The following is a 111787-nucleotide window of genomic DNA, read 5'->3' on the forward strand; positions in this document are numbered from 1 at the left end:
ACAGTCCCAGACTGGCGCCAGCGTCGAAATCATCATCGAATCCGCGGCCATCGTCACTCACTCGCAGCCGCAACCGCCCCCGAATCCGGTTGACAGCGACGGTCACCCGGCCCTCCGGGCCCGTGAACGCGTGCTCGACCGCGTTCTGCAAGAGCTCCGAGAGCACCATGGCGAGCGAGGTCGCCACCTCCCCGGGCAGCAGTCCGAAACTCCCGATCCGCTCGGCCCGCACGGTCACCTGGTCGGCGAACTCCGGGATGGTGCGCAGCAACGTGTCCGCGACATCGTCGAAGGGCACCATCTCATCGAAGGACTGGCTCAGCGTCTCGTGCACGAGCGCGATCGAGCCCACCCGCCGCTCCGCCTCCCGCAGGGCCTCCTTGGCCTCATCGGCGACGACCCGCCGGCTCTGCAGGCGCAGGAGCGCGGCCACCGTCTGCAGGTTGTTCTTCACCCGGTGGTGGATCTCGCGGATGGTCGCCTCCTTGGAGACCAACTCCCGCTCGCGCAGGCGCAGCTCGGTCACATCGCGCAGGAGCACCAGGTAGCCCTCGCGGTGACCCCCGCAGGTCAGCGGCACGATCTGCATCCGCAACGAGGCGTCCACGCCTTCGACATCGGCGACCGACTCGGTGTCGCCGAATAACGCGGCGAAGCCGCGGTCCGTCGGGCGGTGGTGCAGCAGCTCGCTCGTGACCGCCACGAGATCGGCTCCCACGAGATCGCTGCGCAGTCCGAGCCGCCGGTAGGCCGACATCGCATTGGGACTCACGAAACCGACCCGCCCGGACGCATCGGCGCGGATCAGCCCGTCGCCGACCCGCAAGGTATCGGCGAGCTCCTCCGTGCCCGCGACGGGGAATCGCCCCTCGCGGACCATCTGCAACAGCACATCGCTCGTCTGCGCGTAGGACTGCTCGAGCGCGCCGGGGAAACGACGTGCCTCGCGATAGCGGCGTTGTCCGAGCAGCGCGATGGTGCGCCCCTCATAGCGCACCGGGATGGTCTCGACCTGCACCAGGACACCGTCGGGCAGCTGCTCCTCGCCCGGTGGCTCCTCACGAGGCACGAAGGAGCCGACGATGTCCTCCAGCAGGGTCGTGGGCCCGGTCGCGGGGCGGATCTGGGCCGCGGCCCACCAGCCCTTGCCCTCCACGTCGGCGACCCAGAGCACCAGGTCGCAGAAGGCGAGATCGGCGATCATCTGCCATCGCGCCACGAGCGCCTGGAGTCGCCCGGTCTCAGCGGCGGAGAGCGAGCTCTGCGAGTCGGCGATGTCCTCCAGCGTCGGCACGTCGTCAGCCTACTGCGCCCAACCGGCCAGTAACCTACGTCACATGAGCGAGCACAGCGCACCCAGGACCACGATCTGCTCCGCACTCGTCAACCAGAGGCGGTTCCCATCGACGAATCGGGAGCACATCTCGGTACAGGTGGCGGCATGAGCGAGCAGGAGATGCCCGAGCCGACGGGTCCGCACGGCGGCCACCACGCCCTGGACGTGGCACGCGCGCACGGCGTGACCACCATATTCACCCTTTCCGGCGCCCACGTCTTCCCGATGTACGACGCCGCGGTGACGACCGACGATCCGATGCCGATCATCGACGTGCGGCACGAACCCTCGGCCGTCTTCGCCGCCGAGGCGATCGGCAAGCTGACCCGCACTCCCGGGCTCGCCGTCCTGACCGCCGGGCCGGGCGTCACCAATGGCGTGAGTCCGATCGCCCAGGCGCACTTCTCGGGCGCGCCGCTCGTCGTCGTCGGCGGCCGCGCGCCCGCGGCCACCTGGGGCAGCGGCACGCTGCAGGAGCTCGACCATCCCCCGATCGTGGAGTCGGTCACCAAGTCCGCGCGGACCGCCGGATCGCTCACCGAGATCGCGCCCGCCGTCGACGAGGCGTTCACCGCGGCCCGCTCCTCACACCGCGGACCGACCTTCGTCGACATCCCGATGGACGTGTTCTTCTCCAACGGCCCCGTCGAGCACACCGCCAGCGGAGAGGCCACCGTGGTCGAACCAGATCCCGATGACATCGCGCGGGTCGCGGCCCTGCTCGCCCAGTCCCACCGCCCCGTCCTCGTCCTGGGTTCGGATGTCTGGTCCGATCACGCCGACGAGGCGGCCCTACGCTTCGTCGAAGGCTCGGGAATCCCCGTCGTCGCCAATGGCATGGGTCGCGGTGTCGTGCCCGGCGGCCATCCGCTCCTGGTCACGAAGGCACGATCACCAGCACTGGGCACCTGTGATCTGGCGATAGTGGCCGGCACACCCCTGGACTTCCGGCTCGGGTTCGGACGCTTCGGGGGCAAGGACGGCGCCCCGGCCGCCACGACCGTGCACCTGGCCGACTCCCCCGGGCAGGTGTCCTCCCACGCCGAGCTAGGTGCCTCTGCCGCCGGAGACCTCTGCACCCTCTTCGACGCCCTGCTCGAGGCATTGCAGTCGCAGCAGCGCCGACCGGACTGGAGCACCTGGACCGATCAGCTCCAGCAGACGGTCACCGGCGCGGTCGAACGGGACAAGGCGCTACTCGGCGCCGAGGCCGATCCGATCCACCCGGCCCGCATCTACGGTGAGCTGCTCCCCCGGCTCGACGACGATGCCGTCGTGATCGGAGACGGCGGCGACTTCGTGTCCTTCGCCGGCAAGTTCGTCGAGCCGCGTCGCCCCGGTGGCTGGCTGGACCCGGGTCCGTACGGCTGCCTCGGTGCAGGACTCGGTGCCGCGATGGCGGCGCGCATCGCCCGTCCGAGCAGTCAGATCGTCTTGCTGCTGGGCGATGGGGCCGCCGGTATGTCGCTCATCGATGTCGACACCCTGGTGCGACACAATCTCCCGGTCGTGATGATCGTCGGCAACAACTCCGCTTGGGGGTTGGAGAAGGCCCCGATGCAGATGCTCTACGGCTACGACGTCGCCGCCGACCTCGCACCGAGCACTCGCTACGACCAGGTGGTGACGGCGCTGGGAGGCGGGGGTGAGATGGTCACCGATCCGCGCCAGATCGGCCCTGCCATCGACCGGGCTTTCGCCTCTGGCATCCCCTATCTGGTCAACGTCATGACCGATGTGAACGCGCAGTACCCCCGCGCGACCATGGGCGTCTGACCCGGGGCCGCGGTATGACACTCGAGATCCGCCGTCCGTCCGGCGACGAGCTCGTCGCGGCCGGACGGGTGGTGGTCGACGGCTACACGACCGACGGGCATCTCACCACCGGCGATGAGTACGGTAGCTGGCTGGCCGACGCGGCCGGACGCGCCGACGACGTCATCGTCGCCGTGCACCACGGCGCCGTCATCGGATCGATCACCTGGTGCCCGCCGGGGTCACCGTATCGGGAGCTGGCGACGAGCGATGACGAGGGAGAGTTCCGCGCCCTCGCGGTCGACCCGGCTCATCGTGGTCGCGGAGCCGCCCGCGCGCTGGTCGGCCGCTGCCTCGACGAGGCCGCGGAACTCGGCCTGTCACGGATGTGGCTCTGCTCGATGCCGACGCAGACGAAAGCCCACCGACTCTACGAGTCGATGGGCTTTCGCCGCGTGCCCGAGCGCGACTGGTCGCCACCGGACCCCCGTGGCATCTCCCTGTGGGCCTTCGTCCGCGAGATCGCTTGAGGTCGACGTAGCTCCGCTCCAGCGCGGCCACCGAGGTGAGAGATCGGCACGGCGAGCTCTGCGAGCCGGTTGCGTATCGAGATCACCCAAGCGTGGTCTCGATACGGCCCTCGTCCCTCGGGCCTACTCGACCACCGAGGGTCGGGTCCAGATCGGTGATCGAGTAGGCACCGCGAGCGCAGCGAGCCGGTGCCGTATCGAGATCACACTTCCGTCGAAGGGACCGTCGGGTTCAGTTGCCGGTGAGCTCCTCGGCGGCGGCACGCAGATCCTCGACCTGCTTGTTCGCCCCGGCGAAGGTGTAGTTGGTTCCCGAGGTGATCGGGAAGGCGTGACCGGCCTTGACGGCGGGCAGCGCCTGGAAGGACGGCGAGTCGATCAGCTGCTGCACCGCGGGATCAGGCGTGCCGTCGATGCCGACATCGTAGAAGATCGCGTCCTGATCGGCCAGATCGGGCAGATTCTCCATCGCCAGCTCAGTGACATAGCGCTCGGGGTTGTCGGTGTACGCCGGGTTGTATCCGAAGCCCGCCGCCGTGATGCGGTCGTAGAGCAGAGCCTTCGACGTATCGACCCAGATGGTGCCGTCCGTGGTGCCGAGAGAGGTGACCTGCAGGTCGGCGAGATCCTCGCCGTACTCGTCCTGGATGGCCGCGAGAGACTTCTCGAGCTCAGCCTGCTGCTCCTCGTAGTCGGTGCTCTTGCCGACGGCCTCGGCGACCAGCGGGTAGTTGGCCCAGACGTCCGTGGGCTCGGCGATCTTCAAGATGACGGTCGGAGCGATCTCGGACAGCTCGTCGTAGTCGATCGAGAGGCTCCCGTGGTCCATGCCGATGATGAGATCGGGATCGGCTTCGATGACCTTCTCGATGTCGACGCCCTCGAAGGAGCCGACCACCGGGACATCGGCCACCTTGTCGAAGACCTCGGGCTCGAGCTCGGAGTCGATGAGCTCGCCCTCCAGCTGTGCCACGGGCACGACGCCGAGATCGGCGAGCTCCGAGCCCGTCCGCCACAGCGCGACGACCCGCTGCGGCTCGGCCGGCACCTCGACCTGCTCACCGGTGAAGGTCGACTCGACGGTGCGAGTGTCATCGGACGACGCGTCCTGCGACTCTCCGCCGCCGTCACCGCATGCACTCAGGGCGATCGCCGCCGCCAGCGTCACGGCGCCGGCCTTCCAACTCAGTCTCATGGGTGCCTTCTTCCGGGGTGTTCATCGACAGAGACAACGGTGAGGCTAACCTAAATCCGTGAACGTCGTGCATGCACCCCCTGTCGGGCGTTCGCGTACCCGTCGCCAGGCCGGTGCCACGGTCGCTCTCGCGGTGCTCCTGGCCGTCGCGATCGCGCTGAGCCTGTCCATCGGCGCACGGTCGATCCCGCTCTCGACAGTGCTGGACGCCCTCCGCGGCTCCGCCAGCACCGCCGACGCGGTCGTCATCACGAGCCAGCGATTGCCACGCACCCTGCTGGGGCTCCTGGCGGGGCTGGCCTTCGGCATGGCGGGAGCCCTCATGCAAGGGCATACGCGCAACCCGCTGGCCGAACCCGGACTGTTCGGCGTGAACGCCGGTGCCGGTTTCGCGGTGGCGATCATGGCCTTCGCGTTCGGCGTCAGTACGCCGATCGGCATCATCGGCGCGGCCCTCATCGGCGCGGCCCTCGCGTCCTTCCTCGTCTTCTTCCTCGGACTCGGCCATCTACGCGGCGGAGCCCTGGTGATGCTGGCCGTCATCGGCACGACGGTCTCAGCGCTCCTCAGCTCGTTGACCTCGGGAATCGTGCTGCTGGACCGGCAGAGCCTCGATGTCATGCGCTTCTGGGAGGTCGGCTCTCTCGCCGGGCGCGATACCTCCTATGTGCCGCTGCTCGCCGTGCTCATCGTGACCGGAGCCGTCGTCGCGATCGCCAACGGATTCTCCATCAACTCCCTCGGGCTCGGCGAGGACGTCGCACGCTCGCTCGGCGTCAGCATCATCGCGGCCCGGATGCTCGGCATCATCGGCATCACCCTGCTGGCCGGTGCCGCGACGGCGGCCTGCGGTCCCGTCGTCTTCGTCGGACTCGTCGCTCCGCACGCGGCCCGGCTGATCAGCGGCCACGACTACCGCTGGCTCGTGCCACAGGCCGGCCTGATCGGCGCGGCGCTGCTGCTGATCGCCGACACGATCGGGCGCGTCATCGCCTCTCCCGGCGAACTGCAGGTGGGCATCGTGATGTCCATCGTGGGTGCGCCGGTGCTGATCGCGATCACCCGACGCCGCAGGATGGTGGCTCTGTGAGCACCGAGACGCGTGCCGGATGGACCATCGGGCCGGTCGGGACCCGCTGGCGGCGGCGCACCGCGATCGCCACCCTCGTCAGCATCCTGCTGCTGCTGGCGATGTGGTGGCTGACCATGACGACCGGCGCCCTCGCGATCAGCCCCGGCCGGGTCATCGCGACGCTCACCGGCGGCGGAACCCGGATCGAGAACCTCGTCATCATCGACCGGCGCCTCTCGCGGCTGCTGGCCGGGTCCCTCATCGGCTTCTGCCTGGGCACGAGCGGCGCGCTCACGCAGACGATCACGCGCAATCCGATCGCCACCCCCGACATCCTGGGCGTCTCAGCCGGTGCCGGCACCTTCGCGGTCCTTGCCCTCGTGCGGCCGGAGACGACCGAACGACTGCTCGGGGTCTCTACCACCGTCGCGCTGGTCCCCGTCGCGATCCTCGGTGGCCTGATCACGACCGGGGTGATCCTGACCCTCGGATGGCGCGGTGGATTCGACGGCTACCGACTGGTGCTCGTCGGTCTGGGCATCAACGCCCTGGCCCTGGCCCTCACCTCGTGGCTACTCACCCGCGCGGAGGTCGAGGAGGCGAGCGTTGCCGTGCGATGGCTGGTCGGATCCCTCGGCGGGGTGCGGATGGGTGACGTCGTCTACCTCGCTCCGATGGTGGCGCTCGCCGTCCTCGTCTGCCTGCGGCTCGCCGGCGGCCTCGGTGCCCTGAGGCTCGGCAGAGACATCGGCCAGGCGCTGGGAGTCTCCGCCGGCCGCACCGAGGCCGGCGCGCTCATCACGGCGGTCGCCCTCGTGTCGGTCGCCACCGCCGCTGCAGGACCGATCGCCTTCGTGGCCTTCGTCGCGCCACAGGTCGCCATGCGACTGTTCGGCACCGCCGGTCCCCCGCCCCTTGCCTCCGGCCTGGTCGGCGCCCTGCTGCTCGTCGGAGCGGACTTCCTCGCCGCGCGTCTACCGCTCGAGCTGCCGGTCGGTATCGTCACCTCGGTGCTGGGAGCCCCGGTCCTGCTCTACCTCATGACCCGACATCTGCGGAGGACCAGTGTCTGACGTTCCCTTGCACGTCCGCGGGGTGACCGCCGGCTATACCTCGCGGACCGTCCTCCGCGACGTCGATCTGACGATCGACAGCGGCAAGATCACCACGATCATCGGTCCGAACGGCTGCGGCAAGTCCACCCTGCTGCGCACCATGGGTCGTCTGCTGCGCCCCACATCCGGGGACGTGGCGCTGTTCGGCGACGCGGTCGGGTCTCTGCGGACCAGACAGATCGCCCAGCGCCTGGCGATCCTGCCGCAGAGTCCGGTGGCTCCCGAGGGGCTCACCGTCGCGGACCTCGCCGCGCGAGGGCGACAACCGCACCAGCCCTGGTACCGGCAGTGGTCGGTGGCCGACGAGGCGATCGCGGCCGAGGCGATGGAGGCGACCGGCGTCCTCGATCTTGCGGACCGTCCGCTCGACGAGCTCTCCGGCGGCCAGCGTCAGCGCGCCTGGATCGCGATGACGCTCGCCCAGGAGACCCCGCTGCTCCTGCTCGACGAGCCCACGACGCATCTCGACCTGGCCCATGCCGTCGACGTGCTCGACCTCGTGGTCCGACTGCGCGAGCGCGGCAAGACGATCGTCCTCGTCCTGCACGATCTCGGCCTCGCCGCCCGCTACAGCGACCACATCGTGGTGATGAAGGAGGGCACGATCGTCACCGAGGGCGATCCCCTGTCGCTGCTGCGGCCGGAGCTGCTGCGGGAGGTCTTCGGCCTGCAGGCCCACGTCTTCGCCGACCCGGTCGACGGACTGCCCACCGTCGTGCCGACGAGCCATGCCTGAACCGTCGGCCGCGCCGCGCACCGGCGCCGGAATGCTGCGGCAGACGATCCGCCGGCAGGGGCGACGGCTGCTGCTCGCCTATCCGCTCATCATCGCGTGGCAGCTCGGCGAGGCCCTCACCCCGGTCGTCATCGGACTCGTCGTCGATCACGGCATCGCCGGCGACGATCTGGGCCCGTTCCTGCTCTGGCTCGGCGTGCTGGCAGCGCTCATGGCCGGATTCAGCCTCGCATACCGCTTCGGCGGACGGCTGGGCTTCCGCAGCGTGCAGGAGGAATCGCACACGCTGCGCGAGGAGATCGGCAGCCATGTGCTCGATCCTCGCGGGGCCGACACGGATCAGTTGCCCGGCGAGGTGCTCTCCCTCGCCACCGCCGATGCGAACATGACCGGCATCGTGGTCCGGCAGTTCGGCTTCGCCCTCGGCTCGCTGACCGCGGTCGTCGTGATCGGGGTCTGGTTGCTGTGGACCGACTGGGTGATCGGCGCGCTCGTCATGCTCGGTATGCCGCTGACCGTTGCCCTCACTCAGCTCCTCGCTCCCGCTGTCGCGCGGCGCACCACGTCACAGCAGGCGACGATCGCCCGTGCGGCCGGCGTTGCCAGCGACCTGATGGCCGGCCTCCGCCCCCTCAAGGGCGTGCGCGGCGAGGACGTCGCCGCCGGGCGCTACGCGCGGGCGAGCCTCGACGCCCAGCGCGCGAGCATCACGATGGCGCGCTCATGGGGCGTGCTGTCGGGTGTGAGCTCAGGCCTCAGCACGCTCTTCCTCGGTATCGTCGCGGCCGTCGCCGGGATACGGGCGCTCGACGATGCCATTACCCTCGGGCAGTTCATCGCCGTCGTGGGCGTCGCGCAATATCTCGCCGAGCCGATCGTCGCCCTCGGCGAGCTGACCGCTCAGGCCGCGGCCTCGCTCGCATCCGGGGCGCGGATCAGCCGCTTCCTGCACACGCCCCCGCTCGTCGCCGAAGGTCCTGTCGAGCTCAGCACGCCGGCCGACCGGCTGACCGTCGAGGAGCTGGACCTCACGGTGAAGGGCGGCGATCTCGTCACGATCGTCAGCGACGATCCCGCCTTCGACGCCGCGCTCGTCGACACGCTACACGGGACACGACCGGGCGGCGGACGAATCCTCCTCGGCGAGCACGAGCTGTCGGCGCTGAGCATCGCGTCGCGCCGCACCTCGATGCTGGTCGTGGACCACGGCGCCGATCTCTTCGAGGGCACCGTGCTCGACGCGATGGATCCCGACCGCGCGCTGTCGAGCGACCAGCTCGACGTCGTGCTCGATGCCTCCGCGGCGCACGATGTCATCGCGGCCCACGAGGACGGGCTCGACCACCACCTCCGCGCCAGTGGCGGCACCCTGTCCGGCGGACAACGCCAGCGGCTCGTCCTGGCGCGCTCGCTCGCGGCGGACCGGCCCGTGCTCGTGCTGCACGATCCGACCAGCGCGGTCGACGCCGTCACCGAGCAGCGGATCGCCGCCGGGCTCCGCTCCGTGCGAGCGGGACGCGCGACCCTCGTGCTGAGCTCAAGCCCGGCCCTCCTCGACGCCAGCGACCATGTGGTCGTCGTGCGGGCCGGTCGCGTCGCCGATCGCGGCACCCACCGCGACCTGCTCGCACGCGACGACACCTACCGTGAGGCGGTCATCCGATGAGCCGCGCGATCCTGCCGATCGCGGACCGACGCACGACCACGCGCCACGCGTGGGCGCTGCTGCGTTCCCATCGGGGACCGTTGACCGTGAGTGTCCTGTTGTTCGCCGTCGTCGGCTTCGCCGGGATCGTGCCGCCCTTCGTGTTGGGCTCGATCGTCGATGTCGTCAACTCCGGCGACGGCACCGCCCGCGACGTGCTGACGCGCAGCGCGATCATCGTCGGCGCCGCGATCGTCGGGGCGGTGGCCACCACGGGGTCCGCCGTGCTTCTCGCTCAAGCGGCGAATCCCGCACTGGCGCGCCTGCGTGAGGAGGTGCTGGACCGGGCGCTGCACCAGGACACCGAGCGATTGGAGGCCGCGGGCACAGGCGACCTCATGTCCCGGGTGGGCGACGATGTCCGACAGATCAGCGAGTCGCTCGACAACGCCATTCCCGAGTTCGTCCGCGCGGGTGTCGCCATCGCCTTCACTGCGATCGGGCTGTTCGCGCTCGACTGGCGATTGGCGCTCGCCGGACTGCTGGCAGCACCGTTCTATGTGCTCGCGCTGCGGTGGTACCTGCCCCGTTCGGCACCCTTCTACCGGCGTGAACGGATCGCCCAGGGCGAGCGGGCCGAGGCGCTCGTCGCCGGTGTGCACGGCGCCGCCACCTTGCGTGCGCTCGGCCGCGAGGCGGGCGCTCGCGGCCGCATCCACCATCATTCGCGCGCGGCGCTCAGCCAGGCCGTGCAGGTCTTCGCGCTACTCACGCGCCTCTTCGGCCGCATCAACTTCGCCGAATGGGTCGGCCTGACCGCCGTGCTGACGACCGGATTCCTCCTCGTCCGCGCCGATGCCATCACGATCGGCGCGGCGACGGCAGCCGCGCTGTACTTCCACCGGCTGTTCAATCCCATCGGCGCCGTCTTGATGATCTTCGACCAGATCCAGTCCTCGGGCGCATCGCTGGCTCGGCTCGTCGGTGTACTCGAGCTACCGACACCGACACCCGAGCAGCCGCACGAGGGAGCTCCCGTGGTGCGGCTGGACGGTGTCTCCCACCGCTATGGAGACGGTCCCGAGGTCGTCCGTGATGTCGACCTGGAGATCGCACCGGGTGAGCACGTGGCGCTCGTCGGTTCGACCGGCGCCGGCAAGTCGACGCTGGCGGCGATCGTCGCCGGGCACGTGGAGCCGTCCTCGGGCGAACGCGACGTGCGTGGTCGCTTGACCCTCGTGTCCCAGGACGTGCATGTGTTCGCCGCGACCATCCGCGACAACATCACCCTCGCCGCGGCGGGCCTCGACGATGACGGCGTCTGGGCGGCGATGCGCACCGCTCGGTGCGCGGAATGGGTCGGCGGGCTCCCCGACGGCCTCGACACCCGCGTCGGCCACCTCGGGCATCCGCTCACTACCGCACAGGGGCAACAGCTCGCTCTTGCCCGGTTGGCGGCGCACGATCCGCAGATCGTGGTGCTCGACGAGGCGACGGCCGAGGCGGGTTCGTCGGGCGCCCGGCTCCTCGATGATGCCGCCCACGCGGTGATCGCAGGACGTTCCGCGCTCATCGTCGCCCACCGGCTCAGCCAGGCCCGGGAGGCCGACCGCATCCTCGTCATGGAGCACGGCCGCATCGTGGAGGCCGGGACCCACGGCGATCTCGTCGCCGCCGGCGGCCACTACGCCGAGCTCTGGGAGGCCTGGAGCGCCCCCACCCTCTCCGACTGACAGCCCGACTGGCCTCGGCCGGTGGCGGTAGGTGGTCAACCTCTCGCCACCGTTGGCGGTACATCGGCAACCTCATGACGACTCGATGAGGTTGACCGCGTACCGCCGCTGGCGAGGAAGGGTTGAGCACGCACCGCCACCGAGTTCGCCGGGGCGTCCTCAGACCACTAGGGTCGCACCATGGCCAGCACCGTGACCCATGTCGTGACCGCCGAGCACACCGCACGGGCGGTCGGCAGCGGGGACCTGGAGGTCCTCGGGACCCCCGTCGTGATCGCCTGGCTGGAGGAGGCGACCTGCGCGGTCCTCGACATCGACGAGCGGCAGACGAGCGTCGGCACGCGGATCGAGGTCGACCACCGTGCTCCGAGCGCGATCGGAGCGACCATCACGGCCACCGCCTCCCTCGCCCATCAGGACGGCCGGCTCCACCGCTTCCAGGTCGCCGCCCACGACGAGCACGGCACCCTCGTGGCCGCCGGTGAGATCCGGCGCATCGTCGTGGACCGGGAGCGATTCAACGCCCGTGTCCCCGATGTGGGAAACTAGGGCACCGAAGCGTCGAGATCAGGAGGACCTCATGGGTAAGACCGGCCGCAAGCGCCGCGCGCGTCGCAAGAAGAACGCGAACCACGGCAAGCGCCCCAACGCGTGAGTCGTCACTGACGTCCGAGAGCCCCACCCCCGGTGGGGCTCTCGTCATGTGAGGGTAGCCTTACTCGCATGCCACGACTACGCCGCGATGTCGAGATGTTCCCCATCAGCCTGCGCGAGCTGGAGGTGGCCGCCGTCCACGACGTGACGCCGGGCATGCGGCGCATCACCTTGCGCGGCGAGCAGCTGCGCGCCTTCACCACGCCCGACGGCATCGACGTCCCGGAGCTGCGCAACGACGGCTTCGATGATCACGTCAAGGTCTTCGTTCCCGGCGCGGGCGAGGAGCGGCCGGTGCTCCCGGTACAGGTCGAGGGCCACCTGGACTGGAAGGCACCTGACACCCGGCCGATCGCCAAGGACTACACTCCGCGACGCTGGGATCCCGAGGCCGGGGAGCTCGACCTGGATTTCGTCCGCCACGAGGCCGGCTTCGCCACTCGCTGGGCCGAGAACGTCCGCGTCGGCGACTCGGCCTGGATCGCGGGTCCGAAGATGTCCTCCGCAGTCCCCCACGATGTCGACTGGCTGCTCATCGCCGGCGACGAGACGGCCCTTCCGGCCATCGGACGACTGCTGGAGGAACTGGACCCCTCCATGCCGGCGACGGTGTTCGTCGAAGTCGCCGAGGCGGGACATGAGCAGGAACTGCGGGTGGGGCCCAACACGGAGCTCACCTGGCTGCATCGCGACGGCGCGGAGCCCGGCACCACCGATCTGTTGGAGAAGGCGATCCGCGAGCTGGACTGGCGCCCGGGCGATGCCTACTGCTGGGTGGCCGGCGAGGCCGCGACGCTCAAGCCGATCCGTGCCCACCTGGTCCACGAGCGTCAGGTCCCGCGCGACTGCCTCGATCTGACCGGGTACTGGCGCCGTACCGAGGTGACCACCGACGACTCCGGCGTCCCGACCGACGATGTCGCCGATGACGAACGCATCGCCCGCCACGAGCGCCTCCACGAGCTCACCGATCTGACGACACCGTTCGCGATCCGGGTCGCCGTCACCACCGGCGTGATCGAGGCGCTCGACGCCGAGCCGCAGTCGGCCGAGACCCTCGCCTCCCGGCTGGGTCTCCACGCCCCTTCACTGCGAGCCCTGCTCGACGTGCTGGTCGCCGAGCAGATCGCCACGTTCGAGGCGGGAGTCTACGGACTCGACCTGATGGGGTCCGAGATGGCCGGGGACGGACATTCCCTCGAGGAGTACCGCCTCGACGGCATCGAGGCGATGCTCCACCTGAGCATCGCCGATCTCCCCGATGTCATCGTGAACGGCCGACCGACCCGCACGGTGGCCGAGCGCACCGCGGACGACCCCGACCTCGTCGCGTCCCTGCGGCGGTTGGGCGAGGAGAACACCCAGTGGGTGGCACCGTCGATCGCTCAGCGCCATGACTGGACTCGCTATGAGCACGTCGTCACGCTCGGCCCGGGGGCGGGTCACGTGCTCGAAGCGGTGCTGCGGCAGGCGCCGGACATCACGGCGACGCTCGTGGGCCTGCCGTCCGAGCTCGAGGTCGTCTTCGCCGAATCGCTGACTCAGGCCGGGCGAGTGACGGCCCATCGCGCGCATCCGCTCGCCCCGCTCTCGGTCACCGGCGACGTGGTCCTGACGGTGGATCTCCTGAAGACTCTCGCCGATGCGGACGCGGCGTTGGCGCTCGGCCAGTTCACGGCGCGGCGGATCGTGCTCGTCGAACGAGTGGCCGACGACCCCCACGATCACGAGGAGGCCGCCGCACAGCTCCTGCACTGGTGCGCTCACGGAACGGGTCTGCGCGACGAGGCATCACTGCGCGCCCTCGTCGCGGACTCGCCGTACACGATCGTCGACGAACGCGACGCGGGCTGGGGCGTGCGCCTCTACACCCTCACCCGCTGAGTGGGGGTACCTCCCACGAGCGCAGCGAGTAGGGGGAACGTTTGGACGGTGACATCGGGCATTCGACCGTCCAAACGTCACACTCACCGAGGACTCACGCTCAACGAGAAGACGGTCAGTCGGCTTGTTCGCGGAACTCGACGTGGACGGTGCGGATCGACAGCAGGACACGCTCGCGCAGGGGCGGCGGCGCCGTCTCGCTGCACGAGCGCGAGAGCAGCGCCTTGACGAGCACATCGATCTCGTACTCGGTCAGGCAGTCGCGGCAGTTGTCGATATGCGCCTGGATCTGCTCGCAGCTGGCGTCCTCGAGTTCATGGTCGATGAACAGGTAGAGCTTCTGGAGCGCTTCCGTGCACTCGGGTCCGTCGCACTGGCTCATGCCGCCACCGCCTCACAGAAAAGAACGCTAGGCCGATGGCGGCATTCGTCAGTACCCATCGTTCGCTCGCTGCGCTCGCTCATGCCGCCACCGCCACAGGAAAGAACGCTAGGCCGATGGCGGCATTCGTCAGTACCCATCGTTCGCTCGCTGCGCTCGCTCATGCGTCGTCACCCGCCTTCGCGACGGCCATGCCGCGGCCCCGGGCGTAGTCGGTCAGCATCTCGCGCAACTGGCGACGGCCGCGGTGCAGGCGCGACATCACGGTGCCGATGGGCGTGTCCATGATCTCGGCGATCTCCTTGTACGGGAAACCCTCGACATCGGCGAGATAGACCGCGTAACGGAAGTCCTCCGGCAGCGCCTGGAGCGCCTCCTTGACGTCGCTGTCAGGCATCCGCTCGAGGGCCTCCATCTCCGCGGACTTCAGTCCGCTCGACGTGTGCGCCTCCGCGGCGGCTACCTGCCAGTCCTCGATCTCCTCGGTGACCTGCTGCGGCTGACGCTGCTTCTTGCGGTACGAGTTGATGTAGGTATTGGTCAGGATCCGGTACAGCCAGGCCTTGAGATTGGTGCCGGGCTTGAACTGGTGGAACGAGCTGAACGCCTTGGCGTAGGTCTCCTGGACGATGTCCTCGGCATCGGCGGGATTGCGCGTCATGCGCAGCGCCGCCGAGTACAGCTGATCCAGGAACGGCAGAGCATCGGCCTCGAACCGCGCTTGGCGCTGTTCGGGGGTTTCCTCGTTGAGTACGACGTCGTCGGTGGCCATCTCCTCGAAGTCTACGGGGATCGGCCTCTCAGGACACGCGAGCATCGACTACCTCCTCTGCAGCAACAACGCGCGGACCCGCCGGCCTATTCCGCCGCGACCGGCTCGACCAGTTCGGGACCGTTGTTGCGCACGTTGTTGACCGCGAGCGAGACCGGCCAGGCGTCGAGCACCCCGGGCGTGGCGGGGACGAGTTCCGGCAGCAGCTGCGCGCCGGGCACGTCGCGATCCAGCCAGTCGTCACCGATGCCGGAGGGAACCAGCAGCGGAGCGCGGTCGTGCAGCCGTCCGTCGTCACCCTCCGCCGACGTCGTCAGGATGCTGTAGCTGAGCACCCAGGTGCCCTCCGGGTCCTTCCAAAACTCGTAGATCCCGGCGAGCCCGAGTCCTGCACCCTCCCGGCCGGTGAGGTAGAAGGGCTGCTTGCGCGGTTTCGCTCCATCGGCACCGGCCTGGGGCTGATACCACTCGTAGAACCCGTCGGCGGGCACCACGGCACGACGAGAGGCGAAGGCCCTCCGGAAGGACGGCTTCTCCGCGACGGTCTCAGAGCGGGCGTTGATGAGCTTGTTGCCGATAGAGGGGTCCTTGGCCCAGGAGGGGATCAGTCCCCAGCGCGCCGTCACGACCTCTCGCCAGGATCCCGACTCGTCCCGCCGGCCCACGATGAGAGGCTCAGGCTTGGTGGGCGCGGCGTTGTAGTCCGCCTCGGCCTCGACGTGCAGGTCGCCCAGCCTCGCCTCGAAGTCCCGTTCCAGTTGCGACGACGTTCGTGACGTCGCGTATCGGCCGCACATGTCGTCATGGTGCCAGCCCCATCCAGCGAGTCGCCTGACGGATGTGGAGTCCTTGCCTAGGATGAGAGGCAGACGACGCCGACCCCGGGGACAGTATGAGAGCCGACGACGCCCAGCGCACTTCGCAGCGCAGCGATGAGGCGTTGGTCAGTGCTGCCCAGGCGGGGGACGCCACCGCTTACTCAGCGCTCTTCGATCGTCACCGCCCGGCTGTCGAGCATCTCGCGGTCTGCCTGACCCGTGAGCGAGCCTCCGAGGCGCTCGTCGGCACCGTGTTCGCCGAAGGGCTGTCCCGCGTGCTCGCCGGAGAGGCCGACGATGCGGCGATCCGCCCATGGCTGCTCGGACTCACGCTCGATGCCCACGGCGCGGTGTCTCCCGACTCCGCGGCGTCGCGTGCCTGGCAGAGCCTGACACCGGTTCATCGCACGGTCCTCTGGCACACGGTCGTCGAGGAGGCTCCGGCCGCCGAGACGGCCCTCGTGGCCGGCGTCCGGCCCCAAGAGATCCCCGCGCTCCGGGCCGGAGCGGAGACCGCCCTGCGGACGGCCTATCTCACTCGCCAGCGCGAGGATGCCGCCGCCCTGCATGCGCGCACCCATCTGGACGATCTCTCGGCCCACGCCGACGCGTGCGCCACGTGCCTCGGCCTGTGGTGGGCCGTCGAGGACCTCACCCATGCCCACGAGCTGGCCGCAGCGACCCTCGGGCCCGTGGCGGGACGCTACCTGCGCGAGCCCACCTCACGGCGCGCCGCTCCTGTGCGTCCGCGCTGGGTGCCCGCGGTTCTCATCGCCACCGCCGCCACCCTCCTCGCGGCCACGAGCGCGGGCGCGCTCGCAGTCGCCCAGTGGGGCCCTTCCAGCGTCCCCACCGCGTGGGGTGGTCTTCCGTCCGTGCCGAGCGCCAGCGCCTCTCCCACACCGGATCCCGAGACCCCTGAGGAGCCCACGCCGGAGAGCACCGAACCCACCACGGCCGAGCCCTCGCCGGACGACGAGGACACGCCCGAACCCTCGACCGAAGCCCCTGCGCCCTCGACACAGCCACCCGACGCTCCTCCACCGAGCGCGCCGCCCGCCGCCATGGGCGTCGGCTTCGCCTTCGGCGATCCGGACCGGCTCGCCACCGGGGGCCAGCGCCTCGTCCGCATGAATCTGCAGCTGGTCGGCGAGCAGGCCTCGCCGGGCGCCCGACAGGTCACAGTGCGCTTCGATATCGACACGACCTTCAGATTCTCCGGCGCCTCCGGCCTCTCCTGCGCCCCGTCCTCGAGTGCAGTGACCTGCACCCGGACGCTGCGGCCCGGTGAGACCGCTCGGGCCTCGGTGACGGTGGTCGCCGATGAGGTCCGTGGCCGGGCCCACGTGTGGTCGAGCGATACGTCGGGATCGCCGCGCGGCCATTCCTTCTCCTTCGGCCCGTGGGCCGGCGGGGAGACCCCGCCGCCCAAGCCCGGGCCCGTCCCCGAGGACACCCCAGGGCCCAGCGGCGGCGACGCCCCGACCTCGGGTGATGACGACACGCGTCGTCCAACCACGGAGTGACCCCGCCACGGCCGACGGATGAGCGACTCAGGTCGCGGATGCCGGGCTCGTCCGGGTGCGGTAAGAATGACCTATGACGCTTCTGCGCACCGTAGCCCGGCCCATGCTCGCCACTATGTTCGTCTACGGCGGCACGATGGCGCTGCGCAACGCCTCCGCGATGGCTCCCAAGGTCGAGCCGATCGCGGACGCGGCGCGCTCGATCGCCCCTGCCGCCCCCGTCTCGGCCACGAACCTCGTACGGCTCAATGCCGCCGTGCACGTCGCCGCCGGACTGGCCTTGGCCACCGGGCGCTTCCCGCGCGCGAGTGCCCTGGCGCTCGCGGCGACGATGCCCGCCACCACAGCGGTGGGACACCAGTTCTGGAACGAGACGGATCCGGATGCACGACGCAACCAGGCGATCCACTTCGCCAAGAACGTCTCGATGACCGGTGGTCTGCTGTTGTCGACCCTCGACCCTGACCCCAAGAAGCGCTGGATCGGCGCCCGTGCCAAGAAGAAGGTGGTCGACACCGGGCACGCCATCGCCGATCAGGTCGATGACCTGCGGAGCTGAGGCGTGACCGACTGGCCCGCTCCCGTTCGCAGCCGTCCCCTTGGGGCCGATGTCACCATCCCGGGCTCGAAGTCACTCACCAACCGCGTACTCGTCCTCGCCGCACTCGGCGAGGACGAGTCGCGTGTCGAGCGGCCGCTCGTCTCGCGCGACACCGACCTCATGGCCGCGGCACTCGAATCGCTCGGGGCCCAGATCGAGCGCCAGGCACAGCAGTGGACCATCCGCCCCATCGAGTTCGGGGATGCCCCGGTCGAGATCGATTGCGGCCTGGCCGGTACCGTCATGCGCTTCGTTCCTCCCATCGCGGCCCTCGGACACGCCCCAGTGACCTTCGACGGCGACCCTCGGGCGCGCGAACGGCCGATGACAGGCACCATCGCCGGCGTGCGAGCCCTCGGCGCGGAGGTCGATGACCAGGACCGAGCCAGCCTCCCCTTCACCGTGCGTCCGCAGCCGGATGCCCGCGGCGGCGAGATCGCGATCGATGCATCGGCATCGAGTCAGTTCGTCTCGGCACTGCTGCTCGTCGGCGCACGGTTTCCCGACGGGCTGCGGATCCGGCACATCGGCGATGCCCTCCCCTCGCAGCCTCATATCGAGATGACCATCACCCAGCTGCGCGAGCGCGGCGTGCGGGTCGATGCCGGGACCTCCAGCTGGACCGTCCACCCCGGTCCGATCGCCGCACGGGACGTGACGATCGAGCCCGACCTGTCGAATGCCGGGCCCTTCGTCGCCGCGGCCCTGGTCACGGGCGGGAGGGTTCGCGTCCACCAGTGGCCCGAGGACACCGACCAGGCCGGCGACGCCTGGCGGTGGATCGTCCCCGCCTTCGGAGGCTCGGTGCATCGCGACGACGACGCCCTGGTGTTCTCGAGCGACACCGCACTCACGGGCGTGGATCTGGATCTCCACGATGTCGGCGAGCTGACGCCGGTGGTCGCGGCGCTCGCGGCCCTGGCCGACGGCCCCTCGACGCTACGAGGGATCGCCCATCTCCGCGGGCACGAGACCGACCGGCTCGCCGCGCTCGCCACCGAGATCAACGCCCTCGGAGGTGAGGTCACCGAGACCGCCGACGGCCTGCGCATCGTGCCGCGGCGGCTGCACGCCGGGGTCTTCGGCACCTACCACGATCACCGCATGGCCCACGCCGCGGCGGTGCTGGGACTCGCGGTCCCCGGCCTGGTGGTGGCGGACATCGAGACCACGGCGAAGACCTACCCGGACTTCCCCGCCGACTGGACGGAGCTGTGCCGATGACTCGTCGCGAGCGCGACGAGCACGAGGCCTATGACCGCCCCCGGCGGCGCGGAAGCCGCCCGCGCACCAAGGAGCGCCCGGACTACGACGATGCCGCGGTGGCCCAGGTGGTCACGATCGATCGTGGCCGTTACACCCTCGACCTCGACGGCGGCCCCGTCACGGCGATGAAGTCACGGCCACTGGGCAGGCAGGGCGTGGTCGTCGGAGACGAGGTGCGAGTGGTGGGCGATCTCTCCGGACGTGACGGCACGCTCGCGCGGATCGTCGAGGTCCTCCCTCGTCGCACCGTGCTGCGCCGCACGGCGGACGACGACGAAGCCCTCGAGCGGGTGGTCGTCGCGAATGCCGACCAGCTGGTGATCGTCCAGGCCCTCGCCGACCCTCCCCCGCGCGCCGGGCTCATCGATCGATGCCTGGTCGCCGCCTACGATGCCGGGATCGAGCCTCTGGTGTGCTTCACCAAGGCCGACCTCGGCTCCCCCGAGGAGATGCTCACGCTGCTCGATCCGCTCGACGTCCGGGTCGTCGTGACCCATCGTGGTGGGGATCTCGATGAGCTGCGAACCCTGTTGCGCGATCGCACAAGCGTGCTCGTCGGGCACAGCGGCGTCGGCAAGTCCACGCTGGTCAACGCCCTCGTGCCCCAGGCGGACCGCGCGACCAGCCATGTCAACGAGGTCACCGGCCGGGGGCGCCACACCTCCACCTCCGCGCAACTGCTGCGGCTGCCGTTCCCGGGGTCGATCATCGACACGCCCGGGATCCGCTCGTTCGGGCTGCGGCATGTGGAGACCGATCACATCATCCGTGCCTTCGACGATCTCGATGCCGTGGCGCGCGACTGTCCACGAGGATGCACGCATCTGGCCGAGGAGCCCGAGTGCGCACTCGACGCGGCGATCGCGGCCGGCGAGCTGCCCCGCGCCCGGGTCGAGTCCTTCCGGCGCATCCTGTCCAGTCGATCGCTCGCCACCGACTACTGACGCCTGACGCCATTGGGCGGTGCGTCATCCCGCACCCGAGGGCCTGATCTGCGTGCTGACGCACCGCCCACCTGCCTTCGCGCGGGCCGCCCGGGCGTTTCGTTACGCTGAGCCCATGGCCACCCCGTACTTGGACGACCTGCGTCTCGCGCACGTGCTGGCCGACTCGGCCGACAACCTCAGCATGGACCGCTTCGGCGCGGTCGATCTCAGCGTCTCGACCAAGCCCGACCTGACCTATGTGACGGAGTCCGACCGAGCGGTCGAGGCGACGATCCGGCGCACCCTCGCCTCGGCCCGCAGCCGCGATATCGTGCTCGGCGAGGAGGAAGGCGAGACCGAGGGCACCGCTTCCTCGTCCGAGCGGCGCTGGATCGTCGACCCGATCGACGGCACCTCGAACTTCGTGCGAGGCGTGCCGGTGTGGGCGACCCTCATCGCGCTGGAGGAGGCGGGCGAGATCGTCGTGGGCTGCGTCTCCGCACCCGCCCTCGGCCGCCGCTGGTGGGCTTCGAAGGCCGGCGGCGCGCACACAGGCAAGTCACTGTTGAGCTCGCGTCAGATCGAGGTCTCGCAGGTGACCGACCTCTCCAACTCGTCGATCTCCTACTCCTCACTCGGCGGTTGGGCCGAGATCGGCAAGCAGGCCGAGTTCCTCGAACTCCTCTCGCGGGCGTGGCGCACGCGGGCCTACGGCGACTTCTGGTCGTACATGCTGCTCGCCGAGGGTGCCGTGGACGTCGCCGCCGAGCCCGAGCTGAACCTGTGGGACATGGCCGCGCTCGACGTCATCGTGCGAGAGGCCGGTGGCACCTTCACCGGACTGGACGGCCACCCCGGACCCTGGGGCGGAAACGCACTGGCCACGAACGGTCGCCTGCACGACGCCTCGATGGCGTTCGTCGGCTACTTCCCCGATGACGAGCCCGACCCGGACGACAACGTGCGCCACCTCGACTTCGGTCGACACTAAGAGGCTCCGTCGTGTGATCTGAGCTACACTCGCTGCACCCGGAGGTGTTCCATGCGAGTCAACGATGTCCTGACCTCGAAGGGAAGCGACGAGGTCTTCACCATCAGTCCCGATGCCAGCGTGTCGCAACTGCTCGACGTGCTCGCCGAGCTCAATATCGGCGCGCTCGTCGTCCGCCGCGATGACGATGACGCGATCGCCGGCATCGTGTCCGAGCGCGATATCGTGCGCAAATTGCGGGGCGTGGAGGATCCGCGCACCGCGACCGTGGCCACGATCATGTCCGAGCAGATCCAGGTCTGCTCACCGGAGACCCCGCTGGCCGAGCTCACCGCCACGATGACCGAGTACCGGGTCCGCCACGTCCCCGTCGTCGACGACGGGCGACTGGTGGGGCTGGTGAGCATCGGCGATGCCGTGAAGTACCGCATGGACCAGCTGCAGTTCGAGCGCGACCAGCTCGAACAGTACGTCCAGGGCTGAATCCCCGTGTTCTCGATCACCTCTCTTGTCGTCGACACTATTTCGATATATCGTTAATGTGACGACGATACGAAAGGAGGTCCCCCATGGGACCCCACGACACCCCTGGACGCGCACCACGCCGTCCATTCAATCCCCACGAGATGGATCAACACCTCGAACACCTCGCCCGCTTCGGGTTCGGAGGTCCACGCGGACGGCGAGGACGCGGCGGACGACGAGGACGCGGCGGCGATGTCCGCGCGGCGGTCCTCCTCCTCCTCGAGGAGTCGCCCATGCACGGCTACCAGCTCATCACCGAGATCGGCGAGCGCAGCGAGGGCGAATGGACACCCAGCCCCGGCTCGGTCTATCCGGTCCTCCAACAGCTCGAGGACGAAGGACTCATCACCTTCGAACGCGTGGAGGGTCGCAAGACCGCGCAGCTCACCGAGGCCGGCCGTGCCTACCTCGAGGAGCATCGCGAGACCTTCGGCACGCCGTGGCAGGTGGCCGAGGAACGGGGCGGGCAGCCCGCACGCGAGTCCGCCGAGTCCCTGCGGTCGCTGATCGGCGCCTGGACGCAGGTCATGCAGGCAGGAACGGACGAGCAGCGCCAGCAGGCCTCCGAGATCCTCGCGGATGCCCGCAAGTCGCTGTACCGCGTCCTCGCCGACGCATGACGGCCCGGCGCGTCCGGATCCCCGACGACGAGCTGAACTGGAAGTTCACTCGCTCGTCGGGGCCTGGCGGCCAGCACGTCAACACCAGCGACACCCGTGTCGAGCTGCGCTGGTCGCTGGACCGCACCACGGTTCTCGACGAGGCGGAGAAGCAACGTGTCCGCGAACGGCTGCGTTCCCGGCTGCGAGACGGCACCATCACCGTCGTCTCCTCGCAGTACCGTTCACAACACCGCAACCGCGAGACCGCACGGGCACGTCTGATCGACCTCGTGGAAGCGGCGATCACACCGGCCAAGCGCCGTCGGCCGACACGCGTCTCCAAGGCCGCCGATCAACGCCGGCTCGATGCCAAACGGCGCCGCGGCGACATCAAGCGTCAGCGCCGTATGGAACCCTGAGTCCCATGCCAGCCCTTCGCTTGCGCGGTCGCGAGGTCGAGCGCGATCGCGCTCTGGTCATGGCGATCGTCAACCGCACACCGGATTCGTTCTTCGATCGCGGCGCCACCTTCGAGCCGTCGCGTGCCATCGACGCGGTCGCCCGGGCGATCGACGAGGGCGCCGACATCGTGGACATCGGCGGCGTCAAGGCGGGCACAGGCGACGAGGTCACCGTCACCGAGGAGATCAGCCGGACCGTACCCTTCATCGAGACGGTGCGCGACCGCTTCCCGGACGTGGCGGTCAGCATCGACACCTGGCGCGCCGAGGTCGGTGATGCCGCCGTACGCGCTGGCGCGGATCTCCTCAACGACACCTGGGCGGGTGTCGACCCGGCTCTGGGAGTGGTCGCGGCCGACCACGGCTGCGGCTATGTGTGCTCCCATACCGGCGGCGTCCGCCCTCGCACCGATCCGATCCGTGCCCGGTACGACGATGTCGTCGCCGACGTGATCGACGAGACCACGGCGGCAGCGGAGCGTCTCGCGGGACTCGGCGTCCCGCGCGAGGGCATCCTCATCGACCCGACCCATGACTTCGGCAAGAACACCTTCCACGGGCTCGAGCTCCTGCGCAGGACCGACGAGCTGGTCGCGACGGGCTGGCCCGTGCTCATGGCGTTGAGCCGTAAGGACTTCGTCGGCGAGACCCTCGACCTCGGCGTCGGAGACCGCCTCGAAGGCACCCTGGCGGCGACGGCGATCGCGGCGTGGAAGGGCGCGGCGGTCTTCCGGGCCCATGACATCGTCGCGACCCGGCGAGTCCTCGAGATGATCGCGACGCTGCGCGGTGAACGCCCTGTCGCCCGCCCACGCCGCGGTCTCGCTTGACCCAGGGCGGTCCTGCCCTCCCCACGCGCGGTCTCGTCCCCGAGGCAGCCTGACGGAGGATGTGTCTTCGTGGCGGCTATAGCAACCACCGAGTCACATCTACTGTCATCGCCGGGACGAAGGATGTGACTCTGTGGTTGCCATGACGACCACAGAGTCACATCCTTCGTCGCCCGGCACACACCATGCGGGTCGTCAGCGCTTCAGGAAGCGGGCGATGTGGTCTCCGGCCTCCTCGGTCGCGACGATCGAGGAGATCGACTCGGCCTCGGCCTCGAGATGCGCGGAGAGCGGGCGCTCCCACGACGACCGCACCAATCGGCGGGCCTCGCCGATCGCCGTCATCGGACGATCGGCCAACGATCCCGCCACCTCGGCCACCGTCGCGTCCAGCGCGTCGTCAGCGCAGAGGCGGCCGACGATTCCCCAGTCCCGCGCCTCCGGCGCCGGGAGCGGCCGCCCCGACACGATCAGGTCGAGAGCCCGCTGCTGACCGACCGCCCGCGGCAACAGCCAGGACATCCCGCCATCGGGAGTCAGACCGACCGACGTGTAGGCGGTGACGAACTTCGCCGACTCGGTGGCCACCACGAGGTCGGCCCCCAGCGCGAAGGAGAAGCCGATCCCCGCCGCGGCTCCCTGGACGGCGACGATCAGCGGCTTCGGGAGAACCTGCATCGCCTCGACCGCACGGTGCGCGGAGTCCACCAGCTCACGCAGATAGGCACTGCGATCGTCCTCGCCCACCATCGCCGCGAGGTCGCCGCCGGCACAGAACACCCGGCCGTTGCCCCGCAGCACCACGGCACGCACCCGCTCGTCGGCGCCCATCGCCTCCACCGCGGCCTCCAGGGCGCGCGAGGTCGGCAGATCGAGGGCATTGGCATCCGTGGGGCGGTCGAAGGTTACGTAACCAACGGCCCCCTCCACGGTCGTCGTCACTGTCGGTCGGTCATCGTTCATCGGTGTCGTCCTTCCTGGGCGCCGGCCGTCAAGAGGGCGGCGAGTTGGTGATAGGCCGAGGCATCGTCGAGGCCGGTCAGTGCCTCGATCTCCCCGCGATGGATGGCTTCCATGAGCTGGCCCGCCACGGCACCGGCAAAGGCCGAGGTCAGCGGGCCGGGCGCGTCGTCGATCGCCCGCACGAGCTGCTGAACCCGCCGTGCCGCGTACTGAGTGTTCTGCCGATAGATCTCCCCCGCCGGCTCGAAAGCATCGAGATCGGCGAAGAACCGCGGGGAGGCAGGGCGCAGCTGTGCCGCGATCGCCTCCAGGTAGAGGCTCACCGCCTGCGGGCTCTCCTCCTGGCCGGCGATGGCGTCCTCGACCCTCTCGGTCGCGCGGCGGAAGAAGGCGCGGACTGCGGTGACGATGATGCGCTCCTTGCTCCCCGCGATGGCGTAGAGCGTCGACTTGGAGCATCGCAGGCGGGCGGCGAGATCCGCCATGCCGAAACGGAGGAAGCCCTCGGCGAGGTAGAGAGCGATGAGGTCCTCGACGAGTGCCTGGCGAGCGCTCTCGCCTCGACCTCGCGACACCGTCTCGCTGTTCACGTCGGCGAGAGTACCCGATACAGTTCCGGAGTACTGTTCCTGGTATCGAAAGGGGTCGCTGTGCCCGCCGAACGGATGCTGCCCACGACAGAGGCAGAGGACCTGATCAGCCTCACCCGTCGCATCGTCGACGAGCAGCTGCGCCCCGTCGTGGACTCCCACGAGCGCCAGGGCACCTTTCCGCGCGACGCCTTCCGCACCCTCGGCCGAGCGGGCCTGCTCGGACTCCCCTATCCGGAGGAGTACGGCGGTGGCGGCCAGCCCTATGAGGTCTACCTCCAGGTGCTCGAGGAGATCGGCACCGCGTGGGCCTCGGTCGGGGTGGGAACGAGTGTGCACGCGCTGTCGTGCTTCGGCCTGTTCACCGCGGGCACGCAGGACCAGCGGGAGCGCTGGCTTCCCGACATGCTCGGCGGCGAACTGCTCGGCGCCTACTGCCTCTCGGAGGCCCACGCCGGCTCGGACCCCGCAGCCATGCGCACTACGGCCCGACGCGCGGGAGACGAGTACGTCATCGAGGGCGCCAAGGCCTGGACCACGCACGGCGGCCAGGCCGACTTCTACAAGGTGATGGCCAAGACCGACGCAGGCATCACCTGCTTCCTCGTGCCCGCCGACGCCGACGGACTCAGCGCGGACCCGCCCGAGGACAAGATGGGCCTGATGGGCTCGACCACGGCGACGATGCTGTTCGACGGCGTGAGGGTCCCCGTCGAGCGCCGCCTCGGCGACGAGGGACAGGGGTTGTCCATCGCGCTGGCCGGCCTGGACGCCGGACGCCTGGGGATCGCGGCAGTCGCGACCGGAGTGGCCCAGGGCGCACTGGACGTCGCCATCGCCTACGCGAAGGAACGCGAGACCTTCGGCAAGCCGATCATCGACCACCAGGGACTCACCTTCGTCCTCGCCGACATGGCCGCCGCAGTGGAGTCGGCACGCGCGACGTACCTCGCGGCCGCCCGGCGACGCGACGCGGGACTCCCCTTCGGACAGCAGGCCTCGATCGCCAAGCTCGTCGCGACCGACAACGCGATGAAGGTGACCACCGACGCCGTCCAGGTCCTCGGCGGAGCCGGTTACACGCGCGACTTCCCCGTCGAGCGCTACATGCGCGAGACCAAGGTCATGCAGATCTTCGAAGGCACCAATCAGATCCAACGCCTCGTCATCGGACGCGGGCTGAAGAAGCAGTAGTCCGACCGGCCTGCGAGCGTTTGGCCACCGTGGTCTCCTGGACCTACGGCCATTCACTGAGGAGGTTCCATCATGACCGATCCGTTGATCGAGCCCGCGGCGGCCGAGGACGTCGCCGAACAGCATGAGGACGTCTGGGAGGACGAGGAGCCCGATCAGGTCGTGCTCCCCGACGAAGAGCGCCCTGTCCCCCTCGACGAACCCGAGAGCTGAGCCGCTCCCCCGCAGGCGGTGAGCTGTCCCGCGCTTCGTGCCCCTCCCTGCGGGACGGCCCACCGCTGAGGACCGGCTGCCTCTCGCATCCGGCGACGCGAACGAGCTCAGCCGGGGTGGAGCGTGCCGGGTCGTTGCCGTCCTCGCCGGCTCGTCAGAGGATCGTGACGGCCGTGAACGCGATGAACGCCGAGCCCGTCAGAGCGGTGAGCGCTCCCCCGGCGAACACCAGTCCGTCCTTATGCTTGCGGCGCCCGATCACGAGGGTGGCGATCCCCACAGCGAGCAACAGGACCAACCGCACTGCGACGGGCATTTTTCCTCCGATACGAGAACAAATCGACGTGATGTCATCCATGATGAGGCATCGGCCGCCAGAACCTGTCATCGGCGCGATTTGATCTGTGTCACATCCGGAGATCGCCCGTCAGCGGGACCGCCCGGCTCCCCGTAGAACGCTCTCGGGCGCCACCGAGTCGACCCCGAGCGCCTCGCCCACAGCCGGTTGCGTCAGCTCGCCGGCATGCGCGTTCAACCCCGCCGCGAATCCCTTGTCGGCTTCGAGGGCAGCGAGCCATCCGTCGCGAGCGAGGCGCTGGACATACGGCAGCGTGGCGTTGGTGAGAGCCATGGTCGACGTGCGGGGCACCGAGCCCGGCATGTTGGCCACACAGTAGAAGACGGAATCGTGGACGCGGAACGTCGGATCGTCGTGCGTGGTGGGCCGCGAATCCTCGAAACAGCCACCCTGGTCGATCGAGATGTCCACCAGTACCGTGCCGGACCGAAGCCGGGCCACCAGCTCGTTGCTGACCAGCGTCGGCGCCTTGGCACCGGGCACGAGCACCGCCCCGATGACGAGATCGGCGTCGAGCAGCCGCTCCTCGATCACCTGGGGATTGGACGCGAGGGTCGTGAGACGGCCACCGAACTGCTCGTCGAGCTCCCGCAGTCGCGGCAGCGACAGATCGAGCACCGTCACCCTGGCGCCCATCCCGAGGGCGATGGTCGCCGCATGGGTACCGGAGACGCCGCCTCCGAGAACGACGACCTCCGCCGGCTGGACCCCGGGGACACCACCGAGCAGCACGCCTCGGCCGCCGGCGGGAGCCATCAGGTGGTAGGCGCCGACTTGCGCCGCGAGGCGTCCGGCCACCTCGGACATCGGCGCCAGCAGCGGCAGGCCGCCGTCCGGCCCCTCGACCGTCTCATAGGCGATGGCGGTCGTGCCGCTCGCCACGATCGCCTCGGCGGTATCGCGATCCGCGGCCAGATGCAGGTAAGTGAACAGCACCTGGCCGGCCCGCAGCCGGTCGTACTCGGCGGCCACGGGCTCCTTGACCTTGAGCAGCAGCTCGGCGTCTTCCCAGACATCCGTGGCCGTCTCGTACAGCCGGGCACCACTCGCGCGGTACTCGTCATCGGCGAAGTGCGAGCCCTCTCCTGCGCCGGCCTCCACGATCACCTCGTGACCGTCGGCCACCAGCGTGGCAGCACCCGCCGGCGTCAGCGCCACACGGTCCTCGTGATTCTTCAATTCCGTGACGACGCCGACTCGCATGCAGCAACATCATCAGACCTGAGAGCGCCGCGCAACCGCGCTACGGTCGATCTATGGACGCGATACTGGAGGAACTGCTGACCCTCGAACGCGCGGGCTGGGACGCCCTGTGTTCGAGCTCTGGAGCGGGCTTCTACGGGGACCTGATGACCGAGGACGGCGTGATGGTCCTCGCGGACGGTTCGGTGTTCGACCGTGCGGCCGTCGTGACCTCGCTCGACGGCGCCCCGGCGTGGGACGAGTACACGATCGACGATCCCCGATTGGTCCGGGTGGGCGACGAGGCTGCCCTCGTCTATGCCGCCGAAGCCCGGCGCGGTGACACCACCTTCGTCGCGCGGATGTCGAGCGTCTACGTCCACGAGGGCGACCGCTGGCGGCTGGCGCTGTATCAGCAGACGCCCACCGGCGCCGCAGGCTGACGCACCGTCCTGCGAAGCGGGCGGTGTGGCCCTACGGTCGAAGAGAGCCATCACCGATCCGAGGAGGACTCCCTATGGCGACCATCGACGCGGCGGGCACCACCCTGGCCTATGAGGACACCGGCGGCGACGGGCGTCCCGTCGTCCTGATCCACGGCTGGCCGCTGAGCGGCGCGTCCTGGTCCGGCCAGGTACCCGCCCTCACCGACGCCGGCTACCGCGTCATCACCTACGATCGCCGCGGTTTCGGGGCCTCCAGCAAGCCCGATGACGGCTACGACTACGACACCTTCGCCGCCGATCTGGCCGCCCTGCTGGACTCGCTCGATCTCACCGACGCGACTCTCGTCGGCTTCTCGATGGGTGGCGGCGAGGTGGCTCGCTACCTCGGGCGCCACGGGTCGGAGAGGGTCCGCTCGGCGGTGTTCGCCGGTGCCGTGCCCCCGTATCTACTGATCACCGGCGACAATCCCGACGGCGGCCTCCAGGACAGCGACGTCCAGGAGATGATCGACGGCATCGCGGAGGACCGCGAGGGCTTTCTGAACGACTTCAGCGTGACCTTCTTCTCCGCCGATGACGAACTCAAGGTCAGCGACGACCAGCGCAAACAGGCCTTCGCGCTCTCCGCGCCGGCGAGCGACGCGGCCATCCAGGGATGCATCGATGCCTTCGGCCGCACCGACTTCCGGGCGGACTTGGAGCGGATCGACGTCCCGGCACTCGTGATCCACGGCGACGCGGACGCCATCGTGCCCTTCGAGGTCTCGGGCAAGCGGACCGCCGAACTGGTCGATGACGCCGAACTTCAGGTGATCGACGGCGGCCCGCACGGCTTCACCGTGAGCCATGCGGACGATTTCAACGCCGCGCTCGTGGACTTCCTCGCACGCTGAACCCTCGTAGCGTGGCGGACCGATGATGATGCGCCGTGGTCGCTCCGGCCGCCGCAACGCATCATCCTCGGTCCGATGCCGGTCCGGCTAGCCTGGGCCGATGCGCGACGACCACCCGTCCGACGATCTGACAGCCGTCGAACGACGCCTCCACCAGTGGGCCAACGCGCTACTGGCCGACGCGCCAGCGGACGGCGCCCGGGCGAAGCTGGTCGAGTTCCTCGTCTTCGGCGCCAAACAGGCCTGGGCTTGCGTCTTCGGCGCCGCGATGCTGGTCCTCATCATGGCCGCGCGGCTGTGGTATCCCGATGACGCCGCGCTCGCTCGCAATGACTTCCTCGTCATCGCCGCGGTGGCGATCCAGGTGACGATGATCGCGACGAAGCTCGAGACCGGACGCGAGCTCATCGTCATCATCATGTTCCACGTCGTCGGCACGGCGATGGAACTGTTCAAGACCGATGTCGGCTCGTGGGAGTACCCCGGGGAAGGGGTGCTGCACCTGGGCGCCGTTCCCCTCTACACGGGATTCATGTACGCGGCCGTGGGCTCCTATCTCGTGCGCGTCTACCGTCTCTCGGATCTGCGCTTCGATCGCTACCCGCCTCGCTGGATCACCTCGGTGCTGGCCGTGCTGATCTACGCCAACTTCTTCACTCACCACTACATCTACGACCTCCGTTGGTTCCTGGTCGCGGCCGTCTTGGCGCTGTACGCCCCCACGGTGATGCACTTCCGGGTGTTCCGAGGCGTGCACAGGATGCCCGTGCTCGTGGCCTTCGTGGGCGTGGCCTTCTTCATCTGGGTCGCCGAGAACATCGGCACGGCCTCGGGCGCCTGGCTCTACCCGACGCAGGTCGACGACTGGCACCTCGTGTCGCTCAACAAGATGGTCTCGTGGTTCCTGCTGATGATCATCTCGGTGGTGATGGTCACCTGGGTCGACAAGCCGAGGCCTCCCGGACGCTGAGCACACGGACCCCAGCCAGCCCACCACCCGGTCCAGATACCGCGAGTGGTGCACCGCGGCTACCGAGGGACGGCGGCGTCGGCGAGGCGGGACATCGCTTCTGCGATCGGGCGCCCGAACATCACCGCGTCATTGTGTCCCACGCCGTCGAGCACGAGCTCCTCATGCAGGTTCGCCGTCGATGCGGCGACCTCGGCGCTCAGCGCGGACGGAACGATATCGTCATCGCTCCCGTGGACGACCGTGACGGGGACATCGGACTCCGCCAGGTACTCCACGACGGGGAACCGATCGCGCAGCAGTGCGGCGCCCGGCCATCCGTAGTGTTCCCGGGCGACCGCTGCGAAATCGGTGAACGGCGAGCGCAACAGGACTCCCGCCGGCGGATGCGTGCTCTGCAAGCGGGCCACGACCCCGGTGCCGATCGACTCCCCCAGATAGAGCGTCCGCTCGGGGACGAAGCCCTCGTTCGCGAGCGCCTCCGCGGCGGCAACCGCATCGCGGGCGAGCCCGTCCTGCGAGGGGCTCCCCTCGTTGCCGCCGTAGCCGCGGTAATCCAGGAGCAGGACGGTGAAGCCCTCCCCGGCCAGGTGGCGTGCGATGCCGAGGCGTCCCTCACGATTGCCGCCGTTGCCGGGGGCGTAGAGCACTGCCGCCTCACGGTCGGCTGCCGCATCGGGAGGGATGAGCCAGGCATCAAGCTTCACGCCATCGCTCGCGGTGAAGGCGAGATCGCGACCGCCCTCGACCGCTTGGGCCGCCGGGCCGACCGGCGTCGTGTCGGGCACGAAGACCAGGGACCGCTGCAAGGCCCAGGCGAGTGCCACCACCCCGCCGGCGGCAGCGACGATCGTCGCGATCACGGCCGCCAGTCGTCGCCTGCTGGTCATCGTTCCATCGTCGCAGGTGTCACAACCGCCGGGGGCTGCACCGCAGTTCGTCGACCTGCTCTCCCCCATCGCAGCGCAGGAGCGCGATGACCATCTCGCCGCTGAGCTGACCGTCGTCGAGCACGCTCCAGGTTCCGCCGAACTGCTCCCATCGCCGCAGCACCGCCGACACGTCCGTGTCCTCCATCCCTCCATGGTCGCACGACCGGACCTTGACGGGGCCCGACGATCGAGTAATATACAACCAAATGGTTGTACGTATTGAGCTGACCGATGACGAGGTGGACCGGATCTTCCGGGCCCTCGCCGACGCGACCCGACGCGACATCGTCCGCCGGACGCTCACCGCCCCGGCAAGCGTCTCGCACCTCGCCGCCACCTATGACATGTCCTTCGCCGCCGTGCAGAAGCACGTGGCCGTCCTCGAGGGGGCCGGCCTCGTGACCAAAGAGCCCCAAGGACGCGCACGACTCGTGCGCGCCAATCCCGAGACCCTTCACCGCGCTCAGCGGCTCCTGGACTCCTATGAGCGGATCTGGCGCGGCCGGATCGCTCGCCTCGACGCCCTCCTCGAGGACGACTGACCACAGAGAAAGGCCCCATCATGCCCATCACCTCCGTCGAGAAGGATCCCGGCGCCCTCACCATCACCGTCACCGCCGAGTTCGAGGCGCCCCTCCGCCGGCTCTGGGATGCCTATGCCGATCCGCGCCAGCTCGAGCGCTTCTGGGGACCTCCGACCTATCCGGCGACCTTCGTGCGCCACGACTTCGCCGAGGGAGGCCGCTCGGACTACTACATGACCGGCCCGGAGGGCGACAAGTCGGCGGGATTCTGGGAGTTCCTCAACGTCGATGAGCTGACGTCCTTCGAAGTACGCGACGGCTTCTCAGCCGACGACGGCACCCCGGATCCGTCCATGCCCAGCATGCGCATGGTCTTCTCCTTCGATGAGACACCCACCGGTTCTCGCGTCACGACCACCACCCACTTCGGCTCCGCCGACGAGCTCGAGCAGCTCCTCGCGATGGGCATGGATGAGGGCATGCGCCTGGCCATGGGACAGATGGACGAGGTGCTCGCCGACCTCACCTCCTTCACCACGGGCAGCGGCACGCAGACCCAGATCATCAGCGATACCCTCGTGCGGGTGAGCCGGGTGATCCGCGGCTCGGTCGAGCAGGTGTGGCGAGCCCATCACGACCCCGAGCTGCTGCGGCGGTGGCTCCTCGGCCCCGACGGCTGGCGCATGGCCACCTGCGAGGTCGCCGCGAACGTGGGCGACACCTACGTGTACGAGTGGGAGACCCTCGAGGGTGAGCATCGGTTCGGCTTCACCGGCGAACTCCTCGCATCGGCCTCCCCCTACCGCGAGGTCACGACCGAGCAGATGATCGGCGTGGACGGACCGAGCACCACCAACGAGCTCACCCTCACACCAGTCGAGGACGGCACCCTGCTGTCCATCCTCATCACCTACCCGAACGCGGAGCTCCGCGACCAGATCCTCGCCACCGGGATGACCGACGGCATGGAAGCCAGCTATGCACGACTCGAGGAACAGGTCCTGACAGCCGTCTGACGAGGCCGCGCATCGCGACCGGCGGAGGCAAGCAGACGGGCGCTCGGGCGCGCTATGCTGCCCGGAAGAGGGCTCATCCGGGCAGCATCGGCAACGAGGAGATTCCAGTGACCAAGACGATCGTGGTGGGCGTCGACGACAGCGAGAGCGCATCCGCCGCCGCCCGCAAGGCGGCCGAACTCGCACTCGCCTTCGACGGCGAGCTGCATGTCCTGTCCGCCTACGGCAAGTTCGAGGCCGAGACCTTCCGCAGCGGTAGCGAGGAGATCCACTTCACCACCGAGAAGGATGCCAGCGACGTCGCGTCCTCGGTCGTGGCAGAGCTCCGCCGCGACTTCCCTGGGCTGACCCTGTCCTACTCGCCCCTCGAAGGAAAGCCCGGCGAGGCACTCGTGCAGGCGGCCGAACGGCTCGATGCCGACGTGATCGTCGTGGGCAACAAGCGGGTCCAGGGCATCGCGCGCGTGCTGGGCAGCATCGCGCGCGACGTGGCCGCCCACGCCCCGTGCGATGTCTACATCGCGCACACGCACCAGCGACGCTGACGGTTCAGCCCCGCCGTACGCCCTCGGAGCATCCAGGCTCAGCCGAGGGCAGATGGGCCCGCCAGGCGAAGGCCACGATCAACAGGCAGCCGGTGGCCACGAGGGCACCCGCACCGAACATCTGGGGGTAGCTCCACTGCACGGCGAGCGCGGCGAGCACCACGGGGGCGAAGAAACCGAGATAGGTCAACGAGTAGTACACGGCCGTGAGCCCGGCGAGGTCGTCGGGGCGCGCGATGCGCTGGACTTCGCTCAGGCTCGCGACGAGCGCGAGTCCGTAGCCCGCGCCCAGTACGGCGGCCGCCGCGATCGTCGTCACCAGATCCAGCCGGGCCGCTGCCACCGCTCCGAGCGCCATGCCGACCGCGACGATGGTCATCGCAATCACCGAGGCCCGTGCGCTGTCGCTGGTGTCGATGAGCCGGCCGAGCACCTGGATCCCGACGCCGCAGCCGAGTCCGAGCACCGTCAGAGCCCCGGCGAAGGCGACGGCCCGCCCGGTGACCTGATCCATCATGAGCGCCGGCAGCACCGCGTAGGCCGAGGCCGCGCATCCGAAGACCCAGGGGGCGACGGGGACGACGACCCGCCAGAAGCGCCGGTGCGCCGCGGCAGGGACCTTCAGATCATCGATCAGGCGACTGGGTGACACCGTCTCCCGCGGCCGGGTCTCCGGAACGACCAAGAGCCAGAGTCCGGCGCCGAGAGCGAGCAGGGCGTGCAGGACATAGGCCAGATGGGTCGGCCACGGCGCCCACTGCGCCAGGCCGGCGGCGACCCCCGCGCCCAGCAGGAACCCGAGGGTCAGGGAGAGGCCCGCACGGCGCGCGCCGGCGGAGGAGTCGATGTTCGCGCCCTGTCGTGCGGCGCTATCGGTCAGCTCCTTGACCCAGGTCGTGCCGATCGCCATCACCAGGCCGAGCGCCACGCCGCACAGCACGCGTCCCAGCGCGAGCACGACTGCCGATGTCTCTCCGAGGGCGAGCACGAGGGAACCCGCGACCGCGATCGGGGCCGCCGGCAGGAGCATCGGGCGGCGACCGTAGCGATCCGACAGCGGGCCACCGAGCAGCAGCGCCGGGACGATGCCGAGCACATAGGCGGCCAGGAGGGCGTCGACGGTCACGGTCGAGAAATCGCTGACCTCGCGATACATGACGAGCAGCGGGGTGAACTCGTTGCCGCCCCAGGCGACCACGAGCATGACCGCCGCGACCGGCCACCACGAGCGGGACCCGACGGTCGACGCCGGCTGCTGGACGGTCACCTCGGCCGTCCTGCTCACAGGCCCGCCCTCGCGTCGTCGAGATGTTCGCCGATGAGCCGCTCGAAGGCGGCGGGGTCGCGCTGCTCTATCGCATCGAGCAGTGCCCGATGCCCTTGCACGAAGACGGTGACACGGCTGGCATCCCAGCGAACGCTGTGGGCGATCATGCGCTGCTGCCGCTCGCGCAGACCGACTGAGAATCGCCGCAGCACCTCGTTGCCGCCCGCCTCCACGATCTCCTGGTGGAAGCGTGCGTCGAGGGCCGCGTAGCCGGCCAGGTCGCCGTCCAGCACTGCCCCTTCCTGGGCGGCGAGCAGCTCGCTCAACAGCTCCACGAGACGCCGGTGGGCGGCGGGAGGCAGCTCTGTGGCCGCGCGGCCCGCGTGGGTCTCGACGAGCAGTCGCGCCTCGAGCACGTCATCGGCCTCCGCCGCGCTGACCGGCACCACGAGCGCGCCACGTTTCGGGAAGAGGCGCAACAGTCCCTCGGCCTCCAATCTCAAGAAGGCCTCGCGCACCGGGGTCCGGCTGATGCCCAGCTGCGCCGAGATCTCGCCCTCGCTGGTCATGCTGCCGCCCACGAGCTCTCCGCTCAGCAGCTTCTCCTTCACGACCCGATAGGCACGCTCGGTCACCGGCACTGTCTCAACCTGCATAGATACATCTTGCATCTATCACGTCGTGGCATCATCAGCGGGGCATGGGAGACTGGGGGTGATGGAGTACCAACGCTTTCGCATGGATCCCCGCCTGGCGGGAGCTATAGGACCGATCGCCTCCGAACCGGCCGGACAGGACCTTATGGAGCGGCTGAGATCACTGGTCGAGACCGCTTCCCCCTCTCCCACTGGTGAACATCTGACCGTGGCTGTCAGCGCCTACCAGCACCTCCTCGAGCACGTCGGCGACGACGGACTCACCCTGACCGGCGCGAACTACCTCAAGCCCTCAGATGTTCGGGTGATCGCGGACGGACTGCCCTCGATGGCCGAGTGGATCTTTCCCATCACCCGAGAAGTGAACGTGCTCCCGGTCCACGGATTCCGGGTCTCCGCCGAAAGGCTGGGACTGGTCCGTCGTCGGCAGGGATCGCTGTCGCTCACCCGAGCCGGGCGGGATGCCCGCAGCGACCCGCGTCTCCTCTGGGACCGCCTGCGGCAACGACTCCTCCCCACCACCCCTGCTTTCGACGTGGCCGCCGGGGCCATCGTGGCTCTCCACCTGGCCACCACACCCCGCTTCGCCATTGACTCCCAGGACATCTCCCACATACTCACGGCCCTGGGGTGGGCCCATGCGGGTGGCCGTCCCGTCCTCGCGAGCGACGTGATCGCCGTTCGCAACACCCTCTGGGACTGCGTCGGGAATGTCGGTCCGTGGGCGGGAACGCGGTGGGAGCGGCGCCTCAGCCAGGACGCGGTGTCGTTGATTCGTGACGCACTCGTCACGCAGGTGCCCCTCGAGGGCTGAACCGATGATCACCAACCTCTAGGCTCGCCGCATGGCCATCGTTCTGCTCGTCCGGCACGGCCGGACCACCGCCAACTCCGCGGGCATCCTGGCGGGCCGCTCCCCCGGCGTCCTCCTCGACGAGACCGGGCACGATCAGGCGACCCGGATGGGGCGGCGGCTCGCCGACGCCCCGCTCGTCCGCGTGGTGACGAGCCCCTTGGAACGGTGCCGTGAGACATCGCAGGCGATCCTCGATCACCAGGAGATCGCCGTGGACCTGATCGCGGACGAGGCGATCACCGAATGCGACTACGGACGATGGCAGGGGCGGGCGCTGAAGGAGCTGGCCGACGAACCGCTGTGGTCGACCGTGCAGGCACAGCCCTCGGCGGCGGTATTCCCCGAGGGAGAGTCGCTGGCCGCCATGCAGGCACGCGCGGTCGCGGCAGTGCGCCGCATCGACGCCGCCGTGGAGGCCGAGCACGGCCCGGGCGCGGTCTGGGCGGCCGTCTCGCACGGCGACATCATCAAGTCGGTCCTCGCCGACGCCCTCGGCATGCACCTGGACCTGTTCCAGCGACTGCATGTCGATCCGGCCTCCGTCTCGATCGTCCGGTACGGCCGACAACGTCCCGATGTCGTCTGCAGCAACTCCTCGGCGGGCGACCTGGGATGGCTGCGAGGTGCCGGTGAGGCGGGGGACGCACCGGTCGGCGGCGGTGCGGGCCGCTAGCGGCCCTCGGCCGTACCGGGTCGCCATCGGTGGTTGCGTTTCCATTGTCGGGTGCCGGGTCGTCGGAATTCGGGGATGCCGTCTTGGGGGTTGATGCGGCATTCGAGGTGTCCGGCGTGGATTTGTCGGTGGTGCTCGGCGCAGACGCCGATGGCGTCTTTGATGTTGGTGGTGCCGCCGTCTGCCCAGGTCTCATCTCCGTGGTGCGCTTCGCACCATCCTGGTGGTCTGTCGCATCCTGGGGTGGCGCAGCCGCCGTCTCGGTTGGTGATCGCGATGCGTTGGTATCGGGTGAAGAGGCGTTCTTCTCTGCCGAGGTCGAGGGGGACGGATTCGCCGTCGAACACTTGCGGCAACAACTTCGCGTCGCAGGCGAGCCTTCGGGTTTGTCCGGGGCTGATCCGGGTGCCGTCGGTGGTGATGGTCCCTGGTGCCGCTTCTTCGAGGCGCTGTTGGAGGTCTTCGAGGTTCATGTTGACGGTGACGAGGACGTTGTTCCCGCCATGGTTCGGGAGTCGGTCGGTCGGAACCCGCTCGATGAGCTCGCAGAATCCTTGACCCACACGGGTGGCGTAGTCGTCGACCTCGCGTCCGAGCATGCCGGCGCGCCGTGGGGAGGCGTACGCATCCAGCACGGTCTTGAGCATCGCGGCTTGGGCGTCGGGGATGGTGAACCGGCCACTGGTGGTCCCGTCACCATTCGCCCACATGCTGAGCTTCGTGTTCTCCCACGCGCGCTGCTCCCGCTCATGAAGGAGTTCGGATTCGTGCCGGTCGACGTCCTTCTTGTCGGCCCATTGGTCCGCGATCCGATCCGCCCGCGCTCGCAGGTCCTTCGGCGTGTATTGCCGGGCATCCTCAAGGAGGGTCTGTTCGGCGAGGGTGCGTTGCTCAGGGGTGGTCTGGTCGGGGAGGTTCTTGAGCCCGTCGGCGATGATCCGGGCCTGACCCAGGGTCACGTCACCGACCGAGAGTGCCCGATCCGTCAGTGACTCGTCTGGCACGTCACGCGCCACGCCGAGGAGCCGGTTCCCGGCCGACCGGTCGTTGCCGAGGTCGCGTCCCAGGAGGTCGCCGGTGCTGGCGGCGCCTTGGCGCCTGGCGAGTCGGCTGTCGTGGATGACCCGGGCGGCGTGCATGGTCAGGGCATCGAGGCGGTTCTTCACCCGCCCCACCGCACCGGTGACCTGCTGTGCCTCGGCGGGTGTCAGACCCGACCGGACGAGGGGGCCAAGACGGTCGATGACGTCCTGTAACGCCGCAAGCTCCGCTCCCACTGTCGTGGCGGGCTCGACGTGTTGCGCGACCATCTGATTCACCCCCGGATCAAGAAACCATGGATACCGAACATGTGTTCGATATGTTTCCCACTCTAGGCGCCCCCGCTGACACTTTCCGGGTTCATCCACACCCACCCACAACGGGACGTGGGCGTGGTAGAAAAGTGATGCTGAAACCACCAGGCCGCCGATGTTTGCGCAGGTCAGCAAGTGTGCTCCCCGTACACGCGGGGATGATCCGACCAGCGCATTGGTGGCGGTGGTCCCCGACGTAGTGCTCCCCGTACACGCGGGGATGATCCCTCGGCCACGTTCATCGGGGTGTCGAGCATGTGGTGCTCCCCGTACACGCGGGGATGATCCCCTCAAGCGTCGCGGACCGCCCCGACATCGAGAGTGCTCCCCGTACACGCGGGGATGATCCCTGCTACCCGGTGCGGCCGATCCGATCACATCAGTGCTCCCCGTACACGCGGGGATGATCCCGTCACGACCTCACCGGTGGAGTGCTTCTCACAGTGCTCCCCACACGCGTGGGGATGATCCTTGGGTCTCAATGCCGAAGGCCAGCATCTGCTGCTGCGCAGTCAGGAACGTCTGGCGCGAGAAGGGCGAGTTTCGGGCGAACGCGTCGAACTGCTCCATCTGGGCGTTGACTGCCTGAGTCGAGCCCAGCATGGTCGTCAGACCGGCACGAACCCGCTGCTGGAGGGTGTTGTACTGGATGCCGGTCTTGAGCGCTGCAGCGCCGACGGCGGTGATAGCACCGCCAACGGCCAGCATCGGCTTGCCGACCTGCGACCACTCCCGGCGCATCTGCTGAGCGGAACGTGAGCCCTTCTTGCCAGCCTCGTCCGTCGCCTTACCAGCGCCCTCGGCGCTGCCCTTGACCTTCTCCGCGGCGGAGGCCGCCTCGTCCATCGCGGCCTTGTACTGGCCGATCTCGGCTCGGAGGACCGCGGTGATGGATCGCTGTTGACTCGCCACGAGACACCTCCGAGTTCAGGGGATTCAAGGACAGATGCCGTAATGGCCCGATAGGGTCCGAGGGTGCGTTTACGAGGTGCGGCAACAGCGGTGGCGGCGATCGCCCTACTGGCTGGATGCGGCGGTGAGGAAGCCGCCGATGAACCCGAGCGTCCATCGACGATTACGGCCGATGTAGAGGTCGAGCTGGGCTGGCCCTTCGCTCGGCCTTACGAGTTCGGCTGTCAAACCGACTACGAATACGGCTCCGTGAGGGACCGAATCCCCGTAGTCATCAAGGACGAAAACGGCGCCATAGTCGGCCAGGAGACCCTCACCGAAGGTGACCCGCCGGATGAGCGGACCTGCATGTGGACCGCGAGCTTTGACCGCGCGGATTCCGACTCGGAGTACTTCACTGCCGAGCTCGGAGGGTGGACCTCTGCTCCAGTCCGTCGCAGTGGTGACACTGTCAGCTTCACCATGACGAACGACGGATCGAATCCTGACCCGGGCTGGGACCGCTAAAGCCGTTTCACGTCGAGGTACCAGTGGGTGCCCTTGCGGTCGTGCTCGTTACCCGCGTTCGAGGCGATCTCGCACGCGAAGCAGTGGTACGACTCGTTCGAATAGCGAGGACGCTTCCTCGCGTCTTTCTCGGTCGACTCGTGGATCGGTTGCCCGCATCCCTTGCAGAGCGTTGACTCGTAGATCGTGACCGCCTGAGCCAGTAGACGGTTCCGGTCTGTCGTCCACGTGCTCCCCGTACACGCGGGGATGATCCCGACCAGGCGCCCTCGACCATCCACGCGTTGCCGTGCTCCCCACGCGGGGATGATCCGGAGCGGATCGAGGTCGCGAAGAAACGGACCCCGTGCTCCCCACACGCGTGGGGATGACCCCAAGGACGGCGAGAAGATCGGCCAGGTGCTGGCGTGCTCCCCACACACGTGGGAATGATCCGTGCCTCGCGACCTTGTACTCGGATGCGCGGCCGTGCTCCCCACACACGTGGGGATGATCCGGCGACCAAGGTCGCCGCCGTCACCGGCGCGTAGTGCTCCCCGTACGAGCGGGGATGAGCGGCGGCGGTGGGATGGACACACCTTGGACCGCTTTAGGCGCGCAGCCTACCGCCGAGCCTTGGGGACGTGATCCGCGCGGACCGCCATCGCAACCAGCGGACCACGGAGGATCTGCTTTCCTGGCTGCCCTGGCAACCGCGAAAGCACATCCTTCGTCCTTCACGGGCCGAGCGGCCTCCGATGGCGATGGTGTCGAATAGGCACGCAGGCCGCCTTCACACCGGTCAGGCCCCTTGGTTGATCTGATCTAGGCTGGAGACATGGCGACGGTGGTGCACGACTTCGATTGGCCGGACCGGCTCGTGGTGGGAACGGTCGGGCCTCCCGGGCATCGCACGTTCTACCTGCAGGCTCGCGACGGTGAACGTCTGATGAGCGTCGGCCTGGAGAAGGAGCAGTCGGCCGTACTCGCCGATCGCCTCGACGAACTGCTCGACGAGCTCATGTCGATGGACGGCAATCCCGCCAGCATCCCGGCTACCGCTCCGGACGGCCTCGACGATCACGCTCCCCTCGAGGAGCCGGTCGAGGAGCAGTTCCGCGTGGGTCTGATGACGCTGGGATGGGACCCGAGCACGGCCCAGGTGGTGATCGAGGCCCATCCTCTCGTCGAGATCGAGGGGGATCCCGCGGCCATGCCCGCCCCCGATCCCGAGGACTCCCCCGAGGTGCTCCAGGTGCGCATCCCCGTGGGAGCAGCCCGATCCTTCAGCAAGCGCACGCGCGAGATCGTGCTCGCCGGACGGCCGTTCTGCCCGCTGTGCCTCGGCCCTATCGATCCGGAGGGCCACGAATGCCCCCAGGTCGGGGAGTTCGAGTAAGAGGCACGGCCGCCTTCCGCCCGAATGGGCGGTGACTTACGCACCCCTCGCCGCCCGTGAGAGGTGCGCAGGTCACCGCCCCGGGACGTGAGGGGTGCGAAAGACACCGCCCCGGGACGTGAGGGGTGCGTAAGTCACCGCTCACGGGGAAAGGCGGGAGGTTGTTCAGGGCCCTGCCCGCCTGAGCCTTTCGGACTAGCGAGTCCGCTCCGAAAGCGCCATTGTCACTGCGAGTTACACCGCGAGACGATCGTCCGGGATCGATCGAGGAGATGACGTGAAGCAGTGGTTCTTGTCCCATACCGTCGGTCAGCGGATGGGATTGAGCGCGGGTGCCGCGCTCATCGCTCTGGTGACCCTGGCCGCCGGCGCGGGAGCGATCGCGCCTCAGGAGACCGAGCCATCACCCACCAGGGCGACCGCATCGGCGAGTCCGTCGCCCACCGCGCCGAAGCCCGTAGTCCTCCACCGCACCGAGACGGTCACGGAGGAGATCTCCTTCGACAGCAGCACCGTCGAGGACGGTGAGCTCGAGGTCGGACAGACCCGCATTCAGACCGCGGGCGTGCCGGGACAGCTCGAACGTACCTTCCGCGTCACGCACACCGATGGCGAAGAGACGGCCCGCGAGCAGGTATCCGAACGGGTCGTCACCGAGCCGGTGCACGAGGTCATCGCGCAGGGCACTCGCCAACCGGCCCCGCCTCCGCCGCCGGAGCCCGCGGCACCGGCGCCGGCCACCTGCCCGAATGGGACCTACGTCAACTCCGCGGGCAACTCGGTCTGCCGCCCCCACGAGAGCGATCAGGCGCCGGCGGGTGCCACCGCTCGCTGCCAGGACGGGACCTACAGCCACAGCCAGAGCCGCCGCGGGACCTGTTCGGGACACGGAGGCGTCGCCGCCTGGCTCTGACCCGTTCATCGCTGGGCGGTGACCTGCGCACCTTTCGCCAGCCGTGAGAGGTGCGCGGGTCACCGTGCCGCGGCCGGGGAGTCCTACCATGGGCGCCATGGTCGAGTCGTCCGATGCCGCTCCTGAGCTGGTCCTCGAAGGGCGCATCCTGCCCGCCTCGAATGCCACCTTCTACGGGCATCTCGGCGACACCCCCGTCGTCTACAAGCCGGTGGCGGGCGAGCGGCCGTTGTGGGATTTCCCCGGCGCCGTGCTGGCACACCGGGAGATCGCCGCGCGACTCGTGTCCGAGACCCTCGGATGGGACATCGTGCCGCCGACCTGGCTCGGCGACGGTCCGCACGGCGAAGGGATGATCCAGATCTGGCAGGAGACGGATCCGGCACAGGAACCGGTCACCATCGTGCCGGCCGGCGAGGTTCCCGAGTCCGGGTGGAAGCACGTGCTCGACGGGGTGGACGCCGACGAGCAGCCGGTCTCCGTCATCCACGAGGACTCCGCGGCGCTACGGCGCATGGCGGTCTTCGATGTGCTCGTCAACAATGCCGACCGCAAGGGGGGCCACGTCCTCGCGATGCCGGGCGGGCACCGTCACGGCGTCGACCACGGACTCACCTTCCACACGGAACCGAAGCTGCGCACGGTGTTGTGGGGGTGGATCGGCGAACCACTGACCGATGACGAGCGAGCCGGTGCCGCCCGGGTGCTCGCCGCCCTCGACGGCGAACTCGGAGCCCGCATCCGCGAGCTGCTCGCTGAGCCGGAGATCGACGCCTTGCGGCACCGTGTCGACAGCCTGTGCCAAGCCGGCCGGTTCCCGTCCCCCGTGGGAGAGATGCCGCCGGTCCCCTGGCCGCCGTTCTGAGCACGGCGGGCGAGACGCGCGGTACCGTAAACCCGTGAGCAGGATCTTCACCATGAGCTTCGCCTCCGTCTATCCGCTCTACCTCGCCAAGGTCGAGCGGAAGGGCCGCACGAAGGCCGAGCTCGACGCGGTGATCGAGTGGCTGACGGGATTCGACGAGGGCGAGCTGCAGCATCATCTCGACGCCGAGACGACCTTCGAGGAGTTCTTCGCCGACGCGCGGCTGAACCCTGCTGTCTCGCTCATCACGGGCGTGGTGTGCGGCGTGCGCGTCGAGGAGATCGAGGATCCCCTGATGCAGAAGATCCGCTACCTCGACAAGCTGGTCGACGAGCTGGCCAAGGGCAAAGCCCTCGAGAAGGTCCTTCGGGCCTGAGGCGTTGAGTCAGCGTCCATCCCCAGATTAAAGAGGCGGGCCACCATCCATCCTCCTCGCGAAACGACGCCGTCTCACCGCTCTCTGCGCGCTCATCAGGCTCGTGGATCCGGCTCGGCGTGCACCTGCCGGCCCCGCGCCAGGACCAGGCTCGGCGAACGCAGGTGACGCAGGTCGTCCCGGGGATCGCCAGTGGCCAAGAGCAGATCCGCGGAGGCGCCGGGGTGCAGCACACCGACCGTTCCGCCTAGGCCCAGCAGATCGGCATTGGCCACTGTCGCGGCACGGAGAGCCGCGGTGTTGTCCAGGCCGGCCTCGGTCAACGCCAGCAGCTCGGGCAGGATCTGACCGTGGGGAAAGTGGCGCCCTGAGTCACTGCCGACGCCGATCCGCACGCCGGCCCGCAACGCGCGGGCGAGGGAGTCGATCTTGGACTGGTAGAGCCGCGTCGCATTCTCGGCGATGCGGGCATCCCAGCCGTCGACATTGTCGGCAATCCGCCGGTACACCGCTTGAGTGGGCACCAGGACCGTGTCGCTGTTCCGCAGCGCCTCGATGCCGTCGTCGTCCAGAAGGGCGGCGTGCTCCACCGAAGTCACTCCCAGCCCGACCGCCAGCACGACAGCCGCGGACGAATGGGCGTGGACGGCCACGGGGACGTCGGCGGCCTGCGCCTCGGTGACGAGGGCCTCGATCTCATCCGGCCGTAGCTGCATCGCGTCGGGACGCTCGTCGACATTGGCCGATCCTCCCGTCAACATGATCTTGATGAGGTCGGCACCAGCGCCGATCTGCTCGCGCACCGCCTTACGCGCCTCATAGGGGCCGTCGACCGGGCGGCCGAAGTAGTGGATGTGACCGCCGGTGGCGACGATGGGCTTGCCCGCGGCGAGGATCCGCGGGCCGGGCACGTCGCCGCGTTCGATCGCGTCGCGCAGTTCGAGGTCGACATGCTGGTGTCCGCCGAGGTCACGACACGTGGTGACACCACCTGCGAGGGTCTGCTGAGCGGCGCGCGCCGACAGGAACGGGCTCGGCGGGTAGAACGCGTCGACCTCGGGAGCCTCCACGTGCAGCGTCAGATGACTGTGGGCGTCGATCAGTCCGGGGACCACCCACCCACCGTCGACGCTCACCCGCCGCTCGTTCTCGCGAGGACTCGCCGTCGCGGTCGGCTCCACCGCGACCACCGTCCCGTCCTCGATGAGGAGGTCGTGGCCGGTCACCGCCTCCGTGGTGTCCAGCAGCAGGGCGTCGGCTCCGGTCAGTCGGGTCAGCAAGTGGTCTCCTCGATATCGGTGATGGTCCGCTCCCAGTCGGGAACGGGGTGACCTGGGTGGGTTCTCAAGGCAGGATCCGTGTCGCGGCCGTCGGCCAGGAGACGGCACGGACACTGCCGCGTGGATGATCGGTCGCGAGGGAGCGCGGGCCGCGGACCGACAGAGCGGTGCCGTCGTCGGTGCGCAGCCGCAGTTCCGAGGCCGAGCCGAGGAACGAGACCGTCTCCACCGTGGCGTCGAGGATCCCGGTACCCGGCTCGGACACGGTGGTGTCCTCGGGACGGACGATGACCACGGCCTCCGCGCCGAGCGCGAGGACCGCTCCCGGGCCCGCGGTCCCCGATACGGCGATGCCCGAGCTCAGGGTCACGATGACGGCGTCGCGCCTCGTCTCCGCGACCGTGCCCTCCAAGAGATTCGCCGCGCCGATGAAGCCGGCGACGAACCTGGTCGCGGGATTCTCATAGATTTCCTGGGGTGTGCCAACCTGCTCCAGGCGGCCGTCGTTCATGACCGCGACCTGGTCGGCGATTGCCATCGCCTCCTCCTGGTCGTGGGTGACGAAGACGGCCGTGATCGCGAGCTCCTGTTGGAGCCGTCGCAGCTCGGTGCGGGTGGAGGTGCGCAGTTGCGCGTCGAGGGCCGAGAACGGCTCGTCGAGCAGCAGCACCGAGGGATTGAGGATGAGGGCACGACCGACGGCCACGCGCTGCGCCTGTCCTCCGGACAGCGCGGCCGGACGCCGATCGGCCAGATGGCTCAACCCGAGCAGTTCGAGCATCTCCCCTACCCGGTCGGCCCGGTCGCGTTTGCCGATCTTGCGTCTGCGCAGCCCGTAGGCGAGGTTGCCGGCCACCGTCATGTGCGGGAACAGGGCGTAGTGCTGGAACACCATGGCGGTGTCGCGCCGGTGCGGCGGCACCCCGGCGATGTCGTGCCCGCGCAGGTGGATCTGCCCCTCGGTGCTGTCGACGAATCCGCCGAGCATCCGCAAGGTCGTGGTCTTGCCACAGCCCGACGGGCCCAGCAGCGCCGTGAGGCTGCCGCGCGGTATGTCGAGGGTGAGGTCGTCGACGGCCTTCACCTGTCCATAGCGCTTCGTGACGCCCCGGATCGACAGCTCGGTCTCGGGGGACTCGCCCTGCGCTGCGGCAGGGGCGGCCGGGTCGATGGCAGACACTCAGTCCTCCTGGGGTGTGGTGCTGGGAACGGTCGGGGTGAAGCGGGCCGTGATCAGCTGTCCCACGACCATGAAGGCGGCGGTGAGGACCAGCAGCATGGTGGACACCGCTCCGACGGTGGGGTCCAGGCCGAACTGGACATTGCTGTAGATCTGCATCGGCAGGGTCGGCGCCGACGGCGGTGCCAGGAACAGCGCGAGGACGAGCTCGTCGAAGGAGATGAGGAACGCGAGGCCGAAGCTGACCAGGACCGTCGGTGCCAGGATCGGCACGGTGATGGTCCGGGCCGTCGTCAGGGCGGACGCTCCGAGGTCCGCGGCGGCCTCGTTCAGCGACGCGTCGAGCTGTTCGATCACCGGCAGAGCGGTGCGGATGACATAGGGGATGGTGATCACCAGATGCCCGGCGACCAGTCGCCAGATGCCCGGCGGGCCCCAAACGGTGGCGAAGAAGATGAGCAGGGCCACGGCGAAGACGAGGGTCGGCATGATGAGCGGGGACAGGAAGAAGGCGCCGATGAGACCCGATCCACGCAGTCGGTAGCGCCCCAGGGCATAGGCCGCGAGGAGTCCGATGACGGTCGCCGCCAGCGCCGACACCACGCCGACCCACAGGCTGGTGTAGAAGGTCGACCAGTACACGCCATCGGACAGCGCCCGGCCGAACCATTCGAAGGTGAAGCCCTGGGGCGGGAACCGCAGGTAGCTGGTGGCGCCGAAGCTCGCGATGGCGACGATGACCAGCGGGGCGAGCAGGAAGACGTAGATGGCGGTGTTGGTGACCCGCAGGGTGGTGCGGACGGAACGGTTCATCGTTCGCTCCCTCGTGCCGCCGCCGACTCCCCGGACAACAGCCGGGTCTGGACGAGCACGACGATCCCGGTGATGACCAGCAGCACGACCGCGAACGCGGCAGCGCGCGGGTAGTTCACCAGGGAGATCGCTTGCTGGTAGATGGTGGTGGCGACCACCTGGACACGTGCCCCGCCGATCAGCGCGGGCGTCACGTAGGTGGAGATGGCCAGCGAGAACACCAGCAGCGAGCCGCCCAGCAGGCCTCCCTTGGACAGGGGCAGCAGGACCCGGGTGAAAACCGCGATGGGTCCGTCGCCAAGATCCTGTGCCGCCTCCTCCAATGCCACCGGGATGTTGCGGATCACGCCTTGCAGGGTCAGCACCATGAACGGGAGCAGCACCTGGGTGAGGGCGATGATGACACCGGCCTGACTCCCGATCAGGGTGACATCGGCCCCGAACCAGGAGAAGAAGGTCGATATCGGCCCGGTCTCGTAGAAAATGACCTGCCATCCGAAGGTCCGGATGACCGCGCTGGTCAGCAACGGGAAGAGGGTCAGCGCGACGAGCAGCCCCTTGAACCGCGAGGTCGACCGGCTCAGCTGGTAGGCCAGCGGGAAGCCCAGGACGGCGCAGGCGGCGGCGACGAGCGCGGCGATCCAGATCGAGCGCCAAATGATGCCGAGCGCGAACCGGTCCCCCAGGACGGCCTCATAGTGCTCGGTGGTCACCGCCACGCCGTCGGGCGAGATGGACTGCGCGAGGAGCCCGGCCTGCGGGACGACGAAGACGAGCAGGTACAGCACCGCGCCGGGGATCAACAGCAGCCACGGGGTCGGTGAGATCCGGCGTCGCTTGGTCGAGGTCACCGGTCCGCCGCGCGCGGACTCGGGTGGGCTCGTGGAGGTCGGGGTGCTCACGGGCGCCTCAGAGGGTGGCGATCTCGCGATTGAAGCGTTCGGTCCACTCGGGACGCTGTTCGGCGATCGCCTCACGATCGAGCATGTTCAGCCCGTCGAGCGCCTCCTGTCCCACCGGCACCTCGTCGGCCACCTCGCCGGACAGCTCGGTATCCGGGTTGACCGGGATCCAGCGCAGCTGCTCGGCGAGCTGCGCCTGGGCGTCCGGCTGCAGCGCGGCCTGGACGACCGCCTGGGCCGTCGAGACATTGGGTGAGCCGTCGGCGATCACATGGGTGATGAGGTTGGCGGGGCTGCCCTCCTCCGGCGTGGCGAACGCCACCGGCAGCCCGGCCTCGGCGGTGCGGAAGGCATTGGACGAGTCGTAGGGCATGAGCCACACCCCGCCCTGGGAGAACAGGGTCTGCATCTCGGCGGCGGACTGGAAGATCTGGGCGTGGGCGGCGATCTCGGCGAGCGCCTCGAAGCCGGGATCGATGTCGGTCTCGGAGCCACCGTACGCGTAGGCCAGCATCACGAGGAAGTCGACGCCGTAGCCGCTGGTGATATTGGGGAAGGCGATGTGTCCGCGGTACTCGGGCCGCAGGAAGTCCCGGTAGCTGGTGGGCGCCTCGGAGATCTGCTCGGTGTCGTAGACGATCCCCTCGGGGATCACGGCGACCGCGGCCCACTGGCCGTCGGGGTCGACGAACTGGCTGTCGACGTCCACGCCGAGGTCGCCGATATCGGTGCTCAGCCCCTGTGCCTTCGCGCTGCTCTCCTGACCGCCGGAGAACTGGAACATGTCGATCTCGGGACTGCCCTTCTGCGCGAGCATCCGGGCCAGGGCATCGTCAGACTGGAGCGTCACCTCGGTGACGCGCGTGCCGTGCTCCTGGCCGAACGGTCCGTAGACGATCTTGTTGTAGATCTCCTGGGTCGTGCCGCCGAAGGCGGTCACCGCGAGGGCTCCGGCCATTCCCTCGGAGCCACCGGAACCGCTGCCGCTCGAAGAGTCCCGGCTACCGGGCACCGAGCATGCGGCGAGCGCGAGACTGCCGAGGACACCGCCGAGGAAGAGGCGGCGCGAGGGCATGGCTTCGTGGGGAGGGCGAGTGGTCATTGCCGTGCTCCTTTAAGGGTCAGCTGCCAGGACCGCTTGAGGACCTGGATCTCGGGGGTGATGCTGGCGTCGGTGATGTCCTCGATGCCGGCGATGTCCTCGGTCAAGAACGGGTAGATCGACTCGTAGTCGCGCAGGGCCGCTCGTCCGATGAGCTGGTGCTCACCGGACGCGGCGACGAGGTACTTGACGGCCGGGTGCTCGGCGAGGCGCGTCGCGGCCGCGGTCAGCCCGGCCGGGGACACCTTGCACCACAGCATGATCTCCTCGGGCAGGCCGAGGGCCGAGGGCTGGACGAGGGTGCGGAACCGTATCCGGCCCGTGCTCAAGAGGGCATCCATCCGACGCGAGACGGTGGCTTGACTGGTGTCGAGGGCGGAGGCGACCTCGCCGTAATTGCGTCGGCCGTCCTGTGACAGCTGGCCCATGATCGCGTGGTCGAGGTCGTCCAGTCCGCCCTGATCGGCGGTCGAGGCCGTCGCCTCGAAGGTCGGCACCTTCCGAGGGCGCAGCACCGCGCTCGCCTCCGCGGGCAACGCGCCCGGGTCCCAGTCGTGGATGCCGCGGAACGTGCGCAGCACCGGATAGTGATCGACGCGGTCGACGAGGGTCGGATCGGCCAGCACCGGGCCTCCGATGTCGAGCAGCCCGGCACGGCCGTCGACGACGAACTCCGCGACGACATCGGTGCCACCACTGACGGTGGTGACGAACCGGACATCGTCGCGGGCGGCCATCGCCGCACCGACCTCGGCCGTCCTGCCGGGGCGGCAGCGGATGCCCACGAGGGCCGGCGTTCCCAGGCCGCACAGGAGGACGTCGACGACGCCGACCACCCGCACGATGCCGGAGTCCAGCAGACGCTGAGCGCGCCGCGCCACCGTCGTCTCGGTGGAGTCCACGGCGACCGCCACGGCCTTCCAGGTGGCGCGGCCGTTGAGCTGCAGGGCCGCGACGATGGCGCGATCCAGGCTGGAGAGCTCCCCGCTGTTGTGCATAGCACTCAGTTCTACTGCATGAAATCACCATTGACAAGATCGTGAACGAAAGAAATCTGCAACTATATGCAAGTGACGTATGGAAACATCATCGCAAGGTTGGCCTCTAGGACCACGAGCAGGCAGACGTAAGGCCGGCTGTCCCCTACGGACACCCCTTCTGGGACCGGAGCGATGAGGACGCTGAGTGACCCTGGTCCCGCTCGGCGGGATCCCTAGGGAAGCCCGTGTCCGTCGAGTGGTGCATATTCACCCTCATCCGGGCCGATCGAGGGCGAATCCGCACCACTCGCGGTGGTTCGCAGCTCATCGGACCGCGGGAGCGGGGGAAGGTGTTACGGTCCGGCATGCCGAGATCGCCGTGCCCGCTCCTGTGGGCGCCACCTACGGGTGACGACTCCCTCTCCTCATGTTGGAGCGGACAGCTCGAGGATGCGGTCGGATCGGGTGTAGACGTTCATCGAGTCCCCACGCAGGAAGCCGACCAGCGTCAACCCCGCGTCCTCGGCCAGTTCGACCGCGAGCGACGAGGGTGCCGAGACGGCGGCGAGGATGGGCACGCCCGCCATGACGCACTTCTGCACGAGCTCGAAGCTCGCCCGTCCCGAGACCTGCAGCACCGCCCCTCGCAACGGAACCCGGTCGTTCAGCAGTGCCCACCCGATGACCTTGTCGACGGCATTGTGACGGCCGACGTCCTCGCGCACCACCAACAGCTCGCCGGTCCCCGCCTCGAACAGCGCGGCCGCGTGCAGACCCCCGGTCTTGTCGAACACCGACTGGCGCGCCCTGAGCTCGTCGGGGAATCGCACGAGTCGATGCACGTCCAACGGGGCAGGGTCGTCGGCGATCTCGAAGTCCGATTCCGTCGCGACCGCGTCGATGCTCGCCTTGCCGCACACGCCGCACGAACTCGTGGTGTAGAAGGCCCGTGCGATGTCGGGATCCGGTGGCTCGACCCCCGGCGCGAGAGCGATGTCGAGCACGTTGTACGTGTTCTCGACGCCGCCGCTTCCCGGCCCACCGCAGTGGATGGCCGAGCGGAACTGCTCGCCGGCGGAAACCACTCCCTCGGAGACGAGGAACCCGGCGGCGAGCTCGACATCGTGGCCGGGCGTGCGCATCGTCACCGCCAGCGGTGTCCCGCCCACCCGGATCTCCAGCGGCTCCTCCACCGCCAGCGAGTCCGGACGGACCCGTGGCTCACCACCGACGGTCAGCTTCGTGGTCCGCCACCGCCTCGTGATCGAGCCCACGACGATCAGCCGCGACCGGCGGCGGTCGGCGCACCGACCGGCTCCAGCCGCACCACGACGCTCTTGGAGGCCGGCTGGTTGCTGACATCGGCGACGCTGTCGAGGGGAACCAGGACATTGGTCTCCGGATAGTACGCAGCGGCACAGCCCCGCGGGGTCGGATAGGCGACGACCTCGAAGCCGGGTGCACGTCGCTCGACATCATCGGACCAGACGCTGACCAGGTCGACGCGGTCGCGCTCGGCCAGCCCCAGCTCGTCCATATCGGCGGCATTCACCAGCACTACGCGGCGACTGCCGTGGATGCCCCGGTAGCGGTCGTTATTCGTGTACGGGATGGTGTTCCACTGGTCGTGCGAGCGCAGCGTCTGCAGCAGCAGATGGCGGGGCGGGGCGGTCGGCGCCGAGGCATCGTTGCTGGTGAAGATCGCCGTACCGGTCCGCGTGGGAAACATCCCCTCGTTGACCGGATTGGGCAGCTTCAGACCACCGGGACGCGCTACCCGCGCATTGAAGTCGTGGAAGCCCGGGACGACGCGCGAGATCCGGTCGCGGATCGTCCCGTAGTCGTCCTCGAACTCCTGCCACGGGATATCGACCTTGTCGTGCACGGTCTTGTTCGCTAGCCGCGCGAGGATCGCGACCTCGCTCAGCAACACTCGCGACGCGGGCTCCAACCGCCCATGCGACGCGTGCACCTCGCTCATCGAGTCCTCGACGGTGACGAACTGCTCGCCGCCGGCCTGGACGTCGATCTCCGTGCGGCCGAGGGTGGGGAGGATGAGGGCGGTCTCACCGCAGACCGTGTGGGACCGGTTGAGCTTGGTCGATACATGCGCCGTGAGGCGGCACCGTCGCATCGCCTCCTCGGTGACCGCGCTGTCCGGGGTCGCCCGGACGAAGTTGCCTGCCATGCCCAGGAAGACCTTGATCCGGCCCTCGTGCATGGCGCGGATGGTGTTGACCGCGTCGAGGCCGTGCACGCGCGGAGGGTCGAAGCCGAACTCCTGCTGCAGAGCGTCGAGGAAGTGATCGGGCATCTGCTCCCAGATGCCCATCGTGCGATCACCCTGGACATTGCTGTGGCCGCGCACCGGGCAGGCTCCCGAGCCGGCACGCCCCACATTCCCGCGCAACAGCAGGAAGTTCACCATCTCTCGGATGGTGGGCACGGCGTGACGGTGCTGGGTGATCCCCATCGCCCAGCACACGACGATGCGATCGGCCCGCATCACCTCATCGCGGGCCACCTCGATCTCCGCACGGCTCAGCCCGGTCTCGGCGAGCACCGTGTCCCAGTCCGTCGACCGGGCGTGCTCCGCGAACTCCTCGAAACCGCTGGTGCTGGCGTCGATGAAGTCGCGATCGAGCACCTCGCCGGGACGGGCGTCCTCGGCCTCGAGGAGCAGCCGGTTGAGGGCACGGAAGAAGGAGAGGTCTCCCCCGAGCCGGATTGGGAGGTACTGGTCGGCGATCGGCACGCCCGAGCCGATGACACCACGGGGTTTCTGAGGGTTCTTGAAGCGGAACAGGCCGGCCTCGGGCAGCGGATTGATCGCGATGATGCGCGCGCCGTTGCGCTTCGCCTCCTCGAGAGCCGACAGCTGGCGAGGATGGTTCGTTCCCGGGTTCTGGCCGACGACGAAGATCAGGTCGGCGTGGTGCAGGTCCAGCAGGCTCACCGTGCCCTTGCCCGTGCCAAGGGTCTCGCTCAGCGCGGTGCCGCTGGACTCATGGCACAGGTTGCTGCAATCGGGCAGGTTATTGGTGCCGAAGGCCCGAGCGAACAGCTGCAGCACGAAGGCAGCCTCGTTGCTGACGCGTCCGGAGGTGTAGAAGGCCGCCTCGTCGGGCGAGTCCAGGGCGCGCAGCTCCGTGGCCACCAGGTCCAGTGCATCGTGCCAGCTGATCGGCTCGTAGTGATCCGAGCCGGGACGCTTGACCATGGGCTCGGTGAGCCGGCCCTGCCGGTTCAGCCACTCATCGGACTGCTGCGCTAGCTCCGAGACCGGATGCTGCGCGAAGAACTCGGCGGTCACACGGCTCGACGTGGCCTCGTCGTTGATGTGCTTCGCGCCGTTCTCGCAGTACTCGTTCTTGTGCCGGTGCCCCGGAGCCGGGTCGGGCCAGGCGCAGCCGGGGCAGTCGATCCCGTCGACCTGGTTCATGTTCAGGAGTGTCAGCGCAGTGCGTCGCGGGGACGTCTGCTCCAGCGAGTACTGCAGCGCGTGGGCGACGGCGGGAACGCCGGCGGCCCAGGTCTTGGGCTCGCTGACCTTCAGCTGCTCGTCGGAGTCGCCGTTCGGGGTCGTGCTCATCACCATCGCCTCTCGTACGTCGTCTGATACCCGGACGGGCCGCTCACCCGTGCGGCCATGTGGGCGCACGCGGCGCAGTCGCCTCGGGCTGCTGCACACGGCCCTCGTGGATCGTGCCGCGCCAGGCCCCACCGGCCTCGCCGATGCCCTCGATGAAGTCCTTGAAGGCCCCGAGCTCCTGTCGCAGAGCGCGCTCGACGATGCCCCGGAACGGTCCGCTCCTCCCCGAGATGAGACGGATCCGCACCGAGACCCGCGTGCGGCCCTCCGTGACCTCGGAGAAGACCACCTCGCCCTCGTGGGTCGGGTACGCGTCGAGACTCCGCCAGCGCAGGCTCTCGTCGGGATGCTGTTCGAGGATCTCGGCATGGAAGTCCCGGTGCAGCGGGCCGACGCCGATGCGCCAGCGGGTGACCGTGGGGCTCACATGGTCGACCGCCCGCACCGCGGACATGAACCGGGGAAAGCTCTCGAACTGCGTCCACTGGTCATAGGCGGTGCGCCGAGGAACCTCGATGTCGGTGTGCGCCTCGATCATGACCATCCTGCGCCTCCGATCCTGTGCCGTCGGCGGCCGACGGGGCCACATCGTTACGGACGCCTTCATCGTAACCGAAACGACGGCCTCCGCTCGGGCGACGCCGGGGACGTCCTCACTGTCCGACCCGGCCGTCGATGCACTCGCGGAGCAGGTCCGCATGGCCGCAGTGCCGGGCGTATTCCTCGACCCGGTGGACCCACAGCTCGCGCACCGAGGTCCCATCGTCGCCGAACCGCTCGCCGAGATCCGTGAGTGCCAGCAGCGCCGCATCCGTCGCCTCCTGCTCGCGGGCGAGATCGACATAGGCCGCCTCGACGACCGCCGGGTCGGCGACGGCCCCGTCGAAGTCCCCGTCCTTGGGCCCGTAGAGCCGCTCCTGCGGGGTGGTGAACCAGCCGAGCCAGTCACGCTCCACCTCGGCGAGGTGGCGCAGCAGGCCGAGCAACGACATCGTCGACGGAGGCACCGAGCGACGCGCGAGCTGCTCGGCATCGAGTCCGTCGCACTTCATCACGAGTGTCAGCCGGTAGCCGTCGAGGAAGTCGCGCAGGGTGGCCAGCTCGCCGTCGGGGCTCGCCCCGTCCTTGTCGCGGGGATCATCGTCCGGGTCGACCCACATGTCCTCATAGGTGGTGGCGCGGCTCCAGCGGCCGGGGACTTCTGTCATCGTGCCATCGTCCTCGTCCCGACCGTCCAGCACAATCCCTCGCGCCGATCGATGACGTCGGAGGGATGCGGCAGGCTGAGCCCATGACCAGCTACGTCTCCCACACGTCGGTCGACTGTGCCGACGCCTATACCCTCGCCATCTTCTGGCAGCGCGTGCTCGGCTACACCGAACTGCCCGACGAGCCGCTGCGGCCCGATGAGGACGAATGCCTGATCGTCGATCCCGAGACGGGACATCAGATCCTCTTCATCGAGGTCCCGGAGCCGAAGTCCGTCAAGAACCGCATCCACTTCGACCTGCGCCCGCGCGAGGGGACTCGCGATGCCGAGCTCGAACGGCTTCTCGAGATCGGCGCCACGCAGGTCGCCGATCATCGAGGCCAGTACGGACCGGGTACCGGGTGGGTCATCCTGGCCGATCCCGAGGGCAACGAGTTCTGCATCCTGCGGTCCGAGGCCGAGATCGACATCTGAGGGGCCCCCGCGGAGATCGTCAGCGGTGGATGACGGTGTGCGTCTCTGTCTCGGCGATGATCCGTCCGTCGCGCACCACCCAGCGCGGTGCCGCGTGGTCGCGCAGCAGATCCACCACCCGTTCGGCGGTGTGCACGCAGAGATCCGCCGGGGCGCCGGTCTCGATGCGGTGCTGCTCGATGCCGAGCACGGTGGCCGCGCGGTCGGTGATCAGCTCGATCAGGCGGATCTGGTCGGGACCGGAGAGGAACCGCAGCAGGTGCGCGGCGAGGAAGGCCACCTCGAGCATGTTGTTGCGGCCGAAGGGGTAGTACGCGTCCTCGATGTCGTCCTGTCCGAGCGCCACCGCGAGGCCGTCGTCGAGGAACTCCCGTACCGGCAGGTGCAGCGGCCCGGTGTGCGGGTCGGAGACGAAGCCGAGGCCTGCACGCCTCGCCAGTTCCGTGAGGCGCTGCACCGACGGCGTCGGGTACACCCCGAGCGCTCGGGCATGACAGGCCACGCCGCGGCCTTGCAGTCCGTGATCGATCATCGCCTCGGCGAGCATCTCGGTCGTGCGGAGCGCGGGGTCGCCGGCATCGTCGACCAGCATCGCCACCCGATGGCCGCCGCTGGCGGCGAGACGGCAGGCCCACTCGACGTGCGCTCGCGCATCTCGGTCGGTGCTCTCGATCCAGGGGATGCCGCCGACGACATCGGCGCCGAGCCGCATGGCCTCCTCACAGAGCTCGGCCGCTCCGGGGTCCCGGAGGAGCCCGTCCTGCGGGAAGGCCACGACCTGGAGATCCAGGAGATCGCGATACTCCTCGCGCACCGCGAGCACGGACTCGATGCCCTCCAGGCCGGCGGCGGTGTCGACGTCCACGAAGGCCTGCAGGTGCAACGTGCCGTGGCGGACCGCCTCATCGAGGGCGCGGCGCACGTTCGGCATGATCCACGACCTGTCGTAGTGCCGCTTGACGGCCGAGGCGTCGCCGACGATCGAGCTGAGCGCCTGATCCATGGCCCCCGAGGTATAGGCCGACAACGCACCGTCGCCGGCCAGCGGCAGCGTGTAGACCTTCTCCAGGTGCAGGTGGCCGTTGACGAAGGAGGGCGTGACGAGTGCCCCGCCGGCGTCGATGGTGCGTGCGGCGTCACCGGAGGCCGGCTCTTCCGCCTCCTGGACGAAGCGGTAGCGGCCGCCGCCGATGCCAATGGTGACGACGCGGCCGTCGAACAGGCGGGCGTTCTGGATCAGCAGGTCGATCTCGGTCATGATGTCTCCGTTCATCGGGCGAACTCGACGGTTTCGGTGAGCCTGAGGCCGCGGCGCAGGGTGTTGCCGACCGGGCAGGTCTCCACGCCATGGGTCAGGAGGGTGCGCTGTTCCTCGGTGAGATCGCCGTAGACGGTGATCGCGGCGATGATCCGGGAGATCCGCAGCTCCCGCTCCCCCGGGTCGAGCGGACCGGAGGTGGGACGGTTGACGCGCAGCGAGAGACGGATCGCGGCACGGTCGTAGTCGAAGCCGTGCTGACGAGCCACGCCGCGCAACGTCCCGGCGATGCAACCGCCGAGGGCGGAGAGGATCAGCCCGAAGGGATTGGGACCGATGCCCTCACCCTCGAACTCCCGGGGCTCGTCGATCACCACGGAATGCTCGCCCCCGATCACGGCCATCGAGGCGAAGCCGTCGAGGCTCTGGACGACGACATCGCGGTTGGCCGAGACGGCGTTCTGGTCGGTATCGGTCATGATCCCTCCTCGCTGACGACAACCTGTCTGACAGGTAACGTACTACCTATCTGACAGGTTGGCCAGAGCGATAAGGTGACCGAGTGACCAGTGAGACCGCGCGGGATCGACAGCCTCCACTCGACGAGCGGCTGGAGGAGCTGTGGGCGGAGGCCGCCCGAGACGGACGTCGTCTTCCCGGCGAGCCCGCGCTCGCCGCCGCGCTGTCCAGCAGCCGACCGGCCGTGCGCGAGGCGCTGATCCGCCTCGAGGAACGCGGGTACATCCATCGCCGCAAGGGGGCCGACACCACGGTCAACACCTCGCTCCTGGACATTCCCGCGCGATTCGATCGACGGGTGGAGGAGTCCGCGTTGATCCGTGCCATGGGTCAGACCCCACAGCTGGATGTGCTGGACGTGCAGCGGACGCGGATCACTCTCGACGAGGCCGAGGCCTACGACCTGAGGCCCGGCACCGAGGTGCTGCGGGTGCACAAGCGCTGGACCGCCGATGGCGTCCCCGCACTGCTCGCCCACGACTCGGTCCCGATCACCGGGGCCGTCGACCCCGAGACGATCGACCCGGAGCAGCCGATGGTCGACATCGCCGTGACCCTCGCGGGAGCCCGGGCCGAGTGGGAGGTGGTCTGGCCCACCGCCACGGCACTCGACGAGGCCGACGCGGCCCACGCCTCGCGCCCCGCCGGCGAACCGGTGCTGACCTTGGAAGTCAGCGGCATGTCACCGACCCACGGGGTCTGCTACTGGACCACCGAGCATCATCTGAGCGGTGCCTTCCGCTATGCGATGGTCCGCCGCGCCGACTGGCGCTGATCGGTCACCTGCCCTCGGACCCGAGTCCCCGACGCATCGACGACGGCGACTCTCGTCAGCGCCCGATGATGACCACCGCGGACCGGCGCCCGAGATCGGCCTGCGAGTACTTGAGCCGGACGGCGTCGCCCGTCTTCAGGTTCCCCGAGACGGTCTGGCTGGTCCAGCGGGTCTGCCCCGCTGAGTCCGTGAAACGGATCGTCACGCGCGTCACGTCCTGATAATTCAGCGAATAGCGGTGCGTACGTGTCACGCGGCCCTCGGCGAGCACGCCGCTGCGCTGGACCCGCGCACGTAGGCGGGCCCCGTCGCGCACCTTCCGGGCGATGACCTCGGTCGACAGCAACGCGACGACACCGGCGATCACGAAGACCAATCCGAGAATCGAGAGATCGCCGGCGCGCTGCCACTGCCCACCGGTCATCCCCGCCCCCAAGGCGATGAAGTATCCCACGAGCGGCATGAACAGGGATCGACCCTCGAACTCCTCGGAGTCGACACCGAACTGGTACAGGAATACACCGAGGATCAGGAGCGGGATCGACACGGTGCTGGCGATGAGCGAGAGCGCGGCCGGCGTCGAGCCGACGGCCCCACCCAGATCCCAGGCACCGAAGCCGGCGGAAAGGACCGCGACGGTCCAGCAGAGATACGCGGCACCGCGGCGCGTCGAACCGCGGTTCCACCAGCGGCTGGAGGGATCGATCAGGCTCATCGAGGAGGAACTCTATCGCTTGGACGCCGAGCACCGGCCAGGGCCGAGGCTCACGTGAGCGCGACGAGGGCCAGCATGCACGGCATCGTGATGACCGAGAGCAGCGTCTGCACGCCCGTGATGGAGGCCGTCAGCCGGCCATCGCCGCCCAGCCGAACCGCCAGCACATAGGCGGAGGGAGCAGCAGGCAGGGCGCTCACCAGAACGAGGCAGTCACGCACCACCGTGTCGACATCGAGATGGAGCGTCACGATGATCGCGATGGCGGGCAACACTAGGAGCTTGAGGGTCGAGGCGATCGCGATGGCCACCAGATCCGGGCCCCGCAGCTGCCACTGCAGCGCCGTGCCGGTCAGAATCGCGCCGCACACCACGGCCGGTCCGGCGAGCATCGAGAACACCGGCTCAGCGAGGCTCGGCACTCCCCCGGCGAGGTTCAACGCCACGCCTCCCAGACAGCCGAGGATCAGCGGATTGCCCGCCACCTCGCGCACCACCGCACGGATCGCGCTCGCCCCACTGCGCGCTTGATAGGCGGCCAGAGTCCCGACCGACAAGGCGTTGACCACGGGCACCATCACCGCGGCGGTCACGGCGAAGCCCGCCGTTCCTGCGGCACCGTGCAGAGCGCTGGAGTAGGCCAGCCCGAGATAGGCGTTGAACCGGATCGAGCCCTGGAGTACCGCTCCAGTGGCCGGCTCGTCCTGACGCATCGGTGCCCGCAGCAACACGAGGGCCGCCGCCACGACGACCGTCGGAAGCCCCAGCGCCAGCAGGATCGGCGGGAACGCCCCCGCCCGCAGCTCGGCCGCGGCGATCGCCGAAGCGATCATCGCCGGAGTGAAGCAGTAGTACGTGAGCCATTCCAAGCCACGCCACGCGGACACCGGCCCGACGACCCGCCGCGCCCCCGCGCCCAAGGCGATGGCGAGCACCACCGGCACGACGGCCGAACCGACGACGCTCACGGCAGGCGGTGACGCCCGAGGACGACACCGCGACGGAACAGCGGCACCCGCTGCTCCGTCGCGGTGAAGCCCGGCGACCCATGCACCATGGACCGAGTGCTCAGCCGGCGTCCTCGTCGAAGAACTTCCAGGCGACCATCCCGTGGGTCATCGCACCGCCCGATCGCAACGCGCTGGCGATGTGGATCACCCGGGCCAGTTCCTCCTCGGTCACGCCGGCCGATCGCGCGGCGACACTATGGCTGTGGATGCAGTGCGGGCACTGCGTCGTGAAGGCCACACCGAGGGCGATCATCTCCGTCGTGCGCGCGTCCAGCGGCGAGCTGTCGCCTCGCAGCACTTCCTCGTGGTAGGCCGAATAGGCGGCGAACGCATCGGGATCGGCCTTGCGGATGTCCTTGGCGTACTGGCGGTCGGTGAGTTCGTACATGGTCACTTCTCCTCGTCGTTGTCGGTGGGCCAGGTCGAGACGAACCAGGACTGGTCGCCCGTCTCGGGGTCGTAGGAACGGCGCTCCAGGCGACCGATGTCACGTCCGTAGACGTGGATGCCGACGCACGGGACGTCCCCGTCGTTCCAGACCTGGTGGACGTCGTCGTCGATCGTGCAGCAGACGGTCACCTGTCCGGGCGACCAGACGGCCTGGTCGAGTGCGCTCAACGGCACGCCCTCTCGCCGCGGCTTCTCGTACTGGCGTTCGGTCTCCTGACCGGAGTAGATGCCGACGACACCCCAGGTCTCGTGCCCGTGCACCGGCGTGCCCTGGGCGACATTCCAGACCGCGCTGGCGATGCTGAGATCGTCGTCCTCGCTCACATAGAGCGGGTACATGATGTAACGCTCCTCCTGGGGACGGCGCAGCTCCTCGGGCAGGTCGAACCCGGCATCGAGCACCTGGGTCAGATCGCGGGCGATCTCCTGGGTCAGCCGCTGCTCGTCATCGGTGTTCCGGATGCGTTCGCGGCAGCGTTCAGCGAACTCGGCGATCTCGGGTGGGCATTGTGTGGCAAGCATGTGTCCTGCTTCTCCTTCGCTTTCGGTAGTGGTCAGCGGTCAGGCGCGGCCCTCGTCGGGCGTGGTGGCTCCCACCAGCACGACGGTGTTGCCGAACACCTCCTCGCCACGCCCCATCTGGGCGTGGACGGCGGGCAGGTCGGTGAAGGGCACGACCCTGCCGACGCATGGGTCCACCGCCCCCGCGCGGACCAGCTCGTTGTAGGCGTACGCCTGCGTGTCGTTGGTGCCGTGGGATCCCTGCAGTCGCTTCTGGCGGGTCCAGTGGTAGCGCAGATCGACCATGGCGTCGAAGCCCGTGGTCCCGGCGCAGATGACGATCATGCCGCCGGGGCGGCAGAGGAAGACGCTGGTCGGGATGGTGGCGGCTCCGGGATGCTCGAAGACGATGGCCGGGTCCTCGCGACTACCGGCGATCTCCCACAGCTTCTTGCCGAATCTGCGCGCCTCGGAGGACCAGGCCTTCTGCCCCTCCGCATCGTCGACCCGCGGCGGAACACCCCAGTGGGTGAACTCCGAGCGGTTGATATAGCCGATGGCCCCGTATTTCATGGCGAAGGCACCGCGCTCGTCGTCCGACACCACCGCGACCGCGCGTCCGCCGGCCGCCCGGACCAGCTGGGAGGCCTGGGTGCCCAGACCGCCCGACCCGCCCCAGACCAGCACGAGGTCACCGTCGAGCACCTCATTGCCGGTCCAGCCGTGGAGCATCCGGTAGGCGGTGGTGCCGACCAGCGTCGGAGCCGCCGCCTCGGCCCAGGAGAGATGGTCGGCCTTCGGCATCAGCTGGTGCGACTGCACGCGGGCGAACTGTCCGAAGGAGCCGTAGTTGGTGTCGTATCCCCAGATCTTGGCCGAGGGCGCGATCATCGGGTCACGTCCGGCGGCGATCCACGGATCGTCGGCGTCCCAGACGCCCGGATGGACGACGACCTGGTCGCCGACCTGCCAGTCGGTCACCGCGTCACCGACCGCATAGACGATGCCGGACGCGTCGGAGCCGCCGATGTGGAAGTCCTCCGGCTCGCCGCGCTTGCCGCGCACCGCCACCTGGTCGACGGGATATCCGCGCGCCGCCCAGACATTGTTGTAGTTGACGCCCGCCGCCATCACGCCGACGAGGACCTCGTCGGGACCGATCGCGGGTGTGGGCACCGTCTCGGGCACGAAGGCCGTGGCCGGATCGCCGTATCTCTCCGGGCGCACCACCTGGGCGTGCATCGTCGCGGGGATCTCGCCCACCGGCGGCAGTGCGCCGATCTCGGTCGCGGTCGTCGTCGGGTTCGCGACGGGTGTTCGCTCGTCCATGGGTCTCTCCTCTGGCTCAGTGATCGTGGGTCGCCCAGCGGCGCAATTGCTCTCCGTGCTCGTCGAGCAGCGGCGCGGGACGGTGTCGTTGTCCTGGTGCCTCGTCGTCCCAGCGGATCGGACTGCCGGGCACCTTCAAGAGGCCCAGCCGGGGGTCGTCCAGATCGGCGACGAGCCCCTGCGAGATGACCTGAGGGTCGGCGTAGACGTCCTCGAGCGTGCGGATCACGCCGGTGGGGACGCCGACGCCCTCCAGCTCATCGGTCCACTCCTGGGCGGGGCGGGTGCCGAATGCCGCCTCGACGAGGGCATCGAGTTCGCCTTCGTGCTCGCGCCGCGCCTCATTGGTCGCGAACCGCGGGTCATCGGCGTCGATCCCGACCGCGGGCGCGAAGCGGTTCCACAGGCTCTGATTGCCGACGGCGATCTGCACCAGCTCCCCGTCGGAGCAGCGGTAGGCGCCATACGGGGACACGGTCGGATGGCTGTTCCCGGAGGCCTCCGGGAGGTCCTTGCCGAGCAGCCACCGGGTGCCCTGGAAGGTGTGCATGCCGATCAGGCTGCCGAGCAAGGACGTATGGACGACCCGGCCGCGCCCTGTGCGATGCCGCTCGTCGAGCGCCGCGAGCGCACCGATGACGCCGAACATGCCGGCGGACAGGTCCGCGATCGGCACGCCGACCTTGGTGGGTTGCCCCGCATCGGGACCGGTCATGCTCATCAGGCCGGCCTCGCCCTGGATGATCTGGTCGTATCCGGCGCGCTGCGCCGAGGGACCGTCGTGCCCGAAGCCGCTGATCGAGACGACGATCAGCCGGGGATTCGCGTCCTGGAAGATCCGATGCCCCAGGCCGAGCCGGTCGAGCACACCGGGACGGAAGTTCTCCACCAGGATGTCCGCCTTGCGGACCAGGCCCAGTAAGACCTCACGGTCATCGGCATCGCGCAGATCGAGCCCGATCGACTCCTTGTTGCGGTTGACGGACAGGAAGTAGGTGCTGGTGCGCCCCTCCCCGGTGCCGACGAAGGGGGGCCCCCAACCACGCGTCTCGTCCCCGATCCCGGGCCGTTCGACCTTGATGACCCGGGCTCCGAGATCCCCCAGCAGCATCGCCGCGTAGGGGCCGGTGAGCACACGCGACAGGTCCAGCACGGTAAGGCCCTCCAAGGGCCCGCCGCCGTCATCTCGCGAGGAGTCCGGGGGCGACTCCCTCGCGTTCGGGGAGGTCACGCGCCCACCCAGTTCGGCTGGCGCTTCTCCGCCCGCGCCGAGAGGGCCTCGGCGTAGTCCTTGCTGTCGTTGACGGTGGACAGGTTGTAGCGCGTACGCGCGGCGCGCTCGGAGGGCGAACGCAGGACGGAGTCCTCGCAGTCCTGCCGCAACCGCTGCACGACGAGCGGAGCGCTGTCGGCGAGGCGGCGTGCCCACGCCGTGGCCAGCTCGAGATGCTCGCCATAGGGCACGCAGCGGTTGACCATGCCGATCTCATAGGCACGCTCGCCGGACATCGGCTCGCCCAGCAGCAGGAACTCCATCGCGTGCTTGAGCGGGACCCGGGCCGCCAGGCCGGCCGAGATGCCACCGGTGAAGCCGATCATCGCCTCCGGGTACAGGAACCGGGTCGTGTCGGCGGCGACGATCAGGTCGCAATGCTGGGCGAGGACGTAGCCGCCGCCGATCACATGTCCGTGCACCGCGGCGACGAGCGGCTTGTCGAGCTCGAAGCCGACGTGGGGCACGGCGCGGAAGAGATCCATGGGATTGTCGTCGAGATCCGCGCCGGCCGAGAAGGCGCGCTCACCTGCCCCCGTGAGCACGGCTGCCCGGTCCGAGGAGTCCCGGAATCGGATCAGCGCCTGTTCGAGATCGGCGACCAGGGCCGTGTTGAGGGCGTTGAGCTTCTCGGGGCGGTCGAGGGTGATGATCGCGACGCCCTCGTCGGACGTGTAGCTGACGGTGTTGCTCATCGTGTTCTCTCCATCACTTGAGTGCTTGCAGGTCTCGTGGCCACGGCGAGGTTCTCCGGTACGCCGATGACGCCGCGTTCGCGACATCGGCGCACCTCGGCCTCGGACATGCCGAGCCGTTCGCGCAGGACATCGTCGGTATCGGCGTCCAGGACGGGGGCTGCCGCGCGGGGAGCGCATCGTCGGCCGTCGATGGTCAGGGGAAGCCCCGGATAGTGGTGGCGGCCCACACGGGGATGATCGAGCTCGACGAGGAAGCCGCGATGCAGGTCGGGATCCTCGTAGACCTCGGCCGCCGTGTTCACGGGCGCCGCGGCCACACCGTTCTCCTGCATCCGATGGGCCAGCTCCGCGACGTCCGCCTCCTGGCGCAACACCCAGGCCGCGATGACGTCGAGGACCCGCGAGGAGGAGTCCCTCGCCTGCTCGACGGTCCGGTAGTCACCGAGCGCGTCACCGGCTTGGTCGTCGAGCAGCGCGCCCAGGCGCTCCCACGCCTCCTGGTCGTGGACCGACAGCGCCAGCCAACGCCCGTCCCGGGCGACGAACATGCCCTGCACGGGGATCCGGGCATCGGCATTGAGCTCCTCGGCCACCTCCTCACCGCGTGAGGCCGCGAGGAGGTACTCGCCGTGCAGCGGGATCATCGCATCGCGCTGGATGACCTCGATGCAGCTGCCCTGTCCGGTTCGCCGCCACTGCGCGATCGCCGAGGTCGCGGCGGTGGCCGCGGCCAGACCGGCGATGGGGTCACTCAGGGCGAAGCCGGTGAGCAGCGGCTCCTTCCCGTCTCCGGTGAGGAAGGCCGAACCGCTCATGGCATCGAACTGGGCGCCGTACGCCTGGAGCCCGGCCATGGGACCGCTGCACCCGTATCCGGTCATCTCGATGAGGCTGATGTCGGGACGCCGCTCGCAGAGGGCCGCGTATCCCAGGCCCATCCGGTCGAGCACGCCGGGGCGGAAGTTGGCCATGACGAGGTGGGATCGCTCGGCCAGCAGCAACGCCAGTTCCAGCCCCTCGGGGTCTTTGAGATCGAGCACGATATCGCGCTTGTCGGTGTTGACGGTGTTGAACCAGGCATTGCGATTCCACGGATCGGGACCGTAGTCCTGGTCGGGATAGCGACTGCGGGCGTCGGCGGTGCCCGTTCCCCGCAGGAAGTCGCGGCGATGCGCGCCTTCGATCTTGATCACCTCGGCGCCGAGTCCGGCGAGGAGGCGGGTGGCGCTCGGACCGGACCACACATGGGTCAGGTCGAGCACCCGGATGCCGCTGAGCGGCAGCGAACGCTGCGCATCGGTCATGGTGTCTCCCTCACGTGATAGGCGAGGCCGGCCAGGGCGACCTCGCGGCCGTCGACGACCTGACGAGTCAGCACCTCGTTGTCGAAGAGGCTGGCGTCGGCCAGGGCGTCGGCGAGCTCGTAACAGGGAGCGACCGCCACCGAGGCGGCGTCCGCTGCCCGCACGGCCTCGCCGACGGTGCGGTTCTCGGTCCACGTCTGGATGAGCCGGCCGAGCTCGTCGGCGTGGGCGAAGCGCGACCCGATGGCGGTGAAGCGCGGGTCATCGGGATCGACGAGGTTGCCCAGCAGCTTCGCCTGGTCCGCCCAGGAGCCCCCCGCGTAGACGCACAGGTAGCCGTCCACGCACGCGGCGACGAACCGGGGCCCGGACTGCTCGACCGTCGTGGCGGTCCCGTTGTACGCGTACTGCGTGGTGCCGTAGGGCAGGAGGGCCGTGACCACCTCGTCGTTGGCGACGCGGACCCGCGGATGCGTCGGCGCCGCAGGGGGCTCGACCCCCAGCAACGAGACGATCGCCGTATACAGGTAGGTGCCGGCCAGGTACTGGAAGCGGCGGCCGAAGCCGTAGACCGGTGTTCCGTCGGAGGTCCTCGTGTAGTTCGTGCTGCCACCGACCGATGCCAGCACCATCTCCGAGGGACTCCAGCCGGCGCGGGAGCCGGTGTGCGTGAACGGGTCGACGGTCCCGGTGACGACCTGCGGTGCGATGTCCTCCCAGGGGGAGTCGGGGTCGCCGATGACGATGTCGTAGTCGCGCGAGGGCGCGCCGCTCGGCCGCTTACCGTGGTCGAGATAGTCCTCCACGGCGTCCGCGAACTTCTCCCCTCGCGCAGCCGGTGCGTAGTCGACCCTCGCCCCCGCGAGCGACAGGAGCCGGCCGCAGTAGCGGATCGCGGGAGACTGCCCCGTTTCGAGGACGGCGAGGTGTGTCAGCAGCTGGTTCACGACGGGTGCCCCGCGATCCGTAGCGCCGCCTCCTGCAGGGCTGGGAGCAGCTCGTCCTGTCGCGCCAGCGTGCGTTCGGTGGGACCGGAGAAGCCGAGGGCGGCCACCGGGAGCATGTTGGCGTCGAAGAGCGGAACGGCCATACCCGAGACATCTGACCGCCATTCGCCGCGGTTGACCGCGAAGCCCTGCGAACGGATCTCGGTGAGGGCCTCCATGAGTCGCTCACCCTGCGACACGGTGGTCGGCGTGTGCGGTTCGAGCCCTGCCTCGATGACGTTCTGGACCTCATCGGATGTCTGGTACGCCAGTAGTGCCTTGCCGGTGGCCACGCAGTACGCGGGGGCCCGTCCGCCGAGTCTCGTGTACGAGCCGATCGGCTGCCAGCCGTCGGCCTTGTCGATGTAGACGGCCTCGCGATCGTGGTAGATGGCCAGGTGGACGCTCTCGCCGTACTTGTCGGCGAGAGCGCGTACCTCGCGGCCGGCCGCCATCCGGATCTCCGAGGGAGCCAAGGTGCCGACTCCGAGCTCCCAGAGGCGGGGCGTGAGCCGATAGACCTTGTCGTCGAGGCCGTCCCGTTGGATCAGACCATGTGCGAGCAGCGTCTGGACGAGTCGATAGGCCGTCGATCGGTTCAGCCCGAGCGCGTCACCGACCGCGCGAGCGCTGCGCGGTCGCGCGGCGAGAAGCTCCAGCACCTCGATGCCGCGCCCCAGCGTCTGCGCGTAGGGGCCCTCGACCGTCTCTCCCGTTCCGTTCGTCTCCACCATCATCGCCGCCTTCCTGTTCGATCTCGAAATGCCGTCATCCGCTCCGCGAGGCCCGGGGTCATCGACTCCTCCAGCAACTCCAGGTCGCTCTGGGCGGGCCGGTCCCGGCGGACGGCCCGGGTCAGCCCGGCGATGCCCACGACCGAGCTACCGGCGGCACCGACGACGGCCCCTGCGGTCGACTCCAGCTGGTCGGCCTCGACGAGCTGAGTGAGGAGGCCGACGTCGAGGGCTCGTCGCGCGGACAGCTTCGCTCCGGTCAGCGCGAGACCTTGGGCGATCGCCGGAGATGTCTCCTGGGCGAGTCGGCGCGTCCCCAGCAGGAGGCCGAACTGCGGGCCCGGGAAACGGAACGTGGTGCGCGGGCTGCCGATCCGGTGGTCGCAGGCCAGCGCCAGATCGGCCCCCGCTCCCACCGCGTCACCGTCCAGGACCGCGACCGTCACCAGGGGTGCCTGGTAGAGATCGGTGAGCAGACCCTGGATCTCACGGAACTGCCGGCGCAGTGTCTCGTCATCGGCGTGGTCGATCTGCCGCAGGTCCATCCCCGCGGCGAAGGCCGGACCGGTGGAGGTCATCGCCAGCGCCGCTCGCTCCTCGGCGACGGCGCTCTCCACGGCCCGACGGAGAGCTCGGACGGTCTCGGGCGAGAGCGCGTTCCTGGTCGCCGGGGAATCGAGTTCCAGATGCACCGCCGATCCCTCGCCGGTCATCCGCACCTTCACCGGTGCCGCGTCTTCGAGCGTGGTCATGGCGTCCATCCCTGCGCCTGTTCGACGATCGCATCGATGTCGAGGTCCTCGGCGGCCTCCTTGGCGGCTTCCATCCCGTCGATCTGCTCGACTGGGACTGCCTGGTCGATGAGCCCGTGCTCGACGAAGAAGGCGATCGAGTCCTCCAAGGCCTGCTCGTCCAGGTAGCCCACGAGGTCGTCGGACCCCGGTGCGGCGTCGGCGGCCCAGCGGGTCTCGACGATCGGCAGGGTGTCCTGGACCGCCTGTTCCTCATCTCCCTTCGGCGCCTGCGACGGGTAGGCCTTCCAGTGCATGCGGATGGCCGCCTCGGGGTTGGCATCGGCGAAGACCTTGCCCTCGTTGAAGGCACGGAGGAAGGCGGCGACCTCCTCGGGATGCTCCTCGAGGAACTCCGTCGTCGTGGCGATGCCGAGCGTGCCGCTCAGATCGTCCAACGGTGAGGCCAGGGAACGGAGCGGCTCACCGTAGAGCTGCTCGACGACTCCCAAGGGGCCGTCGTAGGTGGCGTAGGCGTCGATCTGCCCCGCCTGGAGTGCTTGCGCCGCCTGCGCGCCGATACCGACCTCGAGCCACTTGACCTCGTTCTCGGGGTCGATACCCGAGGAGGACAGAGCGGCCCGGCCGAACAGATAGGAGGCCGAGGACTTGCTCTGGCTGCCCACGGTCTTGCCCACGAGATCGTCGACGGTCTGGATATCGGAGTCCTCCGGCACCACGGTGCGCCAGACATTGTCGGCGCCGAGGCTGATGACCTTGATCCGGTCGTCGGAGGCCGCGGCCTGGTAGAAGGCCGTCGATCCGCCGTTGACGATGTCGAAATTGCCCGTCAACAGTCCTTGAACGCTGGCGACCGCCCCTTCGGTCCCCTGGATCTTGACGTCGATCCCGTGGTCCTCGAAGTAGCCCATCTCCTGAGGCACGGACGTATAAGGCGCTGTGCCCACCTGCAGTTGCGGGTCACCGACGCCGAAGCGGACCGATCCGCTCTCGGTGCCCGACCCTCCCCCGCAGGCGGCGAGCGCGATAGCACTGGCGGCGACCGCACCAGCGGCGAGAATCTTGGTTCGTTCAGACATCTCCGGTCCTCCTAGGGACGTCCTGGCAGCACCTGCGCAGGGATGGGGTCGAGGGTCGTGACAGGTCATTCACGGAACAGCACCGCCTTCTTCACACCGACCATCAACAGATGCAGGGTGGTGCCGAGGACGCCGAGGATCAGCAGCACGGCGTAGACGCTCGCGGTGTCACCGAAGGCGGTCCGGTCCTGGATCCGGAAGCCGAGGCCCGCGTCGGCGCCGACGAACTCGCCGACGATCACGCCGAGCAGCGACATCACGAGCGCGACGTCCATGGCGGCGAAGATGTAGGGCATCGTGTTGGGCAGGCGGAGCAATCGCATCTCCTGCATGCGGCTCGCGCCCAGCGACCGCATCAGGCGCAGCTCGTCCTTGTCGATCTCGGACATGCCGGCCAGGGTGTTGGTGAACATCGGGAAGAAGGCCAGCAGGGCACCGATGACCGCCTTCGGCGTCAGGCCGTAGCCGAGCCAGGAGACCAGGAGCGGTGCGATGGCGACCTTGGGGAAGGTCTGGAAGAAGATCACATACGGGTAGATCGCCATGCGCAGCACTTCCACATAGGCGAGCAGGGTGCCCAGCACGAAGGCGACGGCGATGCCGATGAAGAAGCCGATGGTGGTGGTCTGCAGGGTGACGCCGATATCGCCCCACCAGGAGCCTGCTCCGGGCGTGAGCCCGGCGCGCAGGCTGTCGGCCACGTCGAGTGGGGCGGGGAGGATGAGACTCGAGGTGACCTCGAGGGTGACGGCCAGCTGCCAGGCGGCCACGGCGGCGATCAGGAAGACTGCGGCCAGGACGGCGGCCTGGATGCGCGTCGAGACCTGCCATCCCCGGCGCCGCGGGGCGGTGCCGGTCCGCGGGGCGGGCGGAGCGCTGCGGGGGGTCGCGGTGGAGGTGCTCATTCGGCGGCTCCGTTCACCTCGGGCTGCAGCACCGCGCGGATCCTGCCGACCAGCTCGTTGAACCGCGGCGACTGTCGCATGTCCTCGTTCCGGGGCCGGGGCAGGTCCACGTCGACCATCTCGAGCAGCCGTCCGGGACGCGCGGCCATCACGGCGACCCGATCGGCCAGGTAAACCGCCTCGGGGATGTGGTGGGTGACGAAGACGATGGTCGTGGACTTCTCCTGCCAGATGCGCAGCAGCTCGTCGTTGAGCATCTCGCGGGTGAACTCGTCGAGGGCGGCGAAGGGCTCGTCCATCAGCAGCACCGAGGGCTTCATGATGAGCGAGCGGACGATCGCGGCGCGCTGCTGCATACCGCCGGAGAGCTCGTGCGGGTAGCGGTTCTCGAACTGGCTGAGGCCGATCATCTCGAGCAGGTCGCGCGCATACTGCTTGGTCTGCGCATTGAGCGTCCCCGCGATCTGCGCCGGCAGGAGCACGTTGTCCATCACGGTGCGCCAACGCAGCAGGGTCGACTTCTGGAAGGCGATGCTCACCGCCGGGTGCGCCGCGCGAGCCGGCTCTCCGGCGACCGAGACTTCGCCCTGTGTGGCGTCCAGCAGCCCGCCGATCATCATCAGCAGGGTGGTCTTCCCGCAGCCGCTGGGGCCGACGAGGCTGACGAACTCCCCCGACGTGATCGACAGATCGACGGGCAGGAGCGCCTGCACGGAGTCCTGCTTGGGACGTTCGTAGGTCTTCGCCAGCTGGTCGATGTAGATCGAACCGTCGCTGCCGGAGGCGGGTTCTCCGACGCTGCCGAGCGTCGCACTCCCGACATCGGTGAGGTGTGTCATCCTGCTGCCCCTTCGGATTGTGTTCAATATGCAAACAGGCTGTGCATCCTTTGACCACTTCACCGTGGCACACGTCACACGGACTGTCAACGGGTCGCCTCGTGAGACCCGGCGACCGATGGGGAGCGACCCCCGGCCCCTGAGAAGATCGCCACATGACGATGCCGAGTGACCTGCACGTGATCGTCGGAGCCGGCCCGGTGGGTGCCAGCCTGGCCGGCAGGCTGGCCCGCGACGGCCACCGTGTACGTGTCCTCACTCGTTCGGGCCATGATCTTGGCCTGCCCGGCGTGGAGTCGGTCGCCGTGGACGCCTCGGAGGAGGCGGCCCTCAGCGACTGCGCGAAGGGCGCGGCGGTGCTCTACAACTGTGCGAATCCCGGCGCCTACCCGCTCTGGGAGAAGCGGTGGCCACCGCTGGCGACGGCGATCCTGCACGCTGCCGAGCGCACCGGTGCGGTGCTGGTGACGGCGAGCAATCTCTACGGCTACGGACCCCCGGACGCACCGATGGTCAGACAGACACCGCTGCGCCCGTCGGACCACAAGGGAGTACTACGCGCGCACATGTGGACCGAAGCGCTGGCCATGCACGAGGCGGGCCGCGTCCGCGCCACCGAGGCGCGGGCCTCGGACTACATCGGCCCCACATTGCCGATCAGCAATGGGCTGCTGCCTCGCTACGCTGACGCGACGCTGAGCGGGCGGACGGCTGCGGTGTTCGCCGATCCGGACCAGCCTCACTCCTGGACCGCGGTCGATGATGTCGCCGATACGCTCGCGGCCTTGGGACGGGACGAGCGCGCCTGGGGCTTGGCGTGGATCGTGCCCTCGAACCCACCCGCGACCGTGCGAGAGGTGCTGCGGGGCCTGGCCGAGCAGATCGGGGCGGATGCACCCCGAATGCGGCAGATACCTCGCTGGGTTCTTCGAGCCGGAGGTCTGGGGATCCCGATGCTGCGCGAGGTCGACGGCATCCTGTATCAGTTCGACGCACCGTTCATCGCGGACGGATCGGAGACCGCCGAGCTGTTCGGGATCACGCCGAGCCCGTGGGAGCCCTTGCTGGCCGAGACCGCGCGCGCGTGGGCCGAGCGCGCGCGGTAGCCGCCCGGAGGAGATGCGGCTGCCCGCGCGATCCCGTGCTCGACGACATTCGCTGAGCCCGACCGGCAGCCGATGAGCGATCCTCTCGATGCCACCGGCCTGCTCGTGCCCCATCATCGCCTGATCGACCCGCACGAGGACACGGTAAGGCCAGGGCTGGACCGACCGAGGTCGGCGGGCGGCACCGCCGGCTGCATATCGAACCTGACGGTGCCTCAGGACAGCACCGGCCTAGGCCCGGTATCAGTCCCTGGCACGCAGGTACCCGATACCGCGACCGAACAAACTCGTCAGCGCATCCCCGTCCTGCCATCATCGTGGCCATGGGTACCGATGTATCCGGGGACCAGTTCGCGGAGATCGCCAGGTCCCTCAGCACCCAGCAAGGGGTGGGCGCGACACCCGAACACGCCACCTTGACGGCCCTGGCGATCATCGACGGGTGCGATCACGCGGGCGTCTCCCTCGTCACCAAGAAGCACAAGATCGAGACCATCGCCCAGACCGACGATGTCGTCCGACGTGCCGACGAGCTGCAGTACGAGCACCGTGAAGGTCCCTGCCTGCAGAGCATCCACGAACAAGAGACCGTCTACTCGCCCGACCTGAGCCATGAGCGACGCTGGCCGTCATGGGCGCCGCGCGCCCGCACCGAGCTCGGCATCCGCAGTGTTCTCGGGCTCCAGCTGTTCGTCGGCCCGACGTCCCTGGGATGTCTGAACCTGTTCTCCGACAGCCCCGAGGCGTTCCAGGCCGACCAGCGCATCTCCGCCCTCACGCTGGCGTCACACGTCGCCGTCGCGATGACCGCGGAGCAGAACCACCAGGATCTGAACTCCGCCCTGGTCAACCGCACCATCATCGGCCGCGCCGAAGGCATGCTCATGCAACGATTCGACATCACCGCCGACCAAGCCTTCGCCGCGCTCGTCCGCATCTCCCAGGACCGCAACATCAAACTGCACCTCGTCGCCGCCGACATCGCCGAGAAAGGCATCCGCCCGGATCTCTTCGACTGACGACAAGGAAGCCGGGATCCCAGTTGGACTGGAATCCCGGCTTCGATTGGTAGCGGGGGCAGGATTTGAACCTGCGACCTCTGGGTTATGAGCCCAGCGAGCTACCGAACTGCTCCACCCCGCGTTGCTGAAGACAACTCTACAGGACCGCCTCAACACCCCCGCACCGGGGTCGAGCATCTGCGAGCCCCCGTTCAGTACTCTCGCCACATGAGCGAGGACCGGGCGATCACCGCCCTCGATGCCGCCGGAATCGCCTACACCGTCACCCGCCACGGGCCGGTCGGCTCGCTCGACGAAGCCGCCCGCGCCCGTGGAGTCGAGCCCCGGTCGATCATCAAGACCCTCGTGGTCCGCCGGGCCGACGACGACTTCCTCTTCGTACTCGTCCCCGGGGACCGGCAGATCAGTTGGCCCAAGCTGCGGGCGCTGCTCGGCGTCTCACGGCTGTCGATGCCCGATAAGGACATCGCCCGGCAGGTCACCGGCTACGAGCGCGGCACCATCACCCCGTTCGGATCCACCAGCGCCTGGCCCGTGATCGCCGACGAGGGCGTGACCGGCACCGTGTCGATCGGCGCCGGCGCCCACGGGGTCGCTGCCACCGTGGACGCCGACGCGATGATCGACGCGCTCGGCGCTCAGATCGCCGCCGTCACCGAACCGCTCTGACGCCGCCGGTCCAGCCGGTCGCGCAGTCGCTCGACCAACAGATAGAGCACCGGCACCAGCACCAGGGTCAGCAGCGTCGACGAGACCGCCGATCACCACGATCGCCAGCGGCTGGGAGATGAAGGCGCTGCCGCCGGTCAGACCGAAGGCCATCGGCGTCAGTGCCCCGATCGTCGCCAACGACGTCATGAGGATCGGCCGCAGACGATGCCGCGCCCCTCCTCGACGGCCTCTCGAGTATCGAGACCACGCTCTCGATACTGGTTGACCAGGTCGATCAGCACGATCGCGTTCGTCACGACGATGCCGATCAGCATCAACATGCCGATGAGCGACGGCACGCCTAAGGGGATGCCCGTCGCCACGAGCAGGCCGATCGAGCCGGTCGCCGCGAACGGGGTCGACACGAGCAGGATGAGCGGCTGGATCAGGAAGCGGAACGTGCCCACCATGATCAGATAGACGATCAGCACGGCCAGCAGGAGCGCCGGGCTGCTACGCCGACTGTCCGATCGTGGCTACATCGAGCGCCGCGTCTCCCCCACCGACGCCCGCGCCCGCATCCTCGTCGTGACGCACGAGGGTGAACGCCTCCTGCAGGAGATGCTCACCCTCGCTCACGATGCCAACCGCGATCTGCTCGATCGCCTCGACCTCGACGACCTCCAGGCCCTCGTTCGCGGCACCACCGCCCTGCGCCGGGCCGCCGAGCAGCTCGACCAGTAGACCGGCCGACTACACGCTGGCCGGCTCCGCGCTCGCCCGAGATCTCTCGTCGATGGTGTTGAGAGCTGCCGTGACGATGCCATTGACCGCTGCGATGGCGATCCGGGGATGCGAGACGTGACGGGACAGCCAGCGCTCGGCCGCCCGGTCACCGGCGACCCAGAGCCATTGGGAGAGCGCGACACCGGCACCGCCCACGACCATTCCGGCCACCGCTCGCGGTCGATTCGCGCTGGCTCGGGTGGCCACGGCGCCGATGCCCGCCACGAGGACAGCGGGCCCGCCGATGAAGACGGCCCGGCCCCGGCCTTCTAGCCTGCCGACGGGGAGCAGACCCAGGGCCGCGCCCGCGACCCCGAAGCCCACTGCTCGCACGACACGTCCCGTGATGAGGTCGCTCTCCATGCCGTCACCGTATCGCCCGATGTGGTCTCGATACGCTCGGTCGCTAGCGTCCGTTCACACCCGACCACCGAGGATGCGGCTACTCGACCACCGAACGGGTGACCGATCCTCAGTTGCCGAGGGCCTGCTCCGCCTGCTCGATCGCATCGGCCATCTGGTTGATGCGCCGCTGGTACAGCGCGAGATCACCATCGGCCAGCGCCTGCTGAGCCTCGTCGTAGTACTGCGAGGCCTGCTCGAGCAGCTCGGCCGGAGTGGCATCGCCGGCCGGCGCCTCGGGCTCCTCCGTGCCCTCATCGCCCTCGGCAGGCTCCTCGACCTCTTCCTCCGGCGGCGGCGCGGCTCCCTCCTCGAGGCCGAGCGCCGCTCGTAGGGCCTCGTCGAGGGTCGTGCCGATGCCGACATCCTCACCGAAGGAGGCGATGATGTACTGCAGAACCGGATACGAGCCTTCGGCCTGCGACCGCTGGATATAGACGGGCTGCACGTAGAGCATCGCGCCACCGACCGGCAAGGTCAGCAGGTTGCCGCGCAGGATGGTGGCATTCGACGCCTGCTCAAAGGGCAGCAGCGTCTGGGTCACCTGGTTGTCGGCCTGGATCGCCGCGGCGATCTGGTTCGGGCCGCCGACACGCGTGTCGCTCGGCAGCTCCAGGATCTGCAACTTGCCGAAGTTCTCCTCATCGGCCGATTCGGAGTTGACCGACATGAACGCCGCCAGATTCTCGCGGTTGTTCGGCAGATAGACGCTGGTCAGCGAGAACTGGGGGTCCGCCTGCTCCGGACGCGACGTCGTCAGGTAGTACGGCGGCTGCAACGTGCCGTTGCCGCTCGACGGATCCTCCGGCACGCGCCAGCGCTCGCCGTCCTCGTAGAAGGTCTGCGAGTCGTTGACGTGATACCGCGTCAGCACATCGCGCTGGACCTTGAACAGGTCGACCGGGTACCGCAGGTGCCGCATGAGATCCTCGGAGATCTCACTCTTGGGCTGCACCGAGTCGGGGAAGGCATTGGACCAGGTCTCCAGTACCGGATCGTCCTCATCCCAGGCGTACAGGTCCACGGTGCCGTCATAGGCGTCGACGACGGCCTTGACCGAGTTGCGCATGTAGTTGACCTGATCGGTCGGCAGCGCCGCCTGGGCCGCGGTCTGCGTCAGCGTGTCGGAGGTGGCCTCACGCAGCGAGCGGTGCTGGCTGTACGGATAGTCGTTGCTGGTCGTATAGCCGTCGGCGATCCACACCACGCGGCCGTCGACGACCGCCGGGTAGACGTCGCCGTCGACCGTGAGCCACGGGGCGACCTTCTGCACGCGCTCGCGCGGGTCACGGTCGTAGAGGATCTTGGAGTTCTCGTTGACACGATCGGACAGAATGATATTCGGCTCGGCGAACTTCAGCGCGTACAGCGCCTTGTTGAAGATATTGCCGACCGGGACGCCGCCCTCGCCGTCGTAGGTGTTGGCGGTGACGTTGTCGGCATCATCCTCGTCGTCGCCGCCTCCGCTGCCGGAGCCGCGCGGGATGTCGACCTCGATCGGGTCCGCGCCTTCGGGGCGACCGACGATCGAGTACTCCGGCGAGTTCTCGCCGAAGTAGATGCGCGGCGGGATCTCGAACTCCAGCTCGCCGGTCGGGGGGATGTCGCGGGCGACCCACACCGGCTCGCCCTGCGGACCGCGCTCGTTGCCGTAGGCGGCGATGACGCCGTAGCCGTGCGTGTAGACCGTGTGGTCATTGGACCAGGTGCGCTGCGAATCCTGCAGACCTTCCAGGCTCACCTCGCGAGCCGCGATGACGACATCGCGGGGCTGATCGTCGTCGTCGAGGACGTAGCGGTCGACATCGAGAGTCTCGTTGACGGTGTAGTAGCCTCGGACCTGCTGCAGCTGCTGGAAGGCCGGCGAGACCAGCGTCGGGTCGATCAAACGCGAGCTGACGCGCGACTCGGCGGTGGCGTTGAGCTCCTCGGCCGACAGCTCCGTGGTGGCCGAGTAGGGCAGCACCTCGACATCGGATACCCCGTAGGCATCCTTGGTCGCCTCGATATTGCGGGCGATGTACGGGTCCTCGCGATCAGCCTCGGACGGGCTGACCTGGAACTGCTGCATGAACGCCGGCCACAGGCCGCCGATGAGGACAGAGGCGACGATCAGGCCACCGAGGCCGATCGCGGGGAGCGTCCAGCCCTTGAGGAAGATCGAGGAGAAGAACAGCAGCGCGCAGATGATCGCGACGACGATGAGGATGTTCTTGCTCGGGATCCGTGCGTTGATGTCGGTATAGGTGCCGCCGTCGACGACTCCCCCGCTGGCGGTCAGATAGGCGAACCGATCGAACCAGTACTGCAGCGCCTTGATCAGCACCGCGACACCCGCGAGCACCGCGATCTGGATCTGCGCGCCGCGCGTGAAGTTCAGCCCGCGACCGGCGAACCGGATGCCGCCGTAGACGTACTGCACGAAGGCCGTCACCACGAGGGCCACGATGAGCATCGTGAACGCGAAGGACGTCAGGAACTGCCACCACGGAAGATCGAAGGTGAAGAAGCCGATGTCGCGTCCGAACTGGGGGTCGTTCTGACCGAAGGAGCTGCCGTGCCACCACTGCAGGAAGGTCTGCCACCGCGACTGCCCGACGACACCGGCGAAGATGCCGATCACCACCGCGACGACGATGAAGGCTCCCCGCCGGACCGGCGCCAGCGCGAAACGGTAACGCGCGGCCGGGTCGTCGCGCCGCAACAGGTGCGGTTCGGCACGCGTGCGGTAGGCGAGGAAGAGGTTGAGCGCGACGAACGCGCCGATCACCAGAGCGAAGACCACGAACAGTCCGGCCCGGGTCAGGATGACGGTGGTGAAGACGTGGGAGAAGTCCAAGGACTTGAACCAGAGGCGGTTCGTCCACACATTCGTGAACACGCTGGCAGCGACAACGAGCGCAGCCAGCGTGATGAGGGTGGGGACGAGCACCTTTCGGCGCCGGTCGGGCGGCTCAGGGGCCGGCTGTGGACGGGGGGCACCGAAGATGTCGCTCACAGTTCTCCTGGGTCATGTCACGGCATGGCCGATGGCAGCCCAATACTACCGAGTGACTCCAATCACGACATGCTCGCCCGCAGCAGTTCCACGAGGCCGGGCACGAGGTCGGGACCTTCGAGCAACGGCGGGTCCTCACCGTCGCGAGCGCGGACCCCGGTGTGCCCGCTGCCGTCGCGCAGCACCGCGGCGACGATGCGCACCTCCTGGCGGTCGGGATGTGCGGCGACATAGGCGGCGAGCTCGTCGGGATCCTCGGGGAGATCCGCCTCGGCCGAAGGAGGCAGCATGACGCGCTCGATCACGACGGCGCATCCGTCGACCGCCTCCGGCCACATGATCGTCGGCAGGATCTCCTCCACCGGACGGTCGACGCCCAGCTGCTCCTGCTCGACCGGCGTGTAGTCGCCATCGAGCTGGTCGGCGAGCTCGGGATGGGACTCGCGCAGCTGCTCCGTGGAGACGAGGGCGAACAACCTCGGGGGCTGATCCCAGCCCGCCTCGGCCACGTGTCGCTCCACTTCGAGAGCCGCCTGGCGCAGCGGCGAGTCGGGGGCTACTTCGAGCATGTGGGCACCGTCGCTTCGGGGTCGTCGGCCAGGGCCTGGAGGGCGTCGATCGCGTCGTCGAGGGTCGCGACGTCGACGAGGGTCATGTCGGTGTCCTTCGCCGCGGCCTCGGCGCAGTTGCCGGTGGGCACCAGGAAGATCGTGGCTCCCCCTTCCTCGGCGCCGACCATCTTCTGCTGGACGCCGCCGATCGAGCCCACCTCGCCGTCGGGGGTGATGGTCCCGGTGCCGGCCACGGACTGCCCGCCCGTGAGCGCTCCGGGGGTGAGCTTGTCGTAGATCGCGAGCGCGAACATCATCCCGGCGCTCGGACCGCCGACCCGGTCGCCGATGTGGTTCTCGATCTCGATCGGGAAGTCGAATCCCGCGCCGACGGTGATGCCGATCATCGCCCTATCGGGGTCGTCATCGGCCGGCTTCGTGTCCACGGTGACGTCCTCGGCCTGGCCGTCGCGTTCGATGCCGAGACTCACCTGATCCCCTGGCTCCAGGGCGCTGATCACCTCGGCCACCTGCTGGTTGCTCTCGACCTCGGTGTCCTGAACGCGGACGATGCGATCCCCCGCCTCCAGCACGCCCTCGGCCGGCGACCCCTCGACGACATCGGCGATCTGGACCGTCTCAGGCACCTCGACGTCCATCGCGCGCAGCGCCGCGGCCCGCGAGGAGTCCTGCGAGCTGCTCAGCTGCGCGGCGCTGACCTCGCTCGCGTCGTCATCGGTCTCGCCGTCGCGATAGAGGAAGTCGTGCGGCACCAGGTTGACGTCGCCGTCCACCCACGCCTGAAGGGCGCTGAACAGGTTGATATCGGTCTCCGCGCGAGAGACGGCGACGGTCGTGAACGCGAGCTCGCCCTCCGTGGGGTAGGTCTCCACCCCCTCGCCGAAAGTGAGCAGCGGCTGTTCGTCGAGGCTGCCGAGGGTGTCGAAGGACGGCCCGGGCTTCATCGTCGAGTACGGCACCGGCAGGATGAAGACCAGGCTGGTGGCAGCGACCAGCGTCACGAGGGCCACCGTCAGCGTGACGACGCGGCGACTCATCGCCGGCTCCAGGGAACGAACATCACCCGAAGCCTAGCGATCGATGCGCGAGGGATGACGCATAGCGCGGCCGCCGCGGGTGCGTGCATCGAGGTCACGGGGCGGTGCGCCGTCAACCACCATCGGTCGCTCTGGTGGTCCGCGAGCCGCGCGGTGACGCAGGATGTGCTTCCACGGCAGCCGGGACGACCACGGAAACGCATCCTCCGCGAGCGGTGCCCGACTGACACCTGTCCGGTACGTGCCGCACCTCCGCCGGCCGGCTCCGACTCATCGCCCGGAGCCGAGACACTCACCGAAAGACCCGCTATCACCGCGTGACTACTCTGGTGACATGGCTGGCGACGACCCCCGCGAAGAACCGGAGAACCCGTTCAAGGGCACGCCCCTGGAGAACCTGTTCGGCCAGATGGGCCCCGGACAGGTCGACCTGTCGGCGATCTTCGGGCAGATGCAACGCATGTTCGAGCCCCACGAGGGCTCGGTCAACTACCGGCTGGCCACCGACACGGCACGCCAGAAGCTCGCGGCATCGGGTCCTGACCCGTCCCCTGGCAGCACGAAACAGGGGGCGGTGGACGATGCGGTGCGGCTCGCCGAGATGTGGCTCGATCGTGCCACCGAGCTGCCCAGCGGCGTCACCTCCGCCGCCGCTTGGAGCCGCGCCGAGTGGATCGAGTCCACGATGGACCGCTGGAAGGTCCTCGTCGAGCCGATCGCCTCCAATGTCGTCAGCTCGATGGGCGATGCGCTCCCCCAAGAGGCGCAGGCGATGGCCGGCCCGTTCATGGCGATGCTGACCCAGGCCGGCGGGGCCATGTTCGGCCAGCAGGTCGGCCAGGGCATCGGAGAGCTGGCCACCGAGGTCCTCTCCTCGACCGATATCGGCCTGCCGATGGGACCGGACGGTGTGGCGGCGTTGCTCCCCCACAATATCGCCGCATTCGCCGAGGGTCTCGACCACACCGAGGCCGATGCGCTGCTCTATGTCGCGTTGCGCGAGTGCGCCCACCAGCGTCTCTACGCCCATGCGCCGTGGCTGCGCACCGCCATCATCGACGCCGTCACCGAGTTCGGACGGGGCTCGCGCCTGGACACCGAGAGCATCGAGGAGAAGATGCGCTCGATCGATCCCGGCCGGCCGGATGCCATCGCCGAGGCGATGGAAGGAGGCCTCTTCGAGCCGGAGACCACCCCCGAGCAGCAGCACGCCAAGGAACGCCTCGAACTGCTGCTCGCCCTGGCCGAGGGATGGGTCGACGAGGTCGTTGGCCAGGCGACCGCCGACACCATGCCGAGTGCCGTCTCGCTCGGCGAGGCCATGCGCCGGCGCCGGGTGACCGCCGGGCCCGCCGAGCAGACCTTCGCGGCGCTGGTCGGACTCGAGCTGCGGCCGCGGCGACTGCGCGACGCCACCACGCTCTTCTCGGCCTTGCGCGATCGCGACGGGGTCGAGGCCCGCGATCGGGTCTGGAGCCACCCGGACCTCCTGCCGGATGTGACGGACCTGGACGACCCGCTGGGCTACAGCGAGCGTCACGGCGATGGCGACTTCGACGCTGCCCTCGGCCAACTGCTCGATGACGAAGCCGGTCGCGACGAGGAGTCGTGAGCCTGCACGCCGACGCCCAGCGTGTCCTCACCGCCTGGTCGCCGCCGGACCCGTCGCAGGATGCGCTGCGCGAGCAGTACCTGGCCCATCTGGAGGCTCGTCAGGACGCGATGTGGCGATCGTGCCACCCCGATCACCTGACCGCGAGCGCGATCGTCATCGCCGAGGACGCCTCGGCCGTCGCCCTCACGCTGCACGCCAAGCTGGGCAGGTGGCTGCAGTTCGGCGGACACTGCGAGCCCGAGGACACGACCGTGGCGGGCGCCGCTGAGCGAGAGACCCGCGAGGAGTCGGGAATCGACTCGCTCCGCCTCGATCCCACGCCGCTGCTGCTCTCACGCCATGAGGTGCCCTGCGGTCCCGAGCGGCCGGCCCACCACCTGGACGTGCAGTTCCTGGCCGTTGCCCCCGCCGAGGCGCCGCTGGCGGCCTCCGAGGAGTCGACCGAGGTCCGGTGGTTCGCCCTCGACGATCTGCCTGCCGATACCGACGCGACGGTCCGCGCGCTCAGCGCTGCAGCTGCTCGACAGCTTCGAGATAGCCCTCGGCGCGTTCCTTCTTCTCGTAACGGCTGAGCAGCCGTTGGAAGCCGGGCCCATGGTCGGCGTGCAGCAGATGCGCGAGCTCGTGCACGAGGACATAGTCGATGACATATCCCGGCATCTCCTTGAGCCGGTCCGACAGCCGGATACGACCGTCGGTGGTGCTGCACGAGCCCCAGCGCTTGTTCTGATTGGACACCCACCGCACCGAGGACGGCCGCACGTCCCCGCCGAGATAGCGATCCGCGAGTTCGCCGGCGCGGCGCTCGAGTTCGACATCGCCCTGCGGCCCCCGGCGCCGCGCGACCCGTGCATCGAGCTTGGCAACGAGCTCGCGGACGGTGCGCTCGGCGTCCTCCTCGCTCATCGCCGCGGGGATCATGACGATCGTGCGCTCGCCCTCACGTCGCGCCTGGACCGTGCGGCGCCGTCGTGCGCTGCGTCTCACCTCGATGACGGGCTCGGGAGTGTCCATAACGTGGACTGTAGACGAGACCACCGACGAGTTGATGGGGCTCACTGGTAGCGCCTTCAATCTCCACAGTGTCGGCCGCCATCACCGCAGGTCAGAGCCGGTCTCCGAACCCCGGTGGCGCCATTCCCACAGCCGCGTCCACACCGGGGATCGGCGTGGCCCACAGGTTGCCCACAAGGTTGTCCACAGGCGTGGACAACCTTCGCGCACTGCCAGCTTGACGGCCTCGCTCCGAACCCCTAATTTTGACGCCAGACGAACCCCCGGTGGCCGCAGGGGAAGGCGCGCCGCCGGGGGTTCTTCGCTGCCTGTGGACGACCCCGGCGCATCCCCTCGTCGGCGGCCACTATGGCGTCATGCACCCCGTACTCCCACCCGGCGCGACGGTCGTGCGCTGCGGCCCCGGCCATCTTCAGATCGGCACGACACCGCCCCTGCGCGTACCCGATCTGCCGGGCACCGCTCAGGTCCTGCGCCATGCCGACGGGGCCACGAGCGCCCGGTCCCTGGCAGAGATCGCGGAGCGCGACGGTGCTCCCAGCGGTCGCCAGCTGATCTCGACCCTGCTCTCCCGCGGCGCGCTGGTCCCAGCAGCTCCCGCCGAGAGTTCGCTGCCCGGTATCACTGTCGTCCACGAACCACTGACGGCCCGATTCGCCGCAACCCTCGAGACGGCGGCCGCGAGTCCCGGCGACGATGTCACGATCGTCGCGAGCTTGGGCGAGCCCTATCGGCCGGCGATCCGTGATCTGGGAGAGCGCGGCCTCTCCCATCTCCCCGTGATCTTCATCCAGGGATGTGCGCGCATCGGTCCGCTGACACATCCCGGCAGCTCACCCTGCCTGGACTGCTATGACGCCGGTCGGTCACGGACCGACCCCGCTTGGCGAGCCGTCGCCGTGCACCTGGGGTCGGGCCGGCCCCCGGGCGGTCCCCCGTCACTCGCGCTGATGCTGTCAGCAGTCGGTCACACCCTGGAACTCGTGCGACTCGGCCAGATCGGGAGAGTCGTCACGGTGGGGCCCGGTCGTGAGACCGGCGTGACCGAGCCGGTGGGATGGGACGCTGCCTGCCCGTGCCAGCTGCTCGCAGCCTGACTGCCGCCGATATGAGCCGATCCGGGCCACGCGTTGCCGCGATCTCCTATCCTGGCAACGTGTCCGGCCGCGACGAGTCCGACGATGAGCGCCCGCTGAGCGGCAATCCGATCGCCCGCGGAGCGCGACTGGCGAGCCTGCCCGCCTCTTTCGCGGCCCGCACGACCTGGGGACTCGGCAAGCGCATGGTCGGAGCTCCCGCGCAGGCCGTCCTCACCGATGTCCAGCGGCGGACCGCCGACCAGATCTTCAGCGTCCTCGGTCAGCTCAAGGGTGGCGCGATGAAGTTCGGGCAGGCGCTGAGCGTGTTCGAGGCCGCGTTACCCGACGAGCTCGCCGGGCCCTATCGCGATGCCCTCACCAAGCTTCAGGACGCCGCGCCGCCGATGCCGGCCTCGACGGTGCATCGCGTGATGGCCGCGGAGTTCGGGCCACGCTGGCGTGATCGGTTCCCGGTCTTCGAGGACCATCCCGCGGCGGCAGCCTCGATCGGTCAGGTGCACCGCGCGACCTACGAGGACGGCAGTGACATCGCGGTCAAGCTGCAGTATCCCGGCGCCGGGGAGGCGCTGATGTCGGATCTGCGACAGATCGCCCGCCTCGCGCGGCTGTTCGGCGTCCTGGCGCCGGGCATGGACGTCAAGTCCCTCGTGGCCGAGCTGCGCGAACGGGTCGCCGAGGAGCTCAACTACAGTCTGGAGGCCGCCGCGCAGGATGCCTTCGCCAGCGGCTTCGCGGACGACCCCTATGTCGTCATTCCGCGAACGATCACGCACACCGAGCACGCCCTCGTGTCCACCTGGATCGACAGCATCGGCTCACTCGCGGACATCATCGATCACGGCTCCCATCAGGAACGCGACGACTACGGCGAGGCCTTCGTACGGTTCCTGTTCGCCGGCCCGGCCCGGGTGGGGCTGCTGCACGCCGATCCGCATCCCGGTAACTTCCGCATCCGCGAGGACGGGCTGCTCGGTGTCGTCGACTACGGGGCCGTCGCCCGGCTCCCCGACGGCCTTCCCGACACCATCGGCCGACTGCTGCGGGCCGCCGTGGACGGTGACTACGGGACGGTCGTGGACGGGCTGCGCAACGAGGGATTCCTGCGCGGAGCCGACCTCGACCCGGAGATCATGGAGCGCTATCTCGCGCCGCTCGTCGAGCCTGCCCGGCAACAGAGCTTCACCTTCAGCAGGTCGTGGCTGCGCTCCCAGGGCCAGCGGCTCAGCCGGCCCGATGCCGAGGGGTTCGGCACGGCTCGCCAGTTGAACATCCCGCGCGAGTACCTGCTGATCCACCGTGTCTGGATGGGTGGTGTCGGTGTGCTCTGCCAGCTCGGCGCGACCGCTCCGTTCCGCGAGATCCTCGCCGAATCCCTCCCCGGCTTCGACGACTGAGACCCTCCGTCCCCGACTTTTGGCCGGTTGTGGCCCCTTTCGACGCTCCGAGAGGGGCCACAACCGGCCAAAAGTCGGGGACGGAGGGGAGGGCGGGTCAGGAAGGGTCAGGCGTGTTGGGAGACGACCGCGAGGACGGCCTCGCCGTAGCGGTCGAGCTTGGCCTGGCCGATCCCGCGCACCTGGGCGAGCTGCTGCACGCTCGACGGTTTGACCTCGGCGATGGTCTGCAAGGTGGCGTCGGTGAAGACCACGTAGGCCGGCACCGACTGGTCGGTGGACTCCTCCTTGCGCCAGGCGCGCAGCGCTTCGAAGAGGGCTTCGTCGTAGGTGGACGGGCAGTCGGCGCATCGCCCCCGAGCCCGGTCCGAGGCCGCCAGCGGACGATGGCACACCCGGCAGGTCGCGACCTTGCGCCGCCGCGGCTGGCGCGCGACCTGACGCGCCTCGTGCGATGCCGGCAGCAGTCCGTCGAGGAAGCGTGTGGGCTGGCGATTACCTCGTCCGCCGGGGTTGCGGGTGGCCGACCAGCTGATGAGGAGATCGTGACGGGCGCGGGTCACGCCTACGTAGAACAGCCGACGTTCCTCCTCGACCGCCGCGGGAGTGTCGGCGTGGACGCTCGGCATCATGCCCTCGTGCATGCCGACGAGGAAGACCGCATCCCATTCCAGCCCCTTGGCCGCGTGCAGGGTCGCGAGAGTCACCCCGTCGGCGGTCGGCGCGTGGGCCTGCTGGGCCCGGCGATCGAGATCGGCGACGAGGTCGGTGAGATCGGCCGCCGGATTCTCCGCGACGAGGTCTCCGGCCATGGTGATGATCGCGTGCAGCGACTCCCATCGGTCGCGGACCGCGCCACCACCGCTCGGCGGTTCGTCGGTGTGGTTCATCGTCGCCAGCACCGCGCGCACATCCGCCACCAGCTCCCCGGCTCCCTCGCCGGCGCGGGCAGCGCCCCGCAGCAGGGTGACCGCCTGACGGACCTCGGCGCGGTTGAAGAATCCCTCGACACCGCGGAGCACGAAGGGCACCCCGAGCTGGCCGAGTGCCTCCTCGAAGGCCTCCGACTGGGCGTTGATGCGGAACAGGATCGCCATCTGCTTGTACGAGGTTCCCTGTCGATGCAGCGCCGCGATCTCGTTGGCGACGGCGAGCGCCTCGGCCGGCTCGTCGGGGTACCCCTGATACGAGACCGGATTGCCGGGCTCCTGCTGTGACTGCAAGGCGACCCCGTCGCGGCCGCCGGGGCCGAAGACGGCGTTCGCCGCAGCGACGATCTGCGGGGTGGAACGGTAGTTACGGACGAGCTCAACCTGGGTGGCCTGGGGGAAGCTGCGCGTGAACGAGCTCAGGATGCGTGGGGAGGCACCGGCGAAGGAGTAGATCGTCTGCCGCGGATCGCCGACGACGCAGATCTCGTCACGTCCGCCGAGCCACAGGCCCAGCAGCGTGGCCTGCAGGGGGTTGACGTCCTGGTACTCGTCGACCACGAACCAGCGGTACTGCCGTCGGACCTCCGCGGCGACGCGTTCGTCGTCGGCCAGGATCGCCGTGGTGTGCAGGAGGAGGTCCTCCATGTCGATCCGGCCGCGTTCGCGTTTGACGTCCTCATAGGCGCGCAGCACCTGCCCGGTGGTGGCGGCGTCGAGATCGGCCACCTGACGGCGGCGCTTGGGCGCCTCGCCGGCGTAGTCGTCGGGACGGATCGTGCTGACCTTGGCCCACTCGACCTCCGCCGAGAGATCCCGCAACAGCGCGGTGTCGGTGGACAGGCCGATCCGGCGCGCCGCCTCGGCGACGAGGCCGAACTTGGAGGAGATGATCTCGGGGAACTCCGTGCCGTAGACCCGCGGCCAGAAGTAACGTGCCTGCCGCAGCGCCGCGGAGTGGAAGGTGCGGGCCTGTACCCCGGATGCACCGAGCTGCCCGAGCCGGGTGCGCATCTCCCCCGCCGCCCGGGTGGTGAAGGTGACGGCGAGGACCTCCGTGGGCTTGTAGACGCCCGAGGCGACACCGTAGGCGATCCGATGCGTGATGGCCCTCGTCTTGCCGGTGCCCGCTCCCGCCACGACACACACCGGCCCGCGCAACGCCTCGGCGACCTGACGCTGCTCGGGGTCGAGTCCGGTCAGCAACTCGTCGGCGTCGGGCACGATGCTCCTCGGGTCGGGGACGGATAGCGGCCGAGGCCCAGAGTAGACGCCGGGCCCGACAGCCTGGACCGCCGAGTTCCGCCGCACCGGGCCCGTCGCGGTGCGGTCCCATCGCGGAGCGGTGAGTGAGCGTCCATCGCCGCCTCGGGATGGACGCTCGATCACCGAACCGGCAGTGAGAATGGACGCCTACCCACCGCCCTCGGCGCGGGGAATGCGACCGGGGGAGAATGGCGTTGACGTCATCGAGCGGCAGCCGCTCATCACACCCGATCCGAGGGGGCTTCGTGTCCGCTGAGAACCAGTTCGTCCTGTACTCCACACCGTGGTGCGGGTACTGCCACCGGCTCAAGAGCCAGCTCCAGCGCGAGGGCATCACGTTCTCGGAGGTCGACATCGAGGCCGAGCCCGAGGCCGCCCTGATCGTCGAGCAGGCCAACGGCGGGAACCAGACGGTGCCGACCCTCGTCTTCGCCGACGGGTCGGCGCTCACGAACCCATCGGTCGCGCAGGTCAAGGAGAAGCTCGGCGTCTGAGGACGGAAGATGTGACGTCGTGGTTGCGCGGGCGACCATGTCGTCACATCGTCCGTCGACGCCGTGACGCAAGAGGTGATTCTGCGGCGGCCCTGACGACCACGGAGTCACATCTCCCGTCAGCGTGCGTGGTCGGAACCAGACATCAGGACCAGGCTCCCGGGATCTCGCGGCCGGCCCACTGCTCGATGAGCCAGCGCGAGATCGAGACGTGCGGCGGAGGCAGCACGATCTCCTCCCGCTCCCCCAACTCCACCAGCTCGTCACGAGTGAACCAGGCCGCCTGGGCGATCTCGTCGGCATCGACGTGGATGTCGGTGGTGGTGGCGCGTCCGAAGAAGCCGAGCATCAGGCTCGCGGGGAACGGCCACGGCTGACTGGCCGCGTACCGTACCTCGCCGACCTGGATGCCCACCTCCTCGTCGACCTCGCGTCGCACGGCATCCTCCAAGGACTCACCCGGTTCCACGAAACCGGCCAGCGTCGAGAACCGCCCCTCGGGCCACCGAGGATTGCGGGCGAGCAACGCCCGATCGTCTTCGTCCGTGATGAGCATGATGACCGCGGGATCCGTACGTGGGAAATGATCCGTGCCGCAGGCGTGGCATCGCAGAAGATGTCCGGAGCTCTCCACCGAGAGGTACTCACCACAGCGCGAGCAGTAGGAGTGGCCGGCGATCCAGCGGGCGATGCCGACGGCGTGGATCGCCAGAGACAGCTCGGGCCCGCTGAGCAGCGGGGCGAGGATGCGCAGGCTCACCGGGGCCAGCTCCTTCGGCACCCTCCCGACGATCACCGCGGCGTGGGTAACACCCTGGTGCTCGCCGAGCAGGATCCACTCCCCCTCGGGCGCGTCGGCCGGGGCGAGCCATCGCAGGGCGGGACCGTCGACGGTGGCCACGTGCTCGCCGCCGAGGACGAGCACGCGCAGAGTCGGGTCCTTGCGCCATTCCTCGTCGGCTCGCCGATTGCCCTGGCGGTCATGGTGTGTGCGGTCGAAGGCGAAGTCCACCCGCTCACCGTAGCCCGAGCCGGATGGCCAGCTCCTCGCGACCGGGGAGGTCGTCGGGACGTTGGAGCTCGCCGGTGCGCACGTAGTAGAAGGCCGCTGTCACGCGTGCCGGATCGATATCGTGCATCTCGGCCCAGGCGAGCCGGTAGACCGCCAGCTGCAGGGGGTCGGCATCGGCGCGTCGATTGGTCTTCCAGTCGACGATCTCGAAACCATTGTCGGTGGTGAAGACCGCGTCGATCCGGCCGAGGATCTGCTGGCCCCCCAACCGCAGCGTGAACGGGACCTCGACGGCCGCCGGCTCCCGGTCGGCGAAGAGACCTGACTCGAAGGCCTTCTTCAGTGCCTCCAGCTCACCGTCATCGGAGATGTCGACGATATCCGTGCCCGGGGCGCCCGGCAGCTCCTCCGGGTCGAGCAGGGTCTGCTGGCCGTAGCGGGCTTCGATCCAGGCGTGGAACCGCGTGCCGAACCGCGCGGCGCCCGAGGGACGCCGTGGCAGCGGGCGAGCGAGCGAACGCGCGAACGCGTCCGGGTCCTCGGCGAGCGCGAGGGTCTGCGTGGCGGAGAGGGTATCGGGCAGCGGAACTTCGACGATCTGGTCCTGGGCCCGTTCCGCCTCCTCGATCAGCAGATCCAGTTCGGCACGGATCTGCTGGAGTTCCGGATGCACCGTGAGCGGTAGCGCCTCCGTGGCTTTCAGGTGCGAGTGAACCTCGCCGGCGAAGGCCCGGCGCGACTCCATCCCCCGCAGAGCGACCGGCCAGGCATAGACGGTGTCGTCGATGTGCGGATTGGTCGCATCGGCCTCCGGCTCCGCAGCCCAGACGAGGGGCTCGGTTCCGCGTTCGGCGAGCCACTCGCGGACATCGGAGAGGAACCGCGAGACCTGGCGCGGCCTGACTTGCGTGCGCCCCCACCGGTGGCCGCTCACGTGGAGGCGATACCGGGCACGGGTAAAGGCGACATAGCCCAGCCGGATCTCCTCCATCAGCGCATCGGCCTTGTTGCGTCGCTTGAAGTCCTCCTCGCCCTCACGCGAGAGCTCCTCGAGGTCCGGCACGAAGGCCGCGTCGCCGCGCAGCCCGACCGGAAGCACGCTCGCATTCGAGATCCAGCGAGACCGCCCCTTGTCATCGGGGAACACCCCGGCGGACACGAAGGGAACGAAGACCTCGTCGAATTCCAGGCCCTTCGACTTGTGGATGGTCAGCACTTTGACGGAGTCGGCCTCCGAGGGAGCCGACAGCTCCATGCCCCGGTTGAAATCGGTCTCGGCGCGCAGATACGCCAGCAGCCCGGTGAGCGACGCATAGCGGTCGTGCTGGGCGTAGTCGCCGATCGCGTCGAGCAGCAGCGATAGATTGTCCGAACCCGCCTCCGAGACCGCGAGTTCCACGTCGAGATCGAGCTCGGCGACCGCCCGTCGAGCGAGATCCGAGAGCGGCTCGTGCACATGCCGGCGCAGTCTCGCGAGGAGTGACGCGAGATCGGCGAACCTCCGCCGCGCCTCGTCCGAATACGGCAGATCGCCCGGGTCCTCGACGGCCTCGGCCAGCGACACGACCTCAGTGGGATCGGCTCCGGCGGTCGCCTCCGCCAGATCGGCGAGGAGTCGCTCGTCGGGCTGCTCGGCGTCAGCCCCCGAGGCCGTCCAGACGCGACCGAGATCGGCCGCGCGACGGCCCAGGAGGGCGAGATCGCGATCCCCGATGCGCCAACGCGGGCCCGCCAGCAGGCGCAGCATGGACGGATTGGCGGTGACATCGTCGAGCACCTCGAGCACCGCGAGGACATCGAGGATCTCCGGCTGGCTCAGCAAGCCGGTCAGCCCGACGATCTCGACGGGGATCTGCCGGGCCCGGAGCGCTCGGACGATCTCGGTGTTCTCGGCGGTGGCCCGCACGAGGATCGCGATGTCACGCCAGAGGTGATCGGCTCCTGTCTCTCGCGCGCGCTCCCCCGCGGCCGCGACAGCATCCACCAGGGCGTCGATCTCCTCCGCGACACCCATGTGCAGGGCGACCGTGACCTCGCCCGGCGGATTCTCCGGAGCTGCCCGCAACGGGGTGACGATCGGCTTGACGGCATCGTCCTCGTAGTACTCGCGAGCGACGACCGCGGCGAGATCGATGATCTCGGGGGCGCAGCGTCGGGTCACCGACAGAGCATGCCGGGTGCCGGGCAGCTCGTTCTCACCGGCGAAGTCGTCGAGGAAAGCCGCCAGATTGCCGGATGCGGCCCCCCGCCAGCCATAGATCCCCTGCGCCGGATCGCCGACGGCGCTGATGCCCTGTCCGGCGAAGACGGCTCGCAGCAGATCGCGCTGCGCGACCGAGGTGTCCTGGTACTCATCGAGCAGGACCACGTCGAATCGGTCGCGCAGGCTCTGCTGGACCTCCGGGAGCTGAGCGAGCCGCGCCCCCCAGGCCATCTGATCGGAGAAGTCCATCACCCCGGCCTCGAGCTTGGCCGCACGATAGTCGTCGACGAGCCGTGACAACTCGATGCGCTTGCGCGAGGTGGCGACCACGTCACGGTGCAGTTTGAGCTGCTTGGCGACCGACTCGGCCTCGGCGATCACGCGTTCGTCGAAGGCCCGCAGCTGCCCGGTGCTCACCAGATGCTCCGACAGCTGCCCGTCCAGGGCGAGAAGATCGGTGATCGTGGTAGGCATCCACGCGGAGACATGTGTGAGGGTGCCGGTGTGGTCGCGCACGACGCGCGCCGCGATCTGGAAGCGGGTGGCGTCGGCGAGCACGCGCAGATCCGGTTCGACCCCCAGGCGAAGTCCGTGCTCGGCGATCAGCGTGCCGGCGAAGGCGTGGTAGGTCGAGATCGTCGGCTCACCGTGCTCGGAGAAGTCGCCGATCCGCTCCAGCGAGGCGCGGACTCGCGCGGCCAGCTCACCGGCGGCCTTGGCGGTGAAGGTCAAGCCCAGGATCGTCGCCGGGTCGATCTCCTCGTACCCCACCAGCCAGACGACCCGAGCCGCCATGACCGCCGTCTTGCCCGACCCCGCGCCCGCGATGATGGCCTGCTGACGGTGCGGCGGCTCGACGATGGCCGCCATCTGCTCGTCGCTGAAGGGGATCTCCAGGACCTCACGCAGCTGGTCCGGCGATGTCAGCAGCCTCATGTGTCACCGCCGATCGTGAACGTCGTCTTGGCCGGACACACGGTCTCGAACTCGCAGAATGAACAGGTCTGGGGCATCGCCGCGAAGCGCTCGGACCGCATGGTCTCGACCGACGTGCGGATGAGGTCGAGGGCGAAGAACGGCTCGTCGCCGCTGGGGGCGTCCTGGGGTTGCACCTTGGGGTCATCAGGATGCTTGGCTCCAGCCGCCGCACGCAGCTGAACCAGCTCGGCCCCGCCTGCCGGCGCCCCGGGAGCGAGATCGCCGACCGCACCGTGCTGCACAGCGAGCTGGTAGACGCCCAGCTGCGGATGCTCGGCGACATCGGCACCTCGAGGAGGGTTCTTGGAGGTCTTGAGGTCGATCACGTGCACTCGGCCGTCGGCGTCCAGCTCGACACGGTCCATCGACCCACGCAAGACCGCGCGCTCACCGTCCAGCTCCAGCTCGACCGAGAACTCGTGCTCCGCGGCGATCACCCGGCGGGGATTGGCTGCGTGCCAACGCGCGAACCTCACGAGTGCCTCACGGGCCGCGCCCTTCTCGCGTTCGCTGATCCACGGAGCGGCGAAATCCAACTGCCCCCAGACGGCATCGAGGTGACCCATCATCGCCTCGACATCGGGGGCATCCTCGCCGCGACGGACGATGTCGGCGGCGAGCGCGTGCACGATGAGACCGAAGCCCTGAGCCGTGGAGCTGGCACGCGAGCCGCGCACCTCACGCGAGAGGAACCACTTGAGCGAGCAGCTCGTGATGTCGCCGACGGACGAGCCCGACAGTCCGAGGGGCGACTCCGGGTCCTTGATCGGCTCCTCATTGACGGTGAGCTCCCGCACACCCCACCAGCGATCCGGATGCGCGGCGCGACCGGACCAGAGATCGTGCCGCGCGATCTCGGCCAGCATCGCGGCTGCCTCGGACCTCACGGCGGGGTCGCTCGCATCGCCGTAGCGTCGCAACTGGGCGATGACCGCTCGCAGTGAGAGCGGGCGGTGCGGGCGAGCGCGGGGCAACTCGGCCCGATCCTGCGGGCCGAAACCCGCAGCCAGCAGCTCGCGGACGAAGCGAGACGGCTGATCGCCGTCGTCGGTGGGGGTCTCGACCGCCGTGACGACCAGGCGACGACTCGCCCGCGTGCAGGCGACATAGAACAGCCGCCGCTCCTCGCGCAGCCTCTCGGACCGCTCGCCGGCATGCTCCCCCGCGAGGTTCTCCGCGCCGAGCAACGATCCACGGAAGCGCAGATCCGGCCAGCGCTCCTCCTGTACCCCGGCGACGATCACCAGCGGCCATTCGAGCCCCTTGGCCCGGTGCGCCGTCATCAGCCGGACGGCATCGGGACGCATCTGGCTGGTGACGAGCTGGTCGGCAGGGATCTGCTGGGCACGCAGATCGGCGATGAAGTTGATCACTCCGACCCGCCGCTTGCGCTCCTCACCTCGAGCCGCGTGGTGGAAGAGCGCGACGACCGCGTCGAGATCGCGGTCGGCCGCCAGTCGGCCTTCGCCGCCCTCCTCCCACTGGTCGCGCAGGCGGGCCGGCCAACCGGTCCCGTCCCAGAGGGTCCAGAGCACCTGCTCGGGCGGCTCGCCCTCGTCGATCTGCCGAGCCGCGCGACGCAGCAGGACGGCGAGACGACGGGCGAGCTCCACCGCCTCGGAGGTAGCCGGCTCCAGCCGACCGAGACCGAGCATCGCCGGATCGAGCAGGGCATCGGCGATCAGTTCGGGTGAACGGCGATCCGGGGTGCGGCGGCGCAGCGCCCGCCCGACCCGGCGGAGCGCCGGAGCATCGAGGCCGGCGAGCGGACCCGTCAGCAAGGTCTGGGCATGCTCGGGATCGAGGGGGAAACCCCGTGCCACGAGGTCGGCCGCCTCCAGCGCCGACAAGAGCGCCCGCACGGCGGGCTCGGCGACCAGGGGCACCTCGTCGCCGGCGACCTCGACGGGGACACCGGCCGGGACGAGGACTCGCTGCAGCCTCGACAGATCGCTGCCCGAACGCACGAGCACGGCCATCTGCGACCACGCCCAGCCGTCCTCGAGATGAGCATGGCGCAGGACCTCCGCGATGTGCTCGGCCTCCGCGGTGGCCGAAGCGTAGGTCTCGACGAGGACCTCGCCTTCGTAGGGAGCCTCCGATGCGACCTCCCGGTGCCGGCGCAGGACCTGCGGGTCGAGGCTCCCGGGATGTCCGCTCCCGCCGAGAACGGTCTGTGCGGCCGCCAGCACCCGTGGGCCGAACCGGCGCGTCACGCGCAGCGCCATGACCTCGGCTGCGGCACCCGGCACCCCGAACTGATCGGTGAAACGCAGGATCCCGGCGGGATCGGCCCCGCGGAATCCGTAGATCGCCTGGTCGTGGTCGCCGACCGCGATGAGCCCTTGTCCGCCGCTGGTGAGCGCGTGCAGCAGATCCACCTGCATCGGATCGGTGTCCTGATATTCGTCGACCACCACGAGCTTGAAACGGCGACGCAGCTCAGCGGCGGTACGGGGATCGTCCAGCATCCGCCGCGCCGACGTGACCAGTGTCGAGTAGTCGGCGAGGTTGGCCAGGGCGGTGACCTGCTCGTACTCCTCGATGGCCTCGGCGAGGCGCGCCCAGTCCGACCTATCGCGCTCGGCCGCCAGCTGCCGCAGATCGTCGACGGTCAGGCCCTCAGCCGCGAGACGACCCATGAACCCGTCGATCTCGGCAGCGAAGCCACGCGTGCGGAGCGCCTCGCGGAGCGCGGCGGGCCAGGAGGCGGTGTCATGGCCCGCCAGCAGCTCGGTGATGACCGCATCGCGTTCCGGTGCGGTCAGCAGGTCGGCGGGCGCCGCGTACGTCTCGGGGTCACTGAACTCGCGGACCAGTGCGTAACAGAAGGAGTGGAAGGTCAGCGCCGAGACGGCCGATGCGGTGGCGGTGCGGCGAGCACCGATGCGCGCGCGCAGCTCTTCCGCGGCCTTGCGGCTGAAGGTGAGCACGAGGACCTCGTCGGGACTCAGCTCACCGCGCTCGAGACGATCGACGACGACCTCGACGATGGTGGTGGTCTTGCCTGTCCCGGGACCGGCGAGCACCAGCAACGGCCCGCCGCGATGATCGACGACGGCCTGCTGGCTGGCATCGAGCCGCGGGGCGATCGCGGGGGTGTCGTCGGGTGCGACGACGCGGTACTCCAGGGGCATGCTCACATGCAATCAGATGCCACCGACAGCGCGGGGAACATCCACGCGTCCCCGCTTCACGGGGGTGGACTCGCGGGCCCAGTGCTCCTGCGCCTCCATCATCAGCGGCGCCGGGAGTGTGCCGTCGGCGCGCACCACGCGCCACCAGCACACGAGGTGACCGAGTCGCGACATCACCTGGCCGACCTGACGCGGTCCGCCCTGACCGATCTCCTCGGCGATCAGGCCGTAGGTGAGCACCTGGCCCGGGGGAATCGCTTCCACCCGGGCCAGGACACGCTCATCGAACTCTTCGCTCAGAGCCGTTCACTCACCGATCAGTAGGCCGGCTGCGAGGGGTCGATCTGGTCGACCCACGCCGACACTCCGCCGCCCACGTGGACGGCATCGGAGTAGCCCGCGCCCTTGAGCACCGCGAGCGCCTCGGCCGATCGCACACCGGACTTGCAGTACAGCACGACCGGGGTGTCCTGCGAGAGCTGCTCGAAGGCCTTGCCCGAGAGCACGTCTCCCTTGGGGATGAGCACCGAGCCCGGGATCTTGTTGATCTCGTACTCGTTCGGCTCACGGACATCGACGAGCGCGAAGTCGCGTCCTCCGTCGGAGCGCTCCTTGAGCCAGCCGTCGAGGGTCTGGACGCTGATCGTCGAGCCCGCGGCCGCCTCGGCAGCCTCCTCGCTGACCGCGCCGCAGAAGGCGACGTAGTCGTCCATCAGCTCGGTCGGCAGCACGCCCTCGGGATCGCGGCGGATCTTGAGGGTGGTGTAGCGCATCTCGAGCGCGTCGTAGACCATCAGGCGGCCGATCAACGGATCGCCGATGCCGGTGATGAGCTTGATCGCCTCGGTGACCATGATCGAGCCGATCGACGCGCACAGGACGCCCAGCACGCCGCCCTCGGCGCACGACGGGACCATGCCCGGCGGCGGCGGCTCGGGATACAGGTCGCGGTACTGCGGACCCTCCTGGGCCCAGAAGACCGACACCTGGCCCTCGAAGCGGTAGATCGAGCCCCACACGTACGGCTTGCCGAGGATCACGGCCGCGTCGTTGACGAGATAACGCGTGGCGAAGTTGTCGGTGCCGTCGAGGATCAGATCGTACTGGCTGAAGATGTCGAGGACGTTGTCGTTGTCCAGGCGCTCCTGGTGCACGATCGTCTTCACATACGGGTTGGTCTCGGCCACCGACTCCGCGGCGCTGAGCGCCTTGGGCTTGTCGATATCGGACTGGCCGTGGATGACCTGACGCTGCAGATTCGACTCGTCGACGACATCGTCGTCGATGATGCCGAGGGTCCCGACACCGGCGGCGGCCAGGTAGAGCAGCGCAGGGCTGCCGAGCCCGCCCGCGCCGATCACGAGGACCTTGGCGTTCTTGAGGCGCTTCTGGCCGGTCATCCCGACATCGGGGATGATCAGGTGGCGACTGTAACGGCGGACCTCGTCGATCGTGAGTTCGTCGGCGGGTTCCACGAGTGGGGCTACCAAAGGTCTCTCCTTCTCCCCTGGGGTGCTGATGTCGGTACAACCATGCGGACGTGCCTATTGTTCCCTGCCGGCGAGCACGGGCCGGAGGCTGTCCGGATCATGAACGCCCACCCACTACGCTGGCGTGGTGAGTTCCCCCGCCGATGCCCGTCCCCGCACCAGCCGACTGCCTCGCGATGCCCGTCGAGCGCAGCTGCTGGGGGTCGCGCGCGAGGTCTTCGTCGAGCAGGGCTACCACTCCGCGTCGATGGACGAGATCGCCGAGCGTGCCGGTGTCTCCAAACCGGTCCTGTACCAGCACTTCCCCGGCAAGCTCGACCTCTACCTCGCCCTGCTGACCACCTCGGCGGACGAGATCATCGCCGGCGTCACCACGGCCCTGGCCTCCACCACCGACAACCGCCGGCGCGTACAGGCCACGATCGAGCTGTGGTTCGACTATGTCGACGCTCAAGGGCAGTCCTTCCTCCTCGTGTTCGGTTCGGACCTGACCAATGATCCCGAGGTCCGCGACATCGTCGACCGCGTGATCAGCGAATCGGCCTCGGCGATCGCGGAGGTCATCAGCGAGGACACCGATCTGCCCGATGCCGCCGCTCAGCTGCTCGCGGTGAGCCTCGTCGGCATGGGCCACGTCGGTGCCCGCAACTGGCTCTCCGCCGAGTCCACCCTCGGCCGCGAGGAAGCCGTCCAGCTCGTCTCGGCGCTCGCCTGGCGCGGTATCGGCGGCTTCCCCAATCCTCATCGCCAACCCACTGAAGGAGAATGACCGTGGAGGTCAAGATCGGCGTCCAGAACGCCTCTCGTGAACTGTCCGTCGAGACCGACGCCGCGCCCGAGGAGGTGCTGGGCGAGCTGAACACCGCGATCGAGAAGGAGACGGTCTTCACCCTCAGCGATGCCAAGGGGCGGACGGTCGCCGTCCCGGCCGACAAGGTCGCCTACCTGTACTTCACTTCCGACAGCGGTCGCAAGGTCGGCTTCGGCATCGGCGGCTGACCCCCTGCGTCGGGCGGCGGTAGGCAGGACATCTCGGTGATTGAGTAGCCGCGAGGAACGAGCGGCGTATCGAAATCACCCCCGGAATGTGGTCTCGATACGCTCCCTCGTCCCTCGGTCGCACTCGACCACCGAGAAATCAAGCTCATCTACTGGCGGAACCTCTAAGTCAGGTCAGGCGGCGAGGCCGAGCTTGTCCATGCGCTCGGTGTGGGCCTCGGTCAAGCGGGTCAACATGCGCCCGATGACCGTGAGGTCCATGACGGCGCCCGGCCGGTCGGCATTGCCGACGAGCACCGCGGTCAGCGCGTCACGCTCGGCCACCACCGTCTGGGCCTGGCTCAGCGCCTCACCCATGAACCGGCGGCCCCACAGCGCGAGCTTGCCGCCGACCCGAGGCTCCTCGGCGATGGCATCGCGGATGACATCGACGACGAACTCCGAGTGTCCCGTGCCGCTCAGCGTGTCGAGCACGAGCTCACGCGTCTCGGCGTCCAGGAACGCGGCGATCTCACGATAGAAGTCGGCCGCGAGGCCGTCCCCCACATAGGCCTTGAGCAGTCCTTCGAGGAAGTCCTGGGGCTGTGTACGGGCGTGGAAACGCTGGAAGATCGGCTGGAACGGCAGCATCGCGGCGTAGGGGTCCTCCCCCAGCGCGACGAGCCGATCGCGCAGCTGCGCGAAGTGCTCCCACTCCGCGGATGCCATCGCCGCGACCTCGGCCTCCTGGGCCAGCGTCGGGGCCATCTTGGCGTCCTCGGCGAGCCGCTCCCAGGCGCTGATCTCGCCATAGGCCAGCAGGCCCAGCAACTCGACGACGCCTTGACGGTAGGCTGGGTCATCGAAGGCGTTCGGTACGGCGGCGGTCATGCACCGCAGCGTAGCGCGGCACGGCGCGCCATGTGAGGCCGCCCGAACGATACAGACGTGCGACGTCCGCGGACGTCAGAGAAGAAATCCGAGAAGAACCCTGACTACTTTCACCGAGCTGGGCGTCGAAACCGCCATCACCGATGCCCTGGCTGATGTCGGCATCACCACCGCGTTCCCGATCCAGGAGATGACCCTGCAGGTCGGGCTCATGGGCACCGATCTCATCGGCCAGGCGCGCACCGGCACCGGCAAGACCCTCGCCTTTTCCATTCCGGTCATCCAGCGGACCATCGTCCCCGGCGATGCCGACTATGACGAGCTCGCCGCCCCGGGCAAGCCTCAGGCCCTCATCGTCGCCCCGACGCGCGAGCTCGCTCTGCAGGTCGCCAAGGACGTCGACACCGCGTCGAAGAACCGCGGCACCCGCAATCTCACCATCTACGGCGGCGTCCCCTACGAGCCCCAGCTCGAGGCGCTGGAGACCGGTGTCGACATCGTGACGGGTACTCCCGGGCGCATCCTCGACCTCATCAACCGAGGCGCCCTCGACGTCAGCCACGTCAAGTCGCTGGTCCTCGATGAGGCCGACGAGATGCTCGACCTGGGCTTCCTGCCCGATGTCGAGGCCATCCTCGCGCGCACCCCCGAGACCCGCCAGACGATGCTGTTCAGTGCGACGATGCCCGGCGCGATCGTGTCGCTGGCTCGCAAGCACATGCATCACCCGATGAACATCCGCGCGGAGTCCGCCGAGGCCAACCAGACGGTTCCCGCCACCAATCAGTTCGTCTGGCAGGCCCACGACATGGACAAGCCGGAGATCGTGGCGCGCATCCTGCAGGCCGACGATGTCGGCCGGGTCATCGTCTTCACCCGCACCAAGCGCCAGGCCCAGCGCATCGCCGATGATCTCGCCGATCGCGGCTTCCCCGCCTCGCCCCTGCACGGCGACATGGCGCAGAAGGCACGCGAGAAGGCCCTGCAGGGTTTCCGTGACGGTGAAGTCAGCATCCTGGTCGCCACCGATGTCGCCGCCCGCGGTATCGATGTCGCGGGCATCACGCACGTCATCAACTACACGTGCCCCGAGGACGACAAGACCTATGTGCACCGCATCGGCCGCACCGGTCGCGCGGGCGCGAGCGGCACGGCCGTGACCTTCGTCGACTGGGCCGATATCCAGCGCTGGAAGCTCATCAACACCGCGCTCGATCTGCCCTTCGAGGAGCCCGAGGAGACTTACTCGACCTCCGAGCACCTCTTCCGCGATCTCGGCATCGACCCGAACGTCAAGGGACGTCTGAAGCCCGCCGCCCCCAGAGAGCCGAAGCCCAAACAGGGCGACCGCTCGGGCTCGGGGTCCGGCGCATCGTCGCGTAATCGTCAGCGCACCCGTCGTACGTCCGGGAGCTCAGGCGGGTCGTCGGCCGCGCCGACGGATAAGGCACAGGCCTCTTCGGGAGACGCACAGCAGCCGCGTACCGGTGAGGACGGGCAGCCGCGACGCCGGCGTCGTCGTCGCCGTCGTTCCGGCGGTGGTTCGGGCGAGGGGAATGCCGCCTCGGCTCCCGCGTCCAGCTCCAACGACTGACGCCTCCCGCCTCGACGGCGGTGGGCCATCACATACCTGCACCACTCGCGCCATTCGGCCATCCGGCGACGAAGGATGTGATTCCGTGGTCGTCATGGCGACCGCAGAGTCACATCCTTCGTCTCCGTGGGACTAGAGATGTGATTCTGCGGTTGCTATAGCAGCCCTAGAGTCACATCCCTCGTCGCCTCACCTATCGCGAGCAACGAGAGTCGGTGGTTGATGGCTCACCGCCCAGCGCGGCGGTACGGGATGATTCACCGCCCATGCGGCGGAAGGGATCAGACGACGATGACGGGCGTGCCCATCGGGGCCCAGTCCCAGAGGAACGCGGCATCCTCGATGTTCTGCCGGATGCAGCCGGCAGAGAGCGCCTCGCCCAGTTGGTCGAGGGACTGCTCGAGCTGTCCGTCGTGATCGATCGGGATCGCGTGGAAGCCGATCGGCTCGCTCCAGCCGGTCGTGAACTCCACGAAGTACTCCATCGTGCCCGAGTTGTCGAAGCTCGTGGCGTTCCGGTATCGGGCGCGCACCTCATAGGATCCCGGGTCGAGGTTGTCGAAGCGGCTGCCGGAGACCAGATACGTGGACGTGACGGTGTCATCGTCTTCCACGAGCCACACCCGTTGATCGTCCTGGCTGAACACGACCCGGCGCCCCTCGCCCGAGTCGGCGGGAACGGCCGGCACCGCGTCCTCCGCGGCCGGCTCCTCGGGCTGCGGCTCGGCCGGCGGGGCAACCTCCTCGGCCAGCACGGGCAGCGTCGCACGGACCAGCGCGGGAGTCTCGTCGGCGTCACCGGCGCTCGACGACGGAGCGAGGATCGCCGTCAGCCCGACCGCGAGAGAGACGGTCACCGAGCCGAAGAACATGGTTCCGCGGGCCCGCATCCGGTGGGAGTTGCGACGGTGCTTACCCATCCAGGAACCCCCGGGCGATCGCTCGATAGGCGTCCGCACCCTTGTGATTCACCGACGTCGCGAGGATGGAGCGGCCGATCGCGGGCGCCTCGGCGAAGCGGATCGACTTGGGAATGGGCGGTTCGAGGACCGTCAGATCGTAGGTCTCGGCGATCGCCGTGCGGACATTCTGTGCGTGTCGGGTGCGGCCGTCGTACATCGTCGCCAGCACGCCCCGGATGACCAGATCGGGGTTGATGAACTGACGCACGTCGTAGATCGTGTCGAGCAGCTGGCCGACGCCGCGGTGGGAGAGCGTCTCAGCCTGCAAGGGGATGACGACCTCGTCGGCGGCGGAGAGTGCACCTACCGTCAGCACGCCGAGCGCCGGCGGGCAGTCCAGCAGGATCCAGTCGTAGTCCGAGCGCACCTTATCGAGCGCGACCCTGAGCCGCTGCTCGCGACCCGTCCGGGTGACGAGCTGCTCCTCGGCCTGTGTGAGCGCGATGCTCGCCGGCAGGAGATCGACGCCGTCGTCGGTCTCCAGGATGGCCTCGATGGCGGGCACCTTGCCGAGCAGAACCTCCCCGACCGTGACATCGAGCTCCTCAGGATCGATGCCCAGCGAGAACGTGAGACTCCCCTGGGGATCGAGATCGACGACGAGCACCCGCTGGCCTTCCTCCGCGAGCGCAGCACCGAGGGAGGCGACGCTCGTGGTCTTGGCCACGCCGCCCTTCTGGTTCGCCAACGCGATGGTCGTCGTCACGTGCCCATTGTGCCATCGTCGCCACCGGTCGCGCGGTCGATCCACATCGGACACCGCATCGCGCGGGTGGCATGCTGGCGCCATGACTGCGCGTGCCCTCGTCACCGGACCGACAGCGGGGATCGGTAAGGCCTTCGCCCGGCAACTCGCCAAGGAGGGCGTAGACCTCGTTCTGGTCGCGCGCGATGAGGATCGATTGACCGAGCTCGCCGACGAACTGCGCCGCGCCCACGGCGTCGACGTCGAGATCCTGCCGGCCGATCTGACCGACTCCGGCGCGCTCGACCGGGTCGCCACGCGGCTGGCCGACGACTCGCGGCCGATCGGCCTGCTGGTCAACAACGCCGGCGCGTCGATCGCGGGCTGGTTCGGCGCCACCGATATCGCCCTGGAGGATCGCCAGCTCGATCTGCTGGTGCGCGCTCCGATGCACCTGATGGACGCGGCGCTCAAAGCGATGTCTCGGCGCGGCTACGGGGCGATCGTCAACGTGGCGAGCGTCGCGGCCTTCACCCCGCGGGGAGCCTATTCGGCCCACAAGTCCTGGCTGGTGAATCTTTCGCTGTGGGCCCACCTGCAGTACGCGGACGCCGGTGTGGTCGTGCAGGCGCTCTGCCCCGGCTTCACCCGCACCGAGTTCCATCAGCGCATGGACGCCGATATCTCCGATATCCCGGACTGGATGTGGCTGAAAGCCGACGAGGTCGCGGCGGCATCGCTCCGCGATCTGCGTCGCGGGAAGGCGCTGTCGGTGCCGACCGCCAGGTACCGGGCGTTGTCCACGCTCGCCAGGCACGCGCCGATCCGGCTCGTCGCGGCCGCAGCGAAGCGAGGTCGCTGATGAGCGTCCCGCAGACCCTGGCGATCCCGGACGGTGTCGAGGTGACGCGGATCGCGTCCGAACGCTGCGAGCACGCGGTGCATCGGGCGGCTCCTGCCGGAGAGGTGCGCGGGTCGATCCTGCTGGTCCACGGGTGGACGGGGAGCAAGGAGGACTTCACTCCGATCCTGCCGTTGCTGGCGGCGCACGGCTTCGATGCCCTCGCCTACGACCAGCGCGGCCAGTACGAGACCCCCGGCGAGCCGGATGACGACTACAGCCTCGACGGCTTCGCCCAGGATGCTCTGGCCCTTGCCGAGACTGCCTTCGGCACCGCCCCGTTCCATCTCCTGGGGCATTCCTTCGGCGGCCTCGTGGCCCAGCAGGCCACAGTGACGGCCCCTGAGCTCGCCGCCTCGCTGAGCCTGCTGTGCACCGGTCCGGGTGCGCTCGGGGACTCCCCCACCCGTCCGCTCAAACACGTCATCGCCGCGATCGGCCAGCTTCCGCTGCTGAAGATCCATCAGTTGCGCGAGCAGGGCATCAAGCGGCCGGCCCAGATCACCGCCTTCCTCGCGCGTCGCTTCACCTCGCAGTCGCAGGCGGCCCTCGCGGCGATGACCCAGGCGCTGATCGACGCGCCGGACATCATCGACGATGTCGCGCGCACGGGGGTGCGGACGTGGGTCGGCCGTGGGGAGGACGACGACGCATGGTCCTTCGAGGCGCAGGAGGAGATGGCGCGACGGCTCGGCACCCACGTCGTCATCGTTCCCGACGCGGGCCACTCGCCCGCCGTCGAGTCTCCCGGGGCGCTGATCGACGCCTGGCTGCCCTTCCTCATCAGCTGAGCATCGAGACTCGCCCGGCTTCGTTTCCGCCCGGGGATCAGCCGACGATGGCGCGCAGGGCCGCGACGTGATCGCGATAGGCGCGCCGGCCCTCTGTGGTCAGGGATGCCCAGGTGCGGACCCGCCGGTCCCGGGTGCCCTTGGTGACGGTGACGTATCCGGCCTCGTCGAGGGCCTTCACCTGCTTGCTGAGGACGGACTCGCTCACCCCCAGCACTTCGCGGAGAGCCGCGAACTCCACCTGGCCGACCGTGTCCAGGGCGGCACAGATCTGTAGCCGGTGCGGCGCGTGGATCACGGTGTCGAAGCCCTCGACGCCGGTACTCATGAGGCCTCCCGCAGCGCGCGCCGGTAGTCGCGATCCCACTGCGGCCCGACGACGGTCCAGAGCAGCACGGTCACCACCGCGAAGACCGTGGCCACCACCAGACTCTGGGTGATGGCGGCGACGATGAGACCGACCGCGAAGGGCACGATCATCAGCCAGTAGCGCCATGCCTCGCGAACGAAGGGATTGCCGAAGTCCCAGGTACCGGTGCTGCGTCGATACCAGAAGACAGAGCTGAGCACGATCGCCAGGGCTACCGCGAAGATCACGGGCTGCCACCCGCGTGCCGCCATCGACACCGTCAGCAGGGCCGCGCCTACCCCGAGGTAGGCGTAGAAGCCCGTCGGGGCGGCCGCGCGATCGGCGATCCCGGCCCGAACGTCCTCGATGGATGCCAGCGCCTCGCGCGCCGCAGCGTCGTCGTCGAATGCATCTTGACTTTCCATACCGGAAACTCTAACGCTGACTTTCCATAACGGCAAGCCGATGAGGAAAGTCAGCGGAGTGCGGCCCGGATCGCCCGCCGCGCGACCGGCCCGAGGCCGTCGAGCGTGCTGGCCAGCGAGCTGAGCGTCGCCAGCGCCCCGTCCGACTCCGCGGCGCGCACCGGTGCGGTGAGCTCGATGCCGATGAAGGACGACGAGACCAGATCCGCGAGCTCGCCGGCCGATACGAGCTCACCGAAGGGCGAGCCCACGAGCAGGCGCTGGGCGACCTCTCGCACGCGTTCGGTCCACAGGTCCAGCGCCGCCCTCGACACCTCCGCCATCGCCGGATCGGTCTGCGCCGCGGCGAGCGCCTGCCCCAGGATCGCGACGCTGCCCGCCTCGCGTTCCTCACGCCGCACGCGCACGGCAAGGTCCACCAGCCCGGAGAAGCTGTCGACCGTGTCGAACTGCGTGGCGTAGCGGTCGACCCGCTCCTGCGTGGCGGCCAGACAAGCCGCGCCGATCAGCTCGGCGACACTGCCGAAGTGGTAGAAGACGAGCCCCTGTGCGAGCCCCGCTCGCTCGGCCACCGTCCGAGCAGACACCTTCGCGATGCCGTCCACGCGCATGGCCTCGATGGTGGCATGCACGAGCCGGCGCTTGGTCTCCTGCGATTTCGGCGTGGTCACCCGCTCAGCCTAGGTCGAAGGAGCCAGAACACCGTGCACGCACCCGCCGCACCGATCGCCGCGACAACACCGCCGACTACCGCCAGGGCGACGGCAAGGGAGAGCCCTGACCCAGCCGCCCAGATGAGAACGGCGCTCGACCCCGCCACCACCTGACCGCAGATGGTGAGCAACGCCGCCGACACCCACGGGCCCTGCCGCCGCGCGATGCCCTCGTAGAACAGCACGGACCAGCGCCACGGACGGCAGACTCGGCAACACGGCACGCACGCCGACCTCGAGCGGCGACAGCGCCATGAACTCGATGAGATATCGAGTGAAGGTGGGATCGAAGGAACTAGCTCCACGAGCCTGCATCCACTCGACACCACCGGACACGATCACGACGACCCCCGACAGGGACACCGTCATGGCCACCACGAGAACCGGGAGCCGGCACACCGCCCCAGGGAGCCGCGACGAGGCTCGCGTCGCCAACCTGGCGGCACGCGGCGGACCGGAGCTCGCCCGCTCCCGTTCCGACCCCCGTTGCCGAACCGGAGTCCGAGCAGCGTGGCGATCACCGCGACCGGCACGACGACGATCATGAACGGCGCTGCCGCCGTGGGAACAAGGCAGATCGCGGTGGCGAGGCCGACAGCCACCGCGACCCCGGCCCGGGCGTCGGCATGATCGTGACGTTCGGCCAGCAAGGGATACAGCACGGTCGCGACGATCATGCCCGGCAGGCACAGGACTACCCCCACAGGAACGCCGTACACGGCACCGGCGACGGCGTAACCGACGGCTGTCACGATCGTCCCGTGCTCACCGATCCCGGAGAGGGCGCCCAGCAGTGCGCCGAGGAGCCCGCCTGTCACACATCCGGCGATCAGCGCCCGACCGGCGATCTCCCAGCGCGGCATCACGGCCAGGACGCCTCTCGCGCGGGCGGAAGGGACCGTTCTCGGGTCGGTAGCAGGGAGGTCGGCGGCGGTCCCGTGTCGAACTCGGCCGTGAAGCGGCCCTCGTAGCCGAAGATCGGACCGCAGAGAGGATGGTCGACCCGCACCGCGATGACGTACTGCCCGGAGCTCTCGTCGTAGGACTCGCGCACCCGAGCGTGCCCCGTCGCCCACGCGGGCAAGGGCCACCAGCGACCCAGGGCGATCGACTGCGCCGTGCTGCTCAGTTCGAGACCACCGTCGCGGACCTCGAGTTCGAGCGCCGCGGCGACATGGTGGTGGGTGCCGAGGAAGTCGACGATGCCGCGCTCGGGATCGAGGACCATCGCCGCGTCGAAACGCCGCCGCAGGCCGGGCGCCACCTCGAAAGTCCGCACGAAGGACACGGCCTCGCGACCGAAGGCGTCCCCATATCCGCAGTTCTCGATCGTGAACGGGATTTCGGTGCCGGACTCGGGGAACAACAGATGGCGACCTGCCCCGAGGGCGAGGAACGGTGTCATATAGGCGGGGCCTCGCCAGATCCGGCTCATGACGCCCCGGCCGATACTGCGCTGACCGGGGACCAGCGCGAAACGCCGCTGCATCGCGGGATGCAGCTCGCCGAAGGCGTCCCCGAGCGCCTGTCGGAAGATGCTCATCGCGGCGCCTCCACCTGGGCCGACTGCCTCGGCGCGGACGCCGAGGCCCTGTCGGGAGGTGTCCGCAGGCACCGGCGCGCCGAGGGCACGCGGGAGGGCACCGGGCGCAACGCCAGCAGCGCCACCACGGCGGCCGCGGGCACCGACCACGCGGCGAGGAGAAGGACGGGCATCACCCTGGCGGTGACGTCCAGCAACGCGAAGACGAGCGAGAGCCGCGGCGATTGGCCGGTCTGCACCCACAGTCGCAGACGATCGAAGGACCATGCCGTCGCCCACCCCATGAGCGGTCGCACCAGACGATCGAGACCGCGATAGCGGGGCTCGTAGTCGTAACCGGTCAGGAACCTCACCCCGCCCTCGCCGGTGGGCACGTAACGCCAGTAGCCCGACCCCTGAGCGATCGGCGAGAGGCGATGCGAGGAGGCGAAGCGCAGTGAGGAGGTTGCTCCTCCGTCCGCACGCTCGCGAGTCCCGGCATGAGCGCCGAGGCCGTGGACGCCGAAGGTCGAATAGCGGAACCGGCCCGGCGCCGTGGCGACGATGCTCCCGAATCGCAGGTCCCATCGCGCGTGATTGCTCGGCACCTGCGTGAGGTGCCAGATCCGGGCCATCGGAGCGTCGATCCGGGTCTCGACGTAGATCCTCCGGTACATGAACATCTCCTTTTTGAGCAGTCGATCAAAAAGGAGATTACAAGATATTGAGCGGTTGCTCAAGTGATGGATTCAGCCCAGCAGCCGGGCGAACTGTTCGGGATCCGTCAGATTGGCGCCGAGGGGGAAGCCCACTTTGCCCGTGCCGTGATAGTCGCTCGACCCGGTCCGGATGAGGCCGAGTTCGTCCGCCATGCCCGCGAGCGCCTCGCGATCCTTCGCATCGTGATCGTTGTGATCGACCTCGATGCCCGCGAGACCGATGTCCGCAAGATCGGCGAACACCCGCAGGTCGAGCACCTCACGGCTCTCACGCGCCCACGGGTGGGCGATCACCGCACGTCCACCCGCTGCGACCAGCAGCTCGATGGCACGCGGAAGATCGGCGGCATAGCGGTCGACATAGGCGGGCTTGCCCGGCGAGAGCAGGGTGGCGAAGGCCTCCTCACGCGAGGCGATGTAACCCTTGGCGATCAGCGCGTCGGCGATGTGCGGACGCCCCGAGGAGATCGCATCGGCCGCGACGGCGCGTACGTCTTCTTCCGTGATCGCATAGCCCAGCTCGTTCAACCGCGCGATCGTCAGCGGAAGGCGGTCATCGCGGCCACCGAGCACTCGCTCCAGCTCCTCGACAAGGGGCTCATAGGAGGGATCGAACTCGTAGCCGAGCAGATGCACGCTCGCACCCGCGTATCGCGTGGAGATCTCGATCCCTCGCACCACCCGGATACCGCCGACATCATCGGCGGTCGCCTGGGCTTCCTCCCAGCCCGCGGTGGAGTCATGGTCGGTCAACGCCACGATGTCCAGACCGGCGCGCTCACGCGCGTTGCGGACGAGCTCAGCAGGAGTGTCCGTGCCGTCGGAACGATTCGAGTGCGTGTGAAGGTCGATGCGCACGCCCCCAGGCTAGGGCATGCGCTACCAACTGGTGACGTTCCACCGCTTGACGACCGGCGTGCCGCGATCGGCGCTGAGCACCGAGTAGGTGGCGGTGTCGAGGTCGAAGATCCGGCCCTGCTCGACGACGAGGCCGAGCCAGCGGGCCGCGAGGACGCGCAGGCTGTGGCCGTGAGCGAAGACGAGCGTGCGGCCCGGCTCCCGTGCGAGGTCGACGACACGGTCCAGCCGCACCCCCACCTCCCGCGCGCTCTCGCCGTTCGGGCACGGATGGGTCCAGACGGTCCAGTCGGGGACGCTCTCACGGATGGTCTCGGTCGTCAGGCCCTCGTAGTCCCCGTAGTCCCATTCGACGAGGTCCGGGTCGACGATCGCCTCGTCGAAGCCGGCCAGCTCTGCCGTGCGCTGGGCGCGTTGCCGAGGACTCGTCAGCACCCGGTCGAAGGCGATATCGGCGAGGGCCGGCCGCAGCGTCTCGGCCTGCCGCTCGCCCTCCTCGGTCAGCGGCAGATCCGTGAACGACGTGTGCCGCCACTCACGACTCCACTCGGTCTGACCATGTCGGACGATCCACAGCTCGGCGTCGGGAGCGAGTACGTTCACGCCGCCACGCTACTGCGCGGGACGGCGGTCGGCTCATGTGGCATTCCACAACGCCCGGTAGTAATCGATGCGCTCGATATCGGGTTCGAGGCCATACGTCTCCCAGAACAGGCCTTCATCGGGGTCCTCGAAGTTCCACGCCAGCGACATCGTGGCGACGGCCAGATCCGCCCATCGGTCGGCCGCCCCCGATCGCCCCACGTCGACGGTCGCCGCGAAACGCGCGTCGTCGCCGAGGAGCGTGTTCGGTGCACAGGCATCGCCGTGACAGACGACCAGCAAGTCGACGTCGGGGGCGGTGAGGAGCGAAGCAGGCACCTCGCGCCCCGCCGACACCGCTTCGGTGATCCGAGCTTCCACACCCCAGTCGAAGGGGCACGTGGCGACCGGTAGGGAGTGGAGGGCCCGCAGCCCCTCGGCCACGGCCCTGACGGCCTCCTCGGGACGACGCGTCCACGTCGGGTCGACCGCCGAGCGCGCCGGGAGAGCTGCTGTGACCAACAGCTCCTCGTGGCCCCGGACGACGAGATCGAGCACCGCGGGAACCGGATGCCGGCCCGCCAGCCAGCGGAGTCGCTCAGCCTCGGCTGAGAGGGACTCGCCCGAGCCCGCCGGGTTCCACTTGAGGTACCGAGGGCGCGTACCGCCGACTCGGCCGGTCAGCCCGCCCACCTCGTTCTGCCAGACCAGCGTCACCTCCCCCGCCGCCATCTCACGCATGAGCGCCGGCACGGGGTGGCCGGGAGGAGGCGCACCGGCGAGGCTCACCGGGGAACGAGCACCCAGTAATCGAGGTCGAGCAGCACGTGCGGCAGGTACTTGCCATCCTCGCCACGAAGCGTCATCGACTCGTCACGCCCCTTGGTGGCGACGAGCCTCAACCGCAGCGCGCCGACACCCGGTGCGGTGGTCTCTGCCGTGTCGAGCACCTCGGACCAGGCATAGACCGTGTCGCCGGCGAAGGCGGGCGATGTGTGTGCCCCGGCATTGATCGCGGCGATCAGCTGCGCATTGGCGAGTCCGTTGAAGGAGAGCGCCCGGGCCATCGAGATGACGTGGCCTCCGTAGACCAGCCGGCGGCCATCGGGGCGCGCCTCGGTGTTGAAGTGCACCTTGGCGGTGTTCTGCCAGAGCCGCGTCGCCATCATGTGCTCGGGATCGGTGAGGGTGACGCCGTCGACGTGGTCGATCTTCTCTCCCACCGCGTAGTCGTCGAAGCGGTGCGGCTCGCCGGCGGCGACGAGGTCGTAGTCGGTGAAGTCCAGGCCCTCGGGGATGATCAGATCATCCGCGGCGACCACCGTGGCGAGCTCGGGGACGAGGGTCTCGGGGGCCGGAGCGTCGATATCGCGCTTGTGCACCATGACCCAGCGGGCCCACTCCAGTGCGATCTCGCCCCGCTGGTTGGTGGCGGTCGAGCGCACATAGACCACGCCGCTCTTGCCGTTCGAGTTCTGCTTGAGGCCGATGACCTCCGAACGCGTCGAGAGCGTGTCTCCGGGGACCACCGGACGGTGGAAGCGGCACTCGGCGTAACCCAGGTTGGCGACCGCGTTGAGCGAGACATCCGGGACGGTCTTGCCGAAGGCGATGTGGAAGGCCACCAGATCCTCGACCGGTGCCGGCGACAGTCCCACGGAGGCAGCGAACTCGACCGATGACGGGATCGCGAAGCGGGTCGGGTACAGCGCCTGGTACAGCGCCCGGTCGCCCTCGGTGACGGTCCGCGGAGTCGCGTGTTCGATCACCTGCCCGACGGTGAAGTCCTCGAAGAAGTTGCCCGGATTCGTCTTGGTCATGTCATCCTCGCGTTCGGTGGCCTACGGCACACATCATGGCCGATCGCGGACGCGAGAAAGTTACTGCCCCGTCACCTCGGGGCGTCAGAACGCCGAGGCCGCACCCGGTCGGTGCGCGAGCAGCTCCTGGCCCTGGGCCAGGAACTTGTGCTCCACCAGCACCTCGAACTTGCTGGGCAGGATGGTCTTGACACTGGAGAAGTCGCGCTGTCCGCGCTGCATCGCATAGGACACGGCGGCGAGGATGCCACCCCAGACGATGCCCAGCACGAGGCCGGTGAGAACCGCACCGAACCACTGGCCCTCGGCCGCGAAGATGCCCAGCAGCAGGCCCACCAGCAGGCCGAGCCAGGCGCCGGCCCCGACACCGCCGAGGATCGCGCGACCCCAGGTCATGCGTCCGGTGACGCGCTCGAGCTGCTTGAGCTCGGTACCGACGATGAGAACGTTCTCGACGGGGAACTCATTGTCCGAGAGGTAGTCGACCGCCTTCTGCGCGTCGGCGTAATCATCGAAGACGCCGAGCGACTGCGGGTACTCGAGGGAGAAGATCTGTGCCATGCCATCAGTTTAGTCCGTCGAGCGGGTCCGGGCAGTGAGTCGAGCGTCTCCCCCGGCCCGCTGGGGTGACGGCCACCTCGGACGGGAGAATGGGATCATGCGACTGCTGATGCTCCGTCACGGCCAGACCCCGGCGAACGTCGCGGGCGCCCTCGACACCGGTGCTCCGGGCCCTGGGCTGACGGCCCTGGGACAGTCACAGGCCGAGGCCGTCCCTGGGGCGCTCTCCGACCTGTCGATCGACGCGCTGATGATCTCGCCTCTGGTCCGCACCTCCTTGACGGCCACGCCCCTCTCCCGGGCACTCTCCATGGAGCCGCAGACCCTCGAGGGCATCCGGGAGGTCGAGGCCGGCGATCTGGAGATGAGGACCGACGGTGCTTCGCATCGGGCCTATCTCGAGACGGTGTTCTCGTGGGGCCGCGGACGTCTCAACCAGCAGATGCCCGGAGGGGACGACGGCCACGCCTTCTTCGACCGCTTCGATCGCTCCATCGCCCAGATCGCCGATGCAGGCTGGCAGCGAGTCGTCATGGTCTCGCACGGCGCGGCGATCCGCTGCTGGGCGAGCGCGCGCGTCGCCGGGGTCGACATCGACACGGTCGAGCGCACGCCCCTGGCGAACACCGGGCTCGTGGAGATCGAAGGCGACCCCCGCTCGGGCTGGCGTCTGGTCAACTGGAGCACGACTCCGGTGGGCGGCGCACATCTGACGGCTCCCGCCGCGGACGATCCCACCGGCGACACCATCGAGAACGCCTGACGCCCGCCGGGACGCTGGGGGTCCCCGAGGACCCGGTGTGCGACCAGGGCGGTGGTCCGGGATCGACCAGTCGGAGCGTCGTCACCGATCACGGTCATCGTGTCGATGCGGAGGATCAAGGCTGCGGTGCACGCCGCATCGCATCGCTGAATCACAGCGCGGTTCAGCCGGCTCGTGGAAGACGGGTAGCCGGTGGGTGTGTGGGGAGGCGTCGTCGTCGGTGGCGTGGGTCGGCTCCGGGGAGGAGGCGGCCATGGCGGTCGGTGAACTCGTGGGTCGTGGGGTCGATGACCAGGCTCCCGGCATGGACCGCTCTATGGCATCTGGGACATAGTCCGATGAGGTTGGCCAGGTTGGTGGGTCCGCCGCGGGACCACCAGATGATGTGATGGATATGCACCACGGGCGCCCGACAGCCAGGTGAGGCGCATTGGTGTCCTTGTCGGGCGAGGACCGCAGTCCGTTGCCTGGGCGTCGCCAACCGGCTGGATCTGCCGACGTCCAGGACTCCGTCCTTACCCCCGACCGCGATGGGGGTGATGTCTGCTTCGCAGATCATCTCCTGCAGCTGGCGGATGCCGATGGTCCCAAACCCCACCAACTCCCCAGACCCGGCATCGTCCATCAACGTCGACGCGTCGATCGTCAGGGCCAGGTGCGGACGCACCCCCTTATCGCACGGTAGCCCGCTCTCCAACACCGAGTCGAGGAGTCGTTCCAGCCCATCGACCCGCCGCTGGGCACTCGTGCGCGGATCATCGGCACCCGATGGTGCCGACAGCGACTGCAGGAGGGCGGTGAGTTTCGCGCCGGTGGTCGAATTGAGGAACCCGTTGATGTGAACACCGTCGGGAACCGGATTCACCTGGATATCCTCACGGGCCATGCCATCGATCCACGCCTGATCCAACTCATCGGGATACACCGCATCCCGCAACGCACGGACCACCTGACGCAGAGCCGCCGGTTCGTGAGACGAGGCCACGTCCAACAGCTCCGGAAGCAGGTCACGGGTGTGTCCCGGACCGACATGCGTGACCGCATACGACAGATGCTTGACGTGTTCCAACGACATCCCACCCGCTGAGGCCAGCTCGGCGGCCTCGGGGATCTGTTTCAGGGTCACCCCAGACCTGACCAACTCACTCGCCCGCCGCGAGCTCACCCGCAACTGATCACGCAACCACGCCTTCACCGAGCTATACCCCTCACCCTCGTGCTCGAGGGTCTCGGACATCTCAGCCGTCAGTTGAGCCTGGGCAGCGTCCACCGCATTCCGCACCTCTTCCAACGCCCGCAACGCATCCGTCGAAGGCGCGAACGCCTCCAACAACGCCGCGGTCTCCCGCAGCCGCTGCGCCAGATCCCCCGAACTCATACACCTATAGTATCGAACAAAAATTCGAACATCAAGAGATGGTGGCGACTTTCTTCGTTGGCCTGCCGGGATACGGAAGATGTGACTCCCTGGCAGTCATAGCAACCGCCGAGGCACATCCTTCGTCACCACCAGACCAGGCGGCCGCATCGTGAAACGGCTCAGCCGCGCGGACGCCAGCGGCCGAAACCACCCTCAGTGCTGATCGTCTGCCCGACGATCCACCGAGCCTCATCGGTCAGCAGCCACGCGATCAGCCGAGCCGGGTCGTCCGGCTCGCCGTACCGACCGAAGGGGAACATCGGTCCGACCGACCGCATCATGTCCTCGGTGAGATAACCGGTGTCGACAGGACCGGGATTGACCGTGTTGACTCGAATGCCGCGATCGGCCAGCTGGTCCGCGATGGTCGTGGTGACTCCGGCGATCGCCGCCTTGGCCGCCGCGTAAGCCACCTCGCCCGGCATCGGCCCGAGTCCCTGGCCCGATG

General features: G+C 69.0%; 119 protein-coding genes, 1 tRNA gene, 1 pseudogene and 1 CRISPR repeat array (2 of these 122 only partly in view). Of the genes and pseudogenes, 52 read left to right on the plus strand and 69 right to left on the minus strand.

Going from position 1 to position 111787, the window contains the following annotated elements; genetic code table 11:
• Positions 1–1294, minus strand: the 5' portion of a protein-coding gene (locus JL108_RS05905) for a sensor histidine kinase (RefSeq protein WP_205197490.1). Its footprint begins 104 nt before the window's first position; only the first 1294 of its 1398 coding nucleotides appear in the window; the start codon lies at positions 1292–1294; the stop codon falls past the left edge of the window.
• Positions 1295–1441: 147 nt separating this feature from the next.
• Between JL108_RS05905 and JL108_RS05910 the strand changes: the two genes are divergently transcribed.
• Positions 1442–3112: an acetolactate synthase gene (locus tag JL108_RS05910; protein ID WP_240190714.1), complete on the plus strand. Its 1671-nt coding sequence runs from the start codon at positions 1442–1444 to the stop codon at positions 3110–3112.
• 14 nt (positions 3113–3126) lie between these two features.
• On the plus strand, positions 3127–3621 hold the full coding sequence (locus tag JL108_RS05915) for a GNAT family N-acetyltransferase (RefSeq protein ID WP_205197491.1): 495 nt from the start codon (positions 3127–3129) through the stop codon (positions 3619–3621).
• Between the two features lie 232 nt (positions 3622–3853).
• Here the strand turns inward: JL108_RS05915 and JL108_RS05920 are convergent, their stop codons facing one another.
• Positions 3854–4816 (minus strand): ABC transporter substrate-binding protein, encoded by a 963-nt coding sequence (locus tag JL108_RS05920; RefSeq protein ID WP_205197492.1) that lies wholly within the window; start codon positions 4814–4816, stop codon positions 3854–3856.
• A gap of 58 nt (positions 4817–4874) precedes the next feature.
• Between JL108_RS05920 and JL108_RS05925 the strand changes: the two genes are divergently transcribed.
• The 8 genes from JL108_RS05925 (at position 4875) to JL108_RS05955 (ending at position 13655) form a co-directional block, all read left to right on the plus strand.
• Positions 4875–5906: an iron ABC transporter permease gene (locus tag JL108_RS05925; protein ID WP_205197493.1), complete on the plus strand. Its 1032-nt coding sequence runs from the start codon at positions 4875–4877 to the stop codon at positions 5904–5906.
• The gene (locus tag JL108_RS05930; RefSeq protein WP_205197494.1) at positions 5903–6961 is read left to right on the plus strand and encodes an iron chelate uptake ABC transporter family permease subunit; all 1059 of its coding nucleotides are present in this window, start codon (positions 5903–5905) and stop codon (positions 6959–6961) included. Before JL108_RS05925 ends, JL108_RS05930 begins: the two co-directional genes overlap by 4 nt.
• Positions 6954–7739 (plus strand): ABC transporter ATP-binding protein, encoded by a 786-nt coding sequence (locus tag JL108_RS05935; protein WP_307837201.1) that lies wholly within the window; start codon positions 6954–6956, stop codon positions 7737–7739. The genes JL108_RS05930 and JL108_RS05935 overlap by 8 nt, the downstream gene beginning before the upstream one ends.
• Positions 7732–9405: an ABC transporter ATP-binding protein gene (locus JL108_RS05940; protein WP_205197495.1), complete on the plus strand. Its 1674-nt coding sequence runs from the start codon at positions 7732–7734 to the stop codon at positions 9403–9405. The genes JL108_RS05935 and JL108_RS05940 overlap by 8 nt, the downstream gene beginning before the upstream one ends.
• Entirely contained in the window at positions 9402–11117 is a 1716-nt protein-coding gene (locus tag JL108_RS05945; protein WP_205197496.1) for an ABC transporter ATP-binding protein, read from the plus strand. Before JL108_RS05940 ends, JL108_RS05945 begins: the two co-directional genes overlap by 4 nt.
• 180 nt (positions 11118–11297) lie before the next feature.
• Positions 11298–11666 (plus strand): thioesterase family protein, encoded by a 369-nt coding sequence (locus JL108_RS05950; protein WP_205197497.1) that lies wholly within the window; start codon positions 11298–11300, stop codon positions 11664–11666.
• A gap of 31 nt (positions 11667–11697) precedes the next feature.
• Complete coding sequence (locus JL108_RS20590; RefSeq protein ID WP_373887156.1) at positions 11698–11772, plus strand: 50S ribosomal protein bL37; 75 nt, start codon at positions 11698–11700, stop codon at positions 11770–11772.
• A gap of 68 nt (positions 11773–11840) precedes the next feature.
• A complete protein-coding gene (locus tag JL108_RS05955; RefSeq protein ID WP_205197498.1) occupies positions 11841–13655 on the plus strand; it encodes a siderophore-interacting protein in 1815 nt (604 codons plus the stop codon).
• 115 nt (positions 13656–13770) lie between these two features.
• Here JL108_RS05955 and rsrA read toward each other — a convergent pair whose 3' ends face one another.
• The 3 genes from rsrA to JL108_RS05970 form a co-directional block, all read right to left on the minus strand.
• Complete coding sequence (rsrA, locus tag JL108_RS05960; protein WP_143911749.1) at positions 13771–14037, minus strand: mycothiol system anti-sigma-R factor; 267 nt, start codon at positions 14035–14037, stop codon at positions 13771–13773.
• Positions 14038–14197: 160 nt separating this feature from the next.
• Positions 14198–14809 carry a sigma-70 family RNA polymerase sigma factor gene (locus JL108_RS05965; RefSeq protein ID WP_185972960.1) on the minus strand — a complete coding sequence of 204 codons (612 nt, stop codon included), beginning with the start codon at positions 14807–14809 and terminating at the stop codon, positions 14198–14200.
• 86 nt (positions 14810–14895) lie between these two features.
• A complete protein-coding gene (locus JL108_RS05970) occupies positions 14896–15606 on the minus strand; it encodes an SOS response-associated peptidase (protein ID WP_143911753.1) in 711 nt (236 codons plus the stop codon).
• A 95-nt stretch (positions 15607–15701) separates the two neighbouring features.
• Here JL108_RS05970 and JL108_RS05975 point away from each other — a divergent pair, with 95 nt between their 5' ends.
• The 9 genes from JL108_RS05975 to folP all read left to right on the plus strand — a co-directional run bounded on the left by JL108_RS05975 (position 15702) and on the right by folP (position 23355).
• On the plus strand, positions 15702–17153 hold the full coding sequence (locus JL108_RS05975; RefSeq protein ID WP_205197499.1) for an RNA polymerase sigma factor: 1452 nt from the start codon (positions 15702–15704) through the stop codon (positions 17151–17153).
• Positions 17154–17226: 73 nt separating this feature from the next.
• Positions 17227–17712: a DoxX family protein gene (locus JL108_RS05980; RefSeq protein ID WP_205197500.1), complete on the plus strand. Its 486-nt coding sequence runs from the start codon at positions 17227–17229 to the stop codon at positions 17710–17712.
• A 3-nt stretch (positions 17713–17715) separates the two neighbouring features.
• Entirely contained in the window at positions 17716–18978 is a 1263-nt protein-coding gene (gene aroA, locus JL108_RS05985) for a 3-phosphoshikimate 1-carboxyvinyltransferase (protein ID WP_205197501.1), read from the plus strand.
• On the plus strand, positions 18975–19964 hold the full coding sequence (rsgA, locus tag JL108_RS05990; RefSeq protein WP_205197502.1) for a ribosome small subunit-dependent GTPase A: 990 nt from the start codon (positions 18975–18977) through the stop codon (positions 19962–19964). The genes aroA and rsgA overlap by 4 nt, the downstream gene beginning before the upstream one ends.
• Positions 19965–20079: 115 nt before the next feature.
• Complete coding sequence (locus JL108_RS05995; RefSeq protein WP_205197503.1) at positions 20080–20937, plus strand: inositol monophosphatase family protein; 858 nt, start codon at positions 20080–20082, stop codon at positions 20935–20937.
• Positions 20938–20988: 51 nt separating this feature from the next.
• Complete coding sequence (locus JL108_RS06000; protein WP_143911763.1) at positions 20989–21420, plus strand: CBS domain-containing protein; 432 nt, start codon at positions 20989–20991, stop codon at positions 21418–21420.
• A gap of 143 nt (positions 21421–21563) precedes the next feature.
• On the plus strand, positions 21564–22082 hold the full coding sequence (locus JL108_RS06005) for a PadR family transcriptional regulator (RefSeq protein WP_205197504.1): 519 nt from the start codon (positions 21564–21566) through the stop codon (positions 22080–22082).
• Complete coding sequence (gene arfB, locus JL108_RS06010) at positions 22079–22483, plus strand: alternative ribosome rescue aminoacyl-tRNA hydrolase ArfB (RefSeq protein ID WP_205197505.1); 405 nt, start codon at positions 22079–22081, stop codon at positions 22481–22483. Before JL108_RS06005 ends, arfB begins: the two co-directional genes overlap by 4 nt.
• A 5-nt stretch (positions 22484–22488) precedes the next feature.
• Positions 22489–23355, plus strand: coding sequence for a dihydropteroate synthase (folP, locus tag JL108_RS06015; protein WP_205197506.1), 867 nt, complete (start codon positions 22489–22491; stop codon positions 23353–23355).
• Between the two features lie 195 nt (positions 23356–23550).
• Here the strand turns inward: folP and JL108_RS06020 are convergent, their stop codons facing one another.
• A complete protein-coding gene (locus tag JL108_RS06020; protein WP_205197507.1) occupies positions 23551–24318 on the minus strand; it encodes an enoyl-CoA hydratase/isomerase family protein in 768 nt (255 codons plus the stop codon).
• Positions 24315–24908, minus strand: a complete 594-nt coding sequence (locus JL108_RS06025; protein WP_240190715.1) for a TetR/AcrR family transcriptional regulator — start codon at positions 24906–24908, stop codon at positions 24315–24317. Before JL108_RS06025 ends, JL108_RS06020 begins: the two co-directional genes overlap by 4 nt.
• Positions 24909–24968: 60 nt before the next feature.
• Between JL108_RS06025 and JL108_RS06030 the strand changes: the two genes are divergently transcribed.
• Both JL108_RS06030 and JL108_RS06035 read left to right on the plus strand, forming a co-directional pair.
• Entirely contained in the window at positions 24969–26102 is a 1134-nt protein-coding gene (locus tag JL108_RS06030) for an acyl-CoA dehydrogenase family protein (RefSeq protein ID WP_307837202.1), read from the plus strand.
• 72 nt (positions 26103–26174) lie between these two features.
• Entirely contained in the window at positions 26175–26315 is a 141-nt protein-coding gene (locus tag JL108_RS06035; RefSeq protein WP_185972962.1) for a hypothetical protein, read from the plus strand.
• A gap of 154 nt (positions 26316–26469) precedes the next feature.
• Here the strand turns inward: JL108_RS06035 and JL108_RS06040 are convergent, their stop codons facing one another.
• Both JL108_RS06040 and ald read right to left on the minus strand, forming a co-directional pair.
• Positions 26470–26631, minus strand: coding sequence for a hypothetical protein (locus JL108_RS06040; RefSeq protein ID WP_185972963.1), 162 nt, complete (start codon positions 26629–26631; stop codon positions 26470–26472).
• Between the two features lie 111 nt (positions 26632–26742).
• Complete coding sequence (gene ald, locus JL108_RS06045; protein ID WP_205197508.1) at positions 26743–27876, minus strand: alanine dehydrogenase; 1134 nt, start codon at positions 27874–27876, stop codon at positions 26743–26745.
• Between the two features lie 53 nt (positions 27877–27929).
• On the opposite strand from ald, the gene JL108_RS06050 reads away from it, so the two are divergent.
• The 3 genes from JL108_RS06050 (at position 27930) to JL108_RS06060 (ending at position 30164) form a co-directional block, all read left to right on the plus strand.
• Positions 27930–28298, plus strand: a complete 369-nt coding sequence (locus JL108_RS06050) for a nuclear transport factor 2 family protein (protein ID WP_240190716.1) — start codon at positions 27930–27932, stop codon at positions 28296–28298.
• A gap of 74 nt (positions 28299–28372) precedes the next feature.
• Positions 28373–29194, plus strand: a complete 822-nt coding sequence (locus JL108_RS06055; RefSeq protein ID WP_205197509.1) for an alpha/beta fold hydrolase — start codon at positions 28373–28375, stop codon at positions 29192–29194.
• A gap of 100 nt (positions 29195–29294) precedes the next feature.
• Positions 29295–30164 carry a DUF817 domain-containing protein gene (locus tag JL108_RS06060; RefSeq protein WP_205197510.1) on the plus strand — a complete coding sequence of 290 codons (870 nt, stop codon included), beginning with the start codon at positions 29295–29297 and terminating at the stop codon, positions 30162–30164.
• Between the two features lie 59 nt (positions 30165–30223).
• Here the strand turns inward: JL108_RS06060 and JL108_RS06065 are convergent, their stop codons facing one another.
• Complete coding sequence (locus JL108_RS06065; protein ID WP_205197511.1) at positions 30224–31054, minus strand: alpha/beta hydrolase; 831 nt, start codon at positions 31052–31054, stop codon at positions 30224–30226.
• 19 nt (positions 31055–31073) lie between these two features.
• Complete coding sequence (locus JL108_RS06070) at positions 31074–31241, minus strand: hypothetical protein (protein ID WP_185972964.1); 168 nt, start codon at positions 31239–31241, stop codon at positions 31074–31076.
• Between the two features lie 61 nt (positions 31242–31302).
• Here JL108_RS06070 and JL108_RS06075 point away from each other — a divergent pair, with 61 nt between their 5' ends.
• From JL108_RS06075 to JL108_RS06085, 3 genes are all read left to right on the plus strand, one after another.
• Positions 31303–31638 (plus strand): metalloregulator ArsR/SmtB family transcription factor, encoded by a 336-nt coding sequence (locus tag JL108_RS06075; protein ID WP_205197512.1) that lies wholly within the window; start codon positions 31303–31305, stop codon positions 31636–31638.
• A gap of 20 nt (positions 31639–31658) precedes the next feature.
• Positions 31659–32636, plus strand: coding sequence for an SRPBCC family protein (locus JL108_RS06080; RefSeq protein ID WP_205197513.1), 978 nt, complete (start codon positions 31659–31661; stop codon positions 32634–32636).
• Positions 32637–32743: 107 nt separating this feature from the next.
• Complete coding sequence (locus JL108_RS06085; RefSeq protein WP_205197514.1) at positions 32744–33181, plus strand: universal stress protein; 438 nt, start codon at positions 32744–32746, stop codon at positions 33179–33181.
• 4 nt (positions 33182–33185) lie between these two features.
• Here JL108_RS06085 and JL108_RS06090 read toward each other — a convergent pair whose 3' ends face one another.
• Both JL108_RS06090 and JL108_RS06095 read right to left on the minus strand, forming a co-directional pair.
• A complete protein-coding gene (locus JL108_RS06090; RefSeq protein ID WP_205197515.1) occupies positions 33186–34466 on the minus strand; it encodes an MFS transporter in 1281 nt (426 codons plus the stop codon).
• Complete coding sequence (locus JL108_RS06095; RefSeq protein WP_205197516.1) at positions 34463–35104, minus strand: GntR family transcriptional regulator; 642 nt, start codon at positions 35102–35104, stop codon at positions 34463–34465. The genes JL108_RS06090 and JL108_RS06095 overlap by 4 nt, the downstream gene beginning before the upstream one ends.
• A gap of 208 nt (positions 35105–35312) precedes the next feature.
• On the opposite strand from JL108_RS06095, the gene JL108_RS06100 reads away from it, so the two are divergent.
• On the plus strand, positions 35313–35918 hold the full coding sequence (locus JL108_RS06100; protein WP_205197517.1) for a hypothetical protein: 606 nt from the start codon (positions 35313–35315) through the stop codon (positions 35916–35918).
• Between the two features lie 31 nt (positions 35919–35949).
• The gene (locus JL108_RS06105; RefSeq protein WP_205197518.1) at positions 35950–36633 is read left to right on the plus strand and encodes an MSMEG_4193 family putative phosphomutase; all 684 of its coding nucleotides are present in this window, start codon (positions 35950–35952) and stop codon (positions 36631–36633) included.
• On the opposite strand, the gene JL108_RS20180 is transcribed toward JL108_RS06105, so the two are convergent.
• The gene (locus JL108_RS20180; protein WP_205197519.1) at positions 36630–38123 is read right to left on the minus strand and encodes an HNH endonuclease signature motif containing protein; all 1494 of its coding nucleotides are present in this window, start codon (positions 38121–38123) and stop codon (positions 36630–36632) included. The two genes, JL108_RS06105 and JL108_RS20180, sit on opposite strands and share 4 nt — an antisense overlap.
• 2 nt (positions 38124–38125) lie before the next feature.
• Positions 38126–38459: a CRISPR direct-repeat array (repeat unit 28 nt; unit sequence GTGCTCCCCGTACACGCGGGGATGATCC).
• Between JL108_RS20180 and JL108_RS06115 the strand changes: the two genes are divergently transcribed.
• The 6 genes from JL108_RS06115 to JL108_RS06140 all read left to right on the plus strand — a co-directional run bounded on the left by JL108_RS06115 (position 38460) and on the right by JL108_RS06140 (position 42939).
• Positions 38460–38747: a hypothetical protein gene (locus JL108_RS06115; protein WP_205197520.1), complete on the plus strand. Its 288-nt coding sequence runs from the start codon at positions 38460–38462 to the stop codon at positions 38745–38747.
• A gap of 243 nt (positions 38748–38990) precedes the next feature.
• Positions 38991–39407 carry a hypothetical protein gene (locus JL108_RS06120; protein WP_205197521.1) on the plus strand — a complete coding sequence of 139 codons (417 nt, stop codon included), beginning with the start codon at positions 38991–38993 and terminating at the stop codon, positions 39405–39407.
• Between the two features lie 817 nt (positions 39408–40224).
• On the plus strand, positions 40225–40785 hold the full coding sequence (locus tag JL108_RS06125; RefSeq protein WP_143911797.1) for a DUF3090 domain-containing protein: 561 nt from the start codon (positions 40225–40227) through the stop codon (positions 40783–40785).
• Between the two features lie 277 nt (positions 40786–41062).
• Positions 41063–41698 carry a DUF3761 domain-containing protein gene (locus JL108_RS06130; protein WP_205197522.1) on the plus strand — a complete coding sequence of 212 codons (636 nt, stop codon included), beginning with the start codon at positions 41063–41065 and terminating at the stop codon, positions 41696–41698.
• Between the two features lie 97 nt (positions 41699–41795).
• The gene (locus tag JL108_RS06135) at positions 41796–42563 is read left to right on the plus strand and encodes an SCO1664 family protein (protein ID WP_205197523.1); all 768 of its coding nucleotides are present in this window, start codon (positions 41796–41798) and stop codon (positions 42561–42563) included.
• 34 nt (positions 42564–42597) lie between these two features.
• Positions 42598–42939, plus strand: a complete 342-nt coding sequence (locus JL108_RS06140) for a DUF2200 domain-containing protein (RefSeq protein ID WP_307837203.1) — start codon at positions 42598–42600, stop codon at positions 42937–42939.
• Positions 42940–43034: 95 nt separating this feature from the next.
• Here JL108_RS06140 and JL108_RS06145 read toward each other — a convergent pair whose 3' ends face one another.
• The 10 genes from JL108_RS06145 to JL108_RS06190 form a co-directional block, all read right to left on the minus strand.
• Entirely contained in the window at positions 43035–44219 is a 1185-nt protein-coding gene (locus tag JL108_RS06145) for an amidohydrolase family protein (RefSeq protein ID WP_205197524.1), read from the minus strand.
• A gap of 64 nt (positions 44220–44283) precedes the next feature.
• Positions 44284–45399: an ABC transporter ATP-binding protein gene (locus JL108_RS06150; protein ID WP_205197525.1), complete on the minus strand. Its 1116-nt coding sequence runs from the start codon at positions 45397–45399 to the stop codon at positions 44284–44286.
• Positions 45400–46212, minus strand: coding sequence for an ABC transporter permease (locus JL108_RS06155; RefSeq protein ID WP_143911808.1), 813 nt, complete (start codon positions 46210–46212; stop codon positions 45400–45402).
• Complete coding sequence (locus JL108_RS06160) at positions 46209–47114, minus strand: ABC transporter permease (RefSeq protein ID WP_185972967.1); 906 nt, start codon at positions 47112–47114, stop codon at positions 46209–46211. The genes JL108_RS06155 and JL108_RS06160 overlap by 4 nt, the downstream gene beginning before the upstream one ends.
• A gap of 7 nt (positions 47115–47121) precedes the next feature.
• Positions 47122–48216, minus strand: coding sequence for an extracellular solute-binding protein (locus JL108_RS06165; RefSeq protein ID WP_143911812.1), 1095 nt, complete (start codon positions 48214–48216; stop codon positions 47122–47124).
• Entirely contained in the window at positions 48213–49214 is a 1002-nt protein-coding gene (locus JL108_RS06170) for an Lrp/AsnC family transcriptional regulator (protein WP_143911814.1), read from the minus strand. The genes JL108_RS06165 and JL108_RS06170 overlap by 4 nt, the downstream gene beginning before the upstream one ends.
• A gap of 407 nt (positions 49215–49621) precedes the next feature.
• Positions 49622–50470 carry a formate dehydrogenase accessory sulfurtransferase FdhD gene (gene fdhD / locus JL108_RS06175; protein ID WP_205197526.1) on the minus strand — a complete coding sequence of 283 codons (849 nt, stop codon included), beginning with the start codon at positions 50468–50470 and terminating at the stop codon, positions 49622–49624.
• Positions 50471–50475: 5 nt separating this feature from the next.
• Complete coding sequence (locus tag JL108_RS06180) at positions 50476–52788, minus strand: FdhF/YdeP family oxidoreductase (RefSeq protein WP_143911818.1); 2313 nt, start codon at positions 52786–52788, stop codon at positions 50476–50478.
• Between the two features lie 43 nt (positions 52789–52831).
• A complete protein-coding gene (locus JL108_RS06185) occupies positions 52832–53326 on the minus strand; it encodes an SRPBCC family protein (RefSeq protein WP_221933577.1) in 495 nt (164 codons plus the stop codon).
• A gap of 115 nt (positions 53327–53441) precedes the next feature.
• Positions 53442–53996, minus strand: a complete 555-nt coding sequence (locus JL108_RS06190) for a DinB family protein (protein WP_143911822.1) — start codon at positions 53994–53996, stop codon at positions 53442–53444.
• Between the two features lie 83 nt (positions 53997–54079).
• Here JL108_RS06190 and JL108_RS06195 point away from each other — a divergent pair, with 83 nt between their 5' ends.
• Entirely contained in the window at positions 54080–54472 is a 393-nt protein-coding gene (locus tag JL108_RS06195; RefSeq protein WP_205197527.1) for a VOC family protein, read from the plus strand.
• 19 nt (positions 54473–54491) lie between these two features.
• Here the strand turns inward: JL108_RS06195 and JL108_RS06200 are convergent, their stop codons facing one another.
• Positions 54492–55730 carry an amidohydrolase family protein gene (locus JL108_RS06200; RefSeq protein WP_205197528.1) on the minus strand — a complete coding sequence of 413 codons (1239 nt, stop codon included), beginning with the start codon at positions 55728–55730 and terminating at the stop codon, positions 54492–54494.
• An 11-nt stretch (positions 55731–55741) separates the two neighbouring features.
• Positions 55742–56209, minus strand: coding sequence for an OsmC family protein (locus JL108_RS06205; RefSeq protein WP_205197529.1), 468 nt, complete (start codon positions 56207–56209; stop codon positions 55742–55744).
• A gap of 83 nt (positions 56210–56292) precedes the next feature.
• Here JL108_RS06205 and JL108_RS06210 point away from each other — a divergent pair, with 83 nt between their 5' ends.
• Positions 56293–57024: a GntR family transcriptional regulator gene (locus tag JL108_RS06210; RefSeq protein WP_205197530.1), complete on the plus strand. Its 732-nt coding sequence runs from the start codon at positions 56293–56295 to the stop codon at positions 57022–57024.
• A gap of 55 nt (positions 57025–57079) precedes the next feature.
• Here JL108_RS06210 and JL108_RS06215 read toward each other — a convergent pair whose 3' ends face one another.
• From JL108_RS06215 to JL108_RS06280, 14 genes are all read right to left on the minus strand, one after another.
• Entirely contained in the window at positions 57080–57739 is a 660-nt protein-coding gene (locus JL108_RS06215) for a hypothetical protein (RefSeq protein ID WP_205197531.1), read from the minus strand.
• A gap of 50 nt (positions 57740–57789) precedes the next feature.
• Positions 57790–58707 (minus strand): AEC family transporter, encoded by a 918-nt coding sequence (locus tag JL108_RS06220; protein ID WP_205197532.1) that lies wholly within the window; start codon positions 58705–58707, stop codon positions 57790–57792.
• 100 nt (positions 58708–58807) lie between these two features.
• On the minus strand, positions 58808–59137 hold the full coding sequence (locus JL108_RS06225; RefSeq protein WP_143911835.1) for a carboxymuconolactone decarboxylase family protein: 330 nt from the start codon (positions 59135–59137) through the stop codon (positions 58808–58810).
• Positions 59138–59139: 2 nt separating this feature from the next.
• Entirely contained in the window at positions 59140–59721 is a 582-nt protein-coding gene (locus JL108_RS06230; protein WP_240190717.1) for a cysteine dioxygenase family protein, read from the minus strand.
• Positions 59722–59760: 39 nt separating this feature from the next.
• Positions 59761–61029 carry a crotonyl-CoA carboxylase/reductase gene (gene ccrA / locus JL108_RS06235; protein WP_205197533.1) on the minus strand — a complete coding sequence of 423 codons (1269 nt, stop codon included), beginning with the start codon at positions 61027–61029 and terminating at the stop codon, positions 59761–59763.
• Between the two features lie 16 nt (positions 61030–61045).
• Positions 61046–62260, minus strand: a complete 1215-nt coding sequence (locus JL108_RS06240; protein WP_307837204.1) for a CoA transferase — start codon at positions 62258–62260, stop codon at positions 61046–61048.
• Entirely contained in the window at positions 62257–62997 is a 741-nt protein-coding gene (locus JL108_RS06245; RefSeq protein ID WP_205197534.1) for an enoyl-CoA hydratase/isomerase family protein, read from the minus strand. The genes JL108_RS06240 and JL108_RS06245 overlap by 4 nt, the downstream gene beginning before the upstream one ends.
• Complete coding sequence (locus JL108_RS06250; protein ID WP_205197535.1) at positions 62994–64304, minus strand: CaiB/BaiF CoA-transferase family protein; 1311 nt, start codon at positions 64302–64304, stop codon at positions 62994–62996. Before JL108_RS06250 ends, JL108_RS06245 begins: the two co-directional genes overlap by 4 nt.
• Positions 64301–65251 carry a CoA transferase gene (locus tag JL108_RS06255; RefSeq protein ID WP_205197536.1) on the minus strand — a complete coding sequence of 317 codons (951 nt, stop codon included), beginning with the start codon at positions 65249–65251 and terminating at the stop codon, positions 64301–64303. Before JL108_RS06255 ends, JL108_RS06250 begins: the two co-directional genes overlap by 4 nt.
• Positions 65248–66027 (minus strand): IclR family transcriptional regulator, encoded by a 780-nt coding sequence (locus tag JL108_RS06260; protein ID WP_143911848.1) that lies wholly within the window; start codon positions 66025–66027, stop codon positions 65248–65250. The genes JL108_RS06255 and JL108_RS06260 overlap by 4 nt, the downstream gene beginning before the upstream one ends.
• Positions 66024–66776 carry an enoyl-CoA hydratase/isomerase family protein gene (locus JL108_RS06265; protein WP_205197537.1) on the minus strand — a complete coding sequence of 251 codons (753 nt, stop codon included), beginning with the start codon at positions 66774–66776 and terminating at the stop codon, positions 66024–66026. The genes JL108_RS06260 and JL108_RS06265 overlap by 4 nt, the downstream gene beginning before the upstream one ends.
• The gene (locus JL108_RS06270) at positions 66773–67855 is read right to left on the minus strand and encodes an ABC transporter substrate-binding protein (RefSeq protein ID WP_205197538.1); all 1083 of its coding nucleotides are present in this window, start codon (positions 67853–67855) and stop codon (positions 66773–66775) included. Before JL108_RS06270 ends, JL108_RS06265 begins: the two co-directional genes overlap by 4 nt.
• Positions 67856–67920: 65 nt before the next feature.
• Complete coding sequence (locus JL108_RS06275; protein WP_143911854.1) at positions 67921–68760, minus strand: ABC transporter permease; 840 nt, start codon at positions 68758–68760, stop codon at positions 67921–67923.
• Positions 68757–69599, minus strand: a complete 843-nt coding sequence (locus JL108_RS06280) for an ABC transporter ATP-binding protein (RefSeq protein WP_143911856.1) — start codon at positions 69597–69599, stop codon at positions 68757–68759. The genes JL108_RS06275 and JL108_RS06280 overlap by 4 nt, the downstream gene beginning before the upstream one ends.
• A gap of 155 nt (positions 69600–69754) precedes the next feature.
• Here JL108_RS06280 and JL108_RS06285 point away from each other — a divergent pair, with 155 nt between their 5' ends.
• Positions 69755–70705: an NAD-dependent epimerase/dehydratase family protein gene (locus JL108_RS06285; protein WP_205197539.1), complete on the plus strand. Its 951-nt coding sequence runs from the start codon at positions 69755–69757 to the stop codon at positions 70703–70705.
• A gap of 323 nt (positions 70706–71028) precedes the next feature.
• A complete protein-coding gene (locus JL108_RS06290; protein WP_205197540.1) occupies positions 71029–71724 on the plus strand; it encodes a GAF and ANTAR domain-containing protein in 696 nt (231 codons plus the stop codon).
• Positions 71725–71771: 47 nt separating this feature from the next.
• Here the strand turns inward: JL108_RS06290 and JL108_RS06295 are convergent.
• Positions 71772–71848, minus strand: a tRNA-Met gene (locus JL108_RS06295).
• 86 nt (positions 71849–71934) lie between these two features.
• Between JL108_RS06295 and JL108_RS06300 the strand changes: the two genes are divergently transcribed.
• On the plus strand, positions 71935–72396 hold the full coding sequence (locus JL108_RS06300; protein WP_205197541.1) for an aminoacyl-tRNA deacylase: 462 nt from the start codon (positions 71935–71937) through the stop codon (positions 72394–72396).
• A 132-nt stretch (positions 72397–72528) separates the two neighbouring features.
• Here JL108_RS06300 and JL108_RS19800 read toward each other — a convergent pair.
• Positions 72529–72878: pseudogene (locus JL108_RS19800) on the minus strand (efflux RND transporter permease subunit); the annotation flags it as partial.
• An 88-nt stretch (positions 72879–72966) separates the two neighbouring features.
• On the opposite strand from JL108_RS19800, the gene JL108_RS06310 reads away from it, so the two are divergent.
• Positions 72967–73122: a hypothetical protein gene (locus JL108_RS06310; protein ID WP_205197542.1), complete on the plus strand. Its 156-nt coding sequence runs from the start codon at positions 72967–72969 to the stop codon at positions 73120–73122.
• A gap of 9 nt (positions 73123–73131) precedes the next feature.
• On the opposite strand, the gene JL108_RS06315 is transcribed toward JL108_RS06310, so the two are convergent.
• From JL108_RS06315 to JL108_RS06330, 4 genes are all read right to left on the minus strand, one after another.
• Complete coding sequence (locus JL108_RS06315; RefSeq protein ID WP_205197543.1) at positions 73132–73527, minus strand: hypothetical protein; 396 nt, start codon at positions 73525–73527, stop codon at positions 73132–73134.
• Between the two features lie 109 nt (positions 73528–73636).
• Positions 73637–76564 (minus strand): UPF0182 family protein, encoded by a 2928-nt coding sequence (locus JL108_RS06320; RefSeq protein ID WP_143911985.1) that lies wholly within the window; start codon positions 76562–76564, stop codon positions 73637–73639.
• Positions 76565–76626: 62 nt separating this feature from the next.
• Positions 76627–77133: a PPA1309 family protein gene (locus tag JL108_RS06325; RefSeq protein WP_205197544.1), complete on the minus strand. Its 507-nt coding sequence runs from the start codon at positions 77131–77133 to the stop codon at positions 76627–76629.
• Positions 77121–78173 carry a PDZ domain-containing protein gene (locus JL108_RS06330; protein WP_205197545.1) on the minus strand — a complete coding sequence of 351 codons (1053 nt, stop codon included), beginning with the start codon at positions 78171–78173 and terminating at the stop codon, positions 77121–77123. Before JL108_RS06330 ends, JL108_RS06325 begins: the two co-directional genes overlap by 13 nt.
• Before the next feature lie 334 nt (positions 78174–78507).
• Between JL108_RS06330 and JL108_RS06335 the strand changes: the two genes are divergently transcribed.
• Entirely contained in the window at positions 78508–79785 is a 1278-nt protein-coding gene (locus JL108_RS06335; RefSeq protein ID WP_205197546.1) for a zinc-dependent metalloprotease, read from the plus strand.
• On the plus strand, positions 79782–80360 hold the full coding sequence (locus tag JL108_RS06340) for an NUDIX hydrolase (protein WP_205197547.1): 579 nt from the start codon (positions 79782–79784) through the stop codon (positions 80358–80360). Before JL108_RS06335 ends, JL108_RS06340 begins: the two co-directional genes overlap by 4 nt.
• Here the strand turns inward: JL108_RS06340 and JL108_RS06345 are convergent.
• Positions 80293–80802 (minus strand): M48 family metallopeptidase, encoded by a 510-nt coding sequence (locus tag JL108_RS06345; RefSeq protein WP_205197548.1) that lies wholly within the window; start codon positions 80800–80802, stop codon positions 80293–80295. The genes JL108_RS06340 and JL108_RS06345 overlap by 68 nt on opposite strands.
• 356 nt (positions 80803–81158) lie before the next feature.
• Between JL108_RS06345 and JL108_RS06350 the strand changes: the two genes are divergently transcribed.
• Both JL108_RS06350 and JL108_RS06355 read left to right on the plus strand, forming a co-directional pair.
• The gene (locus JL108_RS06350; protein WP_205197549.1) at positions 81159–81899 is read left to right on the plus strand and encodes a hypothetical protein; all 741 of its coding nucleotides are present in this window, start codon (positions 81159–81161) and stop codon (positions 81897–81899) included.
• 59 nt (positions 81900–81958) lie between these two features.
• The gene (locus tag JL108_RS06355) at positions 81959–83296 is read left to right on the plus strand and encodes an AarF/ABC1/UbiB kinase family protein (RefSeq protein ID WP_307837205.1); all 1338 of its coding nucleotides are present in this window, start codon (positions 81959–81961) and stop codon (positions 83294–83296) included.
• A 107-nt stretch (positions 83297–83403) separates the two neighbouring features.
• Here the strand turns inward: JL108_RS06355 and JL108_RS06360 are convergent, their stop codons facing one another.
• The gene (locus tag JL108_RS06360; protein WP_205197550.1) at positions 83404–85449 is read right to left on the minus strand and encodes an ATP-dependent DNA helicase UvrD2; all 2046 of its coding nucleotides are present in this window, start codon (positions 85447–85449) and stop codon (positions 83404–83406) included.
• Between the two features lie 287 nt (positions 85450–85736).
• Here JL108_RS06360 and JL108_RS06365 point away from each other — a divergent pair, with 287 nt between their 5' ends.
• Complete coding sequence (locus JL108_RS06365) at positions 85737–85985, plus strand: mycoredoxin (protein WP_246065060.1); 249 nt, start codon at positions 85737–85739, stop codon at positions 85983–85985.
• Between the two features lie 145 nt (positions 85986–86130).
• Here JL108_RS06365 and nudC read toward each other — a convergent pair whose 3' ends face one another.
• From nudC to moeZ, 5 genes are read right to left on the minus strand one after another with little or no spacing between them, the layout of a single operon-like run.
• On the minus strand, positions 86131–86997 hold the full coding sequence (gene nudC / locus JL108_RS06370; RefSeq protein ID WP_205197552.1) for an NAD(+) diphosphatase: 867 nt from the start codon (positions 86995–86997) through the stop codon (positions 86131–86133).
• 4 nt (positions 86998–87001) lie between these two features.
• Entirely contained in the window at positions 87002–90136 is a 3135-nt protein-coding gene (locus tag JL108_RS06375; protein WP_205197553.1) for an ATP-dependent DNA helicase, read from the minus strand.
• Positions 90133–93315, minus strand: a complete 3183-nt coding sequence (locus tag JL108_RS06380; RefSeq protein WP_205197554.1) for an ATP-dependent DNA helicase — start codon at positions 93313–93315, stop codon at positions 90133–90135. The genes JL108_RS06375 and JL108_RS06380 overlap by 4 nt, the downstream gene beginning before the upstream one ends.
• 12 nt (positions 93316–93327) lie before the next feature.
• Positions 93328–93579, minus strand: a complete 252-nt coding sequence (locus JL108_RS06385) for an MGMT family protein (RefSeq protein WP_246065061.1) — start codon at positions 93577–93579, stop codon at positions 93328–93330.
• Positions 93580–93632: 53 nt separating this feature from the next.
• Positions 93633–94805 carry an adenylyltransferase/sulfurtransferase MoeZ gene (moeZ, locus tag JL108_RS06390; protein ID WP_205197555.1) on the minus strand — a complete coding sequence of 391 codons (1173 nt, stop codon included), beginning with the start codon at positions 94803–94805 and terminating at the stop codon, positions 93633–93635.
• 124 nt (positions 94806–94929) lie between these two features.
• Between moeZ and JL108_RS06395 the strand changes: the two genes are divergently transcribed.
• Entirely contained in the window at positions 94930–95574 is a 645-nt protein-coding gene (locus tag JL108_RS06395; protein ID WP_143912015.1) for a TetR/AcrR family transcriptional regulator, read from the plus strand.
• Positions 95575–95576: 2 nt separating this feature from the next.
• Complete coding sequence (locus JL108_RS06400; protein WP_143912017.1) at positions 95577–95804, plus strand: DUF3107 domain-containing protein; 228 nt, start codon at positions 95577–95579, stop codon at positions 95802–95804.
• A gap of 174 nt (positions 95805–95978) precedes the next feature.
• On the opposite strand, the gene JL108_RS06405 is transcribed toward JL108_RS06400, so the two are convergent.
• On the minus strand, positions 95979–96674 hold the full coding sequence (locus JL108_RS06405; RefSeq protein ID WP_205197556.1) for a ferritin-like fold-containing protein: 696 nt from the start codon (positions 96672–96674) through the stop codon (positions 95979–95981).
• Here JL108_RS06405 and JL108_RS06410 point away from each other — a divergent pair.
• A complete protein-coding gene (locus tag JL108_RS06410; RefSeq protein ID WP_240190718.1) occupies positions 96673–98268 on the plus strand; it encodes a DEAD/DEAH box helicase in 1596 nt (531 codons plus the stop codon). The two genes, JL108_RS06405 and JL108_RS06410, sit on opposite strands and share 2 nt — an antisense overlap.
• A 281-nt stretch (positions 98269–98549) precedes the next feature.
• Here JL108_RS06410 and JL108_RS06415 read toward each other — a convergent pair whose 3' ends face one another.
• Both JL108_RS06415 and JL108_RS06420 read right to left on the minus strand, forming a co-directional pair.
• Entirely contained in the window at positions 98550–99188 is a 639-nt protein-coding gene (locus tag JL108_RS06415) for a L,D-transpeptidase (protein ID WP_205197557.1), read from the minus strand.
• Complete coding sequence (locus JL108_RS06420) at positions 99181–99936, minus strand: ParA family protein (protein WP_185972974.1); 756 nt, start codon at positions 99934–99936, stop codon at positions 99181–99183. Before JL108_RS06420 ends, JL108_RS06415 begins: the two co-directional genes overlap by 8 nt.
• An 82-nt stretch (positions 99937–100018) precedes the next feature.
• On the opposite strand from JL108_RS06420, the gene JL108_RS06425 reads away from it, so the two are divergent.
• Both JL108_RS06425 and JL108_RS06430 read left to right on the plus strand, forming a co-directional pair.
• Positions 100019–100777 (plus strand): SDR family oxidoreductase, encoded by a 759-nt coding sequence (locus tag JL108_RS06425; RefSeq protein WP_205197559.1) that lies wholly within the window; start codon positions 100019–100021, stop codon positions 100775–100777.
• Positions 100777–101607, plus strand: coding sequence for an alpha/beta fold hydrolase (locus JL108_RS06430; RefSeq protein WP_205197560.1), 831 nt, complete (start codon positions 100777–100779; stop codon positions 101605–101607). Before JL108_RS06425 ends, JL108_RS06430 begins: the two co-directional genes overlap by 1 nt.
• A 37-nt stretch (positions 101608–101644) precedes the next feature.
• On the opposite strand, the gene JL108_RS06435 is transcribed toward JL108_RS06430, so the two are convergent.
• The 11 genes from JL108_RS06435 to JL108_RS06485 all read right to left on the minus strand — a co-directional run bounded on the left by JL108_RS06435 (position 101645) and on the right by JL108_RS06485 (position 109156).
• Positions 101645–101935, minus strand: coding sequence for a transcriptional regulator (locus JL108_RS06435; protein WP_205197561.1), 291 nt, complete (start codon positions 101933–101935; stop codon positions 101645–101647).
• Positions 101932–102381 (minus strand): hypothetical protein, encoded by a 450-nt coding sequence (locus JL108_RS06440; protein ID WP_205197562.1) that lies wholly within the window; start codon positions 102379–102381, stop codon positions 101932–101934. The genes JL108_RS06435 and JL108_RS06440 overlap by 4 nt, the downstream gene beginning before the upstream one ends.
• Before the next feature lie 50 nt (positions 102382–102431).
• Entirely contained in the window at positions 102432–103052 is a 621-nt protein-coding gene (locus tag JL108_RS06445) for a TetR/AcrR family transcriptional regulator (protein WP_205197563.1), read from the minus strand.
• Between the two features lie 407 nt (positions 103053–103459).
• Positions 103460–103957, minus strand: a complete 498-nt coding sequence (locus tag JL108_RS06450) for a hypothetical protein (RefSeq protein ID WP_205197564.1) — start codon at positions 103955–103957, stop codon at positions 103460–103462.
• A complete protein-coding gene (locus tag JL108_RS06455) occupies positions 103957–104637 on the minus strand; it encodes a DUF4166 domain-containing protein (protein WP_205197565.1) in 681 nt (226 codons plus the stop codon). The genes JL108_RS06450 and JL108_RS06455 overlap by 1 nt, the downstream gene beginning before the upstream one ends.
• Positions 104634–105293 carry an SRPBCC family protein gene (locus tag JL108_RS06460; protein WP_205197566.1) on the minus strand — a complete coding sequence of 220 codons (660 nt, stop codon included), beginning with the start codon at positions 105291–105293 and terminating at the stop codon, positions 104634–104636. Before JL108_RS06460 ends, JL108_RS06455 begins: the two co-directional genes overlap by 4 nt.
• Before the next feature lie 72 nt (positions 105294–105365).
• On the minus strand, positions 105366–106193 hold the full coding sequence (locus JL108_RS06465; RefSeq protein ID WP_205197567.1) for a PHP domain-containing protein: 828 nt from the start codon (positions 106191–106193) through the stop codon (positions 105366–105368).
• 21 nt (positions 106194–106214) lie between these two features.
• Positions 106215–106796 carry a histidine phosphatase family protein gene (locus JL108_RS06470; protein WP_143915015.1) on the minus strand — a complete coding sequence of 194 codons (582 nt, stop codon included), beginning with the start codon at positions 106794–106796 and terminating at the stop codon, positions 106215–106217.
• A 33-nt stretch (positions 106797–106829) separates the two neighbouring features.
• A complete protein-coding gene (locus JL108_RS06475; protein ID WP_205197568.1) occupies positions 106830–107564 on the minus strand; it encodes an aminoglycoside 3'-phosphotransferase in 735 nt (244 codons plus the stop codon).
• The gene (locus JL108_RS06480; RefSeq protein WP_205197569.1) at positions 107561–108595 is read right to left on the minus strand and encodes a MaoC family dehydratase; all 1035 of its coding nucleotides are present in this window, start codon (positions 108593–108595) and stop codon (positions 107561–107563) included. The genes JL108_RS06475 and JL108_RS06480 overlap by 4 nt, the downstream gene beginning before the upstream one ends.
• Positions 108596–108679: 84 nt before the next feature.
• A complete protein-coding gene (locus JL108_RS06485) occupies positions 108680–109156 on the minus strand; it encodes a general stress protein (protein ID WP_205197570.1) in 477 nt (158 codons plus the stop codon).
• Positions 109157–109253: 97 nt separating this feature from the next.
• Here JL108_RS06485 and JL108_RS06490 point away from each other — a divergent pair, with 97 nt between their 5' ends.
• Positions 109254–109919, plus strand: a complete 666-nt coding sequence (locus tag JL108_RS06490) for a histidine phosphatase family protein (RefSeq protein WP_143915012.1) — start codon at positions 109254–109256, stop codon at positions 109917–109919.
• Between the two features lie 163 nt (positions 109920–110082).
• Here JL108_RS06490 and JL108_RS06495 read toward each other — a convergent pair whose 3' ends face one another.
• Together JL108_RS06495 and JL108_RS06500 are read right to left on the minus strand one after the other, a co-directional pair.
• On the minus strand, positions 110083–111297 hold the full coding sequence (locus JL108_RS06495) for an HNH endonuclease signature motif containing protein (protein ID WP_205197571.1): 1215 nt from the start codon (positions 111295–111297) through the stop codon (positions 110083–110085).
• A 161-nt stretch (positions 111298–111458) separates the two neighbouring features.
• Positions 111459–111787, minus strand: partial view of an SDR family oxidoreductase gene (locus JL108_RS06500; RefSeq protein WP_205197572.1) — the 3' portion only. It continues 502 nt past the right edge of the window; 329 of the gene's 831 nt are visible here — the last part of the coding sequence; the start codon falls outside the window, past its right edge; the stop codon is at positions 111459–111461.

It is taken from the genome of Aeromicrobium sp. YIM 150415, from assembly GCF_016918125.1.
GTDB classification, from domain to species: Bacteria; Actinomycetota; Actinomycetes; order Propionibacteriales; family Nocardioidaceae; genus Aeromicrobium; species Aeromicrobium piscarium.

What these genes read in the sequence shown, in the direction of transcription:
- rsgA (WP_205197502.1), top strand. Translation starts at nt 18,975, where the DNA reads ATGACTCGTCGCGAGCGCGACGAGCACGAGGCCTATGACCGCCCCCGG.
- JL108_RS06300 (WP_205197541.1), top strand. Translation starts at nt 71,935, where the DNA reads ATGAGCGAGGACCGGGCGATCACCGCCCTCGATGCCGCCGGAATCGCC.
- JL108_RS06205 (WP_205197529.1), bottom strand. Translation starts at nt 56,209, where the DNA reads ATGACCGATACCGACCAGAACGCCGTCTCGGCCAACCGCGATGTCGTC.
- JL108_RS05955 (WP_205197498.1), top strand. Translation starts at nt 11,841, where the DNA reads ATGCCACGACTACGCCGCGATGTCGAGATGTTCCCCATCAGCCTGCGC.
- JL108_RS06105 (WP_205197518.1), top strand. Translation starts at nt 35,950, where the DNA reads ATGGCCATCGTTCTGCTCGTCCGGCACGGCCGGACCACCGCCAACTCC.
- JL108_RS06080 (WP_205197513.1), top strand. Translation starts at nt 31,659, where the DNA reads ATGCCCATCACCTCCGTCGAGAAGGATCCCGGCGCCCTCACCATCACC.
- JL108_RS06375 (WP_205197553.1), bottom strand. Translation starts at nt 90,136, where the DNA reads ATGAGGCTGCTGACATCGCCGGACCAGCTGCGTGAGGTCCTGGAGATC.
- JL108_RS06480 (WP_205197569.1), bottom strand. Translation starts at nt 108,595, where the DNA reads ATGACCAAGACGAATCCGGGCAACTTCTTCGAGGACTTCACCGTCGGG.
- JL108_RS06485 (WP_205197570.1), bottom strand. Translation starts at nt 109,156, where the DNA reads ATGGCACAGATCTTCTCCCTCGAGTACCCGCAGTCGCTCGGCGTCTTC.
- JL108_RS06265 (WP_205197537.1), bottom strand. Translation starts at nt 66,776, where the DNA reads ATGACCACGCTCGAAGACGCGGCACCGGTGAAGGTGCGGATGACCGGC.
- JL108_RS06440 (WP_205197562.1), bottom strand. Translation starts at nt 102,381, where the DNA reads ATGGAAAGTCAAGATGCATTCGACGACGACGCTGCGGCGCGCGAGGCG.
- JL108_RS06095 (WP_205197516.1), bottom strand. Translation starts at nt 35,104, where the DNA reads ATGCAGGTTGAGACAGTGCCGGTGACCGAGCGTGCCTATCGGGTCGTG.
- JL108_RS05975 (WP_205197499.1), top strand. Translation starts at nt 15,702, where the DNA reads ATGAGAGCCGACGACGCCCAGCGCACTTCGCAGCGCAGCGATGAGGCG.
- JL108_RS06425 (WP_205197559.1), top strand. Translation starts at nt 100,019, where the DNA reads ATGACTGCGCGTGCCCTCGTCACCGGACCGACAGCGGGGATCGGTAAG.
- JL108_RS06200 (WP_205197528.1), bottom strand. Translation starts at nt 55,730, where the DNA reads ATGACCGAGATCGACCTGCTGATCCAGAACGCCCGCCTGTTCGACGGC.
- JL108_RS05945 (WP_205197496.1), top strand. Translation starts at nt 9,402, where the DNA reads ATGAGCCGCGCGATCCTGCCGATCGCGGACCGACGCACGACCACGCGC.
- JL108_RS06455 (WP_205197565.1), bottom strand. Translation starts at nt 104,637, where the DNA reads ATGAGCATCTTCCGACAGGCGCTCGGGGACGCCTTCGGCGAGCTGCAT.
- JL108_RS06260 (WP_143911848.1), bottom strand. Translation starts at nt 66,027, where the DNA reads ATGATGGTGGAGACGAACGGAACGGGAGAGACGGTCGAGGGCCCCTAC.
- JL108_RS06315 (WP_205197543.1), bottom strand. Translation starts at nt 73,527, where the DNA reads ATGGAGAGCGACCTCATCACGGGACGTGTCGTGCGAGCAGTGGGCTTC.
- folP (WP_205197506.1), top strand. Translation starts at nt 22,489, where the DNA reads ATGCCAGCCCTTCGCTTGCGCGGTCGCGAGGTCGAGCGCGATCGCGCT.
- JL108_RS06180 (WP_143911818.1), bottom strand. Translation starts at nt 52,788, where the DNA reads ATGAGCACGACCCCGAACGGCGACTCCGACGAGCAGCTGAAGGTCAGC.
- JL108_RS06065 (WP_205197511.1), bottom strand. Translation starts at nt 31,054, where the DNA reads ATGACCAGCAGGCGACGACTGGCGGCCGTGATCGCGACGATCGTCGCT.
- JL108_RS05915 (WP_205197491.1), top strand. Translation starts at nt 3,127, where the DNA reads ATGACACTCGAGATCCGCCGTCCGTCCGGCGACGAGCTCGTCGCGGCC.
- JL108_RS06410 (WP_240190718.1), top strand. Translation starts at nt 96,673, where the DNA reads ATGCACCGCAGCGTAGCGCGGCACGGCGCGCCATGTGAGGCCGCCCGA.
- JL108_RS06250 (WP_205197535.1), bottom strand. Translation starts at nt 64,304, where the DNA reads ATGACCGATGCGCAGCGTTCGCTGCCGCTCAGCGGCATCCGGGTGCTC.
- JL108_RS05910 (WP_240190714.1), top strand. Translation starts at nt 1,442, where the DNA reads ATGAGCGAGCAGGAGATGCCCGAGCCGACGGGTCCGCACGGCGGCCAC.
- JL108_RS06325 (WP_205197544.1), bottom strand. Translation starts at nt 77,133, where the DNA reads ATGCTCGAAGTAGCCCCCGACTCGCCGCTGCGCCAGGCGGCTCTCGAA.
- JL108_RS05980 (WP_205197500.1), top strand. Translation starts at nt 17,227, where the DNA reads ATGACGCTTCTGCGCACCGTAGCCCGGCCCATGCTCGCCACTATGTTC.
- JL108_RS05965 (WP_185972960.1), bottom strand. Translation starts at nt 14,809, where the DNA reads ATGGCCACCGACGACGTCGTACTCAACGAGGAAACCCCCGAACAGCGC.
- JL108_RS06405 (WP_205197556.1), bottom strand. Translation starts at nt 96,674, where the DNA reads ATGACCGCCGCCGTACCGAACGCCTTCGATGACCCAGCCTACCGTCAA.
- arfB (WP_205197505.1), top strand. Translation starts at nt 22,079, where the DNA reads ATGACGGCCCGGCGCGTCCGGATCCCCGACGACGAGCTGAACTGGAAG.
- JL108_RS06020 (WP_205197507.1), bottom strand. Translation starts at nt 24,318, where the DNA reads ATGAACGATGACCGACCGACAGTGACGACGACCGTGGAGGGGGCCGTT.
- rsrA (WP_143911749.1), bottom strand. Translation starts at nt 14,037, where the DNA reads ATGAGCCAGTGCGACGGACCCGAGTGCACGGAAGCGCTCCAGAAGCTC.
- JL108_RS06345 (WP_205197548.1), bottom strand. Translation starts at nt 80,802, where the DNA reads ATGGACACTCCCGAGCCCGTCATCGAGGTGAGACGCAGCGCACGACGG.
- JL108_RS06335 (WP_205197546.1), top strand. Translation starts at nt 78,508, where the DNA reads ATGGCTGGCGACGACCCCCGCGAAGAACCGGAGAACCCGTTCAAGGGC.
- JL108_RS06330 (WP_205197545.1), bottom strand. Translation starts at nt 78,173, where the DNA reads ATGAGTCGCCGCGTCGTCACGCTGACGGTGGCCCTCGTGACGCTGGTC.
- JL108_RS06495 (WP_205197571.1), bottom strand. Translation starts at nt 111,297, where the DNA reads ATGAGTTCGGGGGATCTGGCGCAGCGGCTGCGGGAGACCGCGGCGTTG.
- JL108_RS06460 (WP_205197566.1), bottom strand. Translation starts at nt 105,293, where the DNA reads ATGTACCGGAGGATCTACGTCGAGACCCGGATCGACGCTCCGATGGCC.
- JL108_RS06290 (WP_205197540.1), top strand. Translation starts at nt 71,029, where the DNA reads ATGGGTACCGATGTATCCGGGGACCAGTTCGCGGAGATCGCCAGGTCC.
- JL108_RS05940 (WP_205197495.1), top strand. Translation starts at nt 7,732, where the DNA reads ATGCCTGAACCGTCGGCCGCGCCGCGCACCGGCGCCGGAATGCTGCGG.
- JL108_RS06450 (WP_205197564.1), bottom strand. Translation starts at nt 103,957, where the DNA reads ATGCCGCGCTGGGAGATCGCCGGTCGGGCGCTGATCGCCGGATGTGTG.
- JL108_RS06125 (WP_143911797.1), top strand. Translation starts at nt 40,225, where the DNA reads ATGGCGACGGTGGTGCACGACTTCGATTGGCCGGACCGGCTCGTGGTG.
- JL108_RS06040 (WP_185972963.1), bottom strand. Translation starts at nt 26,631, where the DNA reads ATGCCCGTCGCAGTGCGGTTGGTCCTGTTGCTCGCTGTGGGGATCGCC.
- JL108_RS06415 (WP_205197557.1), bottom strand. Translation starts at nt 99,188, where the DNA reads ATGGGTAAGCACCGTCGCAACTCCCACCGGATGCGGGCCCGCGGAACC.
- JL108_RS05995 (WP_205197503.1), top strand. Translation starts at nt 20,080, where the DNA reads ATGGCCACCCCGTACTTGGACGACCTGCGTCTCGCGCACGTGCTGGCC.
- JL108_RS06005 (WP_205197504.1), top strand. Translation starts at nt 21,564, where the DNA reads ATGGATCAACACCTCGAACACCTCGCCCGCTTCGGGTTCGGAGGTCCA.
- JL108_RS06185 (WP_221933577.1), bottom strand. Translation starts at nt 53,326, where the DNA reads ATGATCGAGGCGCACACCGACATCGAGGTTCCTCGGCGCACCGCCTAT.
- ald (WP_205197508.1), bottom strand. Translation starts at nt 27,876, where the DNA reads ATGCGAGTCGGCGTCGTCACGGAATTGAAGAATCACGAGGACCGTGTG.
- JL108_RS06195 (WP_205197527.1), top strand. Translation starts at nt 54,080, where the DNA reads ATGACCAGCTACGTCTCCCACACGTCGGTCGACTGTGCCGACGCCTAT.
- JL108_RS06275 (WP_143911854.1), bottom strand. Translation starts at nt 68,760, where the DNA reads ATGAGCACCTCCACCGCGACCCCCCGCAGCGCTCCGCCCGCCCCGCGG.
- JL108_RS06060 (WP_205197510.1), top strand. Translation starts at nt 29,295, where the DNA reads ATGCGCGACGACCACCCGTCCGACGATCTGACAGCCGTCGAACGACGC.
- JL108_RS06225 (WP_143911835.1), bottom strand. Translation starts at nt 59,137, where the DNA reads ATGTACGAACTCACCGACCGCCAGTACGCCAAGGACATCCGCAAGGCC.
- JL108_RS06380 (WP_205197554.1), bottom strand. Translation starts at nt 93,315, where the DNA reads ATGCCCCTGGAGTACCGCGTCGTCGCACCCGACGACACCCCCGCGATC.
- JL108_RS06165 (WP_143911812.1), bottom strand. Translation starts at nt 48,216, where the DNA reads ATGACCACTCGCCCTCCCCACGAAGCCATGCCCTCGCGCCGCCTCTTC.
- JL108_RS06280 (WP_143911856.1), bottom strand. Translation starts at nt 69,599, where the DNA reads ATGACACACCTCACCGATGTCGGGAGTGCGACGCTCGGCAGCGTCGGA.
- JL108_RS06430 (WP_205197560.1), top strand. Translation starts at nt 100,777, where the DNA reads ATGAGCGTCCCGCAGACCCTGGCGATCCCGGACGGTGTCGAGGTGACG.
- JL108_RS06035 (WP_185972962.1), top strand. Translation starts at nt 26,175, where the DNA reads ATGACCGATCCGTTGATCGAGCCCGCGGCGGCCGAGGACGTCGCCGAA.
- JL108_RS06155 (WP_143911808.1), bottom strand. Translation starts at nt 46,212, where the DNA reads ATGAACCGTTCCGTCCGCACCACCCTGCGGGTCACCAACACCGCCATC.
- JL108_RS06050 (WP_240190716.1), top strand. Translation starts at nt 27,930, where the DNA reads ATGGACGCGATACTGGAGGAACTGCTGACCCTCGAACGCGCGGGCTGG.
- JL108_RS06230 (WP_240190717.1), bottom strand. Translation starts at nt 59,721, where the DNA reads ATGCTTGCCACACAATGCCCACCCGAGATCGCCGAGTTCGCTGAACGC.
- JL108_RS05970 (WP_143911753.1), bottom strand. Translation starts at nt 15,606, where the DNA reads ATGTGCGGCCGATACGCGACGTCACGAACGTCGTCGCAACTGGAACGG.
- JL108_RS06490 (WP_143915012.1), top strand. Translation starts at nt 109,254, where the DNA reads ATGCGACTGCTGATGCTCCGTCACGGCCAGACCCCGGCGAACGTCGCG.
- JL108_RS05920 (WP_205197492.1), bottom strand. Translation starts at nt 4,816, where the DNA reads ATGAGACTGAGTTGGAAGGCCGGCGCCGTGACGCTGGCGGCGGCGATC.
- JL108_RS06055 (WP_205197509.1), top strand. Translation starts at nt 28,373, where the DNA reads ATGGCGACCATCGACGCGGCGGGCACCACCCTGGCCTATGAGGACACC.
- ccrA (WP_205197533.1), bottom strand. Translation starts at nt 61,029, where the DNA reads ATGGACGAGCGAACACCCGTCGCGAACCCGACGACGACCGCGACCGAG.
- JL108_RS06215 (WP_205197531.1), bottom strand. Translation starts at nt 57,739, where the DNA reads ATGAGCCTGATCGATCCCTCCAGCCGCTGGTGGAACCGCGGTTCGACG.
- JL108_RS06170 (WP_143911814.1), bottom strand. Translation starts at nt 49,214, where the DNA reads ATGCACAACAGCGGGGAGCTCTCCAGCCTGGATCGCGCCATCGTCGCG.
- JL108_RS06350 (WP_205197549.1), top strand. Translation starts at nt 81,159, where the DNA reads ATGCACCCCGTACTCCCACCCGGCGCGACGGTCGTGCGCTGCGGCCCC.
- JL108_RS06245 (WP_205197534.1), bottom strand. Translation starts at nt 62,997, where the DNA reads ATGAGCAACACCGTCAGCTACACGTCCGACGAGGGCGTCGCGATCATC.
- JL108_RS06190 (WP_143911822.1), bottom strand. Translation starts at nt 53,996, where the DNA reads ATGACAGAAGTCCCCGGCCGCTGGAGCCGCGCCACCACCTATGAGGAC.
- JL108_RS06435 (WP_205197561.1), bottom strand. Translation starts at nt 101,935, where the DNA reads ATGAGTACCGGCGTCGAGGGCTTCGACACCGTGATCCACGCGCCGCAC.
- JL108_RS06075 (WP_205197512.1), top strand. Translation starts at nt 31,303, where the DNA reads ATGGTTGTACGTATTGAGCTGACCGATGACGAGGTGGACCGGATCTTC.
- JL108_RS05950 (WP_205197497.1), top strand. Translation starts at nt 11,298, where the DNA reads ATGGCCAGCACCGTGACCCATGTCGTGACCGCCGAGCACACCGCACGG.
- JL108_RS06285 (WP_205197539.1), top strand. Translation starts at nt 69,755, where the DNA reads ATGACGATGCCGAGTGACCTGCACGTGATCGTCGGAGCCGGCCCGGTG.
- JL108_RS06270 (WP_205197538.1), bottom strand. Translation starts at nt 67,855, where the DNA reads ATGTCTGAACGAACCAAGATTCTCGCCGCTGGTGCGGTCGCCGCCAGT.
- JL108_RS06000 (WP_143911763.1), top strand. Translation starts at nt 20,989, where the DNA reads ATGCGAGTCAACGATGTCCTGACCTCGAAGGGAAGCGACGAGGTCTTC.
- JL108_RS06070 (WP_185972964.1), bottom strand. Translation starts at nt 31,241, where the DNA reads ATGGAGGACACGGACGTGTCGGCGGTGCTGCGGCGATGGGAGCAGTTC.
- JL108_RS06135 (WP_205197523.1), top strand. Translation starts at nt 41,796, where the DNA reads ATGGTCGAGTCGTCCGATGCCGCTCCTGAGCTGGTCCTCGAAGGGCGC.